Origin of the sequence: Moellerella wisconsensis (genome assembly GCF_022592395.1) — a bacterium.
GTDB lineage: Bacteria > Pseudomonadota > Gammaproteobacteria > Enterobacterales > Enterobacteriaceae > Moellerella > Moellerella wisconsensis.
The window spans coordinates 2,652,884-2,768,226 of record NZ_CP093242.1; the positions used below are offsets into that span (position 1 = coordinate 2,652,884).

A 115,343-nucleotide genomic window follows, 5' to 3' on the forward strand; every position below is an offset into this window, starting at 1 on the left:
TGTCATGTTGCTGACATTATTCCCGGCACCGGGGTTTGCGCCTTAGTCGGTGAAGCACAAGTGGCGCTATTTCGCCCGTATGCCGATCAGCAAATATTTGCTTTAAGCAATATCGACCCTTTTGCCCAAGCCAGTGTACTGTCTCGCGGTTTGATTGCTGAACATAATCAACAATTATGGATTGTTAGCCCATTGAAAAAACAGCATTTTCGCTTATCTGACGGCTATTGTTTAGAGGATGCTGAATATTCAATCGCTAGTTACTCCGTCAAGGTCGAGTCTGGAATAATCCATGTGGCGATTGCGGCTAATGATCGTAACTGCTCAGGTGATGAGTAATGAGTAATGAGTAATGAGTAATGGGTAATGGGTAATGGGTAATGGGTAATGGGCTATGGGCTATGGGCTATGGGCTATGGGCGGTAATTTGCGATTTATAAAATCGGTTCGATGGCTGTGATCCAAACTATGCTCCCAGCCATGCTCCCAGCTATGCTCCCAGCCATGATCCAAACTATGCTCGAAGCTATGCTCGAAGTTATATTCAAAACTATATTCAAAACCATGATCAAAACTATATTCAAAACTATATTCAAAGCCATGATCAAAAACTGTGCTCGATAAATCAGGCGTGATGTGAGGCGTATCTCTATGGATTATTTCCCAATTTTTTGCCAATTAGCTCAAAAACCTTGCCTTGTGGTCGGCGGGGGTGAAATCGCAGAACGCAAAGCGCGCTTATTAATCGATGCTGGCGCACAGCTCACCGTGGTGGCGTTGTCATTTACACCGCAGTTCTTAAGCTGGCAACAGGCGCAAAAAATCCGCTTAATCCAGCGCGCGTTTACCGACGAGTTAATCAACCATCAATGGCTAGTGATTGCCGCAACCAATAACGACGCCGTCAATCAACAGGTCTATCAAGCAGCAAATGCACGCCAAACCTTCTGCAATGTCGTCGATTCACCGCAGCAAGCCAGTTTTATTATGCCATCGATTATCGACCGTTCACCTATCATGGTAGCTATCTCCTCGGGGGGCAAAGCCCCGGTTTTGGCGCGCATCTTACGCGAAAAGCTTGAAGTCAGCCTACCGCAGCATTTGGGGCGCTTAGCTGAATTAGCCGGTTCGTTACGCGATACCGTCAAAGCACGATTTAGCCGAATGAGCCAACGGCGTCAATTTTGGGAACGTTTTTTTACTCATCCCAACTTAGCGCAATCAGTGGCGGACCAACATCAGCCCCATATTCAAGCCAGTCTAAATCAGCTCTTTGACGCGCAACCGTCAACCACCACGCCTCAAGGCAGCGTAGTATTGGTCGGCGCAGGCCCGGGCGATCCCGGCTTGCTAACATTAAAAGGCTTACAACATATCCAACAAGCCGATGTGGTTATTTATGACCGACTGGTTTCTGAGCCTGTGATGCAATTAGTACGCCGAGATGCAGAGCGTATTTTTGTCGGCAAACGTGCCGGCGACCACTGTGTGCCCCAAACGCAAATCAATCAATTACTGTTACAGCACGCACAGCAAGGAAAGCGCGTCGTGCGCCTAAAAGGGGGCGATCCCTTTATTTTTGGCCGCGGAGCGGAAGAACTAGCATTGCTGGTGCAACATCAAATTAATTTTTCAGTGGTGCCCGGTATTACTGCGGCCTCAGGGTGTTCGACTTATGCCGGGATCCCCTTGACTCACCGCGACCACGCGCAAAGCGTGCGCTTTATTACCGGCCACGGCAAAGATATTACTCTGCCTGAATGGCGCTGCTTGGCGGTTAAAAATCAAACTTTAGTTTTTTATATGGGATTAACCAAAGCGCCGCTGATTGAAGCCTCGCTATTAGCCCAAAACATGGCGCCGACGACCCCGGTGGCGATTATTGAAAATGGCACCTTGCCCAACCAAAAAGTAGTCACCGGTGAGCTACAACATCTGGCGCACTTAGCCCAGCAATGCCATAGCCCTGCGCTAATTATTGTCGGCGAAGTCGTTAATTATCGGGCATCATTGCACTGGTTTTCATCTTAAATCAAAACCCTATAAATAATTCGGTGTATTTGCTTTTCATTAAAGATGACCGTTTAGGCGGTCATCAAATTCAATAATAAACCGGCTGATTGCCTGTTTCTAATATTGACTGGGCATGCGCCATTTTTTAGCGACCGATGCGATAACATTGGTTGTATCAGTGGCTTTGCAAATATCATCGGGATAGGCAAAACAGCATTTATGAATAAACGCTGTTTATCGCATCGGGAAAGCCTTTTAGACCATCGATGCAAACAATGAGAAGTTCGTGGACTCCGTGATTTTTAAGCTCAGTGCAGGCAGGACTGTTTTATTAAAGCAGATCATTTGTTTCGGCTCGACGGTAAGGGTCAACTAAAATTGGAGATTATTTTAGTTGCCCCTTACAATCTAATCATCTTCAAATCGGCTTTTCGTTGTCTCTTTTGTGCTTCATAGAAGTTATCATGAGAACCTATATGAAGAAGATACAACTCAAGTTTATCTGAACCCCATGAATAACCTAACAAAACTATTAACTCATTTAGTCTAAACTTGTGTACTCTCATGTGAGCTAAATCACCTTTCTTTAACTCACCGATTAATGGGTTTTCGATAATCCGATCAATTTCATTTTCAACTACTTTTACATTAAAACTAGACAGCTTTTTCATTGCCTTTTCAAATCTAGCTGATTGATAAACGTCAATCTCGTTTTGTGGTTCGGACATATCGAGTAACCTTATTGTTCCCGACCTCTGCTTGCGCTAATAAAAGTTCTTCGATAAAGCTGTATGGCAGATCAGGGTTATCCTCGGCTATACGCCCAATTTTAGCCCAATGTTCAATTTGTTTAGGAACAGATCTGCTTTTTGCCTCCGCATGAACCTTAGCGTTAGACACGAAGTCTTCATCTAATCTTACGGAAATTGCCATATATTTTTGTCCTCTAGCCGATCAGCTCAATCAATCTTTAATATGTAATATGTAATATGTAATAGGTGGTAGATAATCTACGCGACAATTGATTACATTACGCAACAATACATTACACTTTACCTATTGTAAAGACTTTTACTTTCACACCTGTATCTTCAAAGAGCTTGAAGCAGAAGGAAGCATCAATAACGGCTGAGTTAACCTTTTGCTAAACAGACTGGCTGCGGAGCTTGGCATAACAGACGAAGATCTTGGGATGTTTTGACTTAAAGTACCTTCTTTAGTTTAATCAATAAGATAATCTAAAAAAAGCACTTACACAAAAATCTGGACAGTCTCGAATAAAGCCCTATTGAGATAGATTCTTAGTTAATATGTTTTATATGGTGGAATGACTTTTTCGCCATTTTCAAGTGTAAGTAGCGAGTTAGTATCCGTAATATGGAAACGCTGAAGATGGCTCTCAATGAACTTTTGACCTTGGTTAGTCAATCTATCAGTACTGTTCTATAATCAAAAAAGAAAACATTTAAGATTGGGAAATATATCGCCAGTGTAATATGAGCATAAATTACAAAAAACTGCCTAAAACAATCTCCAATTTTAGTTGCCCCTTACTGGTACACGCATTGGGAAAACTTGAATACATTCTTCGCGTATCCTGATGATATTCGCAAAGCGATTTACACAACTAATGCTATCGAATCGCTAAATAGTGTTATTCGTCATGCCATTAAGAAACGTAAGGTGTTCCCGACTGATGATTCTGTTCATCAAGTCACTTACTTGGCGATTGAATCAGCCTCTAAAAAATGGCGCATGCCCAGTCAAAACTGGAAACAGGCAATGAGCCGTTTTATTATTGAGTTCGGTGAGCGCCTAGATGAACACATTTAATGAAAGGCAAATACACAATGTAAATGACAGTCGCGGTTTAACCGATACCTGACAGATATATACCACTAAATATCCGCTTAAATAGAATTAACGATTAATTAAGTTATTCGGATAATAATATTTTAAGCTGATTGACTATTAGGCTTTTCACTCTATTTATGCGTTACTTTTAATTATTATTATCTATTATCTATTCTCTATTCTCTATTCTCTATTCTCTATTCTCTATTCTCTATTCTTGAGAATAACTATTAGATCATATTTTAACTAATCTAATAATATTTATTATGATTATTTATTCAGACTATTTATTCTAATTATTCATTAACACAGATTAAATATTCCTGTAAATATTATTTGGTTAAACATCAGCTTATCTATTTAATGGCTAAATTTTTAGGCTAAATATTCCTGTCATAGGATTAATTAGAATCGTTTTAATGCGATTTTCATCACATATAATATAGGCGCTATTACTTATTATCCTGTGAAAATTAAGTGCTCACGGCAACCTTATAGGTTCAAAGGAAATCACCCCCATGAAAAAAACATTATGCGCTCTGATGATTTTTAGCAGCTTGAGTCACGCAGATATTATCCCTAACGCACAATTAGCCCACTATTGGCAGCAACCAGAAAGTTCGGCAAAACAACTGGTTGAACAAATGACCTTGGAAGAAAAATTAGGTCAAATATTGATGCTGGATTTTCGTTATTGGCAAGCCGCTGACCAACCAAACAAAACCCCTCTGACTGAATTTAATCCTGAGATTGCGGCGATTATTCATCAATATCATTTAGGCTCGGTGATTTTATTTCGTGAAAATTTAATTAATACTCCGCAAACCGTGAAATTAATTAATGCCTTTCAACAAGCTCGAAGCAACTTGCCATTATTTATTAGTACCGACCAAGAAGGCGGCTATGTAACCCGTTTACGTGAAGGCACTGAAATGCCAGGGAATATGGCACTGGGCGCGACACGCTCCACGGAATTGGCTGAATTAACCGGTCGCATTCACGGCAAAGAATTATCAAACTTAGGCTTTAACTTTAATTTTGGCCCGGTGGTTGATGTAAATAATAACCAAAATAATCCAGTAATTGGCGTGCGTTCTTATTCAGATCGCCCAGAGTTGGTGCAGCAATTAGCCAATAGCTATATTCAGGGGATCCACCAATATCAGGTAATGAGCGCGGTAAAACATTTTCCCGGTCATGGCAATGTCTCTTCAGATACCCATTTTGCGCTCCCGACCATTAATATTGATCAAGCCACTTGGCGTAATATTGAATTAAAACCGTTTATAAATACCATGAAGGCGACCGATGCGATTATGACGGCGCATGTAGTGGTTCCCGCCTTAGACCAGCAAAAAATCACCTCACTCACCGGTGAAGAAATAGGGGTTCCCGCCACCTTATCCAAACCTATTTTGACCGATATTCTGCGTGACGAACTACACTATGATGGGTTGATTATTACTGACGCTATGGATATGGGCGCGATTAGTAAGAACTTTTCTAGCCATTGGGCGATTGAACAAGCGATATTAGCCGGCAATGATATTATTTTAATGCCATTAGAAATATCCAACCCCCAAAGCACGGCTAAATTAGATGATTTATATGCCTATTTAAAACATCAAGCCGCCAATAACAGGGAGTTAAATCAGCGAATTAATCAATCTGCTGAACGAATTGTACAAAAAAAATTAGCTTATCGAATTTCTGCTGAGGCTAAAGATGTTCAAATTGCCAGCCATATTGTGGCCTCTAAAGAGAATAAAGATCTGGAAAATACCGTATCCGATCACGCGATAACATTAATTGAAAATCAGCACATTTTACCCTACACCTTAGCTAAAAATAATAACTTCGTTATTTTTTCTGACGAACAACCAAGAAATGAACTGATTAAACAGCAATTAAATAACATCGCCGCCGATCATCAGGTGACAATTAATAGCCGCGATCAGGTGGTTAAAATGATGAATGACGACCTCACTGGATCACAAATAGAGCAGGCCATTGAAGGGCAAGATTTTATTATCTTAGTCACCTATAATCTGACTGAACAGCCTAACAATGCCCAGAAAATCATTGATGTCGCTAATCAGAAAGCCATCCCGTTGGTGGTTATTTCGAGCCGAAATCCTTACGATATTGCGTACTTAAAAAATGTGAAAGCCAATATTGCGATTTATGGTATTACCGGTTTTGATGTCACGAATAATGTCAGAAATAGCCTAGAAACGAATATTAACCGAGGATTAAACAGCTTATTTTCTACACCTGTCTCTGGAGTGATTAATTCCCCGCGCGGGAAATTACCTGTCGATATAAAAACGCCGGATAATCAACAAATACTTTATCCGTTTGGTCATGGACTGTCTTATTAATTATCAATTACTAATTATTAAGTGCTAATTATTAATGCGAATAATCAATTCTATTTATTAGCGTTTAATTTTAACTTTATTTATTAAATTTTATTTTAATTTCTATTTTAACGTCTACTTTTAACTCTATTTATTAACTGCCGTTATTAAAACGGCAGTTAATAAACTCACCGAGTATCTATGATGCGAAATAAACATTATTTATTGGCAGGGATAGTTGCGTTGTCTTTGAGTTGCCTAAGTTCAGCGAGTGCAGAAGAATTAGAGGATGAATTTAGTACCGATTACCAACAAGAAATTAATCGACTCAATCAAAAAATCCAACAACTTGAACAAAAGAAAGCCCAGTTAGAAGCCATACCTAAAGAGAAAAAATGGCATGTAGAGGCGTATGTAGGCACAGAGCAAGAAATTGACAGTGATGATAACTGGACATTTTTAAAAGGCAGCATGGCGACCTCCCCCTATATTGGCGCATTTATTTATCAAGATGAATCACTATGGATGTATGATGTTCAATTTCTAAAAACTTATTTAGATAACAATTCTGAATATAACCGAACCCGCTGGCAATTAGGCGCGACCCGCACCTTTCCATTTAACTACCATAACCAACCGGGGAATTTTAAACTCCGTTTAGGTTACCGTAATGATAATTGGCATTATCCGTCGATTAATAACCCGGCGCTCTCTGATCCCGCCTATAAAGGCGATATTAGAAAAGGGGAAGAACGACATGAAATATGGATACGACCTCAATTTAATTATAAATACTCAGATAATATTAATTTAAATGCCAGCTTATCGTTCCGCTTTATTGATCGCAAATTAGATTATGCCCGAGCTAAAGGGGAATATGGGGTATATAAACGCGATTGGAGTTCGATTAACGAACATTTTATTGGCGCCACCTATACCTTTAATAGTAAAAGTTCCCTGTGGGTAAATTATTTGTATATTGACGAAAATCTGGTTAATACGCTGCATAATAAAGAGCATTTCTTATGGGCACTTTATCGCTATCGCTTTGATAATGGATTAACCATGATGCCATATACCCGCTATGCGCTGACCAAAGGCCAACAAAGTTTTCGCGATTCTGACAATCACCAATCTTTATATAAACAAAAAGACCGCAGTCGTTATGGGCTCCAATTACTGTATCCTATCAGTCAAAATACCTCGGTTTTCTGGGATGTTTACTACCGTCCGGAAGTCACTTGGACCCAAGGGAGCCAAGAAAAGAATAATTTCTGGTTTTGGGCACTGGAATTACGCCACACCTTTTAATCTGGCGGATTTAAAACTGGCTTGGCTTACCCGGCTTGGCTTATCTGCTTAGCTTGGCTTAGGTGGATTGATAATAATCCAGCCGATATTATTGCAGCCATTTAACTGAATTCTCGCAGAATATTCGATAGGCGTGACAACCATAACGCCTATCCTAAACAAAGAGAGCATGACATGACAAAGATCATCATGGTATTTTTAACTTTACTCGGTTTAAGCCCAACCACTCTGGCCGCCCCATTGCCGGCAGAACAGTTACAATTAGGCGTCGATCGAGACGCTATTTATGGATCATTACTAAAAAACAAAAAAGTGGCATTAATGGTGAATCAAAGTTCGGTCGCCAGCGACGGAACGCACACACTGGATAAACTATTAGCGCTGCAAGATAAATACCAATTCAAAATTACCCAACTGTTCTCGGTTGAACATGGTATTCGCGGTAATGAAGATGCCGGCTTTGGGGATAACGACCATCGAGATGCACAAAGCGGATTACCGATTATTTCACTGTACGGACGAGATGAAAACGGACGCTCACGCGCTCACCCCAGCGCAGAACAACTGCAAGATGTTGATATCGTTATTTATGATTTACAAGATGTCGGCGTAAGATCGTTCACTTACACCCTATCAATGCATCATTTGCTAGAAAGCCTACAACAGCATAATAAACAATTGATGGTCTTCGACCGCCCCAACCCCCTCGGCGATAACGTTTATGGGCCCGTATTAGAAGAAGCGTTTATTTCCGGCATTGGGATGCACCCCATCCCCCTCGTGCACGGATTAACCTCCGGCGAATTTGCCTTAATGATGGTCAATGAAGGCTGGTTAACCCATTATCAAGATACTCATTGGGCCGCTTTCGGTAAGCCAGAATACCAATTCCCAGCGCACAATCTGCAAGTGATTAAAATGGCTAATTATTCACGCAATAGCCATTACCCACTGCCCAAAAGACCGTCACCGAACTTACGCAGCGATCTATCAATTGCACTTTATCCTTCATTAGTATTATTTGAAGCCACCAGCGTAAATATGGGGCGTGGCTCCGACCATCCCTTTGAACAATTGGCCTTTTCCGATCCACAATTTTTTACTAATACCCGCTATACCGTAGAGCCAAATCAAGCTAATTATGGCTGGCCACAAGCGGGAAAGAGGGTTTACGGTGAAAGAATAACCGCGCAATCGAAGCAAAACTTAGCGCCCACTATTGGCTATTTTGTCAACTGGTGGTTTAAATTTCACCGCCTTGGCTATCCGTTAGTGATTGATAAATCTAATGAAGCTAATTATTTGGACTATCAAAATAACTATTTTGTGATCCGCCCCTCTTGGCTGGCCAAAGTGCTTGGTAATGACCAATTAATTCCGTTACTGGAAACCGCCACACAACGCGGATTATCAGAGCAACAAACCATTGAGTTAATTGAAAATAGCTGGCAGCCAGGTATCGATAACTATCTTAAAATACGCCAAAAATATCGCCTGTATGATTAATCGTTAGCCTTGGCGCGCCTTAGTTGCTTGTTGGCGGTGGGTTCGCTTCCCTTAAGTTCTCCTTGGCATTCCCGTTCGCGCCAAGGAGAGCTCTGGCTTCGGCGAAATAAAACTCGGTAATCCTCCCCAATAGCGAAGTTTACTTGCGCTGAAACAATTGCTAACAAATTATTCTGTGCTTAATTCACCCTGCGATTTAAGTCAAAAAGAGAACGCTATTTAATCTAAGTGATTTTAAAATAACAAAAAAATTTTAATTTTGGTGATAAACATAATCCAATAGCCGCTTAAAAATACGCCTTTAAATAGCGCCCCGCTTCAATTTTTAGTTCATCAACCCCTCCCAATTAGTAATAATAGTGATTCTGGTTATCATTTAGATTGATGGGATTTTCAGTGGAAAAGATCACACATTTCACCTTGCGCAAACTTTTATGTTTAAATTCAGCGGTATATCTCGGTTTATTCTCGCCTGTCGTCTTGGCCGGATCCAGTCCGTCAGACAAAGATCCTGAGGCGATTGTGGTCAGCGCCCAAGCGCTTAAGGTCAATACAGATCTGCAGGAAACGCCTCGGTCGGTCTCAGTGATTTCGCAGCAACAATTAGAGACCCATGCCCCGCAAAAATTAGATGAAGCGCTACGTTATACCTCAGGTGTCGTCTCGCAACCTTACGGCGCGGATAATGATACCGACTGGTTTAAAGTGCGCGGTTTTGACGCGGCCACCTATTTAGATAACAGCCGATTATTCCGGGACGGATATTACACTTGGTTATTAGAACCTTACGGCTTCGAAAGCATCGAAGTGGTAAAAGGCGCTTCGGCGATTTTATTTGGCGAATCCGCTCCCGGCGGTGCGGTCAATGTAGTACAAAAAAAACCACGTCTCACCCCACAAAATGAAGTCTTTGTTGAATTGGGTAATAATAACCAACGTGCCCTCGGTTTTGATTTCGCCGATCAAACCGACAGTCGCGATCCAATCCGCTACCGTTTAGTCGGCGTCGTCAAGGAAGCCGATGGCGAGTTGTCCGGTACCGACAATAAACGGGTATATTTAGCCCCAAGCGTACAAATTCCACTGTCAGAAGCCACTCATTTGACCTTGATGGCCAGTTATCTGCATGACAATGGCACGCCGACCAATCCGTTTTTCCCGGCGGCAGGCACTCTAATTAACTCGCCATTGGGTAACATAAAACCGTCCACGAACTTGGGGGAGCCCAGCTACGATAAATATCGACGTACCCAGCTGTCTGTAGGGTACTTGCTGGAACATGAACTTAATTCCGAGTGGCGCTATGCACAACGGTTAAATTATGGCTACAACGACCTCACACTGCGCAGTGTTTACGCCTTCCCTAACGCCGACATCACCGCCACCGAGCTTAATCGAGGGGTCGTATTCCGCGAGGGTAATAACCAAAGTGTTTCTTTGGATAATAATCTGGTCGGTGAATGGGATACTGAACGACTAGAGCATACCTTATTGGCCGGAGTCGAGCTGCAATACCACCGTACCAAAGGCGATGAACAAGATAGCTACAGCTTTGATCCGATTAATCCATGGCACCCTATTTATGGCCAATACACCCCATTAGATCCGGCCAAAAATATCCATCGCACCATTGATAAAACGCAAGCTAGCCTCTACTCCCAGTATCAATTAAAATTTGATAGCCAATGGGTTGGCGTTGCCGGTTTACGCTATGATTGGGTTAAAACCGAAAATAAAACCCACCAGCTAAATAATAATCGTTCACGCAACGACGGCGAAGTGAGCCTAAATAGTGGAGTAATGTATTTGGCCGATAACGGGCTCTCGCCTTACGCCAATTATTCCCAATCTTTCGAAGTGATGAGCACCATTGATCCGGCGACGCAGCACATTTATAAGCCGCTGAAAGGCGATCAAATTGAACTTGGCGTAAAATACACCCCTCACTTTATCGACGGTTATTTCAATATTGCCTGGTTTGATATTACCCAAAAGAATGCCTTAGTCACGAATCCGAAAACCTCAATCGCCACCCAAACAGGCGAAATTACTTCCTCAGGGATTGAAATTGAAAGTGCCGTACAACTGACTGAACAGCTAAATCTTAAAGCTAATTATACCTATACCGATGCCCGTACCGATAATAGTGGCGGAAAAGGCCATAAACAGGCGGCGTTAATTCCTAAAAACATGGCCTCAGTTTGGGCCAGTTATCAGTTACCGCTGACCGAACAACAAAGCTTAACCTTGGGGACTGGCGTGCGCTATTTAGGCGACTCCAAAGATAATCCGGCTAGCAGCAATCTGACCGTTCCTAGTGCCACCTTGTGGGATATGGCCGCCACCTATGAGCTGAATAAACACTGGCAAATGCAATTAAATATCAATAATATTCTGGACAAAGACTATGTCTCTGCTTGCGATTACTATTGCTATTTTGGTCAATCGCGCTCCGTATTATTGAACGCCAAATACCGTTGGTAATCGGTGGGGTTGCTCGTGGCTTTGGGCTTAGCTTGTCGCCTAGCCATAAAATTAAGCCCTTAAAATTAAGCGCATACAATTAAGCCCATACAATTAACCCGGTGAAAAATTTACCGGGTTAATGAATGGAATAACATCAACCGAGCGCTGTTGCCCGGAACAGTGACAATCAGTCGCTACAAGTTACTAGCAGTCACTATATATCGCTATATATCACTATGAGTCACTATGTTTGAACTTTCTGATCTACAGATTATACGCAGCGAACGCACCATTTTAGCCATTGATCAGTTGAGTATCCCCGATTCAGAACTGACGGTGATCCTCGGCCATAATGGCTCAGGGAAATCAACCCTAGTCAGCTTATTAGCCGGACAGATGACCCCCGATACCGGCAGCATTGGTTTAAATGGCCATGATATTTCAAGCTATAAACCGCGCGATCTGGCTAAGCAGATAGCATTTCTGCCGCAAAAATTACCCGCCTCGGCAGGGCTTACCGTCAGAGAACTGGTTAAACTGGCTCGTTTTCCATGGCGCGGTGCACTGGGACGCTGGCGTAAAGCGGACGATCAGATTGTTGACCAAGCCATGGAACACGCTGGTGTCAGCGCGTTTGCCTCGGTATTAGCGGATCATTTATCCGGCGGTGAACGCCAACGCGCATGGGTGGCCATGTTATTAGCCCAGCAATCGCCGATCCTGATCCTCGACGAACCGACCTCCGCCTTAGATATCCAGCATCAATACCAATTAATGCAGCTATTAAGCGAATTACAACGCACCCAAGGCGTAGGGATTATCGTTATTTTGCATGATCTTAACTTAGCCCTGCGCTTTGCCACCCATATTGTGGCGTTAAAAAAAGGTCGCGTTGATTTTGCCGGCTCGGCGCAACTGTTAAATGATGAACCGCGCTTATCCGCGTTATACGACACTCCGATTAAGCTGATTGATCATCCAGACCACGCCCTGAGTGCCGAAACACAAGGTCGTAAGGTGGCTATCGTATGCGTATAATTCCTCCTATTTTGGCCTTATGGCTAGGATGTTTGCTTACTCTGAGCGCCGCGTTCGCTGCCCAGCAACCTTCCTCCCGCGTCTTGGCATCCTCGAGTACAGCCTCTAAGACGACGGCCGATCAGCCCCTTCCTCAGCGGGTCGTGGTGTTAGATTGGGATCTGCTGGAACAACTCCTAACCTTAGACATTATTCCCGTCGGGGCAACCGAGATTGCCAGCTATAATCAGTGGGTGGTACAGCCCGCCGCCCCTGAGGTGATCCAAGAGGTCGGTACCCGAGCAGAGCCGAATCTGGAAAAAATCGCCGCCTTAAAGCCCGATATTATTCTCGCCTCAGCTTCACAGCAGGATCTGCTGCCGATACTTGAGCGGATTGCTCCGGTGCTTTATCTGCCTAATTTTGCCCAACAAGATGATGCCGGTCCGGTGGCTATTGCCCATTTCCAGACGCTCGCCCAACGATTGGGCAAATCCGCGCTAGCGGAGCAAAAAATCACCGAGTTAAACCAGCATTTTGCGCAGCTCAACGCCCAACTGCAACACGCCTTTCCCGTGATGCCCGAGGTGGCCGTCATGCGTTTTTCGAACCTCTCCACGGTGTTTTTATATAACCAAAACTCCACGACTCAATATGTCCTCGACCGCTTAGGATTAACCACCGCTATCCCCTTGCCACCCCAGCCTTGGGGAACCGAGCAGCGACGAATGAATCAATTACAGAATATTACCGACGGCTATGTGTTATATATTTTGCCGTTTCCCGATGAAGCCAAATTACAGCACTCCGTTTTATGGCAAGCCATGCCTTTTGTCCGCCAAGGCCGCATGCATTCGGTGCCGCCGGTGTGGAATTATGGCGGCATAACCTCATTACAACGGATGGCAGAAGCAATCACTCAGAGCTTGCTGGCGGTTGCCCCCGCATCGACTCAGAATAATTAACCATGAAAAAACAATCTCCTATTGGCCGTGTTTTGGGTCTCACTTGTGGCAGTCTGGGCGCCATCGTTTTACTCAGTCTATTGAGCTTAAACATCGAATCCCCCCTGCCGGTATGGCAACAATTATGGCTACAATTTGGTGGCGCTCAAGCCTCGGCAGATCCCGCTCAAGGCAGCTTTGCCAGCGTATATTGGCAACAGGCGCAGTTACCACGACTGGCCATCACATTATTAATCGGTGGTTTATTGGGGGTCACCGGCAGCTTGATGCAGCAACTGACCCAAAACAATTTAACGTCACCGCTCACATTGGGTACCTCGTCCGGCGCTTGGTTAGCCCTCGTGGTGATCAATATCTGGTTTACTGACTGGGTAGCCGATGACAGCGCGATGGCGGCCATGGTGGGGGCATTATTTGCCTTTAGTTTGGTGGTGATGATTGCCGGCCTACGCAATATGACTGGGCTGCCATTGATTGTTTCTGGCATGGTGGTGAACATTTTATTCGGCGCCATCGCGACCGCCTTAATTACGCTGAATTCACAATTTGCCCAAAATATCTTTATGTGGGGCGCCGGAGATCTCGCCCAAGACGGCTGGGATACCGTTTTATGGCTATTACCGCGCGCGGTTCCGGTACTGGCGATTTTTTTCTTTGCGCCTCGCATTCTCACCCTGCTGAGATTAGGCCATCAAGGCGCAGAAGCCCGTGGCTTGGCTGTATTGCCGATGTTTTCACTGTTTATTATTCTCGCCACCTGGTTAGTCTCCATTTCGATAACCGCGGTGGGCATGATCAGCTTTATCGGCTTACTGGCACCTAATATGGTGCGCGCCTTCGGTATCCGCACCGCACGCAACGAACTGTTCGCCAGTTTTTTGCTCGGTTCAGCGCTATTACTGCTCACCGACAGCCTATCGATGCTACTCAGCGTATGGCTTAACACCGTGATCCCCAGTGGAGTAACTGCCGCCGCTATCGGCGCACCGGCACTGATTTGGTTTAGCCGCAAAAAAACACAAGCGCAAGATCAGCTGAGCGTTTCGCTGACGCCACTGACCCCAAAATTATCGATTTATACCCTGAGTTTAATCATCTTAGTATTGATCGCTGGCTTAGCTGTTAGCATCTTTATGCAATTAAATCAGTCCGATAGCGCTTGGCTCTGGGGAGGAAGCTGGCAATGGCCATTACCTTATCAATGGTCATTACGCTGGCCACGCTTATTAGCCGCGATATTTTCCGGCATCGCCTTAGCGCTAGCTGGCACTATTTTACAACGAATGATTTATAACCCCCTCGCCAGCCCAGATATTCTTGGGGTATCTTCCGGCGCCACCTTTGCCTTGGTGTTTTTTAGCCTGCTGGTCGGCAGCACGATCCAAACCTCACAATGGGGAATAGCCCTGCTGGGCAGCGGCATGGTGCTGATGATCTTGCTGGCCTTAGGCAAACGCCAAAAATTTGCCCCTGCCAGCCTGATTTTAATCGGTATCTCACTGACCGCCAGTCTAGAAGCCTTTGTACAGTTCTTTTTAGCCAAAGGCACCCTTAGCAGCTACAAAATTTTATTGTGGCTTTCCGGCTCAACTTACCGCGTCAGCGAGCAGCATGCCCTGCTATTTAGCTTGGCGATTGGGCTTATCGCCGGTGTGGTTTTGCTGCTGGCACGCGGGTTAACATTAATATCTATCGGTCGCAGTTTTGCCCAAGCGCGCGGATTAGCCACCGAACGCGCCAGTATGATCCTGCTGATTTTAGTCGCATTACTCTGTGCGTTAGTCACCTCAACGGTCGGCCCATTAGCCTTTATCGGCCTAGTGGCACCGCACATGGCGATATTGCTGGGCGCACAACAGGTTAAAGCCCAGTTGATTATCGGCAGCTTGATCGGGGCCTGTTTAATGGTATGGGCAGATTGGCTAGGACAAACGCTGATTTTTCCGCGTCAAATTGCGGCAGGAACACTGGTGGCGATACTGGGGGGCGGTTACTTCTTGGGATTAATGCTGCTCAACCGCCGCCGTTAATGGCGGCGTTATCGCCGCGTTAAGCGATTAATCGTTTTAATAGTTTAGGCTAGTGACCTGCTTAATCTATTGACCCGTTTAATCTATCAGTCACTTAGCCTATCTATCGCTTAGCCTATTACTGGTTTAGCCTATCAATCAATTAATCTATTACCGGTTTAGCTATCAGCGCGTTAGCCGGTTTCATTTCACGACGTATAGACTAGTGACCTGCTTAATCTATTGATCCATTTAATCTATCAGTCACTTAGCCTATCAATCAGTTAATCTATTACTGGTTTAGCCTATCAATCTGTTGATCTATTACCGGTTTAGCTATCAGCGCTTTAGCCGGTTTCATTTCGCGACGTATAGGCTAGTGACCTGCTTAATTTATTGACCGCTACGCTATCAGCCACTTAGCCTATCAATCAGTTAATCTATTACCGGCTTAGCTATCAGCGCGTTAGCCGATTTCATTTCGCGACGTATAGACTAAGCCAACAAAAAAGCCATCTTCCTGCACTGTTTCGCCGGGCGTAAATTACCGGGCTAACAGCCATGAATGATGGCTTTTTTTAGTCGTTCTGGATTAACACATTAGCGTATTAATCTATTCTTAGACGCTTATTTTGGGCGGCTAATTTTTAGCGGCGGCTCATGCTATGCGGCTCATGCTATGCGGCTCATTTTTAGCGGCGGCTCATTTTGGGCGGCTTAGAACTCGCGAATTTTGGCGCGCTGCTGTTGTGATACGCTAATATTATTTACTTTTTTTCTTGTCATCGGGCGAAACGCCACGAATAACCACCGTCAAACCTTTCAGGAAGTAGCGTAATAATTGATCGCCACAATCGCGGTAATTTTTATGACCCGGCTTACGGAACACCGCGCTCAGCTCAGGTTTGGAAACACGAAAATCAACTTTTTCATAGATTTCAATCATATCCGTGTCTTTCAGTTCAAAAGCCACTCGCAGTTTTTTCAAGATAATATTATTAGTCATGCGAGTTTCTAGCTCAGGCAGCGGATGATTTTCATCTCTGCCGCGACGGAAGAAGATCAGACCATTTAAAAAATGCTCCATCACTTTATCATCGCACGGGGCGTAACCTTCTTCATTATCTTTCTTCAGCCAGCTGACCATCTCGGCTTGTGTGACATCTAAATCAGCCAGTTTAACAATCTGAACCATCTTCGCGTCGCTCAAATCCAGCATGTAACGAACACTACGTAAAACATAATTATTTAGCATGTTATTGATTATCCATTATTATTTTATTCTAAATCAACCTCAATGATGGATATCAGTGCTGCGATTCAAAAGTGGTGGATGGTAAAATCTCGGAAATCTTAATCCTAGGTTCTTCACCTCCGATTAAGCGCCCTTTTTGGAACCGATTATAATAGAGACTAATGGCCCTTTTTTCAATGATTCAATGAGAAATGAGAAATGAGAAATGAGAAATAAATATTACGCCCATTGTGCACCAGCCGATCATTCCCCCACAGATGCCAAGCGGCAATATGGCAATAATATAGCAACCGCATAAAAGCACGATAATAACGCGATGACGCTAGCGAATATCCCCCCCTCAGCCACCGAATCAGCCGATAAATAACTCCCCCATTGAATGATTCAACCTGACTCGAATTGTGATCAATCCCTCCTTTTAACAAAGATTTAGTCAACGTGGTTAAAAATGTGACAAATAAAACACATCTTTTAAGTGGAAACGTTTACACTGACGCCGTTTATCAATTCATAAGGGTATGTAGCAATGCAAACTGAAGGTATTGGGCTGAGCACATTAGACTATGCGATCTTCATCGTATACGTGGCCATTATCATTAGTGTCGGGTTATGGGTCTCCCGCGATAAAAAAGGAGTCAAAAAAGGCACCAAAGATTACTTCCTGGCGGGAAAAACCTTGCCATGGTGGGCGATCGGCTCATCATTAATTGCCGCGAATATTTCTGCCGAGCAATTTATCGGCATGTCCGGCTCCGGATTTTCTATCGGCTTGGCGATTGCCTCCTATGAATGGATGGCCGCCATCACCTTGATTATCGTCGCCAAATATTTTATGCCGGTATTTATCGACCAAGGCATTTATACCATTCCAGAATTCGTTGAAAAAAGATTCAACCGCCATTTAAAAACCATTCTGGCTATCTTCTGGCTCGCCCTATTTATCTTTGTTAACTTAACGTCGGTACTGTATTTAGGCGCCCTCGCCCTAGAAACTATTCTCGGCATCCCGATGATGTACGCGATTATTGGACTGGCGGCGTTTGCGGTTATCTATTCCCTGTATGGCGGCCTCGCTGCCGTGGCATGGACCGATGTTGTCCAAGTATTTTTCCTGATCCTCGGGGGCTTATTTACCACCATTTTAGCGGTCAGCTATATCGGCGGAGATGGCGGATTTTTAACCGGCTTTGGCCACATGGTCGATGCCGCGCCTCACCATTTTGAAATGATCTTAAGCAGCGACAATCCCCAATTCACCAACCTACCGGGCATTGCAGTATTAATCGGTGGATTATGGGTCGCCAACTTATATTACTGGGGCTTCAACCAGTATATTATCCAGCGTGCGCTAGCCGCCAAATCAATTAATGAAGCGCAAAAAGGCTTAGTCTTTGCGGCATTCCTCAAATTAATTGTACCGCTACTGGTGGTAGTGCCGGGGATTGCGGCGTATGTGATCACCTCCGACCCACAATTAATGGCCGGATTAGGCGAGATTGCCGGCGAACACATGCCGACCTTAGCCCAAGCCGATAAAGCCTACCCATGGTTAACCCAGTTCTTACCGGTGGGCGCCAAAGGGATTGTATTTGCCGCGTTAGCCGCCGCGATTGTATCTTCGTTAGCCTCAATGCTTAACTCGGTCGCCACCATCTTTACCATGGATATCTATAAAGTTTACATCGCGCCGACATCCAGCGACCACCGTTTAGTCAATGTGGGACGCATCAGTGCGGTCGTGGCATTAATCATTGCCTGCTTTATTGCGCCATTATTAGGCAACATTGGTCAAGCATTCCAATATATTCAAGAATATACCGGCTTAGTCAGCCCGGGGATTTTAGCCGTCTTCTTGCTGGGCTTGTTCTGGAAAAAAACCAATGCCAAAGGCGCGATTATTGGGGTGTTATTGTCCCTGCCATTTGCACTGTTCTTAAAATTAATGCCGTTAAACATGCCGTTCCTCGACCAGATGATGTACACCTTTATATTTACCTGCGTGGTGATTGGCTTAATCAGTTTAACCTCGGAACCGGGCGATGATTGCCAAGGCGCGATCATTCTTGAAGCCGAAACCTTTAAAACCAGCAAAGCGTTTAATCTGATTTCTTACGCTATCTTAATTATTCTGTGCGTACTGTATGCCTTGTTCTGGTAGCCATAACCGGCAATGACTATCTCACCACGGGCTCACCACGGGGCAGCCGCGCCGTGGTTAATCACACAGACCGAGTTAATTAAACAAACAGAATTAGACAGATAAAGTGACATAAAGTGAGATAAAGTGAGATAAAGTAGAATTGAACAAACAGGTGGGGGTCCCAAGTGCCGAATAACACCGCGCTCAGGGCGTCCGCCTGTTAATCGTCGGGGCTAAAATCGCGCGTATTTATGCCGCCGCCCAGCGTCTGTAATTTAGCGTTAGAACGCTTATTCTCCACAACCTATATGCTACACATGCTACATATGCTACAACTTGGCTTGCTAGCGCTTATTCTCCAGCCCATATATTCTCCACAATTAGCTTCTCTCCCTGACTTTTGCGGTTTCATTTACCGCTAAGCTTATGCTTCTGCTTCTTATATAGAAGAACATATAATAGAAGAGCATATAGAAGAACATGTAGATGAGCGTGTAGAAGAGCGTGTAGATAAGCGTGTAGATGAGCTTTTATAACTGATATAACTGATATGACTGATATAACTTGGCCTATATAGATTAGCGTAGATAACTTAACGTTATGTCATTTTATGTCATTCAGTTTTATCACCGAGCTGCTACCGCTGGCGACTTATACCGCTGGCTTTCACCGATTAGCCGCCCGCGCTTTAGCTTTCGCTCACCATCCTGCTGTTTGGTAGCGTATCGCTCTGCACTGCAGAGCATTGCATCAAACATCATTCAGCATCATGCTGCAAGTCCTGCCACCCCGATCATTCGCGTAACGCTTTCTGACGCAATAACCGCTGTTGCAGCAACCATTTATCCAACTCATTGGCAAACTGCTGGCGGTCACGCTGGTTCAGGGTCGCAGGCCCCCCAGTGTGCACACCACTGGCGCGCATGGTATCCATAAAATCACGGATATTCAGCCGTTCACGGATTGTCGCCTCGGTATAACGCTCCCCCCGAGGATTGAGCGCAATCGCCCCTTTCTCGATCACTTCCGCCGCCAGCGGAATATCCGCAGTAATCACTAAATCGCCGGCAGCCGCTCGACTGACGATTTCATTATCGGCCACATCAAACCCCGCCGCCACTTGCAAGGTGCGTAAATACGCCGAGGCCGGAATACTCAACCGTTGATTAGCCACCAAGGTGACAACGATTTTCTCGCGCTCCGCCGCGCGGTACAGAATGTCTTTAATCACTTTCGGACACGCATCCGCATCCACCCAGATAGCCATAATTGCTCCATTCAATGTTTCATCTTAAACGCTGAGCCAAATATTCCCACGACACCCCAATTGACTGCTCCCCTCCCTAAAGGAAGGGGATTCCCAATTCACAGAGTCTAACCTAGGCCGCGTGATGCGATTTAGGATTTACAAACTCTCCAAGGGCTAACACCGCTAGACCAGCGGCTTTGATGTTTTTTGCAGCGTTAATATCACGGTCATGCTCAGTATTGCACTCAGGGCATACCCAAGACCGTGTATTTAACGCCAGTTTAGACAGTGTATAACCGCAACAATGGCAACGCTTTGAAGATGGGAAGAACTGCTCTATAGCAACTAAGGAACGTCCAGACCATTCAGCCTTATATTCAAGTTGGCGCACAAATTCACTCCAACTAGCGTCTGCTATCGCTTTAGATAATTTAGGGTTGCGGATCATGTTTTTCACTTTCAGAGATTCAACGCAGACAACTTGGTTTTCGTTAATCAGTCTACGGGATAACTTGTGCAAGTTATCCATGCGGCAATCGGCTATTTTTGCGTGGAGTTTTGCAACTTTTAGTTTTGCTTTAGCGCGATTACTTGAGCCTTTTTTCTTTTTGCTCAATCGCCGCTGTAGCAAGGCTAAACGTTTTGCATATTTTGCAGTGTGGCGGGGATTGCCTGTTTTAAATCCAGTGTCAGTGACAAACAAATCTTTTAAACCTACATCAATGCCAACTGTTTTTGCTGAAATAGGCAGTGATTTAGGTTCAAACTCGCAAAGGCACGATGCAAAGTATCTCCCTGCCGAGTCTTTGGAAATAGTGATACTTGACGGCGTGGAGGGCAATTCACGACTCCAACGAATATCTAACGGCTCTTTGCTTTTAGCCATGTATAGCTTACTGTCGCGGTACTTGAAAGCCGTACTCATGAAAGTCGCTGATTGCCTATGGTGCTTACTTTTGAAGGTTGGGTATTTGGTGCGACCAGCAAAGAAGTTAGCAAAAGCTGATTGTTGGTGACGCAGAGCTTGTTGCAATGGAACCGAACTAACGTCATTAAGCCATGAAAAATCAGTATTTTCTTTCATTGCGGTGAGTTTTGAACTGGCTTGCATATAGCTGATTTTTTCTTGACGGTCGTAGTAAGCATCGGTACGCCAGCGCAGGATTGAGTTATAGACGAAACGCACACAGCCGAACGTCTGAGCTAAAAGCTCAGCCTGTTCAGATGTTGGGTAAAACCGATATTTATATGCGCGCTTCATTCTTACATTCTCACAGCATATTGTGTAAAATACTGGCATTATTTACAGATAAAGTCAACTGCACGCCTTATATCCCCGACCTAAAAGGACGGGGTTTTACGGCGCTCACTGATAATCAAACTGTTATCAACCACTATTCTCTCATTTGGCGAATAACTCACCACTGCTGGCTCGAGCCTCGACCGCCGGCAGATATAAAAACCATAAACGCTTATCCATAAACAGCCTGAAATAAACAATTATCAATCAATAGCCATAAATAATGATCACTAAATAACCCACCATGGATAATAGATAATAAATAATTGGCTATCGATTATCGGTTATCGGTTATCGGTTATCGGTTATCGGTTATCGTTAATGATTGTATTTAATTCAACGTCTCACTCGAATGAAAAATAATAATCATGATTTCGTATCAATAGACCTATTTTATTCTATCTATAAACACTGGAATTTTAACTCAATAACCTAACCCCTCAATTAAAGATATTTTTATTCCCACGACAATCACGATACGATAATAAGTAAAGGTTCTCTATAAGAGTTAAAGAAGAGCTAAATAAGCACTAAATAAGCGCGATAGAAGCGCTATCGATATATTCAACCAGTAATCTCTTAGATATTAGAGACAATACCATAACCTTTATAAATACATACCTTTTATACGCGTATCGCTTTATAGACATATCGCTTTATAGACCAAAACCCTATTTAACTACAATATAATAAAATAATATTTAGCTATTCCGCTTCACGCCGAATAAAATAATATTAACCTTCCACATTACCCAATAATAGCTTTACCCGATGATCAATACCCATACTCTTTATTCGTGTTTATAACTATTATAGCTAAGCCAAGCTAACAACATTAGCTAACATCGCCTAAGCCGTAACCTGCCATGCGTGACAGTGATAAAATCCGCGGCAGTCAATTACCTATCATATATCCACCAAAACGAGACAACTAAAAAGAGTGGTTAAATCCCCTTCTGTGTATCAGTTTAATCCTAATTAACATTAATTTTTATTATCAATTATTTAAGATTAAAATTTAAACTAATTAACTAATTACCCATTGAATTAAAAAGAAATATTAAAACCAAATGCAATATTTTTAAATATAATAAATACAATTTTCGGCTTATTAATGTGGAATTTTGTTTCAAAAAGCTGTATCCTTGCCGCGCTGTTTTAATGTCGATAATCGACAAAATATAAAATTTTATGTTTCCCCCAGTACTCAGGTAGCTGTAAAGCCTGTGGCGGTAGCGTACCTAAATTGATTTAGTTATAGATAAAATACAAGTTTATTAACTTATCTCCCCCTCTAAGTACGAAGCTCTTTTTAAAACGGTTAAAAATTCGTTTAAAAGATGGCGTCTTATTATTAGCATTCAAAAAATATAAATAAATGTGAATATAAAATGAAGTTTATTATTACTGGCGGTGCAGGTTTCATTGGTTCTGCGGTTATTCGTCATATTATTAATAATACCAATGATTCAGTTGTGAATATTGATAAATTAACTTATGCCGGCAATTTAGAATCATTAGCCTCTATTAGCGATAATTCTCGATACCACTTTATTCAAGCAGATATATGTGATGCCACGACTATAGCCACAATATTTAAACAACATCAACCCGATGCCATTATGCATCTCGCTGCTGAATCTCATGTTGATCGTTCAATTGATGGCCCAAGTGAATTTATTCAAACCAATATTATCGGCACCTATACTTTATTAGAAGCCGCTCGACATTATTGGAACCAACTTGCCCCCGAAAAAAAATCGACCTTTCGCTTTCATCATATCTCCACCGATGAAGTCTACGGCGATTTAGAATCAACCACCGATTTATTTACTGAAACCACACCGTACGCACCAAGCAGCCCTTACTCTGCATCTAAAGCCTCCAGTGATCATTTAGTCCGAGCTTGGCAACGCACTTACGGCTTGCCGACCATGGTGACTAATTGCTCCAACAATTATGGTCCTTTCCATTACCCGGAAAAACTGATCCCTCTGATTATTTTAAATGCTCTTGAAGGCAAACCTTTACCGGTGTACGGCAACGGACAACAGATCCGCGATTGGCTGTATGTCGAAGACCATGCCAGAGCGCTGTATAAAGTGGTGACGGAAGGCCAAATTGGTGAAACCTATAATATTGGTGGCCATAATGAGAAAGCCAATATTGATGTAGTGACAACTATCTGCGATATCCTCGATCAACGTGTACCTAATAAGCCCAATAATATTGAACGCTACCGTGACCTAATTACCTATGTCACTGACAGACCCGGCCATGATTTGCGCTATGCGATTGACGCAACAAAAATTAAAAATGAGCTCAATTGGGTACCTGAAGAAACCTTTGAAACCGGACTGCGTAAAACCGTCGAGTGGTATTTGAATAATTCAGCGTGGTGTCAATCAGTTCAAAACAACAAATATAACCGAGAAAGATTAGGGGCTTAACAGTGAAAGGGATTATTTTAGCAGGTGGTTCAGGTACTAGACTCTATCCAATAACCATGGGTGTATCTAAACAATTACTGCCTATTTACGATAAACCAATGATTTATTATCCGTTATCGGTACTGATGTTAGCGGGTATTCGTGAAGTCTTGATTATCACCACACCGGAAGATAAAAGTAGCTTCGAGCGTTTATTAGGTGATGGATCTCAATTTGGTATTTCAATCGAATATGCAGTCCAACCCAAACCTGAAGGCTTAGCCCAAGCATTTATTATTGGTGAAGAATTTATTGGTTCAGACAGTGTCTGCTTAGTACTGGGTGATAATATTTTTTGGGGACAAGGATTTTCACCCAAACTGCTCAATGCTGCTCAAACTCAATCAGGTGCGACTGTTTTTGGATATGAAGTTCAAGATCCTGAACGTTTTGGCGTTGTTGAATTTGATGCTGATTTTAATGCGCTATCTATAGAAGAAAAGCCACTAAAACCAAAATCAAAATATGCGGTAACCGGGTTATATTTCTATGATAATGATGTTATTGATATCGCAAAAAATATACAACCATCTGAACGTGGTGAATTAGAAATCACAACGATAAACCAAATTTATCTACAAAATAAAAAACTTAAAGTCGAACTATTAGGTCGTGGGTTTGCGTGGTTAGATACTGGTACTCACGATAGTTTATTAGAAGCATCAAGTTTTGTTGAAACGATAGAAAAAAGACAAGGCTTTAAAATCGCCTGCTTAGAAGAAATTGCCTATAGACAAAATTGGCTCACAGCTAAACAAGTATTAGAAACCGCTAATAAATGTAGAAAAAACAGCTATGGTGAATATCTAATAAACCTTATTGAGAAAGCATAATGAAACTAATTAACACGATTGAATTCAAAAAACTGGGTGATGAAAGAGGTTCTTTAATTTCATTAGAACAAAATAAAAACATCCCATTTGAAGTAAAACGGATTTATTATATTTTTGGCACTAAAGAAGGTGTTTCTCGTGGCTTTCATGCACATAAAGAATTAAGGCAATTAGCTATTTGCATTCGTGGAAGTTGCCGCTTTATTATGGATGATGGGAGTCACAAAGAAGAACTAATACTAAATTGCCCTAACCGTGGTTTATTAATTGAACCAATGCAATGGCATGAAATGCATAATTTTTCAGAAGACTGCATTATCGTTGTTCTAGCAAGTGACTATTATGATGAAGGTGATTATCTTCGCGATTATAATAATTTTTTAGAAGAATGCAAAAATGTTTATTCATCCCTTAAGTGATGTTCAAAGTAAAAACATCGGAAAAAACACTCGTATTTGGCAATTTAGTATTATTTTAAAGAATGCTCAAATAGGAACTGATTGTAATATTTGTGCTCATACACTCATCGAAAATGATGTCATTATCGGTGATAATGTCACTATCAAATCAGGTGTGTATCTGTGGGATGGATTACGCATTGAAAATAATGTTTTTATCGGTCCTTGTGTCGCCTTTGCAAATGATAAATATCCTCGTTCTAAACAATATCCAGAGCAATTTCCATTAACAATAATAAAAACTGGAGCATCGATAGGGGCTAATGCCACTATATTACCGGGTATTACGCTAGCAGAAAACTGTATGGTTGGTGCAGGAAGTGTGGTTACTAAAGATGTCCCAGCAAATGCACTTGTTATTGGTAACCCAGCCAGAATCATCAGATACTTAAAATAATTATAGGAATTCAAATGATAAGCTTCCTTGATCTCAGAGAAATAAATAAACAATATCAACAAGAATTAAAAGATGCTTGTACCAATGTGATCGATTCTGGTTGGTATATCATGGGTAAAGAATTAGAGAATTTTGAGCAAAATTTTTCTGCCTATTGTGGGACTAAATATGCGATAGGTGTAGCCAATGGTTTAGATGCCCTCACTTTAGTACTAAGAGCATGGAAAGAGCAAGGTAAATTAAATTCGGGTGATGAAGTGATTGTTCAAGCGAACACCTATATTGCTTCCGTACTCGCAATCACAGAAAATGATTTAATTCCTGTATTTGTAGAACCTGATGCCAATAGTTACAATTTATCAATTGAGAATATAAAAACAGCCATTACGGATAAAACTAGAGTCATTTTACCGGTTCATCTTTATGGTCAAATATCGCCTATGCCTGAAATTATGGCTATTGCACAGCAACATCATCTATTAGTTTTAGAAGATTGTGCTCAATCTCATGGCGCAAGTATTGATGGAAAAAAAGCGGGTAACTGGGGAGATGCCGCCGGATTTAGCTTCTATCCGGGAAAAAATCTGGGTGCGTTAGGGGATTCAGGGGCAATTACAACTAATGACGAAGAATTAGCTAAAACATTACAGGCTCTACGTAATTATGGCTCTCACCAAAAATATTTAAACTTATATCAAGGTGTTAACAGCCGACTAGATGAAATTCAAGCCGCCATGTTGAATGTTAAGTTAAAATACTTGGATAATGAAACTAAAACTCGCCAAGAAATTGCATTAAATTACTTAGAAAATATCAATAATCCATTAATTAAACTTCCTTTAACTTTAAGTGAATATAAAAGTAATCAACAAAGTCATGTATGGCATTTATTCGTTATTGCCACCAAGCATAGAGAATCACTGCAAAAACATTTAACTGAACAAGGCATTCAAACCTTGATTCATTATCCAACGCCGCCCCATAAGCAAAAAGCATATAGTCAATATAACCACCTTTCGTTACCAATTACAGAAAACATTCACAATGAAGTATTGAGTATTCCAATTAGCCCAACAATAACAAATGAAGATATATCTAAGATTGTTGAAGCATGTAATTCATTTGTGACTAAATAATGACTTTAGTAAAAACATCACTACTCAGCTTGATAGCGACATTCTTTAAAATGCTATCAGGCTTAGTTATTAATAAAGCTATTTCTGTATATATAGGACCTGCTGGACTCGCTGTCATCGGGCAATTCCAAAACTTTACTCAACTCGTACTAATTGCTGCACAAGGTGCTATAAATAATGGCGTAGTAAAATACACAGCTGAATATGGTAGAGAAAGCGAAAAATTACCTTTATTATTAAGTACAGCTGCTCGTATCAGTTTAACAACATCACTTATTGTTGGATGTATATTAGTTTTATTTTCAAATTTTTTCTCACTTAAAATATTAGATAATATTCAATACCAATTTATTTTTATCTTATTTGGCTTTACCATAGTCTTATTTGTGTTAAACAGCTTACTACTTTCCATTATTAATGGGCTTAAAGAGATAAGAAGCTTTATTAAAATAAACATTATACAAAGCCTTTATTCCTTAGTGTTTACTAGTTTACTAATCTACTTCTTTAGTTTAAAAGGGGCTTTAATTGCTTTAGCAACTAACCAATCTGTAATATTCTTAATTACTTTATTTATGCTAAGAAAGCATGAAATAATAAAGTTAAGTAGTTTCACATCTCCTTTTAATAAAAAAATATCTAAAAATCTTTTTTCATACTCAGCGATGGCAATAACTTCTGCAATTATGATACCATCGTCACAATTTATTATTCGGGATTATATAGGTACGACTCAAGGTTTAGACCAAGCTGGCTACTGGCAAGGTGTATGGTATGTGTCTACAACTTATCTAATGATAATTACAACTGCATTAAGTACATACTATCTCCCCAGATTATCTGAAATAACCAACAGAAATGAATTAAATAAAGAAATCTTACAAGGATATAAAATATTAATACCTATAGTTATAATTTGTGGGTTAATAATATTTTTTTTACGTGATTTCATAATAAATTTACTTTTTACTAATGATTTTTCACCAATGAAGCCTTTATTTTTATGGCAAATTATTGGCGATATATTTAAAATTGCATCCTGGTTATTAGCATATGTTATGGTTGCAAAATCAATGACTAAAATATTTATTTTCACAGAAATAATTTTTTCTTTAAGTTTTATAATCCTGTCTATTTTAGCCATTAATTTATATGGAACAATTGGAGCTAATATTGCATACCTTACAAATTATTTATTTTATTTAATTTATATATTCTTTATTTTAAAACTAAAAAAAATCATATAGGTTATATTTTGAAAGTTTTTTCATTTTATCTTCCATCATCAATATATGGTGGAACAGAAATATTAATGATTAGATTAATAGAATACTTATCTAATTATCACACCATTAAAATTTACACAAGAAAAAACTCTTTTGTAGATAAAAAATATAAAGTAAAAAATAATAACATATCAATTCACTATAGCTTAAACAATGTAGATGATAATGCTTATTTTATCATAAGCTCAAAATATCTAATCGAATTAGCTGAAAATACCAGAGGAAAAAAAATAAATTTATTTATATGGCAATTACAGCCAATTGAACTTATATCTCAATTCTTTCCAGCTCGTAAGTTTAATAAAAAAAATTTTTTGTTAAATAAATTTATTGATTTGATATATGAAAAAAGACGAAAACATGTAAATAAATTGCTCACTGAATACAATAACAAAAATAGTTTATTTTTTATGGATATGGATAATTATAACACAAGTAATGATTACCTTAATTTAAACTTAGATAAAGCAAATATTATCCCTGTTTCAATTCCTTTTGAAAATCATAGAATAGAAAAGATAAAAAATGATATATTGACATTCTGTGTTGTTTCTCGAATCTCATATGATTTTAAATTTTATTCTATATTACATTTTATAAAAGCACTTGAGTTATATTTAAAAAATAATAAAATGATAGCAAATTTAATTGTTGTTGGTGATGGAGAAGCATTAGATGAATTGAAAGTATATGCTTCTAATTCGATTATAAATTTCATATTCTATGGAACCATTCCTATAGATAAGGTTTATACTGATATTTATCCTAAAGTAGATATTAGCTTCGGAATGGGAACATCACTTATTGACAGTTCAAAATATAAAATACCCACAATAGTAACTAATATTAGCAATAAAAAAATCTCAGAAAAAGAAATAAAATATAGTATGTTTTATGAATCGGAAGGATTCTCTTTAGGTAGTTATAATAATACAGGTAAAAAAACTTTAAATCATATTTTAGATAACATTATAAATAACCAATCTATACATGGGGAAAAATGTTATCTTTATGCTAAAGAAAATCATTCCTCTGAAGTTATTTTTGATAAAATAAATTCTATAATCTCAATAGAAAAAAATGCTCAAGATACAAATCTTATTTGTAATTCTATTAATCATGCTCGATACTTTGATTTAATATATAAAGTTATTTTAAAGAAAATAAATAAAATATTTAAATATAACTCCAGATGATATAATTAATCATTAATTCACCTTAGGTTGCAATCCATATGAAAAAAAAAGTTATTATTTGTTTCCCATTAAATGGTGGCGTTCGCCAGTTTACCGATCAATTGTATAAAAACACCAATAATAAATATGAATATACAATACTTGGTGGTAAAAAAATAAATCGTATAAAAGTATTTAAATATTTATTTTTTAACGAAATTATATTTTCCAGCAATAACCTATTAATATATTTAATACTTCCTTTTCTAACTGGGAAAATAACATTAATTTTACACGATCATAAAATCAGATATAAAGCTAATTTCAGAGAAAAATTAATCATATGGTTATTCCATGTTTTTAAATTTAGATTTAATAAAGTTATTATTCATAATAAAACAGACATTGAATCTATTAACTTATTAAAATATAAAAAAATTCATTATTTAAAAATGCCACCACATGGAATGCCTAATATTAGCGAGAGTACAAATAGGCAAAAATTTAATTATAGAACTCCAATTAAGATATTATGCTTTGGTCGAATAGAAAAATATAAGAATTTTGAATATATGGCGAAATTAGTTTCCCTGTGTGAAAATCATATATTAACCATAGCAGGATCAGGTCAAATAACAAAAGAATTAAATGATATAATAAAATCAAGTAATAATATTGAAATTATAAATAAATACATCAGTGATGATGAATTAATAGAATTAATGAATAACCATCACTATTTAGCACTTCCATATAATGATATCACTCAAACCGGATTAATCGAGTTAGCAGGATATTTCAATAAGCCTCTTATATTATCTGATATTCCTGAATTCAAGAAAATAGAAAATTTTAATTTTGGTGAGTATATATATTTAAATAATAAAAACAAATCAATTCTAGTTTTAAACAAATTAGCCAAAATGAAAGAAATAACATATCAGGAACTATGTTATAATAGTAATTATTATTTCATAAAAAAAATGAAAGACTGGGATACATACATAAAAGAAATAATTGGATAGCATATGATTTATTATTTATTATTTGGCTATTTTTCATTACTTGCAATTTTTTGCTCTATTAATAATGAATATAAGTGGAAAAGAAATTTAACAATAATATCAGCAATTATTATTATCTTTATATCAGGAATTCGCTGGAAAACAGGAACTGACTGGGAACCATACTTTAAAATTTTCAATAATAATTTAACATTTTTTGAACTATTGTCTTTACCCTATGAAACTGGATTTTTACTTTTAAATTCTCTTGTGAAATTATTTACTAATAATTATACTTTGTTTTTATTTACATCGGTTATTATTATAGTTTCAACAAAATACTACACAATACTCAAACTATCACCTTACCCATTAGTTGCATTACTAGCTAATATGTCATTTTATGCTGCAGATCTTTTTCATGTTAGGCAAGGCTTTGCCATCTCTATAGTTGCATTAAGTAGTTTATTTATTGTAAAGAAAAAACCATTATATTTTACTTTGTTAGTTTTACTTGCAAGTTCATTTCATATTACAGCACTTTCATTTATTCCCGCTTACTATATATATAATCTTAAATTTAAAGTATCCAAGGTATTTACTTATTTATTTATTGCTTTTTTTGTTAGTTTGTTTATTGATATCAGCACTCTATTATTAAATATTGCAAACTATCTTTTTCCTTTTATAAGCGAAAAAATAATCAGATATACAGAAATGGACTTTGATGTTGCAAGTGACATACCATTATGGGTAAGACAGACTTTAGGTTTCACAAAAAGAATGTTCTTTATTTTTATTTTCATAAGTTTATCCTCTAAAATTAAAAATGATCAATTTAAAGGCTTTCTAAATATATTTATAGTTAGTGTTTTTATTTTTATCATATTGAATGAAGCTCATCCAACATTCAAACGGATCGCAATGTATTATTCTTTCTTTGAAATCATACTAATATCATACATATTAGTTCCATTTAAATTAAAAAGTAGAATAATAATAATATTATTAATTATATTATACTGCTACAGTAAGTACATATACGGATTCGAATCTAATTGGCCTCTTTTTTTTCCATACGAATCTATTTTTGATACAACATTTAAATACGTTTACTGAATATTAAAATGAATATTTTACTTATATCAACAGGCCTTCGATTAGGTGGTGCTGAATTACAAATTTGCAATCTTGCAGATGAATATATAAAACATGGGCATAACGTTATGATTCTAACGTTAGAAAATAAAATTGAAGTACGGCCACTTAGTGTTAATGTAACAATAAACTCACTAAATATAAAAAAAAATATTCTTAGTGTACTAAGAAATATTAGTATAGCTAAAAATATAATAAAAAAATTTAAGCCTGATGTAGTTCATAGTCATATGATACATGCAAATATTTTTTCTCGTATACTTCGTTTATTTGTTTCTATGCCTAAACTAATATCAACAGCTCACAGTAGCAATGATGGAGGTATAATACGAATCATTGCATATAGACTTACTCATCGACTAGCTAATTTATCAACTAATGTTAGTAAAAATGCAGTTAATTCATTTGAAATAAAGAGAGCCGTTCCTAAAGGTGGTATGATGGTTCAATATAATGGTATTAATATAGAACGATTTACGTCCTCTACCTCTCCTAACAACTACCTTAGTGAGCTAAATATTCCTCATAACTCAAAAGTTATTTTAGCTATAGGCCGACTAACTAAAGCTAAAGATTATCCTAATTTATTTAATGCTATCAATAAATTAAAACATACAAATATTACGTTATTAATTGCAGGTGATGGAAAACTTCAGACAGAATTAAAGATACAAGTAAAAAAAATGGGATTATCCAAAAAAATATTATTTCTTGGTAATCGTAATGATGTGCCTATGTTAATTAATTTTGCAGATCTTTTAGTACTCTCTTCTGAATGGGAAGGATTTCCAACAGTTATCGGTGAAGCTATGGCTGGAGGATGCCCAGTTGTTACCACAGATGCAGGTGGAGCAAAGGAATGGTTTCCTCAGGAAAACCTAGATTTAGTTGTTCCTATTAAGAATAGTACTCTGCTTGCAAATAAAATTGATGAAATATTAAGTCTAGATGTAAATACAAGAATAATATTAATTAATAAGTTAAAAACACATGTAATTAATAACTTTTCTTTGAGTAAAATAGCTCAAGATTGGATAAATATTTATCGGAGTTAAAATGATTTTACCAATTATTATGGCTGGAGGGCATGGTAGTCGTTTATGGCCATTATCTCGAGAATTATACCCTAAACAATTTTTGTCCATTCCTAATGATGATGATCTATCTATGCTACAACAAACTTTGGTTCGTTTGTCTGGTATAGAGCATCTTCCCCCTATAATTATATGTAATGAAGAACATCGTTTTATCGTTGCAGAACAACTACGTTCAATTGGACTTACTCATTCTGGAATAATTTTAGAACCTATTGGGCGTAATACTGCCCCAGCTATAACATTAGCTACCCTTAGGGCATTACAATTAGACTATGATATTGAACCAACACTACTTGTTCTAGCGGCGGATCACTTAATAAGTGATATATCTGCCTTTGAAAGCGCTATTAATAATGCAACTAAGTTCACATCTAATAATCAATTAATTACTTTTGGTATTAAACCTACTTCACCTGAAACTGGATATGGTTATATTAAAGCTAACTCTGATACTAATTCAGTTAATAATAGCTTACTTGTAGAAAAATTTGTCGAAAAACCTAATTTAAAGAAAGCTGAATTATATGTTAAGTCAGGGAATTATTTTTGGAATAGTGGGATATTCATGTTCAAACCCTCACTATATTTATCAGAGCTAAATTTATATAGCCCAGAAATATTAAACACCTGTAAAATTGCTTTTAATAAAGCTCAAATTGATATGGATTTTATTAGGATAACTAAAGAAAATTTTGAAACTTGCCCAAATGACTCTATTGATTATGCAATAATGGAAAAAACAAATCATATAACGATGATTCCTATGGATGCAGGTTGGAGTGATATTGGTTCTTGGTCAACTCTATGGGATATATCAGAAAAAGATCAAAATTGTAACGTTATTAAAGGCGATGTTATTGCAATAAAATCAAAAAACAATTACTTATACTCTCGTAATAAATTAGTTGCTACTGTTGGTATTGAAAACTTAATAGTAGTTGAAACTCACGACTCTGTTTTAATTGCAGATAGACATCAAGTACAGGATGTTAAATCTGTTGTACAGTATTTGAAAGAACATAATAGAACTGAACATAAGGTCTATAGTGAAGTATATCGCCCATGGGGAAAACTAAGTATTATTGATAATGGTAAAAACTATCAAGTTCGGCATATTACGGTTAAACCAAAAGGAAGAATATCACTTCAAATACATAACTATCGTTCAGAACACTGGATTATTGTAAGTGGAACTGCAAAAATAATACAAGATAATAAAACTATATTGTTAACTGAAGGCCAATCTATATACATTCCACAAGGAATAAGTCATTCATTAGAAAATCATAGTGAGATTTCACTTGAAATGATTGAGATACAAACTGGTAGTTGTCTAAGTGAAGATGATGTAGTTAGGCTTGAAAGTAATAATAATTTAAATGACTAATGAGTATAAAATGACTGAGTTGACTTGTTTTAAAGCTTATGATATTCGAGGTAAATTAGGAACAGAACTTAATATAGATATCGCATATCGTATAGGAAGAGCTTATGGTATATTTATATCCTCTGACTCTGAAAAAAATAAATCTGTCGTTATAGGTGGAGATATTAGATTAACCTCTAATGAACTAAAACAAGCAATATCTGATGGACTAATGGACTCAGGTATAAATGTTATAGACCTAGGTATGACAGGAACAGAGGAAATATATTTTGCAACACAGTACTTAAAAGTTGATGGTGGTATTCAAGTAACAGCAAGCCATAATCCCATCAATTATAATGGAATGAAATTAGTCCGAGAAGATGCAAAACCAATTAGTAATGATACAGGTCTTCTTGAGATTAAAAAACTAGCAGAAAATACTTTATTCAAACAAACTAATAAAATTGGATATTATCAAAAAAAATCTATACTTAAACCTTACATTGAACATTTAATGTCTTATATATCTATAGAAAAAATCAGACCAATGAAACTGGTTGTTAATTCAGGTAATGGCGCAGCAGGCCATGTTATAGATGAAATAGAAAAATACTTACATTCTCTAAATATTCCAATTGAATTTATAAAAGTACACCATGAACCAGATGGTAATTTTCCAAATGGTATACCTAATCCTTTACTACCAGAATGTAGATATTCAACATCTAGGGCTGTTATTAATCATAAGGCAGATATAGGAATAGCTTGGGATGGAGATTTTGATAGATGTTTTCTATTTGATGAAAACGGTAAGTTTATTGAAGGTTATTATATTGTTGGACTGCTAGCTCAATCATTTATAAAAAAAAACCCGGATGCTAGGATTATTCATGATCCAAGATTATATTGGAACACCGTAGATATTGTAAAAACGGAAGGTGGAAATCCTATATTATCAAAAACAGGACATGCATTCATCAAAGAAAAAATGCGTAAAGAAAATGCAATTTATGGAGGTGAAATGAGTGCTCATCATTATTTTCGTGATTTTTCATATTGTGATTCTGGTATGATTCCATGGTTATTAGTTATTGAACTACTTAGTGAAAAAAAACTACCACTTTCTGAAATGGTAAAAGATAGAATTAATAAATATCCATCATCTGGTGAGATCAATTTTAAATTAAATGATCCTAAGTCAGCTATAGAAAAAGTATATTATTACTTTATTGACGAAGCTATATCTAAAGATAATACTGATGGCATTAGCTTAGAATTTGAAAATTGGCGGTTTAATTTGCGAATTTCAAATACTGAAAATTTAGTTCGTTTAAATGTCGAAGCGAAACATGACTTTAATTTAATGGAATCAATGACAAAAAAAATAACTTCAATTTTAACTTCATAATTTTAAGAATATACGATGAAATACTTAATTACAGGATGTGCTGGATTTATTGGTTTTACTTTATGTCAGAGGTTATTAAATGCAGGTCATGATGTCATTGGTATTGATAATATTAATGCATATTATGATCAAGGTCTTAAACAATCCCGCTTGCATTTACTAAAACAATCGCCTTCTTTTAGATTCATTCATCTTGATCTTACAGATCGTGAGACGGTGCGCGTATTATGTACTCAGGAACAATTTGATCGAGTGATCCACTTAGCAGCACAAGCAGGGGTTCGTTATTCGTTAGAAAATCCATTTGCTTACGCTGATAGTAACTTAACAGGACATCTTTCCATTCTTGAAGGTTGCCGCCAAGCAAAAGTTAAGCATTTAGTCTATGCCTCTTCCAGCTCGGTTTATGGCATGAGCAATCAAACGCCATTTAGCACTAATATGCCAACAGATCATCCTGTTTCACTGTATGCAGCGACCAAAAAAGCCAATGAATTGATGGCGCATTCTTATTCACATCTTTATCAACTCCCAACTACTGGCCTACGTTTTTTCACAGTCTATGGTCCATGGGGTCGCCCTGATATGGCGCTGTTTAAATTTACCAAGGCTATTTTGGCGGGAGAACCTATTGATGTTTATAATAATGGGAATCTGAGCCGTGATTTCACTTATATTGATGATATCGTAGAAGGTATTATCCGTATTTCCGATATCATTCCTCAATCAGAACCAGAAAACCCGTCGGCTTCTCCAGCACACAGTAGCGCCCCTTACCGCTTATATAATATTGGCAATGGGCAGCCGGTTCAGTTAATTGATTTTATTACTGCACTTGAAAAATCATTAGGCAAAGAAGCAATCAAAAACTTTTTACCGATGCAAGCAGGAGATGTGTATACCACTTGGGCTGATACTGAAGACTTATTTAAGGCCACAGGATACCGTCCACAAGTTTCTATCGAACAGGGTGTACAAGCATTTGTTGATTGGTATCAATCTTATTATAAATAAAATTTTACTCTGGCAATAACTATGAAAACAATTGCTATTTCTGCTAATACAAGTTGGTATCTCTATAATTTTCGGCAAAATACCATTAGAAGTCTAATTGATTCTGGATATCAAGTACTAGCTATTGCTCCTCGTGATGATTACTCTCTCCGATTGGAAGAGTTAGGTTGTAAATTTATAAACATATCAATTGACCAAAGCGGTAAAAATCCATTAAAAGATATCGTTACTCTAATTGATTTTTACACTATCTTAAAAAAAGAATCCGTCAAATGTCTATTAAATTTCACGCCTAAAAATAATATTTATGGCACGCTTTCTGCTTCTTTACTAAAAATTAAGGTTATAAATAATATTGCAGGGTTAGGTACATTATTTATTGACGAAAATTTATCTTCAAGAATCGCAAGAAAACTGTATAAAGTCAGTCAAAAAAAAGCCTCAAAAATATTCTTTCAAAATGAAGATGATCGTACCCTCTTTTTAGAAAGTGGTATTGCACACAAAAGTATTACAGAAAGACTCCCAGGTTCAGGGGTTGATTTAAAACGCTTTACCATTACTAATGCCCCAAATGATGGTGTTATTCGATTTCTATTAATAGCTCGAATGTTATATGACAAAGGTGTGGGGCATTATGTCGAGGCCGCCAGAGTATTAAAAAATAAATATGGCGATAAAGTAGAGTTTCGACTACTTGGTTTTTTAGGGGTAAATAATCCATCGGCTATTTCACAAGCGGAAATGCAGTCTTGGATTGATGAAGGTATTGTTAATTATCTGGGAGTTTCAGATTCTGTTGAACAAGAAATTGCTAAGGTAGATTGCATGGTTTTACCTTCGTTTTATCGAGAAGGCGTCCCTAAATCACTCTTAGAATCGGGTGCAATGGGCAAACCAATAGTTACAACCGATAATATCGGATGCAGAGAAACCGTTGAACACGGTATTAATGGCTTTTTATGCCAGCCACGTTCAACTGAGAGTTTAACTTCGGCCTTAGAATTAATAATTCAAATGTCCCATGAGCAACGGCTAGCAATGGGACAAGCTAGCCGAGAAAAAATGGCACGTGAATTTAATGAGCAAATTATTATTGAACAATATTTAAAAGCAATTCATGAATTACTTAAATAATTAAATTTATAAAAAATTTATATGTATTAGGAATAAAGATGAAAATTGCAATTGCAGGTACTGGCTACGTTGGTTTATCTAACGCCATGTTACTGTCACAACATCATGAAGTTGTGGCAGTGGATATTATCGCTGAAAAAGTCGCGATGCTGAATAACAAACAATCACCGATTATTGACGCTGAAATTGAGCAGTTTTTAACTAAAAAAAATCTCAATTTCCGCGCCACAGAAGATAAAGTCGACGCTTATACGGGTGCCGACTATGTGATTGTTGCTACCCCGACCGATTATGATCCTAAAACCAACTACTTTAATACCCAGTCGGTTGAATCGGTGATCCATGATGTGCAAAAAATTAACCCTAACGCCACTATCATTGTAAAATCAACCATTCCGGTCGGCTTTACTGAACGTCTGCGTGAAGAGTTTGGCTATACCAATGTGATTTTCTCGCCGGAGTTTTTACGCGAAGGCCGTGCATTGTATGACAATCTTTACCCTTCTCGCATTGTGGTCGGTGAGCGCTCTGAACGCGCACAAATTTTTGCTGATTTGCTGTTAGAAGGCGCGATCAAAAAAGACGTACCGGTGTTATTTACCGACGGAACCGAAGCCGAAGCCATCAAGTTGTTTGCCAACACCTATTTAGCAATGCGTGTGGCTTATTTTAATGAGCTAGATACCTACGCAGAAAGTCGTGGTTTAAATGCTCGCCAAATTATTGAAGGCGTGTCATTAGACCCACGCATTGGCAGCCACTACAATAACCCATCGTTCGGTTATGGCGGCTATTGCTTACCTAAAGACACCAAGCAATTGTTGGCCAACTATGATGATGTACCAAACAACTTAATTAACGCAGTGGTCGAATCTAACCGCACCCGTAAAGATTTTATTTCGGATTCTATTATTGCTAAAGCACCGCGCAAAGTCGGTGTGTATCGCTTAGTGATGAAAGCTGGCTCTGATAATTTCCGGGCTTCTGCGGTACAAGGCATCATGAAACGCATCAAAGCGAAAGGTATCGAAGTCATCGTGTATGAGCCAGTGCTTAAAGAAGATGAGTTCTTCCGTTCAAAAGTGTATCAGGATCTCGATGCATTCAAAGCCGACAGTGACATTATTCTGGCTAACCGTATGCTGCCAGAGCTGGAAGATGTAGCGGATAAACTGTATACCCGTGATTTATTTGGTAGTGATTAATCGCTCAATAACATAGATCTCCGCGAAATACATGGTCATGGATTATCTTCAGCTTTAACGGTTTAAGATAATCCTATTTTAACGCCTCTCTCTCCTCGCTATTTTATCGTTGTATTCCCCCATTGTTGCCCCGCAATTTTCTGATTTTATTCCCTTACTGTTCCACCTATTTCTCTTTCTGACTATTTCTCTTTCTGACTTTTTTACTTTCTAGCCATGTCCTTTTTATACCCAATCCTAGCCTTATCAATACAGCTCGCTAAGCGAAAACAAAAATATTTGTCCTAATTATCCAGCGGTGGATTGAACCACTGAGATACCACGGATATAGTGCAGTTGCAACGGAAGATCTCTTGCTGGGTTTAGCAGCTCAATATAATGGAGCACATGAGAATTTTCTCTATGCGGGCATAAAATGCCTGCTAATAGCTAAAACCATCAATTAGAGGTTGTCATCATGGATCTGAAGACGTACCGCCCTTACTGTACTTCCCCTTGCCTATTTTTCTGCCTATTCGTATTACTCACCGCGATATTCACCACTGTACACTCTCGCCTACACGCCACCGCGCGGCTCTCGGGGGTGATGTATGTTTGACGACACCCCGATAACGTTGGAAGAAGTGATCGATCACTGTCGTGCGCTAATTTACGCCATTGTTACGCTAGAGCCGCCAGAAGCTAAAGAGACCTTAAGCTTTGTTTTACAGCAACAAATTGATTTGCTGTATTATTTGCATGAGCAAAATACCTTGTTGGCAGAGCTTGATGCCAGCGCACCCAATTTGATTGATAATGAGGCGCTGCATGCCTCTATCGAGGCGGCTAAAATCGCCTCCAAAAATGCGCTGAAAAATATCTCTACCGATTAAAATTGTGCGGCGGCGGGTGCGCCATAGTTCGCCATAGTATCAACCTAGTTATTAATCTCGTTATTAATCTCGGCATGAACCATAAACATAGATATAAACATAGATCTAAACATAGATAGCAATGTCGAGATCCACATCAGAATTAACAAATAAAAAAAGGCCGCTAATGTATTATCCTGCGGCCTTTACCGCTAATACTGGTGAGGCGACGCCTCATTAATCATCAAGCAGATCTCAAGTTTATATTCAAACCAAACTTAGCCCCATCGCCAAACTCCTCTCAAGCGCTTAACAAAACCTAATAAATATTTGTCCTAATTATCCTCCGGTGGATTGAACCACTGAGATACCACGGATATAGTGCAGTTGCAGCGGCACATCCGTTGCCGTGATTAGCGTCCCGGAATTCAATTGAGCGTACAAGTCTGTTATCCGTACGAGCACAGTGACACCAATGGAAAATAATGGTGGGCTGGACGAAGGCATCTAAAGATGCGCCGGGTTCTCTTTTGACCGGTTACGCTAACCTCGTTCAGCTCACCACCCTCTTGAGGTTAGCGTCTCTTGGTGGCGATAAAAAAAATATCAATTTAGAGGTTGTCATCATGGATCTGAAGACGTACCGCCCTTACTGTACTTTCCCTTGCCTTACTTTCCCTTGCCTATTTTTCTGCCTATTCGTATTACTCACCGCGATATTCACCACTGTACACTCTCGCCTACACGCCACCGCGCGGCTCTCGGGGGTGATGTATGTTTGACGACACCCCGATAACGTTGGAAGAAGTGATCGATCACTGTCGTGCGCTAATTTACGCCATTGTTACGCTAGAGCCGCCAGAAGCTAAAGAGACCTTAAGCTTTGTTTTACAACAACAAATTGATTTGCTGTATTATTTGCATGAGCAAAATACCTTGCTGGCAGAGCTTGATGCCAGCGCACCCAATTTGATTGATGATGAGGCGCTGCATGCCTCTATCGAGGCGGCTAAAATCGCCTCCAAAAATGCGCTGAAAAATATCTCTACCGATTAAAATTGTGCGGCGGCGGGTGCGCCATAGTTCGCCATCGTATCAACCTAGTTATTAATCTCGTTATTAATCTCGTTATTAATCTCGGCATGAACCATAAACATAGATATAAACATAGATAGCAATGTCGAGATCCACATCAGAATTAACAAATAAAAAAAGGCCGCTAATGTATTATCCTGCGGCCTTTCATAGTCCAAAAAATATACTCGCCAATATTTAATTATCTCAAAAGTACCGGTGGATCAAATACCCTTGCCGTTAAATATCGCAATTAAAAAACACCTAATAACGATTAGTTATTTGAGAAATTGCTGATCACTTTATAAGTTAACGAAGTATCCGTGCTGTTGAGCACCTCTAATTGCGCCCCTTTATACGAAATAATAGGACTTTTTTTCAGGTTATATTGAATATTATTGCCAAAGTTTTGGTTCTTAATATTAGAGCCGATCTGTTGATAGCTAATATCAACTTTATCTTCATTGACGCCATTAAAAATCAGCGCTTGTTCAAATGAGTTGCTGTCCGGATCGTTTAAAGTCAGTTTTTCAATCTGTGCATCGTCACTGCACACCGCGACTTTTAGATCACTCACTACACAAATCTCATTGGTTTTGCCCTCTTTTTTGACTAATAACGAGGTCCATGGCCGCCCGAGCACTTCAACCACTACCGATCCAGAATCCATGGTGGTGGTTGGCATGTAAAAATCGCCTTGATCATTAGAACCAACTTTTTTAAACAACCCCGGAATAATTTTATACGCCATATCTATTTTGATCAGATTGGCGATTTTAATGCCTTCAATATCACTGATATTGCCGTCTTTAATTAAGGTATCGCCCACCGTGACGGTATTCACGCTGCCTACTTTGGGTTCACTAATTTTATGTGATTGGGGGGTATAATTATATTCAGTCGCCGCACAGCCTGACAACGTCGCAACACACATCATCGAAATTAAAAACGTTCGCATTTTAATCATTATTCCTAGTTATAAATAATTTAGACACTGACTTAAGACACTAAAGTTTACGTTTATACATGATTTATCACAAGTCGCGATTGGCAGGGGGGATAACCCTTGCCCTTGAAAAATCCAGATAATCCCTATTGAATAAGTCATTGCCCTGAACGTTACCGAGATTGCGCCAAGATAAGCCCTTAATTAGCCCAATAGGCTTCAAAAATAGCTTAATACCGAGCGGAGTGATTAAAATCGGCAGCTGAGCGCTAATAATGGCACCATATTGGCCGTGGATCGGACTAAAATGAGCACGCTCGTGAGAGGGGTTTTTAACTCGATGATTTTATAGGATTTTATTTTATTTTGATTCGCCTCGTTTCGCCTCGATCCACCTCGTTTCGCCTCGTTTCGCCTCGTTTTATTTGGCTTTATCGTGATTTTTTGTCAATAATGCGTGGATCAGCGAAAAAATCGCGGAGGTTACCCCCCAAATGATCGCCAAACCATCAATAAATCATCCAACAACACCACTAATCAAGCTCAATGATGCGCAATTGCTCGCGATCTGTGCCCGATCACGACTGAATGTGTCCTAATCTCAGCCAAAACAGTCTGGCGCCAAACATTTCACGAAGCATGAGAAGCATAAATAGTTCGGCGCGAAGCATAAATAGTTCGGTGCGAAGCATAAATAGTCTAACTACTGGCAAGAGGCGCTGAACGCGTTATATTTATCCCGCGATTATCAGATGTGCCTGATAAAAAAGTGACTAAAACCCGCCGGTTAAATATAAGACATCATTAATTCCGCTTAAGAACGCGCGCTTGATGCCAGATAATAAGGTATTTGATAAAGATTTTCCGATGTTAATATTTTTAATTTTATATCTTATAATTTTATATCTTAGATTGCAGTGAGTGGCAGTATTAGGGTTTATTTTGCTGAGCTTTAACGTTCTGACAGGCCGTTGAATGAAAAAGATATTATTTCACAATATTCTGGCTAAGAGTATTTTATTTAATATCCATATAAAGAACAGTTAAAAATAAAATGGCTCATATTTTAACAACTCAAGTTTATTCTATTGCATGCATCTATTACATCTATTACATCTATTGCTTCTATTGCATCTATTACTTCTATTGCATTAATGATTATTGGGTTAATGAATACAGATATGCTTGCAAATAAAAAAAGGATTTTAAAAATTGGCCCAGATTCTATTGACTGGGTGTAATCATCAATAAAACACACCATCCGCTCCCTGTCTATTTTCTGGCGGTTCCCCAGAGCATTTACTGTTTTTGATATAATTGGTCTTATAGCAAATTTTTTTATTATTTAAGTGTTATCTCATCAAATCTAGGTTATATTTCAATCCATAACCAAAATTCAAAGGATATATGATGGATCAGGATGAACAAATAGAAAATATCCAACACCGTTTTTGTGAGTTTGACGAGAAGAAACGCGTTGCGTGGGAGTGTACAACGGAACATAAATCACGGAACGCCAAAGCCCATCTTTATCCCCCTGCAACCAAAGTGGTTCCTGTTATTTTTTTACCCGGCATTATGGGGTCTAACTTAAAACATAAAGATTCGGGAGAATCTGTCTGGCGTATTCGTAGTAATCTGGCATTAAAATTATGGGATGCGCTAGGTTGGGGCTTGACCGGAGGAAAACGTCGCCGTGAACTATTAAACCCTAACGCGGTTGTGACGGATTTTGACCAAAAGGTGAGTAATAGTGATAACGAGTCGACTTATTTTGCTAATTCTCGTCAAAAACGGGGTTGGGGTAGCGCATTGGAATTCTCTTATGCTGAGCCTTTAGAACAATTACAAAAAGAGTTGTTAATATGGGAAGATTATTATAACCAAGCAAGAAAGGATGGTATTGGCTCTGCGGCTGCCGCAACGGAATATTTTGAAGGTAATGGTAAGGGTTCTAAATCTATTTTCCAGCATATTTTAGGCAAAAAACTTTCAGATGATGATAAAAACCCCCTTTCTATTAAAGAAACAACTCATTACCGCAGTCTGTTGCTTCCACTTCATGTCTTTGGCTATAACTGGCTACAAGATAATGCTCAGTCTGCGCAAGAACTCGCAAATTACATCGATAATGTGTTAATGATGTATAACACCAATGAAAATGGAGGGGTTGGCCATGGACTGGCGTTTGAAGAAGGACATGAAAAAGTCATTCTAGTGACCCATTCAATGGGCGGATTGGTTTCACGCTATGCTTCTGAATTATTAGATACCCCCTACAAAGATAAAATTCTCGGGATCGTGCATGGTGTGATGCCCGATTTAGGCTCGCCGACCGCCTATAAAATGATGAAAATTGGAGAACATTCATTCCCGATGTCACTTGTTTTAGGCGCTAGTGCCACACGCTTGATGTCAGTCTTGGCTCAATCACCCGCCCCCATGCAGCTTTTGCCTTCTCCCAAATATAATAATGGACAGCCGTGGCTACGGATTGAAAAAGGCAGTCCGGATGGCGTAACAGATTTGTTATTGCCTCAAAATGGTGACCCGTTCGAAGAAATCTATCTTAAAGATGATGTGTGGTGGCGAATGTATGAGTCAGACATTCTTGATAAAAACGATGCTACTAGCAAAAAAAATTTCATTAACTATAAAAATATAATTGAACGGAAAGTCGCTCCTTTTATTCAAAAAATGGACAATAAGTATCATACGAATACTTACCAGTTTTACGGAGCATATTTTGATGATGATGATCCAAAAGACTCTCGCCGCTCAGATGAAACTGTAACGTGGAAATTAAGGGATAAAACCTCGTGGTTATGGCTCTCCGATGATAGCAGAGCCACTGAAATGTATGGCGAGAAGCGTGAGTATACGTTACTCAAATCCAGTGATAAATGGAAAAGTACGCCAACAATGGATTATGAGGGCGGGCGCGGTGACGGTACAGTTCCTAAATATTCCATAAATTTAGATAGAAAAGAACTGTTTAAAGAAATTTTAGAAATGAACGTTGACCATCAGAACGCTTATCAGTTTGTCCCATTAAAAGGGGATGCCGAGTTTGAAACGTACAAAAAAACAAAAGATGTGTCTCCTGCTATAAAATTCACCTTGCGCTCCTTGTGTCGCATATTGCAGACGGATGAAGTGAAACCCTGATGAAAAATAAATTTATCGGTTTTTTAGGCCTGGTTTTATTAGCAGCTTTAGCGGCGTGCTCTGTACCGAATAAAACCTATTCAACTTCGCTTAATGACAAGGATTCTGCTGTGATTAATACCCTGTTTGATGATGCACCCACCTACTGTTTAGGTCGTTATACCTTTAATTATCCCAAAGCGTTAACCCAAGAACTTTCCTCGGTTATCACCATTGATGATATGACCATTGAAAGTCAGTTTATTTATCCACCTGCGTTTAAACAACGCATCGAATTGCGTGAAGAAGAGTTAAAAAATAAAAGAGTTATCGATTCATCTGATGCCCCTTTTTTAAAGGAAGTAATTAAGTTAGATAATGGAGTTATATTCGATAGTAACGAAAACTCTACAACACCAGATTTTGGTCGGATTTTAGAAGGTCATGTTTATATTGATAATGTGGCTTTTATTATCAAAACTGAAATAAGGGATGTATCTAATCCTAAATATAAAAACATGCAGATAAGGGATCAAAAATACAGTATCCCTATTACCGACAAACCGCAAAAACTAGCCGCCATGCAGTCGTTGATTTCTCGCTTACACGGTCGTCCAAAAAATGAAATTCCAACTGAAAAAGGGATGTGTATTCCTTACGGGTTTATTCACGATGATGGACAAGAACATAAATTTAAATTGTCCATGCTTTTTAAAAATAGTCAATTTGCGTGGGCAATTGTGATGGATAATTTGTTGGGGAGTGAAGATGACAGTCTGCTTGAGCGCTCCTCAGAGGTTAAACCAATTATGCGCCAGTTAGGTGCATCGACGTTAAAAAAAGGCACAGTCCACTACAATAATCTTGCCGGCGAAGAATGGCTAATTTCCGGGGTCGAAGACGGTGATAAAAAATACCGTTTCCAATACAATGCCAATGAAAAAAATGTCACCTATCTACAGCCTTTAGTGCTGATTTTACTGCATAACTCAGGAATATTGACGGTAAAAGATTATACCGACGAACAGATGGTTGAAATCTGGGATCGGGTTTTGCAGTCTTTTAAAGTTAGACCAAACGCGTACTAAACTTAATCAGCGCAATGATCGGGTTATTATTGCGCTGATTTTCTATAAAGATGCTAATGGGAAATAAAAAAAGTACCCTCATATATGGAGAAACTGAATTATCACCGGCGATAAAATTCACCTTGCGCTCCTTGTGTCGTATCTTGCAATCGGATGAAGTGAAACCCTGATGAAAAATAAATTTATCGGTTTTTTAGGCCTGGTTTTATTAGCAGCTTTAGCAGCGTGCTCTGTACCGAATAAAACCTATTCAACTTCGCTTAATGACAAGGATTCTGCCGTGATTAACACCCTATTTGATGATGCACCCACCTACTGTTTAGGTCGTTATACCTTTAATTATCCCAAAGCGTTAACCCAAGAACTTTCATCGGTCATCACTATCGATGATATGACCATTGAAAGTCAATTTCTTTATCCCCCTGCATTTAAACAACGCATTGAGCTGCGTGAAGAAGAGTTAAAAAATAAAAGAGTTATCGATTCATCTGATGCCCCTTTTTTAAAGGAAGTAATTAAGTTAGATAATGGAGTTATATTCGATAGTAACGAAAACTCTACAACACCAGATTTTGGTCGGATTTTAGAAGGTCATGTTTATATTGATAATGTTGCCTTCATTATCAAAACTGAAATAAGGGATGTATCTAATCCTAAATATAAAAACATGCAGATAAGGGATCAAAAATACAGTATCCCTATTACTGACAAACCTCAAAAACTAGCCGCCATGCAGTCGTTGATTTCTCGCTTACACGGTCGCCCAAAAAATGAAATTCCAACTGAAAAAGGGATGTGTATTCCTTACGGGTTTATTCACGATGATGGACAAGAACATAAATTTAAATTGTCCATGCTTTTTAAAAATAGTCAATTTGCGTGGGCAATTGTGATGGATAATTTGTTGGGGAGTGAAGATGACAGTCTGCTTGAGCGCTCCTCAGAGGTTAAACCAATTATGCGCCAGTTAGGTGCATCGACGTTAAAAAAAGGCACAGTCCACTACAATAATCTTGCCGGCGAAGAATGGCTAATTTCCGGGGTCGAAGACGGTGATAAAAAATACCGTTTCCAATACAATGCCAATGAAAAAAATGTCACCTATCTACAGCCTTTAGTGCTGATTTTACTGCATAACTCAGGAATATTGACGGTAAAAGATTATACCGACGAACAGATGGTTGAAATCTGGGATCGGGTTTTGCAGTCTTTTAAAGTTAGACCAAACGCGTACTAAACTTAATCAGCGCAATGATCGGGTTATTATTGCGCTGATTTTCTATAAAGATGCTAATGGGAAATAAAAAAACAACATACAGTGATACTCAAATAGTCGAGATTTGGGATCGGATAGATAATCATGTTTTATCGCTATAATTTAATATAAGGTGAAGTATTGTGTCTGTTTTTATTCGGAATTGCTCTCGTTCTGCATCAACAGTACCCTCATATATGGAGAAACTGAATTATCACCGGCGATAAAATTCACCTTGCGCTCCTTGTGTCGTATCTTGCAATCGGATGAAGTGAAACCCTGATGAAAAATAAATTTATCGGTTTTTTAGGCCTGGTTTTATTAGCAGCTTTAGCGGCGTGCTCTGTACCGAATAAAACCTATTCAACTTCGCTTAATGACAAGGATTCTGCTGTGATTAATACCCTGTTTGATGATGCACCCACCTACTGTTTAGGTCGTTATACCTTTAATTATCCCAAAGCGTTAACCCAAGAACTTTCCTCCATTGTCAAAATTGATGATATGACCATTGAAAGTCAATTTATTTATCCTCCTTCGTTTAAACAACGCATTGAATTACGTGAAGAAGAGTTGAAAAAACATCGTGTAAGTGATGACTCGGATGGACCATTTTTGAAAGAGATAATTAGAATAAATGATGGGGTTATCTTTGACAGAAATGAAAGCTATGCTTATCCAGATGCAGCTAGAGAATTAGAGGCGCATATTTATATTGATAATGTTGCTTTTATCATCACTTCAAAATATAACGATATTACTAAAGATAAATATAAAAATAGGCAAGAAAGATACAAGAAAAACAATAGATTATTTATAGATAGAGCACCAAAACTAGCCGCCATGCAGTTGTTAATTTCTCGCTTACACGGTCGTCCAAAAAATGAAATTCCAACTGAAAAAGGGATGTGTATTCCTTACGGGTTTATTCGGGATGATGGACAAGAACATAAATTTAAATTGTCCATGCTTTTTAAAAATAGTCAATTTGCGTGGGCAATTGTGATGGATAATTTGTTGGGGAGTGAAGATGACAGTCTGCTTGAGCGCTCCTCAGAGGTTAAACCAATTATGCGCCAGTTAGGTGCATCGACGTTAAAAAAAGGCACCGTCCACTACAATAATCTTGCCGGCGAAGAATGGCTAATTTCCGGGGTCGAAGACGGTGATAAAAAATACCGTTTCCAATACAATGCCAATGAAAAAAATGTCACCTATCTACAGCCTTTAGTGCTGATTTTACTGCATAACTCAGGAATATTGACGGTAAAAGATTATACCGACGAACAGATGGTTGAAATCTGGGATCGCGTTTTGCAGTCTTTTAAAGTTAGACCAAACGCGTACTAAACTTAATCAGCGCAATGATCGGGTTATTATTGCGCTGATTTTCTATAAAGATGCTAATGGGAAATAAAAAAACAACATACAGTGATACTCAAATAGTCGAGATTTGGGATCGGATAGATAATCATGTTTTATCGCTATAATTTAATATAAGGTGAAGTATTGTGTCTGTTTTTATTCGGAATTGCTCTCGTTCTGCATCAACAGTACCCTCATATATGGAGAAACTGAATTATCACCGGCGATAAAATTCACCTTACGTTCCTTATGTCGCATATTGCAGACGGATGAAGTGAAACCCTGATGAAAAATAAATTTATCGGTTTTTTAGGCCTGGTTTTATTAGCAGCTTTAGCGGCGTGCTCTGTACCGAATAAAACCTATTCAACTTCGCTTAATGACAAGGATTCTGCCGTGATTAACACCCTATTTGATGATGCACCCACCTATTGTTTAGGTCGTTATACCTTTAATTATCCCAAAGCGTTAACCCAAGAACTTTCCTCGGTTATCACCATTGATGATATGACCATTGAAAGTCAATTTATTTATCCTCCCTCATTTAAACAACGCATCGAATTACGTGAAGATGAATTAAAAAAACAAAGTGTAAGTGAGGAGCGGGATGGACCATTCTTGAAAGATATTATCCGATTGGAAATGGGCATTATTTTTGATAAAAATGAAAGTTATGCTTATCCAGGATTTGCCAGAGAGCTAGAAGCGCATGTTTATATTGATAATGTGGCTTTTATTATCAAAACTAAATTCCATGATCTTACATCAGATAAGTATGCTAAAGAAAAATCATATTTTTCGGATGATTATCCTATTACCGACAAACCTCAAAAACTAGCCGCCATGCAGTCACTGATTTCTCGTTTGCATGGTCGCCCAAAAAATGAAATTCCAACTGAAAAAGGGATGTGTATTCCTTACGGGTTTATTCGGGATGATGGACAAGAACATAAATTTAAATTGTCCATGCTTTTTAAAAATAGTCAATTTGCGTGGGCAATTGTGATGGATAATTTGTTGGGGAGTGAAGATGACAGTCTGCTTGAGCGCTCCTCAGAGGTTAAACCAATTATGCGCCAGTTAGGTGCATCGACGTTAAAAAAAGGCACCGTCCACTACAATAATCTTGCCGGCGAAGAATGGCTAATTTCCGGGGTCGAAGACGGTGATAAAAAATACCGTTTCCAATACAATGCCAATGAAAAAAATGTCACCTATCTACAGCCTTTAGTACTGATTTTACTGCATAACTCAGGAATATTGACAGTAAAAGATTATACCGACGAACAGATGGTTGAAATCTGGGATCGCGTATTGCAGTCCTTTAAGATTAGACCAAACGCGTACTAAACTTAATCAGCGCAATGATCGGGTTATTATTGCGCTGATTTTCTATAAAGATGCTAATGGGAAATAAAAAAACAACATACAGTGATACTCAAATAGTCGAGATTTGGGATCGGATAGATAATCATGTTTTATCGCTATAATTTAATATAAGGTGAAGTATTGTGTCTGTTTTTATTCGGAATTGCTCTCGTTCTGCATCAACAGTACCCTCATATATGGAGAAACTGAATTATCACCGGCGATAAAATTCACCTTGCGCTCCTTGTGTCGTATCTTGCAATCGGATGAAGTGAAACCCTGATGAAAAATAAATTTATCGGTTTTTTAGGCCTGGTTTTATTAGCAGCTTTAGCGGCGTGCTCTGTACCGAATAAAACCTATTCAACTTCGCTTAATGACAAGGATTCTGCTGTGATTAATACCCTGTTTGATGATGCACCCACCTACTGTTTAGGTCGTTATACCTTTAATTATCCCAAAGCGTTAACCCAAGAACTTTCCTCCATTGTCAAAATTGATGATATGACCATTGAAAGTCAATTTATTTATCCTCCTTCGTTTAAACAACGCATTGAATTACGTGAAGAAGAGTTGAAAAAACATCGTGTAAGTGATGACTCGGATGGACCATTTTTGAAAGAGATAATTAGAATAAATGATGGGGTTATCTTTGACAGAAATGAAAGCTATGCTTATCCAGATGCAGCTAGAGAATTAGAGGCGCATATTTATATTGATAATGTTGCTTTTATCATCACTTCAAAATATAACGATATTACTAAAGATAAATATAAAAATAGGCAAGAAAGATACAAGAAAAACAATAGATTATTTATAGATAGAGCACCAAAACTAGCCGCCATGCAGTCGTTGATTTCTCGCTTACACGGTCGTCCAAAGAATGAAATTCCAACTGAAAAAGGGATGTGTATTCCTTACGGGTTTATTCGGGATGATGGACAAGAACATAAATTTAAATTGTCCATGCTTTTTAAAAATAGTCAATTTGCGTGGGCAATTGTGATGGATAACTTGTTGGGGAGTGAAGATGACAGTTTGCTCGAACGCTCCTCAGAGGTTAAACCAATTATGCGCCAGTTAGGTGCATCGACGTTAAAAAAAGGCACAGTCCACTACAATAATCTTGCCGGCGAAGAATGGCTAATTTCCGGGGTCGAAGACGGTGATAAAAAATACCGTTTCCAATACAATGCCAATGAAAAAAATGTCACCTATCTACAGCCTTTAGTACTAATTTTACTGCATAACTCAGGAATATTGACGGTAAAAGATTATACCGACGAACAGATGGTTGAAATCTGGGATCGCGTTTTGCAGTCTTTTAAAGTTAGACCAAACGCGTACTAAACTTAATTAGCGCAATGATCGGGTTATTATTGCGCTGATTTTCTATAAAGATGCTAATGGGAAATAAAAAAACAACATACAGTGATACTCAAATAGTCGAGATTTGGGATCGGATTATCAGTTCATTTCGTTACAAACCGAATACGTTTTAATTCACATCTCATTATGGTTGTTTTTATTCGGAGACGCTGGGATGCCAGAAAATAATTACATTGGAAGTGCAACAAGTCGAACAAATATCCGAACGTCAACAACGACGGTTTATGTCAACGTGCCGAAGTTACGATTTTTTATGGAACCCAGAGCATTGTCTTTAGCTCCCGCGCAATCTATTCCAGTTTCTTCGTCCACCATCGCAATACCCAAGCCAGCCCCCTCAATTTATCCCAAAGATACCTTCGGCATTTTATCTCAGGTTATTTACTTAGATGAAAAATTAGAAAAAATTCATGAACTAAATGAAGCAAAAGGATTATACCAATGAGTGTGAATATTGAAGCGTTAGTGCAGCGTTTAGGGGATACCTATAATGAGCTTTATAACGATGGGCTGATCCCTTATAAAACCAAGCCTCAAGGGAATTCGGGGGATGATGTTGTCACGTTAGATATGAAAAAAGAGTCTGTTTTTTTATCTTTTGATAACCCGTCGAAAAGGTTAAGAGAAATCACGATAACGGTTATTCCGGATGATATGCGAAATGGTTGGAAGTTTCCGAATGAAATCCCCTTTGGGTTAGAACAAGTGATGACAGAACAGTGGTTATATCAACATTTAGGTTCACCTATTAGAAATGCACCTGAACAAATAATTATGGGAATTAGTTTTGGGAAAACATCTGTTTTTGTTCTGAAATCCCCTGTTTTAGATAGAGAAGTTGCCGTTTCAATGCTCTTTGGATATAAAAAAGTGAATATTAAAAGTGTTACTTTTTTGACTCTTGAGCAACTAAATCATGAATGGAAACATTGACTGCTCCCCTCCCTAAAGGAAGGGGATTCCCAATTCACAGAGTCTAACCTAGGCCGCGTGATGCGATTTAGGAGTTACAAACTCTCCAAGGGCTAACACCGCTAGACCAGCGGCTTTGATGTTTTTTGCAGCGTTAATATCACGGTCATGCTCAGTATTGCACTCAGGGCATACCCAAGACCGTGTATTTAACGCCAGTTTAGACAGTGTATAACCGCAACAATGGCAACGCTTTGAAGATGGGAAGAACTGCTCTATAGCAACTAAGGAACGTCCAGACCATTCAGCCTTATATTCAAGTTGGCGCACAAATTCACTCCAACTAGCGTCTGCTATCGCTTTAGATAATTTAGGGTTGCGGATCATGTTTTTCACTTTCAGAGATTCAACGCAGACAACTTGGTTTTCGTTAATCAGTCTACGGGATAACTTGTGCAAGTTATCCATGCGGCAATCGGCTATTTTTGCGTGGAGTTTTGCAACTTTTAGTTTTGCTTTAGCGCGATTACTTGAGCCTTTTTTCTTTTTGCTCAATCGCCGCTGTAGCAAGGCTAAACGTTTTGCATATTTTGCAGTGTGGCGGGGATTGCCTGTTTTAAATCCAGTGTCAGTGACAAACAAATCTTTTAAACCTACATCAATGCCAACTGTTTTTGCTGAAATAGGCAGTGATTTAGGTTCAAACTCGCAAAGGCACGATGCAAAGTATCTCCCTGCCGAGTCTTTGGAAATAGTGATACTTGACGGCGTGGAGGGCAATTCACGACTCCAACGAATATCTAACGGCTCTTTGCTTTTAGCCATGTATAGCTTACTGTCGCGGTACTTGAAAGCCGTACTCATGAAGGTCGCTGATTGCCTATGGTGCTTACTTTTGAAGGTTGGGTATTTGGTGCGACCAGCAAAGAAGTTAGCAAAAGCTGATTGTTGGTGACGCAGAGCTTGTTGCAATGGAACCGAACTAACGTCATTAAGCCATGAAAAATCAGTATTTTCTTTCATTGCGGTGAGTTTTGAACTGGCTTGCATATAGCCGATTTTTTCTTGACGGTCGTAGTAAGCATCGGTACGCCAGCGCAGGATTGAGTTATAGACGAAACGCACACAGCCGAACGTCTGAGCTAAAAGCTCAGCCTGTTCAGATGTTGGGTAAAGCCGATATTTATATGCGCGCTTCATTCTTACATTCTCACAGTATATTGTGTAAAATACTGGCATTATTTACAGATAAAGTCAACTGCACGCCTTATATCCCCGACCTAAAAGGACGGGGTTTTACGGCGCTCACTGATAAAATTCCGAATGCCCCAATGTGGTACTAGGGGGTCAGTTTGGATATCGAAAATTATTGTACGGCAAGCCTGTTTTTTGAACAGGCTGCCTGTAACGGTCGGGTATACCAATGAGTGTGAATATTGAAGCGTTAGTGCAGCGTTTAGGGGATACCTATGATGAACTTTATAATGATGGGTTGATCCCTTATAAAACTAAGCCTCAAGGGAATTCGGGGGATGATGTTGTCACGTTAGATATGAAAAAAGAGTCTGTTTTTTCGTTGGAAAAAATTTTATTTCTTACAAAAGGCAGATCAGAAACGATTTTAGCTTTTACATAGCAAACAAAACAACACGCTATTTTATGGTGATAAACACAGTCCTCAAAAAGATGATCCTAGTTATAACAAGGTACAGCATATCATTGCAGGATTATGGCTCGGCTCAAATTACACCTACCCCGTAAGTGTCATTACGGCACGGTCAGTTGAAAAAATAGATACATACAAAGCAGTGTACGGTGAATTAACAGGAACAAGGCAACAACATCATATCGGCTTTGATTGGTATGACTATGCGTTTACAGTCGCTGGTTCTGCGTTAGGTCACCTGCTTAAAAATGTCGATGATGACCGTTGCTTAAAAGCGTTAATAAAGTTTGCAACCGGACAAGTAAGGTTTGATTTTTTCTATACACCACCAAAATTGGATTATTTAGGCATGGATAAAATCGACCCTATATTTCCTGTATCAAGTGGTAATTCTGAAAAAATAGATAACTCCCTCGATGAAATATTCAAAAACTTTTAATGACTTAATAAAGGTGAGTATATTTATTTTAATATGCTTTGCTTTTCATCATTTTTTTCCGAGATTATTTATATCTCTCAGCTATTAACGATAAGCCATTTATCCTCATAAAAGTATGGGATGATAATGCTCTATCAATAGGAGGAGTTAAGTATGATGATAACAAAGAAACAATTATACTAAGACAAAAAACTATAACCCCGCATAATACATAATAAATGGTATTTAAAAAATAAAAGAAAATTAAGCGCTGAAGAATTAAATTGCTTAAATTATAGTTTTTTCTCTACAGCGATAATTAATGAGAATGTTGATATTATTGGTGATAACAATAACAAGATTATTTATATAAATTAGGTTCTAACAAGACCCATTATGTTAAATCAGAGCGATAACAACAGGATTATCGCTCTAGCGTGACTTAAAACGCATTAGGTTTATAACGCAGAGAACCAACAATCCGATCCCAAATTTCAACCATTTCAGCATCACTGTACGTTGTTTCTTTATCATTGTTAAATAAAGTTATGCTTAAAAATGGTTTAGCAAAAGAGGATGTACCTTGATTTACCTTCAAAAGAAAAGAATAATAAGGAAAGCCTGATTCTTCTTTATTTTCTTCGTTATAAACTTTTTGTCTTCCATACATTAGCCATTCTTGAGCGGGAACGCCATTGGGTTTTATTTCACCTTTTTTAAACGTGTGCATATTATTTAACGCCATCGCTTTTTTTATTTCAAAAGATTTATTCAATAATATTTCATCTTGAGGCGTCTCATGATGATCCATGTTTATGGCTAAACTAAAATCACTATTTCCATATAGAAAATAGATATCTTCTTTTTGTTTATTATTATCATCTAAAATAAAACCATTTGGAATGCAAACTCCTTTTTCTGTGGGAACGACATGATCTAACCGCCCACTTAATCGAGCTATTAAAGATTGCATAGACGCAAGTTTAGTAGGTCGAGTATTTGTTTCTATTTCACTAAAACCAGATATTTCAATATACGATTTTTTTTCATCTGCATATTTTGGTGCTGACAAATCTAAGATATTTGTTGTGATAATAAAAGCAATGTGATTGTCATATACATGGGCTTCTAATGTTCTATAAGCGTCATCTTTTCCTGATCTATTACTATCGAAAATAACGCCTTTTCCATCTGGCAATTGTATAACCTCCTTCAGTACAGGTGTATTTTCTTTACTCGTTGTTCTTTCTATTAACTCCTTTTCTCGTAACTCAATTCGTTGCCGAAATGCAGGAGGATAAATAAATTTGCTCTCAATTTTAAAATCATCAATAAATATCTTATCCTGCAATTGGTTATTAAATGATGCAGGAACATCAATAAGATAACGACCAATACATTGAGGTTTCACTTTATCAAACAGAGTTTCTATCACAATCTTTTCCTTGTCACTTAACGGAGCGGGAGCAACTTCACGAATGAGCCATAAAAATGAAATTATGAGCATAACCAAAATTATCATGAACCATGCTTGTAATTTAGTTAGCCGCACTGGCATCAACCTCTTGTACTATTTTAATAATCGACCTTAATGTGAATTTAATGGCATCACTAAATTCAGAATAAGCCGTATCTTCTAATGCATAAGCATTTTGGTGATCAACATTTGTCGCCAAGACACTTTTAATGGATGTGTGCATTTTTATTCTATTGAGTGACTCAATGGGAACGGTGCTATCACCTTTGCCTGACGACGAAACTAAATCATAAACATTATCGTCATCTATTTTGTAATAATAATGCGGAACATCGCCTGTAGGAATAACATACATTTTACCATCTGATTGTTTTTCAAATCGAACATTTTTAACGGCAGGTAAACGTCGCAATGCATCCTCACTCAGTTGTATTTCTCGTTTATATGAAACACGACTCCATGATAGATAATTATCGGATTCTTTTTCATTACCATAAAATACGTACGTATTAGGGTGATAAAAACCTTTTTCTTGATGTAACATGAATTTTTTAACTTCACCTTTCATCAATCCTGTATATTCAACCCAGTTGCTCCTAACCTTCGCATTATCGGAATCAATAATGTCAGATTGATACAATTTCCACCACACATCATTACGTAAGTAAATTTCGTCAAAAGGGTCTACTTTAGGATATTCACTCTCACCATCAATTTTTAACCATCCTGATGGGTATGACGGATACGGCAGTAATTGTAATGGCGCTGGCGCTCTTGCTAAAACAGGCATTAATTTTTCTGCGTTTCCTCCTAAAACTTGCCCTGGAATATCTTCTTTACCCGCTCCGGTTTTCATTCGGCGATAAGCTGCTGGAGACCCTAAATCAGGGATAACCCCGTGAACAACCCCTAAAACCTTATCTTGGCAGCCTTTAAATGTAGACTCTTCTGGAGGATTCATTGCGTAACGAGCGACTAACCCCCCCATAGAATGCGTGACTAAAATGACTTTTTCTACTGCTAAACCATATCCATGCTTATTTTTGTAGATATCTAAAACATCATCAATATATTTAGTCAGTTCTTCAGCGGATATAGCATTATCCTTCAACCAATTATAGCCAAAAACATGAACAGAAAAGAGGAAGCGTTTAAAGTGTGTTAGCTCAGGATCGGTTAGCGGAGAGTCATGAGTATCCCCTAATTTTCGGCTAACTAAGTTAGCTAATACACCTGAACGTTTGAATTGTTTTAGTTTAGCGTCAGAATACATACGATAAACATCAGTCTGCCAATCATCCAACAACGCATATTGAAAAAATTCCAAGAATCTTCCATAACTTAGATATAACGCTTCACCCCAATGCCTCTCGTGTCTAGTAGGGAGTAGTTTTCCATTATCAGGGAAGAGAGAATGAACTCGAGAGAATGAACTCGAGAGCTAATACTTGTTTTCCTGTTTTCAACAGTAGTAGTATCCGGGTTTAAAGTTTTTCTACGTTCATGACCGTCTTTAGGGACAAACCAAAGGGTATCAGCCCCCATAATCGATTCCGCTTTCCAAGAATCTTCACCAACATCACTTTTAAGATTTGTCCCCATAACACCAGGAATAAAAATCACAGGGATTACCTTGATTGGGGGTACGATACATTTAGCTTGGGCATTGAGAGATTTGTGTTGAAGCTGTAGGTCATTCCAACTGCATTTCCCTTTTTCATCCCATTGAGGTAAGTGATAGGAAACATATTGGCATTCACCGGTATCGGGAGAGTCTTTTTCTGACATGACGCTAATCCTTTTGAGTTATCCTTAAGGCAAATAGAATAGCGTAATTTAATTTAGGTGTCTGTTGGTTAAATCCGTTTTTCGCTTCCCATAAGTCCCCTTATGTTAAATCAGCGTAATAATAGCCCTATCATTGCGCTGTTACGTTTAATACACGTTCTGTCTAACCTTAAAGGATTGTAAAACACGATCTCAAATATCAACCATCTGTTCATTCGTATAATGAACAACCTTAGTAGAGGTTATACTCTATTGCGACAACACCCTCTGTTTAATTTGTATGTTTTTACGTCACTTTAATTTGACACTTTACAATTACATGTCTATCCTAAGTGTCAAAGAGAGGTGAATATGACTAGCACAATTCAAAAAGAATGCCGCAAACCACTGTCCGCAGAGCAAATGGCCGTGTTTGACCGTTTATCAAATTTGTCAGTCGAGTTAGTGGCAAAATTAGCTGAAAAAAAACAGCTAACTACCGCTCGCAACATGACAGATAACGAGCTGGCTAAACTCTTTTTTGAAACTCAACTAGACCGGTCTTCTGAGATGTCACCGCGTGAAAAACGCAAAATAGATCATCTAAATAAAAGCGCGGTCAAATTTGCAGAACATTTGAAAAGACTCGGTGGAACATGCAGGGCAAGTACAGCTGCTGACATCCTCGGAGTAAAAAGGCAGACAATTAACAATCGACTGAAAGCAAAAAAATTGCTGGCAGTGCAGATAGGGGGCGAGAGCAAATTCCCAACATTCCAGTTTGACGGAAACCGCATGGTTGATGGACTGGAAAAAGTTTTATTGTTACTAGCAGATTTTAGCCCAGTCACTAAAATCTCGTTCTTGACTGCAATGTATTTTTTCGATGATGAAGAAAATTTAAATGTCATCGATGCACTGAAAAAATACGGCACAGCAGGTGAACACATGAAAGAGATCCGCAAACAAGCCGCTCTCTTCGGTCAGCAGGCATCTCACTAAAAAGGCCTCTTAGGGCCTTTTATTTACGAGTCATCTGTACTCACTTGAAATTGTAGTGTTTCCACCACAATTTCAAATCCATCAATGTCTTTTTCCTGCCAGTTTTGAGGAAAATTATCTGGGTTCGAATCAACATGTGAATAAACGGAACTATGTGTAACATCAACTAAGGGGCCTATCTCCCCTTCGCGTTCCCAGAAGGCAGTACACATCCCCACACCGTAATGTCTGGAACTGTACGAAATACCATCATACTGTAGCCCTGGTGTGTTAGCAGCCCAATCGGTAATGGCTTGTGTAATATCCTGTCGATTCCCCATCGTTTGATCAGCAGTAATATGCAACATACCCTGCAACTTCGTCATATTGATGGTTCTCGTATCACGAGTCGTCTCTAGCGTATACATCTGAGCCTGGTGTAAATCACTCAAACCGAAAGTGAAATTCTCTGGGTCACGTTGGTAGACTCTTCCCAACGATTCAGCTATTGCCGAGGCTGCGTTATCTGCAGCGTAGCAGATACCTGTGCGGCCTGTAGGATCATTGTAGCGACCTAACTGTTCTGGGTCCATCGGTGCGCCATAATGCACACCTGAAGGATATTTTTCCCATTGCCAGCGCATTTGTTGAGTACCTGTCTCACGAATGTCACTTGGAACACGCCCCTGCATTTCTAACTGGTTTAACTGCTCATGGATAGAATCTCCATTCGTTTTCTTTTCTGTTGCCACCGAACACCTCTGTTTCTTTCAAAAATTATTTGAGCCATACATTCACCATTACTGGGATATAGGGAGTTGATCGGCCTACGTGCTTGCCCGTAAGCCACTTACCTTTTTAGGGGCATACGCATCTTAGGTTTTGTGGCGCGTAGTTTCAACGATATGATTTATATGACTTCTAATTAAGAGAGTTAACAGAGAGAGAAAAAGCAAATAGAGCAGCTAAATTGTGAAATATCGGGGCCTGCACGAAAACAGCATATAGCGCGGGAGTACGCCCTATTGCTATAGGTCAGCCTGTTCAAAAGTCAGGTTTAACGTACCTGATTTTCGTTCTCAAAACGCCCCCATAGATATTCATTATCTACAGAAGAACCATATCCTGAATTACTCATTTTTGTATTGCAGAACATTCGTTTAAGCCCATTTATTTCAAATAGTCGATGAATAGAAAAAATATAGTCATCCATCAATCTATTTACTTTCCCCCTCACGCATTGTACAATTAACTGTACAACAACTTAAAGGAAAGGATATATGAAAGCGGTAAGCTACAGTGAAGCCAGACAGAATTTATCAACAACAATGATTCAAACAGTTGAAGATAGAGTACCTGTACTGATCACGCGCCAGAATGGCGAATCATGTGTACTGATGTCTCTCGATGAATATAACTCTCTCGAAGAGACGGCATACCTAATGAGATCACCAAAAAATGCACGCAGACTTATGGACTCGATAGAAAGCCTAAAAGATGGAAAAGGGATGGAAAGGGAAATTATTAAGTGAAGCTAACATGGTCTGCCGAAGCATGGGAAGATTACTTGTACTGGCAAGAAACGGACAGAAAAACCGTAAAAAAGATAAATGAGCTCATTAAGAATGCCAGTAGAACACCATTTGAAGGAAAAGGTAAACCTGAACCTCTGAAACACAATCTTGCTGGGTTCTGGTCACGAAGAATTACGGCGGAACATCGATTAGTCTATGCCGTTAGTAATGATTCCTTGCTAATAGCATCATGTCGTTATCACTACTGATATTACCTAACCGGGATAAGTGTTTTTTTATGATTATGCTTGCACGATTATGTTAAATAGTTTATATCCCTAGTGATGCTTAAGCTTTCTTTTAAGTTATCTATCAACGTATTGTAGATGAGAACAGCGTGCTGATCCGCAGTATACATATCTAAGTTGCTCTGATACTCCGTAAACATGGCTTTAGCATACTCGGGCACGTTATCTGGCTGTGCTTGGGTTTTAATTTTCTGGGCTATTCTATCTATTGCTGGACTATCTATTGCTGGGCTATCATCTTTTGTTAACAATCCCAATCTAGTTAGTTCATCATTGACTCGTTCCTTGACCACTTCAGTCGAGATCACATAACAGAACGTCGAGCATGGTCTCAGAAGGGTTTCTTTTTGCATTTCCCTTCTGGTCAGTGATATCTGTTGGAGCGTGGAGAGCTATCCTTCCCTTAACCACATCACCTCTAGCGGATATATCTAATCCTCGGTGAACAACGCTATTTCTAAGCTCTCTCATGTATGTAAGGATCGTCCTCCTTTCAGCCCCTAATTTTCCAGTTATTTTCGTATGGATGTACTTCTCATCACGAGTAAAAAGTGATCTGCTTATCACGCATGTCATCAATAGTGGAAAATATAGATTCTATTAAGCAGCTTTACTGGGATCGTAATGCCTTATCCTCTACAGAGGGGGTTAACTTGGAGATTTTTTCTATCGCGTTATTTGTTTTCGTTAAGTACCAGTTTATTGAATTTATTTGGAACACAGTAACCGCATTGGTAAAAATCAATGACAGGCCTCGGATGATAATTGATAATTCTTAATTGTTGTTTAACATCAGAGTGAAAATGACAATAAATCACTATAATAAAGATGAAAATCGTAAACAATCAGGGATCATGTCGATATGAAGTTTTATGGAATTGATTATTTACAAACGCAGTCCAATATAAATGATTATTTAAAATATATTATTATTTTTGCCACGTTGTTTATTTTAATCGTGCTGTTCGTCCTGTATATGCGTCATCGCCTACAGACTAAATATCGGGATTTAACAATTATCACCTTTTTATTTTTACTCTTCATTTCGGGAGTTCAGTACGCGGATTATACCGATAGCCAAAATATACACTCAAAATCATCACAAATGGTTAATTTTGTAAGGGCATTATCAAAAGAAAAAGATGTAAATATAAATTCTATCTTTTCCAACTCCGTGCAGTTATCAGAGGGTGTCATCGTTAAAATCAATGATCGCTATTACCGTATTAACTTAAGCCCGGATCAACAGACTTACAGTTTAGTCGAAGTTTGGTTAACTAATCCCACAATAGCAATCATAAAAAATTGAGGAATAAAATGATTATTTACACACCTATTATTATAAAGCTGGGGTTGGGCATACTGTGTTTGATTGTTCAAATAAATCTGATGGGAAAAGGCAATCTGGCCCCCTCGTCCGCAATGGATCAGGTTCAAAACTATGTTTTAGGTGGGATTATCGGCGGTGTTATTTATAATGAATCGATCACCGTGCTGCAGTTTGTACTGGTGTTAATTATCTGGACTTTGCTGGTTTTTGTTCTTAAATTTTTAAAAGAGAATAATCCCTTAATTAAACGAATTATTGATGGAAAACCTATTACCTTGGTCCATAATGGCAGCGTTAATGTTAAAGAGTGTTTAAAAAATGGGGTTTCTGCCAATGATTTGATGTTTAAATTAAGGGCAAATGGTATTTATGAAGTAGAGCAGCTAAAACGCGTCGTTCTCGAACAAAATGGGCAATTGACGATTATCCAAAGTGGCGATGAAAATATACGTTATCCCATTATAGTAGATGGCTTAGCGAATCATGATTTGCTTGAAATTATTCACAAAGACATTGAGTGGTTAGAAGATAAAATCTCAGAGCAAGGTTTCAGTAAAATCAGTGAAGTCTATTTAGGTGAGTATTTGTCAGGTAGGATTAATTTGTACGGATATGAGAAAAATGGTCTCAAAGTTTAAGTGCGATGTGCTACTGCTCGGGCTCTAAACTTGTTATTTTCTCAGTATCTAATGACCCGTGATAAGTCGTTTCACGCATGCCATGTCATGCCATCGGGTAAGCAAAGTGTCTTGATTTCGTTGTACAGAACAGTAGCGATATCTTTGTCGTAGCAATTAAGGCAATAAAAGCCTCCCAGCATCTGTGTAAATTGTCCTAAATATCAGCGACGATCCTGCCTGCAATATTGGCGCCCGCAATTTTACGTCCAATATCAATAGCTTTTATAACACGGTGATATTGACGAACCAAAGAGGTGATCCGAAGCGCCGATATCGCCTATACGCTGTCTAATTATTATGCAATATTACCCTGGTCAACATTCAAGACCGCCTAAACGGTTTTCTCATGACTTAATCTATCGGTAATGGAAAAATGAACCGGAGATAGATCCCCTAGGGTTGAAGTGACCCCATAAAGTTGGGCGCTTTAATTGTAATAATGAAAGGACACAATGAAACCGAAGCACACATCCACCGCACATGATGGGGCATTTAAGGGGTTTATGACTCAAGTTGACAGTGCCAGAGATTTTTTTGAAATACATTTGCCTGAGCATATCAAATCCCTATGTGATTTCAGTACATTAGCGCTCACTAACTCTTCCTTTATTGATAAACAACTGCGCTCTCGATTGTCGGATGTGTTGTATTCGGTGCACACGACTCAAGGTGAAGGATATATTTATTTACTGGTTGAGCATCAAAGTTCCCCGGATAAACTCATGGCTTGGCGGCTGATCCATTATGCTTTCTTAGCGATGAATCAGCACCTTCAGCAGGGGCATAAAATATTGCCGTTGGTTGTGCCAGTTCTGTTTTATCACGGTGGACGTTCACCCTATCCTTTCTCTCAATTATGGACCGATTGCTTTCCCTTACCGGATATTGCTAACCACCTGTATACCCGACCTTTCCCACTAGTAGACGTCACCGTCATTGATGATAATCAGCTAGTCAATCACCGTAAAGTGGCCGTGATGGAACTGGCGATGAAACACAAGTATTTACGCGATGAATTTGAACAGGTGATCCCCTTATTGGCGCACGCGCTAAATCAACACTATAATAGTGACAACGACATCGTCACTATTCTCAATTATCTATTCATTGCACTAGACTCCCCTAACTTTGAGCATATTGTCGAACAATTGAGTCAACAGGCAGATAAACATCAGGAGGTTATCATGAATATTGCACAGCGCTTACAAGATAAAGGTCGCCAAGAGGGATTACAGCAAGGTATTGCACAAGGTATTGAGCAAGGTATTGAGCAAGGTATTGAGCAAGAAAGATTACGTGCACGTCAATGTCAAGTAGAGTTAGCCCGTAACCTGTTAAAAAGCGGGATTAACCTTGAACTGCTTATTAAAAATACCGGATTAACCCGCGAAGAATTGATTTCTTTACCGTGATTATTTAAGGATATCCTGATGTGTATTGCACAGCGCTTACAAGATAAAGGTCGCCAAGAGGGATTACAGCAAGGTATTGAGCAAGAAAGATTACGTGCACGTCAATGTCAAGTAGAGTTAGCCCGTAACCTGTTAAAAAGCGGGATTAACCTTGAACTGCTTATTAAAAATACCGGATTAACCCGCGAAGAATTGATTTCTTTACCGTGATTATTTAAGGATATCCTGATGTGTATTGCACAGCGCTTACAAGATAAAGGTCGCCAAGAGGGATTACAGCAAGGTATTGCACAAGGTATTGCACAAGGTATTGAGCAAGAAAGATTACGTGCACGTCAATGTCAAGTAGAGTTAGCCCGTAACCTGTTAAAAAGCGGGATTAACCTTGAACTGCTTATTAAAAATACCGGATTAACCCGCGAAGAATTGATTTCTTTACCGTGATTATTTAAGGATATCCTGATGTGTATTGCACAGCGCTTACAAGATAAAGGTCGCCAAGAGGGATTACAGCAAGGTATTGAGCAAGAAAGATTACGTGCACGTCAATGTCAAGTAGAGTTAGCCCGTAACCTGTTAAAAAGCGGGATTAACCTTGAACTGCTTATTAAAAATACCGGATTAACCCGCGAAGAATTGGTTTCTTTACCGTGATTATTTAGCAAGATCCGTCGTAAACCCTCGTCCACGGCGGTGGACATAAGATGCCGGCAATGCCGCTTAACAAACGGCTCTGGCAACGATTGTGATGTTAACGCCGCGCTGAATATCAAACAGCAGGATATATTTGAATTACTTACAGCGGGCAGAGCAGTCACTTTCTTATCCATTATATACCAGCCTTGTTGTTAGATTTAACCTATCAAAAAGCAGGCACATACATAATTTAAATGACAGTCTCAACCGTTGTTAAATTAACTTAAACTTAAATGTATTCAAAAATTAATACACCACCACCATTAATATTACCTACCGCTGCATTGGCACTATTTTTTCCTAAGGTCATACCAATATTTAATGTTTTACTTGTAATTCCTTGGAGAGTGGTGATTAGTTGTTGTTTGTTATCAACAGATAGCTCACCATACCAGCCTGATGGTGTACTCCCTGAATCAAGACTCGTGCGAGTTGGGTTAGCAACATCAATTGGTTTGGATGGTTGATAAGTCACCTTTATATTACCTGGATGCGTACAACTAACCGTAATTTGTTTATTCAAATTCTTACCTTCCGCTGTAGACTGCGGCAACGTGCCAAAATTAAAGTCCAGCTGAGTTTTATCTACGCTACAGGTATTCACTACCGTGACATAAAAAGTGAGCCTTGCTGAGTTCTTAGGCTGAATTAATGCGACAGAACTTAGCCATTTACTAGGTACTTCAGGATTCCTTACCCCAAATAAGGTAGTATCCACTTGGATTATATGTGGGGTGTTTCTAATAGGTAAATTAGTATTACTCACTAGAGTTATCGGAGTTTGTCCACTAAAAGCACGAGGCGTATAAGGCGTTGAATTACAAATTGCACGCCCAACATTACCGCTACTTTGGCCTATCTGTGCATATTGCGTATTAGGATATCCAGAAATCGTGCCCAAAGATTGTGGTAAAATAATGGTGAAATCAAAAGACTCTTGAGTTATAGGATCAACATATCTCACTGAATTTGGTGCAATAACATATTGCACGTTAATTGAATTAGGGGTGCCGCCATAAGGTGCACAGGCACGGGAACCCCAAGCATATTCTGTCATTTTACCGCCAGAACTGCTTAAAAGTGCATTCAATGTTAAGTTTACACCATTAAAGTTAGCACCAGTCCAAGTTGTACTTGCTGTAAACTGAGTTGCATTATATCCCATTACAGTCCAATCATCAGGATCACCAGCATAGCTAATATTTGAAAAAGCAAATAATGCCACGGGGAGTAAAGAAAAAACTTTTTTCATAATAAGACCTAATTAAGATTATAAATAACTCATCAAAATAGCAACCGTACTGTCAAAACTACCTTCTGTTAATAATGATTTATCAGGAGTAATTAATGATGCACGAAGAATAAATGAGCCTTGTAGATCACTACTGCCAAAAGGAATCCATTTGTTTAAATCAAGATTAGTATTTCCTTTCATTAAAGAAATCCCTAATCCATCTTTTGAAGTACGTAACACATTATTACCTACTTGTGTATAAGTGCCATATTTTGTTGGGTATAAATATAGATTCATCACTTTATTAGCCGGTACAGAACTTCCTGCACAGTTATATTTAAGTTGGATGTCTTTATAAGCAGTCCCATTCTCTACTTCAGAAAAATCAATATTATCAAAGTTTACAAATAGTGGTGATTGATTATTGTCGCCTAGTATTGTACAAACAGGTGCAACAATAGTTGCCGTAATATTAACTCTTACATCCGCACGGCCACTATTAAAATCAGCGGCAATACTCGTATTAGATAAAAACAATAATAAGAGTAAATTTCTTATATGCATCACATTAAACCCTCTTATTAATTATAATTAACCATAATACTGGCAGTACCATGAATAGTTCCAGGATTAGCAAAATCACCTTTAGTTAAAAATGCATTTAAAATCAATTCTGCTTTGTTATCATTATTTACTTGAACTTCCAATGGTTGATTAAATGATATTAGTTCTCCACTCATATTTTCGAGGCCGACGATAAGACCCGTTCCACCTTGAGTATTCAAATAATCAATACCATTTCGCCTATACACATTCGCAGAATCTAATGAGATTTTTATAATTTTATTCATCAATGTTGGCGTACAGTTTTGGAATTCAATCGAAAATGATTTTTTATCCGATATATTTCCACCTACTTCAATATATCCTAATGAGTAGGGTATAAATTGAACTGTTATATCTGATTGTTTAATCTCACATTTTTTATCAACTAAGTTACCATTGAAATTAATAATTAAATCATTGGCAAAAGCTGGAGCCACGATCAAGCTAACTAATATGACCAATATTTTTTTAATCATAATCTAGCTCCATAATAACTGATTTACCCTTAATCTGTTTAGTCTGTAGATAAACATCATTTCTACCAGAGAAGAGTTTATGGGATGTCATTATTGGTTGATCTCCTTCAAACACCTTCGCTTTAGCCTGCAATGGAATTTTCATATAATTATCATTAAATAAGCATTTATCTAATTTAATGAAAAAGAAATCCCCAATATATTCATTAGCTAAAATAACACATGGAGAGTACATTAAACTTATTTTGAAATTCAGTTTTCCACTAAGTTCATTCATCTTCATTGCTGATGTCGTATCATGTGAAGGAAAATAATTATTTTCCTCATACTGAGTAGCCATGCTACTAAATGAAATGAATAAAAAGTAAAATCCCAAATAAAAATGCTTCATTGTACGCTCACTTTGTTAGCCCTAAAAATTATTGTTTATCAGCTTTACATATAGATGCATTACAGTTAAATGAAATTGTTGGTCTTCCGCCATAATCATTAATATAAGTTAAATAAGGCTTTTGAAAATGAGCTGTTTTAACTTGGTAAGAACCAAAAGGTTCAATCATGAATGAATCAAATGCCCCATTTTCTGACTTGTTTTTATCTCCGGCTAAACCTATAACCGTTAAATAAAATGGAGATGTATTTTTAATCATATAACCATTGCTTACAGATTGTAACTCTAAATCTAAAGCCCAATTTGTTTTTGCTTTATCTAAAATAGCCTCTGGACGATAGAATAATTTTATTCTTGATTGTAATGCAACCTGCATTACATTCGGCTTATCACTTTTAGGAGGGATCTCTCTTAAATTAAAGTAATAAATAGACTCTCTATCTTTCGGCAGTTTAGACACATCTGTAGTCGATATTCTAATCATACTTTTTACGTTTGGTTCCAAACGTTGGACTAATGGTGTTGATATTAAAGGTCCAGTTGTTAATTTATTACCATCTTTATCATCAATCCAAGATTGAGCTAAATAGGGCAAAGTGTCACTTTGGTTTTCAATATTAATAACAACAGGATTAGAACTTCCTTCTACAATCGCTCTTGTTCTATCTAGGGATACCGCCGCCATGCTGTTATTTGCTATAAATAATAATGGGATTAACAATAAATTATATTTCATAAAAAATTCTCTATTTCTCACAAATTAAGATAATTTGAGTCGCATTATCTAAGATTGGTAATGTCGTACTACATTGTGTTTTATTCGACCAGTTAATATTTAACTTTTCTTCTGATTGAACTGCTGTTAACCAAACTAATCCATTATCACTAACTATTCCTACTTCTCTCCCCTTTTCATTTAACACTTGGGAACCAAATGGCGGTGAGCCTGAATTATCGGACATTTTAATATTTGCAAATAATTTAAAACCTTTATCTGCACTTATTTTTCTGTATCCAATAGCACCTTCTGTTAATGCTATATCATATACTGTATTTGATGATTCAATATTATCTGGTAGTTTACTCAAATCCACATTGTAACTATTCTTATAATAATTAGTCATGTTAGGGATAACACCAATACCTAATCTATTAGTTACAGTTGTACCATTATTTAAAGGAACATCAGCAATATTATTTGTATCTATCATTAACCTTGACGCAGATGAATATGATGAACTATGTAACGCAACACCATATTGCGTCAATGTCACGCCACCATTAAGTCCAAAGCCTAAACTATTATCACCTTTATCTGATATAGACATATTACTATTTATAGATGCATAGCGTGTCGGTAGATCATACATTCCAGCAAGAGTACTTTGTTTTTTAGCATCTTTACCGTAGCTTGTTGATGCGCTTAAATTATAATAGTCATTATCATCTGTTAAGTTAGAGACTGATACACGTGAATTATAAGTATCGTTATATTTCATGGTATCAAAAGTATAAAATTGTTTACCAAATGGTACTGAAAGCATTAAGCTAATTTGGTCATCATATTTATTTTGATAATAATTTCTATTTGCTGATAATGTAACACTTCCTCCTTGTAGGTTTAAGTAAGGAATATTTACACTTTTACCTATATTAAGACCATATTGATGTGTCTGACCTTTATCCCAATATTGTTGCAATTGATAATTTAAGTTTATATTAAACTCACCTAATCGCTTAGAAAGCGTTATTTGGTAACGTTCTTTTTCATTATCAACCGTTCTATCATCCCTTAAATTTAAATATTGAGATAATGTATAATATTTTCTATCAGTAAATCGATATCCTGCGAAAGTTAAGTCCATATCATAATCATCAAACGTTTTCGAGTAATTAACACTGTATGAATTACCTGAAGGACTATTGTGATCTAATTGTGTGAATGAACGTGCAATATTCACAGAAAGTGCACCAAACTGATTCATAAAGCGACCAATACCTAATGAAATCTGTTGATACCCTTGGCTAATATCTGTTGCTCCATTTAATGACCAATTATTATTTAAACCGTGGGAAGCCTCTGCTCTAAAAAAGAACACACCACGGTATACCGAATGATCAACTTTTGTTGGTTGCCCAGCAGATACATTGTATCGTGTAGTCCCTGGACGAGTTAAATACGGTACATTAGAACTATTCACTATAAATTGTTGCTCGCTACCATCTTGCTCAATAATTTTTACATTGAGCTCACCGCGAGTCCCACTATTTAGTGATTGAATTTTAAAAGGTCCAGCTGGCACATTTCCATCGTACAGCACACGTCCGAGTTGTGTGATAACAACACGTGCGTTAGTTTTAGCTATACCTGTAATTTCAGGTGCATATCCACGTAATCTTGGCGGCAGCATAGAATCATTAGTAAATAATGATAATCCAGTGAATTTAATAGGCTCTAAAATTTGTGACGGTGTTGTACTTTCACCTATTACTAATTTGGAATTTAATTCTTTTATATTTCTATATAAATAAATCGCATTAAATAAAAAACTACGAATTGTCGAAGTTTGTCCATTAGAAACTTGTTTTTGATAATTACCATAGTATTCACTACGTAAACGCCATGCACCTAGATTAGCACCTATATATCCGCTAATAGATGCAATCTGATGTTTTAGGCTATCTTGGTCACTGTATTGATAGTTTGCATTATAATCTAATAATAAGCCATTAATACCTTCATCCCATAATGATTTTGGTAACCAGTTATTATCCATATACTCCAAGTATAATTGTGGTATATTTAGCGTTACTATTCCTTCAGGTAAATTAGGTATAACACTAACCCCTTTTAATACAGAGAAGTCAATGCACTGTCCATTATTCCAATAGGTTAATTCATCAATATACTTTTCTTTAATCCCTAAACTATTAATGTAAGACTTATCAATACATACATCACTTACAGATGCATCTTTGCTGTCACCAATAATTTGAATAGGAACTGTAGACTGAGTTAATTGAGTATTATTAATAATGATGTTAAAAAAATACGTTCCCGGTAGAATAAAATTAGGGTTTTTAAATCTTGATACGTCAATATTAGCTTTATCTTCGCTATTAAGTATATCGGTATTAAACTCTACAGAGTAAGATGTTTTTGATAAACAAAGCATCGATACCATAAATACAGTTATTTTTTCTTTTATTGATAACATCATAAATACTCATTAAATTAGTAGTAATCGATATCAAACGTAATGATACTTGAAAATTCTCCTAATTGAGGCCTTAGCTTATCAGCAACAATAACTTCAGATAAAAAGTTTAGGTGTTGTTCATTAATTGATTTTGTTTCGCCAGATACTCTTTTTAAATTATAAATTGGGTAATACTGATTAGGCTTCACAATATCACTCCCACTTAATATATAAATAGCTAAACCATCAGCATCATTAAATTTAAAGCCATTAAAATTATTAGTTGCTGGACCGGTAAATTTTATTCTTATAGGGGATTTTTTATCATCAAGATAAGAATTTGATAATTGACAATTTTTTAAAATTATTTTAAATGGTTTTTTTATTATATTTTCATCTAACTTGCTTAAGGCATAAGCACCAAAATCAATAATTTGATCTTTATTTGTTAACTGAATTGAACAACCAGAAACTAATATCTCACCTTTTACTGTTGCCTGTCCCCAATTCATTGTAGCAAAGACCGGCATACTAAAAATAGATGAGAATAACAGGGTAATAATCAGCAAGTTTTTCATAATATTAATTTTTCAGATTATAGGCTCCTTCACATAATAATGAAGGAGCCCGTACAACTTACTGGTATGCGATTTCGAAAGTAGAGATAGTTGTGAAATCACCTGCTGTTACAGCATCAGCACCTGCTTTCTTAACGAAGGCAGAGTAAGTTAATGTATTATCACCATCACGTAGATTCAGTGCAGATGGGGTTCCAAAAGTAATGTCTTTGATACCCACAGCAACGTTTGCAGCACTACCTGTAGTTGCTAAAAGGTTTTGACCTGCAATTTTGCTTACGCCATCAAAGGTAATAGTTGCAGTTTTAGTTACTGTTACTGGGTTCTCTGGATCTGTATTATCAATAGAACTCAAAGTACAGCCTTTCAGATTCAGATCAAAATTTTTGTATTTTGAATCGCCATCATTTAATTGGCTTAGAGATAACTGTCCAAAATCAACAACAGTTGCTGTACCACCTTGACCTGCATCTAGATTACAAGGAGTATCACGAATTTCACCTTTAAAAGTTACTGTTCCTGTATTTACATCTGCAAGTGAAGCAAATGATGTTGTTAACATAGCCGCAGCTAATACAGTCATAGCTTTATTTAATTTCATACTATTTCCTATCAAAGTTTAAAGTTTAATTATAATTTGATCTAATAAAATTAAGATTATTTAATTACTCAATACAGATAATGCTATCTGTATTAGAAAGCGTTTTATAAAAAACACTTTCTAATACATAAAAACTCAACAAATCACCCCATCATTACTTATAGAGTTAAGATGTCAGTTAGAATGCTTTATTTTAAAATAATTAATTAAAAATTATATTTAAGATAATTCCAATATTGTTGTTTGAGTTAATGTTATTCCTAGCAAAGTATTAATTTTATAACATGTAATTTTTTGGTACGACATTACATCCATCAGATTTGAAAAATGATGAGTATGAAATAAAGTCTAACAATGATACATTCATTACTGATAATATAAATGCAAAATCTGATAATGATAAGGTATTATATCCTCTTTCATACCGTGAGATTTGCTGCTGGCTTACTCCTATTAATTTACCAAGTTCAGTACCACTTAAACCTTTTTGTATTCGGATCATTCTTATAAACTCACCAGCTTCAGAGTTAATTCTCTCAAAACAATCTTTTTCTTGTGAAACCATAAAAGAATCTCTCTTTTAAATTAATTATTAAAATTTAAATAAAATGGATTGTAAATAATTTAATACTCATTGATTGAGTATAATCTAACGCTTATCTAAATCTGGTTAAAGAAGTTTATTCCGATTAAATTGACGATATATGATAGTCAGATTCTATCAGTCAGAGATAGTCAATCGATAATTTTGATGTGATTGTAAGTGAAATTACTGGATTTAAAAAAGAAACTCATTGATTAATAAGGTTTTTTATATTTTACTCGTTAGATGATAATTTTATTCCTCAATCAGCTAATTAAATTAATATTTTCTATTTATTACCTATATATAAAATAAATTGTTACACATTATAGCATTAGAAAATATACACACTCCTTTTGCGCGTTTTTATCTAAAGGTATTTCTTATCAATGGGGGAGTTAATAATATAAATAATTAAAATAAAAACACTTAAAGTGTGTTTTGCTATTTAAGATTAATTTTTTCCTTAGCTTTACTTAAGCGTGATAATTGTTCTTTTGTATTACATTACATAACCAACCTCTCATTCTTATTCTTTTTCTTTAGTTAAAATAAACACTATTATGGTATGAGAATGTTAAAGCAGACCTCACTCATCCATACATAAAGAATACAAATGATTTATAGCTAGATGCTTAGTCAACGATAAGATATAGATAAAGTCTAAATCATATATTTCCATGTTAATAATGAGCTCTATCTAAGTTGTTCTTGAATGCTATGTTTAATCTGAAGTGATTGTCCTACCGTGACTAACACATTTAAAAAATGCCAACATATTAATCATTACTCTATCGACTATATTTAGTGGTACCTGTACTTGATAGTGGTTCGAACAATGATAATTTAATAACTCTTAATTTTTTCAGTTATTTCTATAAATTAATCAGCTATAAAAATAATTTTTTGATGGCTAACTTCTGCCACTTTCTCCGTTCATGCTGCTGAATACATTTTCATATTATCGTAATTGCTAGCACAGTTTTCATTTGTTAATTGAATACATCGGTTAGATTTCCCCAACTGTTTCGAGTGCTGTGGTTGTTAGTTTGCTTTCCGGAGAAAACGAGATAAGCCAGCTGTAATAGTCTAAGCATTCCGGATACTTTGTTAGAGATATAATGAACAACGCTAACGAGGTATGCACTGCGAGCTAATGAATGTGAAGTCTAGGCAGCAACCCATATAACTTTGAGAAACTTAACTATTTTTTAAGCTTAATTTCGTTATATGACATTGAAAGGGTTATGATAATAACCAAGTTAACGCATATTTATTGAATTATAATGCTAGATGTCATGCCCTATTTAAGATCGTTCGGCTAAATCACTATTGATCGCCTCAGGCAGCACTTGAGTTATCATCACTGACTATGCTTACCCCTAACTTTACTTTCATTCAGCGTTGCGCTCTTTTAGCCACGTCAAGCATCAGATCCCACGCGGTGAGAATTTTGAGCCATGTTTCTATCTTTGTTATGGCAATCGATGCAATATCTATCGTTGCAATAAAAGTAATAAAGGCATCCAGGCATCTCTGTAAATTGTCCTAAATATCAGCGAGGATCCTGCCTGCAATATTGGCGCCCGCGATTTTACGTCCAATATCAATAGCTTTTACAACACGGCGATATTAACAAGCCAAAGAGGTGATCCGAAGCGCCGATATCACCTATGTGCTGTCTAATTATTATGCAATATTACCCTGATCAACAGCCAATACCGTCTAAATACCCGATGAATTTGAGCAGGCAGATAAACATAAGGAGGTTACCGTGAATATTGCACAGCGCTTACAAGATAAAGGTCGCCAAGAGGGATTACAGCTAGGTATTGCACAAGGTATTGAATTAGGTATTGCACAAGAAAGATTACGTGTACATCAACGTCAAATAGAGATAGTCCGTAACCTGCTAAAAAGCGGGGTTAACCTTGAACTGCTTATTAAAAATACTGGATTAACCCGCGAAGAATTGGTTTCTTTACCGTGATTATTTAGCTGTGATTATTTGGGCATAATGATTTAGATAAACAATTATTATTGGAATATCTATTACACTAAAATAAGGTGACCGCCTAGACGCTCACCTTAAATTGAACACTGATAGATGAAAATATTTATAGGGTCGATTAATGGGATTTGGTTAACCCACAATATTCCTTACCAATTTATTCAGGAATCATCATCTCTAGCCTTCAGCCATTTCAGCTTTATAGCTAATTGACTCAAGATTTGCCATTTTTAACCATTCATTAAAGCTATCAACGTAACCTCTGTCTTCCCAACCTGCCAAAGCAAAGGCATGAACGTAGTAGATTCTTAGCTCTCCTGATGTATCATCACCATCAAAACAAACAATATCGTCAGAATAACGTCTGTTCGCAAAGGGGATCAATTTTCGTTCGGGATAAAGCTCTCTTACTTTTTCACACCAAAAATCGACATAGTTTTGAGCACAACAAAATAACCACCATGGTTCTAGATCTTCCAATTCATCACCTGATACATAATCAATAAAGCTATCAGGAAAAGAAAAACCAAAATGTAAGTAGTTTTTATACATATTTGTTCTTTTGAACATTTATTTATCCTTCCCTGTTATTATTGGAGAATAGGATGAGCTATTAAGATTATTTTTACTAAAATCTCGACTTTGGCTATTAATTATTTCTGTGATAGCTTGATCTGCTTTAATCAAACAGGACACTTTAATAATGGAATATAATCCAATTATTGAGGTGTTAAATGAAAAAACGAACAAACAGATTTTATACTACTGAGTTTAAGCAAGAAGCGGTCGCATTAGTCACCGAACAAGGTTATAGCGTCCCAAAAGCGGCAGCTTCATTAGGGATCACCGATAAATTACTTTATAACTGGAAAGCAAAATTCGATGCTGAACAATCCGGTAGCAGCTTGAATGCCGATGAGAGAGCTGAGCTATTAAGGCTTCGAAAAGAAAATAAAGAACTTAGGATGGAGAAAGAGATCCTAAAAAAAGCCAGCGCCCTCCTGCTAAAGGAAACCAAGTAGCGTTTAAAACGATTAAGCAATTATCTTCACAGTTTCCCGTGCTGAAGCTCTGCAAGTTAATGAAAATAAGTCGTTCTGCCTACTATGCTTGGCTTAAACGCCCAGCAAAATTGATCACCGCAGAACAACTTAGCCTGTACCGCAGAGCCAAAGCTATCTTTGAACAGAGTCGAAATAGCTTAGGTTATAGAACGTTACGTAAACGGTTATGCAAAGAGGGCTTTAGCGTGAGTGCTTATGGCGTTCAAAAGCTAATGGCTCAGCTTGACCTAGTCGTCACTCAGCGCGTTGCTTACAAAGTCACCACAAAACGCAAACACAGTGATGCCGTAGCCGATAATTTGCTCAATCAAAATTTTAATCCTCACGCACCTAACGAAGTGTGGGCGGGTGATGTGACCTATTTAAAAACAGGGGAAGGCTGGATGTATTTAGCCATCGTGATGGACTTATACTCACGCCGTATTGTGGGTTGGCACATCGATAAACGAATGGCGGCAGATTTAGTCAGTAAAGCCTTGATGAAAGCGTATAACTTACGCCAGCCCGAAAAAGGCTTAGTCTTTCATAGTGATAGAGGCTCTCAATATACGAGTAAGCGATATCGTCACTTACTGACAAGTTATGGTATTCGAGCCAGTATGGGCGATGTCGGAGCTTGTTGGGATAACGCCGTTGTTGAACGATTTTTTGGCAGTTTAAAACACGATTGGGTACTGAAAATCCCACAGCCGACTCGGAAACAGATGAAAGAAGATGTTATCGCGTATATGCGCTATTACAACCTAGAAAGGCTTCATACTGCCAACGGTGATCTGCCCCCCATTGAGTATGAACAAAATTCCTTAAGAAAAGTGTCCTGATTTAGTTGCGCAGAACAGCTTTACCCCATGTTTTAGCAGAACCAAAACGTCCTGAATCAACCATATCTTTTGGTAATGGATCGTTAAAATTTCTTACATTGGCTTCAACTTTTATACCCGCTCCCCTAGCAGTACTAATTCTTGTGTTATCCATGCTAGTCATTTTTCCATCAGGTATTTTGATGACATCAACGAGATCACCATTCCACCCATATTTTTTTGCCAAATTGTTCCGCCATTTTTACTGAAACTTTCTCTACCAGATCCCCCCCTTAGCAATACCTACATCTCCCGCAAACGTACCCGCAATATCAAAAATTAACTTATCCCCTTCACCCCCTGCTTTGAATGCGCCTTCCGTACCTGCTTTTTGGTATTCAGCTTCCATTTTATTAAAACGTGAAATATATGACTGCCTGACAGCATCAGTCATAATTCCCAAAATATCATCGCTTCGCAGAACGGTCCTTATGGCTGCATAAGTCTCTTTAGGATCACTCTTTAGGATCACTGGCTAGATGGGCTAAACTATCAATTGTTTCATATAACCCAGCAGGTATACCGCCTATCATGCCTGTACCAAAAGCAACATCTTGGTCTATATCGATGTAGAGCCATTTCATCGCAATCAGTGCTTTTTTGAAGTCATTCGTTTCGGCTGCGAGCTCTCTATTTTTTAACCCGTCTTGATGGTGAGATAGATAATTATACCGAAAGGTGGTTTCAGCCGCTTCGGCTCCGCTATAGACTCCGCCGGGTTTTCCGGTAAATACACAGCCCGCTATCCGCCAAATGCACGAGAAACTTGCGCTTGAGATCCTGAAATTGATCACTATTCGCTGACTTTTACTATCTTTTCAGCAAAAGATGTGGCGTTCGGTTAGAGATGGGTTAGTAAAGGAATTTGGAATTTGGAATTGAGTTAGATAGACAGCCTCGAAAAAGGGAGCGGCTAAAGAGGGAGCGGCTAAAGTGGCTTGTGCAGTTAATTCTGTATCAGCGATGACTCATAAATTGATTTACATTCAGTAAGGTGAGCGTTTAAACGCTCACCTTTAATCGAACACTGATAGATAAAAAGATTTATCGCGTTAGATTAAACATAATTTCTGCAGCGTAAAAAAGCTTTTTTGACTGCAGATCCGAACATCTCATCTGACACACTGGAAGGCAAAATAATATTATCCTCTTCCTTCATTCCCTGCCCACCCCATGCTTCGAGCTTTTCGTGTGAACATGGTGTAACCTTTATTTCATTATTCAACGACTTAATTGAACAAAAATGCATTTTTTTAAATAATGCTTTGCGGTTTTTATAGCCCCACATGTCCATGGCTTCAGCAATCCATAATTTATATCGCACCGCAACCTTATCACGATGAAAAAAATCAGGATCTTTGGGGTCTACCAGGCGACTTAAGGATAATGCATGCCGAATGGCATGACCGAACTCGGCATCTGCGACCTGTTTGGTAAAATAGATCGGGCTCACTAAATTATCGCTAACCAGTAATCCATGTCCAGATGTTGTTTTTATGCAATAAAATTTTTCAGTGGCATAAATGGAAGCATTGAGTCCTTGTCCAAAATTATCAATCATTGAATTTCTCCCGTCACAACAGTGACTTTTACAGTAATCGTCCTATCCGCCAAATGCACGAGAAACTTGCGCTTGAAATCCTGAAATTGATCACTATTCGCTGACTTTTACTATCTTTTCAGCAAAAGATGTGGCGTTCGGTTATCGTTCAGTTCGAGATGGATTAGTGAAGGAATTTGGAATTGAGTTAGATAGACAGCCTCGAAAAAGGGAGCGGCTAAAGAGGGAGCGGCTTTCTAAGCCATTTAATGCACCGCGGATAATTATTATTGGAATATCTATTACACTAAAATAAATACACTAAAATAAGGTGACCGCCTAGACGCTCACCTTTAATCGAACACTAATAGATAAAAAGATTTACCGCGTTAGATTAAACATAATTTCTGCAACGTAAAAAGGCTTTTTTGACTGCAGCTCCTAACGCCTCATCTGACACACTGGAAGGCAAAATAATATCATCCTCTTCCTTCATTCCCTGCCCACCCCATGCTTCGAGCTTTTCGTGTGACCATGGCATAACCTTTATTTCATTATTCAATAACTTAACTTTACAAGTGTGCATCTTTTTAAATAATGCTTTGCGGTTTTTATAGCCCCACATGTCCATGGCTTCAGCAATCCATATTTTATATCGCACCGCAACCTTATCACGATGAAAAAAATCAGGATCTTTGGGGTCTACCAGGCGGCTTAAGGATAATGCATGCCGAATGGCATGACCGAACTCGGCATCTGCGACCTGTTTGGTAAAATAGATCGGGCTCACTAAATTATCGCTAACCAGTAATCGATATCCAGATGATGTTTTTATGCAATAAAATTTTTCAGTGGCATAAATGGAAGCATTGAGTCCTTGTCCAAAATTATCAATCATTGAATTTCTCCCGTCACAACAGTGACTTTTACAGTAATCGTCCTATCCGCCAAATGCACGAGAAACTTGCGCTTGAAATCCTGAAATTGATCACTATTCGCTGACTTTTACTATCTTTTCAGCAAAAGATGTGGCGTTCGGTTATCGTTCAGTTCGAGATGGATTAGTGAAGGAATTTAAAATTGAGTTAGACAGCCTCGAAAAAGGGAGCGGCTTTCTAAGCCATTTAATGCGCCGCGGATAATTATTATTGGAATATCTATTACACTAAAATAAGGTGACCGCCTAGACGCTCACCTTTAATCGAAAACTAATAGATAAAAAGATTTATAGGGTCGTATTTATTTAATTTTATCTGAAGGTTAGATCGGTTCACATTGAAATTTTACTATTCTAGTTTAATTTATTTAGATAAAGATAAATAAGCTAGCCATAATATAACTTGAAATATCATTGAGATAGCTTTTTATCATCGTACACTTAGGATTCAAATCTTAATAATTGCTTTTAAATAATATCTATTCTATTTATTTTGAATTTTTATTTTGTTTTGCTATTTAAAACTCAATTTTATTAGATTACTCTTTAGGCCATGTTAATCCTTCATTAATTTTTTTATACCAATATTTTCTTGAATAAACGTCATCTCGGTCAAAATGATATACGAAATTTGCTAAATTTTCATTTAAAGGAAACTCATATTTATATAAAGCAGTAGCTATTTTTTGTTGAATATTATATAACGAGTCAAATATATCTTGGCAATCATCAAATTTTCTGCCATTAATTTGTGAAATTAACTCTAGACATTCAGTTTCATACAGCATTAATTTTCGCCTAATCTGAGCCGTTAATTCTCGGTACTGAATTAATTCATTTTCTAACAGTGCCCATATATCCATTTTAGAGTTTCCTTATTTTGTTTTAATTGGCTGAATATGACCTATTTGCCCAGTGGTAGGATTATAAATAATTTCTAATTCGACAGCTTCATACTTATAGTACCCTGAGGCACCTTGCGGATCTGGTGTTACCTTGGGTTTATTTTTTAAGGATTTCATTGGGTTGGATGAATGGAGCTGAGCACCTTTAATCGAACACTGATAGATAAAAAGATTTACCGCGTTAGATTAAACATAATTTCTGCAACGTAAAAAGGCTTTTTTGACTGTAGCTCCGAACGCCTCATCTGACACACTGGAAGGCAAAATAATATTATCCTCTTCCTTCATTCCCTGCCCACCCCATGCTTCGAGCTTTTCGTGTGACCATGGCATAACCTTTATTTCATTATTCAATAACTTAACTTTACAAGTGTGCATCTTTTTAAATAATGCTTTGCGGTTTTTATAGCCCCACATGTCCATAGCTTCAGCAATCCATAATTTATATCGCACCGCAACCTTATCACGATGAAAAAAATCAGGGTCTTTGGGGTCTACCAGGCGGCTTAAGGATAATGCATGCCGAATGGCATGACCGAACTCAGCATCTGCGACCTGTTTGGTAAAATAGATCGGAGCCACTAAATTATCGCTAACCAGTAATCCATGTCCAGATGTTGTTTTTATGCAATAAAATTTTTCAGTGGCATAAATAGCAGTATTGAGTCCTTGTCCAAAATTATCAATCATTGAGTTTCTCCCGCCACAACAGTGACTTTTACAGTAATCGTCCTATCCGCCAAATGCACGAGAAACTTGCGCTTGAAATCCTGAAATTGATCACTATTCGCTGACTTTTACTATCTTTTCGCCAAAAATGTGGCGTTCGGTTATCGTTCAGTTCGAGATGGGTTAGTGAAGGAATTTGGAATTGAGTTAGATAGACAGCCTCGAAAAAGGGAGCGGCTAAAGTGGCTTGTGCAGTTAATTCTGTATCAGCGATGACTCATAAATTGATTTACATTCCCTAAGGTGACCGCCTAGACGCTCACCTTTAATCGAAAACTAATAGAAAAAAAGATTTACCGCGTTAGATTAAACATAATTTCTGCAGCGTAAAAAGGCTTTTTTGACTGCAGCTCCGAACATCTCATCTGACACACTGGAAGGCAAAATAATATTATCCTCTTTCTTCATTCCCTGCGAGCCCCATGATTCGAGCTTTTCGTGTGAACATGGTGTAACCTTTATTTCATTATTCAACGACTTAATTGAACAAAAATGCATCTTTTTAAATAATGCTTTGCGGTTTTTATAGCTCCACATGTCCATGGCTTCAGCAATCCATAATTTATATCGCACCGCAATCTGATCATGATTAAAAAAATCAGGATCTTTGGGGTCTACCAGACGACTTAAGGATAATGCATGCCGAATGGCATGACCGAACTCGGCATCTGCGACCTGTTTGGTAAAATAGATCGGGCTCACTAAATTATCGCTAACCAGTAATCCATGCCCAGATGATGTTTTTATGCAATAAAATTTTTCAGTGGCATAAATGGAAGCATTGAGTCCTTGTCCAAAATTATCAATCATTGAGTTTCTCCCGCCACAACAGTGACTTTTACAGTAATCGTCCTATCCGCCAAATGCACGAGAAACTTGCGCTTGAAATCCTGAAATTGATCACTATTCGCTGACTTTTACTATCTTTTCGCCAAAAATGTGGCGTTCGGTTATCGTTCAGTTCGAGATGGGTTAGTGAAGGAATTTGGAATTGAGTTAGATAGACAGCCTCGAAAAAGGGAGCGGCTAAAGTGGCTTGTGCAGTTAATTCTGTATCAGCGATGACTCATAAATTGATTTACATTCAGTAAGGTGAGCGTTTAAACGCTCACCTTTAATCGAACACTGATAGATGAAAATATTTACCGCGTTAGATTAAACATAATTTCTGCAGCGTAAAAAGGCTTTTTTGACTGCAGATCCGAACATCTCATCTGACACACTGGAAGGCAAAATAATATCATCCTCTTCCTTCATTCCCTGCCCACCCCATGCTTCGAGCTTTTCGTGTGAGCATGGTGTAACCTTTATTTCATTATTCAACGACTTAATTGAACAAAAATGCATCTTTTTAAATAATGCTTTGCGGTTTTTATAGCTCCACATGTCCATGGCTTCAGCAATCCATAATTTATATCGCACCGCAATCTGATCATGATTAAAAAAATCAGGATCTTTGGGGTCTACCAGACGACTTAAGGATAATGCATGCCGAATGGCATGACCGAACTCGGCATCTGCGACCTGTTTGGTAAAATAGATCGGGCTCACTAAATTATCGCTAACCAGTAATCCATGCCCAGATGATGTTTTTATGCAATAAAATTTTTCAGTGGCATAAATGGAAGCATTGAGTCCTTGTCCAAAATTATCAATCATTGAATTTCTCCCGTCACAACAGTGACTTTTACAGTAATCGTCCTATCCGCCAAATGCACGAGAAACTTGCGCTTGAGATCCTGAAATTGATCACTATTCGCTGACTTTTACTATCTTTTCAGCAAAAGATGTGGCGTTCAGTTATCGTTCAGTTCGAGATGTGGCGTTCGGTTATCGTTCAGTTCGAGATGGATTAGTGAAGGAATTTGGAATTGAGTTAGATAGACAGCCTCGAAAAAGGGAGCGGCTTTCTAAGCCATTTAATGCGCCGCGGATAATTATTATTGGAATATCTATTACACTAAAATAAATACACTAAAATAAGGTGACCGCCTAGACGCTCACCTTTAATCGAAAACTAATAGAAAAAAAGATTTACCGCGTTAGATTAAACATAATTTCTGCAGCGTAAAAAGGCTTTTTTGACGGCAGATCCGAACATCTCATCTGACACACTGGAAGGCAAAATAATATTATCCTCTTCCTTCATTCCCTGCCCACCCCATGCTTCGAGCTTTTCGTGTGACCATGGCATAACCTTTATTTCATTATTCAATAACTTAACTTTACAAGTGTGCATCTTTTTAAATAATGCTTTGCGGTTTTTATAGCCCCACATGTCCATGGCTTCAGCAATCCATATTTTATATAGCACCGCAACCTTATCACGATGAAAAAAATCAGGGTCTTTGGGGTCTACCAGGCGGCTTAAGGATAATGCATGCCGAATGGCATGACCGAACTCGGCATCTGCGACCTGTTTGGTAAAATAGATCGGGCTCACTAAATTATCGCTAACCAGTAATCGATACCCAGATGTTGTTTCTATGCAATAAAATTTTTCAGTGGCATAAATAGCAGCATTGAGTCCTTGTCCAAAATTATCAATCATTGAGTTTCTCCCGCCACAACAGTGACTTTTACAGTAATATTCCTTTCCGCCAAATGCACGAGAAACTTGCGCTTGAAATCCTGAAATTGATCACTATTCGCTGACTTTTACTATCTTTTCAGCAAAAGATGTGGGGTTCAGTTAGAGATGGGTTAGTGAAGGAATTTGGAATTGAGTTAGACAGCCTCGAAAAAGGGAGCGGCTAAAGTGGGAGCGGCTAAAGTGGCTTGTGCAGTTAATTCTGCTCATAAATTGATTTACATTCAGTAAGGTGAGCGTTTAAACGCTCACCTTTAATCGAACACTGCGAGATAAAAAGATTTACCGCGTTAGATTAAACATAATTTCTGCAGCGTAAAAAGGCTTTTTTGACGGCAGCTCCTAACGCCTCATCTGACACACTGGAAGGCAAAATAATATCATCCTCTTCCTTCATTCCCTGCGAGCCCCATGCTTCGAGCTTTTCGTGTGACCATGGCATAATCTTTATTTCATTATTCAATAACTTAACCGTACAAGTGTGCATCTTTGTAAATAACGCTTTGCGGTTTTTATAGCCCCACATGTCCATGGCTTCAGCAATCCATAATTTATATCGCTTCTCAATCTGATCATGATTAAAAAAATCAGGATCTTTGGGATCTACCAGGCGACTTAAGGATAATGCATGCCGAATGGCATGACCGAACTCGGCATCTGCGACCTGTTTGGTAAAATAGATCGGGCTCACTAAATTATCGTCAATAAGTAATCCATGTCCAGATAATGTTTCTACACAATAAAATTTTTCAGTGGCATAAATGGAAGCATTGAGTCCTTGTCCAAAATTATCAATCATTGAATTTCTCCCGTCACAACAGTGACTTTTACAGTAATATTCCTATCCGCCAAATGCACGAGAAACTTGCGCTTGAAATCCTGAAATTGATCACTATTCGCTGACTTTTACTATCTTTTCAGCAAAAGATGTGGCGTTCAGTTATCGTTCAGTTCGAGATGTGGCGTTCGGTTATCGTTCAGTTCGAGATGGATTAGTGAAGGAATTTGGAATTGAGTTAGATAGACAGCCTCGAAAAAGGGAGCGGCTTTCTAAGCCATTTAATGCGCCGCGGATAATTATTATTGGAATATCTATTACACTAAAATAAATACACTAAAATAAGGTGACCGCCTAGACGCTCACCTTTAATCGAAAACTAATAGAAAAAAAGATTTACCGCGTTAGATTAAACATAATTTCTGCAGCGTAAAAAGGCTTTTTTGACTGCAGATCCGAACATCTCATCTGACACACTGGAAGGCAAAATAATATTATCCTCTTTCTTCATTCCCTGCGAGCCCCATGATTCGAGCTTTTCGTGTGACCATGGCATAATCTTTATTTCATTATTCAATAACTTAACCGTACAAGTGTGCATCTTTTTAAATAATGCTTTGCGGTTTTTATAGCCCCACATGTCCATGGCTTCAGCAATCCATATTTTATATCGCACCGCAACCTTATCACGATGAAAAAAATCAGGATCTTTGGGGTCTACCAGGCGACTTAAGGATAATGCATGCCGAATGGCATGACCGAACTCGGCATCTGCGACCTGTTTGGTAAAATAGATCGGGCTCACTAAATTATCGTCAATAAGTAATCCATGTCCAGATGTTGTTTTTATGCAATAAAATTTTTCAGTGGCATAAATAGCAGTATTGAGTCCTTGTCCAAAATTATCAATCATTGAGTTTCTCCCGCCACAACAGTGACTTTTACAGTAATATTCCTATCCGCAGCATAGCTGATCGATTTATTAATCTCGAGCCACTGAGCTAAGCTCGTCGTGTTAGGAACCGCAATATGCAAATCTTTTATTTGGATCATATCTTTGGTTAATTCAAATATCCCTCTTCTGCCAGTTTCAAATTCATCGATCTTATCAATATGCTGATTAATTTTTCTATTTACACTATTCGGTGACTGATAGCTCTTAGCTGAGGTATTCAGTGTTTTAACACTGATCGCTTGTCTTGTAGCTATATCATAATAATCAAATGTTTTAAATCCATAAGGTAGTCGTGTACTCTCCGGCAGTTTTAACTCTTTTCCCACAAAATCCTCAAATGGATAACCCTGTTTATAAACCCCCTCCCCCCAAGCCATGCCCGTTTTACTGCCATCACTCTCGATACGGTAGATATCTTTGATTTCAACTATCGGTGGCCCATTTTTGGGGTCCGATAATTGCCGAACTCTATCCACTGTTTTTGTAGTGATACTGGTCGCAGCTTTACCTGCGGCCAGATAACCTATGGCTTTGGTGACTAACTTTCCTGATTCCAGCCCCGCATTAAAAGCCCCATCAACTCCAGCATGTTCATAAGCTTGTTCTATTTTGTCGATACGCTGTAGTAAATCGGCTTTTTCAGCTTGATAGACAGTATCCAGAACATCGCCGCTATTAATCAGGTTTTTTATCGCTTGTAGTGTTTCGCGATAATTAACCGCGGCACCCACAATCGTCACTACGGTGTCATAAAGCTCCACGGGGACACCAGAGACAAATCCCGCCGCTAGCGCACCGTCTTGCGAACTACTCAGCAATCCCCAACGCGCATAAATTACCGCTTTTTTAACGTAATTAGTCTCAGCGTCTAGCTCTCTGTTCATCAATATTTTTTGATGGTGAGACAAGTAATTATTGCGAAAGGTAGTTTCAGCCGATTCGGCTCCGCTATAGACCCCGCCGGGTTTTCCGGTAAATACACCGCCCGCTATACCGCCAAAAGCGCGAGCAACTTGTGCTTGGAGTTCTGAAACCCGTCCCCACTCACTGGCTTTCACAATATTTTCGCCAAAAGATGCGGCTGCCAATTCCGCCGCCAAGCTACCGACCATCGCACCTTTAACATTGCCGCCCCTGATTTCGGCAGCTATACCTGCAACAGTTGCGTGGCTGAGTATTTTCCCCCCTTGCCCCAGATATTCTGCACTGTCACCAATATATTGAGCTCCATCGGCATGAAGTTGGTTGGCGATACTGTGAGTCAACGCGGTTTTAAAATTATCAATAAAATTGCCGCCGTGAATAGCGCTATGGGTGGTGGTGATAATCGCCGATTGTGCCGCAATTCGGCGGGCAACATCGTTCCATTGGTGATGGGTTAATGAAGGAATTTTGAATTGAGTGGGATCGAAGGAGGAACTGGCTAAAGAGGGATCGGCTTTCCAGCCCATATAGATATCGAGGCCATTTAATGCGCCGCCGATAATCATTTGGCTAACAAGGGATTTAACCGTGTCGCTATTGCCTAAGGCTTTGAAGGTATCAGAAAGATTGCCTTCGTTTTCAACTAACGCCACAGCAGCTTGTGACGTTAATCCGGCAAGTCCCGCACTCGCCATGCCAGAAACCACGGCGGCGGGGACGCCTGTTGTGCCGCTAGCAGCTACAGCTGATGCACTCGCCGATGCGGCTAAACCGGAGCCATAAGTCGCGGCAGCAACGGCGATAGCAATCACGGCAGAGACCACTGGGTTTAGCCGCTTGGTTTCATGATCCCAATCGTCATAGGCGTCATAAACCTGATCCCAGTGGACATTATCATTGTCTTTTAGCTGAGCTAACCATTCGCTTCCCTCGCTATTACTTAACGAGGTCAAAACATCATCTATCGACTGCCTATTATTAGCTTTAATATCCGCTGAAATGGCATGGCTCGATTCAATCGAAAGTTCACCACCGATATATAATGACGGTAATGCCCAAGTATCTGCGATATAACCGGTGTCGTTATGAGTAAGGAAAAAACCGGACGACTTGCCAATTACTTGCTCAAAATTACGATCCCTTACTGCCCTAAAATTAATGCTTCCTTGCTCGCTCGTTATCTTGGCATTATTGAGTGTCCTAATTTTTGAGGCTTCGAGCGTAATATCATCTCTCGCCCATAAGTTAATATCCTCTTCAGCGGTAAATTCTGTGACTTTATTTGTTACCTGATATTTTGTCCAATCTCGGGTACTAGAACCAAATAAATTACAAGATTTAAAGCCTAAAAAACGTTTACAACTGCGATCTTTGCCTGATTGGTTGTAAACTTCCTCTACGGCTTGTGCATAGAGAAAGCCACCTTTAGCCGCAATTTCTATCGCGCCTTTTGCCTCCATTTTTGTCGCTTGAAATAGAATACTACCTTCCGATAAAATGGTGAGATTATCCCGGCTCCATATATCTGTAACCGATTGATTATGATATTCTTTTAGCGTATTCCCATCTTGGCGCCGAAAGTGGCTTTTAAATGACTCTAAGCGTATATCCCCACCACTGGTCAATAAAATATCGCTTTGAGATCTAAGAGCACTTCCTTTCGATGTGATGCTGTTATTTGCCGCGAGTATTACGCCTTTATCACCACGAACAAAGGTGTCTATATTAAGTTGGTTTATAATTCCGCTATCAATATCCGTATGCCAAGAGAAAGCTCGCGGATTTAAATCAATATTACGTCCTGCCAGCAGAGTTAAGCGCTCTTTTGAAAGAAGGTTGACACCATTAAGATTAATATCTCGACCTGAACTTAATAACAGATCTTTATTCGTATAGAAGTCAATTCGCTTTACTATATTAGTTACAGGACTATCGATAAGTTCATATAGGGATATTTTATCTTCAGAAAATAGATTAATATCACGCCCTGCGCTTATACTAATTGAATCAATACCGAAGAAAGAGACTCCCTGTAAAGTGAGGTCATTATTTGCCGCTAACGTAATATCTTTCTTATTGATAAATGATAATAAATTATCATATGAAGCGACGCTTGTTTTAGGTCTGAAATTATAATTATCTAAATTTATGTTATCGAGATAAGGATAGGGATAGGGATGAAAAAAAAGTGATTCCATGTAATCTTTATGATTACTGATGGAGATATTATTCCCAGCAGAAATACGCAGGCTATCAGCATCAGAAATAGAGAGATTATTTAATGTTATATCTTTTCCCGCGATCAACGTATTAATGCCTGAAGCGCCAATGCGGCTAAAGTATTTCCCTGAATTTTCATCATAGAGTGAAAAATGAGGGTTATCGAAAATAATACTGTTGTTTTTTGATAATAGAGATACATTTTCACCGATCAGGCTGACAATATTTCCTTGTATTAATTCAACAGCATTGAGTGTTAAATTTTTACCTGCCTGTAATAAGGGTTGATTTAATCTAATATTGGCATTCGCTATTATGGTAAGGTCATTTTCTGCTACTATATTTTGTCCACCAATAAGATTATTAACGTCTAATATAATATTATTGGCCGAAATGTTAGTCAGTGGTGTTTGCGATGTAATAATTTCATGAAAGCTGTCATTATTTGTTATCCCACCTCGATTAATATCAAAATTAAAATTATTTAGCATATTAACGACGAGGTTATTTTTAGCGGAAATATTTCCCGAATAAACCTCATCATCCATCCATAAATTATGTCTTTGATATACTCTAACTGGATACTCTCTGAGACCAAATTCTCGATATTCACCATTAAGCTGATAGTGATCAAAAAAGTGATATTGGCCGGTGGTTAAACTGGGATTATTGAATTCACCGCCTGTTATAATTAAATCATTTTCAGCACTAATATCACTTTGTGAATTATTAATAATATTCGCATTAATAAAAACATTGTTACCCCCCACAATATAGCTAGGCTGACTGGCATTTTCTAATTTAAACGTCCCTTTTTGCACATGGAAGTGCATATTTTGTTTATCTAAATCATAAGGTATTTGGGTGACACCAAACCATTTACGCGGAATTTTACTGGCATCATCATCGGCAGAAAGCCCTAATTCAACAAAAGCAATATTAAGCCATCGGGGATTATTAGCTGACATTAATCCCCAGTCATTAATCAATAATATTCCTTCTTCAGGCAATATTTTTTGTTCAATTAAAGTTAATGGATTTTTATTCTCTAATCGCTTAGTACGAATAATTAAATCGCCTTTCTCAGTTTTTAGTGTTGCCGCTCTATTTTCAACTAAATGACTTAAATCTCCTTGTGCATTTTTTTGTATCCATAAATTATCATTTGCTTGAATAAGTGCTTTATCGCCACTATTTATCAGTTGATTACTGAATAATCGTATATTTCTTTGAGCGATAATTTGACCATAATTATTGAGATTATCTGAGGCTAAAGTAATATCTTTTTCTGCATACAGTCGTTTATTCCTAGTAACGTCAATATCTTTACTACTGATATTTAAATCAGTCGTAGATTGAATATTGCCATTAAAAGTTATTTTACCGTCAACGGTGATCGTAATATCTTTTTGATTACTGTGGATATTAGCTAAATTAACCCCAACGCCCGCTTCGCTGCTGACTAGCCGAATTTGATTAGCATACATCCCTCCCAAGTTTTTGGTATCAATAGCGATGGCGGGTTTTCTATAATTAGCCGGTATTTGTGTACTTGGTATTTGCGTAATAGTTCCGTTTTGAAAATCAACTTTATTAACTCCCTGTATTAAAGAGAGCTGTTGTGCTTTTATTTTTCCATTCAATTCAGTTGCACGGCTAATAATTTCTGTATAATCCGTAGATAGAGCATCCATTCCACCGCGACCAACAATCACTCTTCCGCGCTTAACATCAAGCGCGGTTAATGCCCCTTGAGGATCGAAAATAGGTTTTCCGGTGGTTAAAGTAACAACGTGTGAATTAATAAAACTACAGCCATCACAAGTGATCCCATTCGGATTAGCAATAAATACCGCTGCTTTTTTTCCAGCGACTTCTAATTTTCCATTTAAATAAGAGAACTGATTACTGGTCACTTCATTAATGATTAAATCAGCCGCTTGACCTCTTAACTGACTGTTCGCATTAATTAGTCCAGCTAACTGAGAAGTCACCTTATTGGTGGCATTATTGAGGATCATTCCTTGATTATTGATATTAAACTGTCGATATTTATTATGCGAAATTCCCGCATTATTGGGCGTAGCAATATTAATAATAGGAATATTATTTTGTTGGGTTAATTGCGTGGATTTATTTATTATTAAAGCACTCCCCCAGGCAGGATGGAGAGGATAAAATGCGGTTAATAAGATCAACCCATAGCCCAAAATACATTTTGTTGCTGAAGGTAATTTATGTGACATAATTAACACTCCTTGTTAAATAGGTTACAAAGATAAAGAAACAGACCAATATAAAGACCAATGATCTGGTTGGTAATTTTTAGGGTAATAAAAGGGAATGCTAGCAATAAGCTGTGAATTAATGCCGGATTTATGGTTAAAATTAATACCTATTGCACCGCCTGAGATAAATTCGTCTCCCTTGGCCTGATAACCTAAATCCCAAGCACCGACCAAAGTGAGGGCGCCCATAATAGGTTTTGGCAACAAGTAATTAATATCATTACGCCAATAAAACCCCTGATTTCCAGATAACATCTGGGCCTTGAAACCCCGTACAGAATATTGACCACCAAGATGTATTTGTTCGACGCTATATAAATTATCTCGTGTTATTTGCCCATGAAATGAGGTAAGAAAAGATAATTTCGGCGAGAAAAAATATTGATAACTGCTGTTTAAACTTAATTTATTAAAGTGGCTACATGGGTAGTCGTCTACGTTTATATTTGGTGATGCACCAAACGCATTAATTCCCTGTTTAAATGTGGGACTAAAAGTAAAATATCCGTGGCTTAATACTGTATTATATTGAGCAGTGAAAATTATTGATGTTAGTATTGGGCTACTAATATCGATTAACTGCTCCATAAATTTAATTCTTACTCTCTTATTTTCTAATCCGCCATGTACTAATACTCTTTGTTTAGCATCTCGATAAATTAAACGGCTAATTTCAACGTATTGATTACTATTTTTCACTTCATAATCAAAGGATTGATAATCAACTTTATCAGTCTGAAATGAGCGACTATTAAATAAATGATAACGATAATTCCAATTTCCATATGGAACATTAAGGCCCAATATATAATGGTGATTAAAATGTGTTGTACTAAAGTCAGTATCGCTATTTCCACTGACCGACCACTGCTCACCCAACCCCAATAGAGAATCAAATATTAATCCTGCGTTTAGCTGTTTTTCACCGTTAGATTTTGAGCCTGAATTATCTAATTGTAATTGCGTGGCCAGTGGGATTTTCTTTCCTTTACGGTAAATAAATAAATGGGATAAACCTGTTTTTGAGCCCGCTTGAATATCTATTGAATAATGATAGCTATTTAATCTATTTAACTGCTCTAATCCTTGCTCTATATCTCGTAAATTTAATATTTCCCCTATTAAATTAGGGTAAATCATATTCACAGTTCTTGTTGGTGAATTCTGAATTTCAATTGATTCAATTATTCCTTCAATAATTAATATTGTAAGTGTTTTCAGTGTGAGATCTTGTTCAGGAAGGCTAACTTGTACCGTGACATATCCTTTTTTCACATAATAATTTTGTATTAACTGTGTAATACTTTGGATATTATTTATTGTTAAACAGTTATCGAGATAATTTTCTATTAACTTATTTTTTTGTTTATCTGAAAATACTGTCATGCCTGTTAAATTAATTGACTCTATAGTAAAACAGCGATTTTCATCATCGGATATTAATATTGGGTTATCTGAGGCAATACGAGGCTTCTGTTTTAAGTTTTGCCGCTGTCGCTGCGCTGACTCTAGCCATTGTTTTTGTTCAAATTGAATAAGATCTTGATTTGATATGTTTTTATTTTCAATACTATAGCTAGATGGGCTAGCTATTAATAAAAACAGAACGATGACTATAGAATAAATTGTATTTTCAATAATTAAATTCCTTATTATTAAAGGGTCCATTTTTAATATTTAAAATAAACTAATACAAACAATAACAGGGTTCTTAGTTTAGTAAATAGATAAAAATACAAAAGCACACTAAATATAATAAGCTATTATTAACTTACCATACATACCTATTTAATAACTGGTTGTTTTATTTAATTTAATTATCACACAAACAAAACCAGTATATTTGAATAAACACACTGAGTAAGAAAAAATAAATTAGTTATAGTCATTGTTTATTATTGCAATAAGTTACCTCACTGAAATTAATAATTTATTTATTATTGTTTTGTCAGGTTGTTTATTTAAATTACCCTTTTCATTCTGTATATATATTATTAACTACAGACTAAATATCAGGATTTAATGATTGTAACTTTTTTATTTTTACTCTTTATTGCGGGAATTTGGTGTGCGGATGATATCAATAGCCCAAATAGACACTCAAAATTATCATAAACAGTTAATTTTATCGCTCTGAATGACCAAGAATGAATCTGAAGTCTCAATTGCGCCTCACATAACTTTGAAAAACTTAACTATTTTTTAAGCTTAATTTCGTTACATGACATTGAAAGGGTTATGATAATAACCAAGTTAACGCATATTTCATTTATATCCTTAGATACCATCCCTTTAAGCCCCTTCTCTGGGGCTATTTTTTTAGCAACTGAAAACGTATAAGCGAAAAGCATATTTATTGAATTATAAGGCTAGGTTGTCCTAAATATCCGTGGGGATCCAGTTTTCAATATTGGCACCCATAGTTTTAGGTTCAATATCAATGGCTTTTACAGTACGGTAATATTAATGAATCAAAGAGGCGATTCGAATCACCGATATCTGCTATGCGGTGTCTAATTATGGTGCGACATTACACCGGTCAATATTCAATAGTGTCAAAATACACGATGAATTTGAGCAGGCGGATAAACATCAGGGGGTATCGTGAATGTTGCACAGCGCTGACCAGATAAAGGCTGTCAAGAGGGATTACAGCAAGGTATTGCATAGAAAGATTGCGTAGACATCAACGTCAATTAGAGAGGTTCGTAACCTGCTAAAAAGCGAGGTTAATTTTGAGATCATTATTAAAAGCTTCTATTGCGAAGTACTAATTTCTTTACTGTGATTATGTGTTTGTAATAATTTGGCTGTGATTATTGGTCAGGGGGCATATCTCCGGTGCGGCGAGCTATTACCATGAGGATTTTTTACTCATTCTTAGCCTATTGCTTTGAGCGTCTTACTTTGAGCGCCTGACTTCGAGTACATTACTTTGTATGTATTGTCTTAAATATATGGCTTTTAGCTCATTATTTTCCAAAAAATGAATCTTTAATCGAATTAAAATAAAATACTGCTGATGGCTCATCATATAACTAGTAAAAATATTAACATTTAATCTTTAACTAAAACAGTTTCAGCAAGAAAATGATTTTTTTTATAATCTATATCTTCCTCATCAAAATCATCTATTTCTGTAGATAATTCGCTAAAAAAATAATCCAAATCAACATTAAAAATAGAGGATAATATATAAATTGTATCAGCATGAATATTATTTTCTCCATTCTCATAACGAGATTGATGCTGTTGGCTAATCCCTAATAAAGCAGCAAATTCACAACCGTTCATATTATAACTCTCTCTTAAACATCGTATTTTTTTACCTACCGCTCTTGATACTTTTTTGTTCATAACCTATTCTCATTAATATAATTCAATCTAATGATAACAATTAAATTATTCATATAAAATATTAACTACAGCAGTTGAATTCGCTGAACCAGGCTTTATTACACTTCCTGTTTTTATATAACGAGCTTTCCAGTTAAAAATATAGTCGCCAGAAGAGGTGTTATTTCTCACTCTAATCGGTGTATTTAATGCGACAGGGTTATTATTTCCGTCAATTATTTGAATTCCAATGCCTGTAGCTTGATTTGCTCCTGATAATTTCAACTTACCAGAACTAGCATCAATATATCCTGCATTACTGGTTACTGTAGCTTTAATATTAGTTCCGGCAGCACAACTTAACTTAATTGGAATGGTTTTATTTTGGCTGACATTTCCTATATTTTTAAATTGGGTATCATACCAAGTCCCTAAATTTATATTATAATTATTTGCGTACGTTGTACATTTTAATGAATTTATTTTCACAGAATTATTAGGGATCCTCAATGTTGAGTATATCCATGTGCTATTATAAGGGAAATTATTTTCTTGTTGCGTTCTTGCTAACGCCCCTCCTTTTAAGGCTCCTGATTGAGTCACTTGCCCGGTTTTTATTATTTCCACAGTCCAAGATGAATCGTTTATTCTATATCTATAGCCATTATCCTCAGGTCTATAGTGCTTAAAATTTAAAAAAAACTCATCTGATCTCCCCCATTTAATTCTAATACCAATACCGGGTATATTGGTTTCAGCAATATTATCTGAATTTGGTACCCAACCATTGAGGTAATAGCTTACTATACCAGCATTCCCACACCTTCCATTATTACCAGAGTATGTATTCGTGTAACCTGGGTAATAAATTAATTTATAATTAGCTAATACTCTGACGGAGGTATCATCATATTGAATAGAAAACGTTTCTGGTTTTAAATTGGAAAGTATATTTCTATAATTTGGATTCTGAATACATGCTGCATTTAAATAGGATGAATATAATAATACACCACCCAACAATATATTATATGAACGTTTATTTTTTAATTTTACATTCATTACTTACTCCATCTTTATCTAATGTATTTATTGTTATTTCCATTTTTTCTTTATCATTTAAAATAAAAAAATCCTTCAATGGAATATTAAATATTTTTGCATATTGATTAAGCCTATCCAGATTAATTCGATTAATTCCTCTTTCGTATCTTGACTGTTGCTGTTGACTAACACCAATTACTTTAGCTAATTTATCCAATGAAACTCCATGCATTTTTCTATAATAAGTGATTTTTTTACCGATAATTTTTGATACTGGATAGCGACTCGTCACTTAATCCTCCCGAATATTTATTCAATGATAAATCAATGTGAATTCCAAATGACTTCTAAAGCCTCCCGTTGTTAGCCCTGTGCCATTTTTAATCACTCTTGCTGAGAGAGGATATTCTGCACTCTTGGTTTTTTGATTAACGGTGGCAACTAATTTAGAGCCATTCTTAATATTTTTCTTCGTATTTCTGTCCATTAAATCTAATGCCACACCTTTAGCCTTTCCTTTATTAATAAAGTAATTCGCATTATTAGGATCAGCGACACCTGCTATTGATAAGGTTGCTTGCTTCGTACTTATTGGGCAATTTTTTAATTTCACAACAAAATCAACCCATTTAGTACTCTGATTATTTTTAAATTCGCTAATATTTATTTTTTTAAAATCAATTAAATAATTTTTATTTTCTACCTGACAAGGTGATACGGTGACCCTCCCATAAACATTAATATTTACAGTATTGGCCATTGTAAAAGACGAAAACATTAGAAATAAAAATAAAATTACCGAGTTATTCATGTATTTTCTCTTTTATAAATAAATAATATTTGCAGTTATTTTTGCTGATATCGTCCCTGGCATTCCATTTCCTGATTTACTAAAAGCTCGAGTTCTCAGCAAGATTTTTACATTATCCTTTCCATTTATAGAGACATTTAATGATTTTTTATTTCCTAATTGAATTTTTCCTGTATTATTCTCTAATTGTACTGCAATATTTTTAGCGGTTCCTTGATTCCGGTATAAACTATTCACATCCTCAGGAGCCGAGATCCCAGTAAAAGTTATTTTTACTTGATTTATTGCTGATGAACAATTATTTAAATCAATACTAAAATAACTCCATGCTGAAAATGAATTTAATTTTTCAAATGTAATAGCTGGAATATTTTTCAAATCAATATTAATATTAGCACCATTTGAAATATTACATGTTGAAGCTTTAATATCCCCAGAAAATTTTAAATTTATGCGATCGGAACCAAAAGACAAAAAACTCATTAAAAAACAAATTATTAATAAAAAAACGTTCATTATTTTTTTCATTGTACTTTCCTAAACGTGGGAATATTAACAGTTATTTTTCATTGCTTCTAATAATAGACATTTAAATTTAAAGCTATCTATTTTTGACAAATAGCACTGGTCTTATAAAGTCCTAAATAATCAGCAACACCTGATAAATCGTAATTAACAAAACATTGATTTCCATTATATTTAACAATGAAATTACCATTATCACCAAGCCCAGATAAATATATTTCACCATCACTACCTACAATATTATTTAATTGTGGATTTTCGTTAAAAATAGCTTGGGCACCAAATGGAACAAATTCATTATTATGAAAGGTTAATTTCATTAATACTCGATATCCTACATTTGCTGAGAAATTGGCCTTGACCAATGCACCTCGACTGGGAGAAACCGTCTGGCTAGTTAATTCCATTTCTGTATTTTCAGGTAATTCAGAAGTATCTATATTAATTGTATTTTTACGGTACGGGGTAATATAAGGTATCAACGCATAACCTTGATTATTAGTCTTAACGCCTGCTTGATTTAAAACAGCAACATTGCCTGCATCAGGAATAGCCACGATAGCCGCCGTTTCACCCAGTTGTTGACCAAAAACAATGCCTCCTGAATGAATAGCTAAACCGCCATTAAGCCCATAGTATAAATTATAATTATCTTTGCTGTATCCACTTCCTCCCGAAATTTCACCATATTGACCTTTATAAGACGCATTTAGATTTCCAGAGGAACCTTGGTTTTGAGCAGTATATACTTGCTGCATACTCCAATTTAATTGGTTATTTAACTGCGATGCGGATACACCTACACTTCCTGAACTTGAATTATGGCTACTACTACTCGTATTAAAATTATAATAAAAAGTATCATCAAATACCGTAAAAGGTACGCTAACAGACAATGACACTAAATGGTCATCATTACTCTTAGATTGACTACCTGAACGATAAAAATAGTTATTGGTATTTTTGTTATAAGCATAATTCAAACCATAACTAACTCCTTGCCAACTATTGTTATAACCTATTGTTACAGACTGTGTTTTTCTATCACTATTCCAATAGTTTTCTCTTACATAACCCAGTGATAATGAACCATAATCTTCACCTAAATTTTGATTGACCGTAATCTCAGCACGATTACGACGTCGTTCTATTTGTGGTTGATTAATACCATGACGAAATCCATCAAAAACTTCCGCTAAACTATAAAAATCTTTTGTTGAGTATCGATAGCCAGCTAAAGCAATATTCGTTCCTAAATGATTTAAATTCTTATTATATCTAAAACGATAAGATTGCCCGCGTTTTGTCTTACCATTATTTAAGGTGGAATTAGCTTCTATTATATCAACTGAAATTGCCCCCAAAATACCTAGGTTTTTTCCCGCACCAATAGAGTAAGATTGATATTTATCACTAATCTGACTTCCCCCATAAGCTGTAATTCCATAAGGTAGACCATAAATTAAAGTTAATTGCCCAAATTTCTTTTTCTCTATATTTTTATCATAAGAACGATATTCACCACCTGTCATACTATAAGATAAATAACCTTCACGTTGTAAAACGGGTAAAGATGCGAAAGGTACTATTTGATGCTGTTCACTGCCATTAGCTTCTTTAATTGTTACATATAAATCACCACTACTTCCTGTTGGGTATAAATCTTTAATTTCAAAAGGGCCGGCAGCAACTTCTGTTTGATAAATAGTATATCCATTTTGTTTAATTGTAATTTGAGCATTACTACGAGCTATTCCATGAACGACTGGCGCATAGCCCCGTAAACTTTCAGGATACATATCATCATCAGTCGCCAGCTGTATTCCTCTAAATGGAACACTGTCAAAAACAGAAGAAGGCGATATACCATCGCCTAAAATTAATTGGCTTTTTATTTTATTAATACTGCGAGATAAATAAGTATAAACAGTATCCCACTTACTGCTATTTTCATCACTATTAGACCATGTGGTATAGTTTCTTAAACGCCAAGCACCAATATTAACCCCTGGTCTTAGATTAAGGTAATTAGATGCAGAAGATGAATTATTCTTTTTACGATCATGATTTTTTGAGCCGCTATAACTATAATTTAATAATAACGCAGTAATACCATTATCGATATCATTTAAATCAACAAACCCTCTAGGAGATTGATTCAAAGCAACTTGAGGAACACTTAAATATAAACGTTGTGAATTAAATTCAAAGTCACTCTTTGCATCAGGAATTACCGATAAATTTGCACAGTTATTTTTTAATGTTTCTAAATCTGGATATTTTTCAGTTTTAATACCTAATTTATTTAGAGCTCTTATTGATAAACAAGGAACAAGTTTACTTCCCTCTTTTTTTTCAAAAGAGATACGTTGAGGCCCAATTAAATTGGTATTAACATATATATCAACATAATAGCTTCCAGCTAATTGCTCATTATTTTCAAATTGAGATAAATCCATAGATTCTTTATTGGGTAATTCCAAAAAATCCGGATCAAAATAAATAGCTTTCTGTGCATATGATGAATATGTATACCCTAAAGATAAAAAAAAGATGATATATTTCACATTAAATTTCATATTAAAACCTAATTTAATAAATATTTATATTTTCTTTTCAGATAACTCTACTGTTCCACCATAGTCATTAATAATTTCCCAATTTATAGTTCCATTTTTCTCTTCATTATTTATATCGAATGAACGTGTTGAAAAAGGCGCCACATAAGAAACATCGTTAACAGATTGACCATTAAACTTAATCATTTGAAAATTAATAAAATAAGGGGTTGGGTTTTTAACACTAATTTTATTTCCTGATTTAGACCACTCCAGCTTCTGTTGCTCATCATTAAAACTAATATTCTTTAAAATTTTAGGACGATAAATCAATTTCATTTGAGTTTTAAATGCAATTTGTAATGCATTTTCTATTTTTTCTGTTGCTGGTATAGTTTTTATATTTAGCCAAAATAGAGACTCTCTATCACTAGGTAAGCTTTCTTCCGTTAAAAGTATTCTTAATGTATTGCTATTATTTGAATTTAATCTAAAAAGTGGAGGAGTTATAGTGAAACTTGATTGTTTTTTTTCATCAATATTATCTATCCAAGCTTGAATTAAATAAGGTATATCATCAGGATTTTCAACACTGATATTAACATCCTTTTTCCCTTCATTATAAATAACACGTGTTCCACCGATAATAACACCAGCATTAGATGTATTTATTAAAAATAAAGAGATTAGAAAATAAAAAAAACACTTCATGTTATCACCATATATTTATATGAAGGCTTACATCCATTTAAGCCCTAAAATTAATTAAATTTAGTTATAATTAATCGTAAATGTTGCATTAGCATTGGCAGGACCCGCTGTTACCGTACTGGATTTAGCAATATAACGAGCACGAAAATCTAAATTATTTTCTATTCCTGAACCCGTTTTTAAGTTATAAGATTTAGACGTTGTAAACAAAGGAACTACTATATTTGTATCATCTGTGATTTGAATTCCTACTCCTGTTGCTCCATCTTTCACTTTCTTTAGTGCAATGACTTGATCATCACCAGCATAAGATTCAGCATCAAATTTAACTGAAGCCGCTTTTACTGTTGCAGGACAGTTAATTAATTTGATTGTAAATTTTGTCGCGGCAGCTGTACTTCCTACACCGGGTAATGCAGATTTAGATACTTTCCCTAAATTAACTTTTAATGCATCAGATCCTGCAGCTAATTCACAAGCACTATCAATAATTTCACCCGTAAAATCAATCGTTCCATCGCTTGCTAAAGAATTATTAATAACAAATATAGAGGTTGAAGCTATTAATATTGCTAGTAATTTTTTTTCCATTTATCCTCTCCAAAGAGACTTTATTAAGTAATTTTAATTAATTAAATACAGTTTTAAAAATAATTAATTCACAAAATATCGATTATTTAAATATAATAATTAACTTAATGCATAACTATTATCCGACTAAAATTTACAATTAACAAGTTTGATTTACAGTAGTGAAATATATATATTATTTTATATTTTCAATACCTATAAATGAAAACAACTCGTTATTAGTTATTTTTAAACTGATTATGTTTTTTAAGTAAACTTTTCATACTTTGAAATAATTATAAAAAATAAGAATAAAACTAAAAACCATATTGATTTAAAATTAAGATTTTAGTGTCACTTTATAACTTATATTGTGTTATTTGATATTAAAACCAGTAGATATATAACCTATTATATTATTTGAATTCATTTAATTTAATTTTCTTTATAAATAATAATTAAACAAGTGTCATTTAAAGATCATTAATAAATGATGGTTTTTTATATTCACTCGCATTAATTTATTTACCAAATGACAACGCTTCTGATTAGCTTCAGTCTCAAGCATAGATAATTAAAAAATTGCTTTATCACTAATGATTTTCAATCTCATTTATATTTTCATTAAAATGCACTTAATATAATTAATCATTTTAGCAATATATTAGTTGATTCTTTTGCCAATAACTCAGTCCCAACTCAGGAAATAAGGGAGAAATAATGTACCACTTCAACTCTCTTACTCCGCTGAATTTTTTATTGCCCGTCCTGTTTCAAGGCGATTTATCCACGCTAGCAAGATTAACCCACATGTAATGGAACTAAAATTAGCCACCGTTATATTCATGTGGCCTGAAGAGGCTATAATAGCTAGTGATAGAAGCCATTATTCTATGAGCAGAATCACTGAAGGTCATCTATTCCATCGGTAAGCTCCACTCATTTTTCAGGCTTATGAAGAAGCATTCCATCACACGATTATCCCAGCAGTATCCGCGTCGATTTATGCTCTGTTTGATTAGACAATGCCACAGTAACTACCGGAACAGCATGATTGTATAGTGACTGCCCTGGACGCTGTGGAACATGACTTTATTTCCACCGCCTAAATAAATATCATTGGGTACATTAATAATCCGTATAATCTATACTTTAAGTAAACCTAAAAAAACAGATAACCTTAAAAAATTTAATGAGAATGAAATGAAGGCATAGATTTAAAATCATAATTTATATATGACCATTTTAATTATTAGTATCATTTTTTGGATTGACGTTGATAATAATGCACGTTGGAATTCATGCTATATCATTATGAATTAATGGCGTTTTTAATAGACAATAACATCACCTAAAATATTATCATTAATAGATGATAGCAGCCTCTATATCACCACATATATATTTTCTTACGGCACCAAACAATAAAATTTATTTTATTATTTAGTGTCATTTATATATAAAGTAATAACATCCAGTATTATTTCATGATGAAAAATACAATAATTCTAAAGATAAACAATTAGTAAATAAACTCTAATTTAGACTTTTTTTTTACCGTATAATCACTTAGGATAAGAAAAAATTAAATGTCTATAGGAAATATCTTATGAAAGAGAAATATATCGTATCTAGTTTAGCTGGCGCTAAAATTAAAAAACTAAGAAAAAATGAAGGATATACGGTTAATCAGCTTGCTAGGCTGATAGATAAAAGTGAACAACAATTATTTCGCTATGAACGCGGAGTTAGTAAAATAGATTTGGATACTATAATTAAATGTTTAAAAGTATTAAAAACAAACATGACTTCTTTTTTCGATGAGTTAGCTATTGAAGCTAGAGATATGGCTGAATTAGAAAGATACCGTCAAGATCAACACTATAAATATTAATAAATTGGTTATGTCATTTACATCTTAAATTTTTTAATTTCATACTGATAATCTTTTTCACCCACCATTTAGGTGGGTTTTTTATAACTTGATACTATATGATAAAAATCACTTCCATGTATATGTTATTAACCCTGTAGCATGCCCATCACCAACTGGTGCATTTTCAACACCACATAATACAAAATAAATAGGCCGACTCCATATATTTGACGTTGATTTTAAATCTATTGCAGTATTCCATTTACTAGCAAGACTAGATGAAGTACATACATTTTGATCTTTATCTAATGATATGCCAATCACCGAATAAAACAGAGTATAAATCGACGCGGATACTGCTGGGATAACCGTGTGATGGAACGCTTCGTCATAAGCCTAAAAAACAAGTGGATCCCAGTAATTGAGATATATGACCTTCAATGATGCCGTCCATGGAATGAGCGGTAGGTTATGACGAATAAAGAATAAAATCGATATGGGAAAAATTCTATAATAGTGGCCAGTTTTAATTGGCCACATATCATAATATTAGGGTAATGATATAATTAAAGAGGCATTAGCAACAAAATCACCTTCTTGTAAATCAGTTGGGCTCGGATTATTTTTTTTGACCAATGTAAACGTCACTGTGTCTCGACCAAGACCATTACGTAACCTGGAATTAAACCCACTAAAAGGGGCAATAACCTTCCCATCATGATACATTTCAACTCCTAAGCCCGCGGTTGTCGTCTCAAATGCTGTATTTGAAAATGAAGCCGGTGTAGCACTCAATGATATTTTAATATTTTTATTTACCGAGCGATCCTGACAATCATATTCTAATTCTTTATTAATTTGATAACGTGTATTCGAACCCGTTGTAGCGATAGATGTCTTATTGACCTCACCAAAATCGACATCAATCAGCTGATTATTATTAATCTCACAGGTTCCAGTAACAAGAATAGCTCGGTTTGCAGCAACAAATGTCCAAGTAAAATACTCGTCTTTAGCTCGTGGCTCACTGTACTTAAACAAATTTATTTTCATTAGAACATCACCGGGTTCAATGACTAAATAAGGCCCTAATACTGATGGTGTTTGAAAAAACATATCTATATCTATAGGATGCCAATCACCATCATGCAAACTAAAAACGTTAATTTTCGAATAGTTAGGCGCTAAATGCCTAGAGTCATTCACATAAATGCCTCCAGAAAAACGTTGAGCTTTTAATTTATCACCTAGATGTATCCCATTACTTTCAACTTCTAAGTAATCAACATAAGAGCCGGGAAGATCATTTTTACATGAAAAATAATCTCCAACATTTGCAAATATATTTTCAGAATCACTTAAATTTGAATCAATAGGTACCCGAATAGTTTGGCTACCGTCATCAATCCATTCACCTGTTTGCATATTCTTACATACATAAGCCTGTGCATTACAACAGGTAAAAATAAACAAAAAGAATATTATTTTTTTCATAACCAATGATCTCATCTTAATCATAATTTAAAACAAAAATAGCGGTCGCTTGAAACCTACCTAGCCCTATCGTTTTATTTTTTATCGCATCAGACTCAGCTTCAACATATCCCTGAAAAATGAGATCATTAGTACCATTGCCTAATAAATAAGCGGGAGTTTCACTATTAATTGGGATCAATTTACCATTTCTATCTTTAATTCCAATCCCAATACCTTTGATCAAACTCCCTTTATCTAACGCTAACATTCCCGGTAATTTATTATTTTCAGCACCCAAAAAACCGACTTTCACTCCTTGACCTGCATGAACTTCACAATCCACTAAATGAATAGTAAATGGTTCAAGTGGCGTTCTTTTATTTATATAAAGATATTTATCTACAATAGTGTCAAAGTCTATTTCAATTTCAGCATCTTCTGGTAGCAATGTACATGGCTCTGCAATCAATGTTCCTCGCACACGAACATCTACTTCAGCATGACTTAAAGGAATACAGACTAAATTAATTAATAGAATAAGAATATTACAACCAATAGATATTGGATTGAAAAATAATCGTTTCATGACAAATAAAACTCCCGAGTGATCACATTCAGTCATATATCAACTCAAAGGAAATCAAAGCATGATATGCATCAGGTAGAAGCTTATGACTTACTCTCACCGGTGTAATAAAATAAGTTAAATTATCTTGTCCCGGTGTCAATAAACGAGGAAAACTATCTTCACCTAATGGAATAATTCTCCCGTCAGCATCACTAAGTTGTAATCCAAAGCCTTGAGCTCCCGTCACTCGTATTAATTGAGGATAAAATGGTACAGATGACGCCAAAAAACGAACTTTAACGCCAGGTTGCAATGAACTCCATACCCGAGTATCTGTTCTTCTATCAATAAGATCCGTTGGCGTTTCAATACAATCTAATAATTGAATATGAAAAGGAACTGCCTGCCCCCTGCTTCCGATGTTCTTCAACGTCGCAGTCTCAATATTTCCCATATCGACTGATTGATAAGATGATTCCATAGCAATACGGCAAGGGCTTTCAGTTAAAGCCCCAAAAACATAAAGTTGCCCATTTGCCCCTTCAACATTCCAATTACCATCAGGACGATAAAAAGTGGCATTCTTATCATTCGCTTGTCCAAAAGCGCTGTATAAACTTAAGCAGAGTATGCCACCAAGCACAATCATACGATGAAGCCTAGATGAACCAATCATAGTAACGCTCCTTATGATTTTTTATCAGGGGCTACAACACATTGATTAGCAACACATTTAAAATATAAATTTAAGCGCCCGCCATAGTCATTAATATATGTCAAAATAGGCGAATTACCCAATTCTGCACTAGAAACTCCTAATGATTTCTCACTAAATGGAGCAACCATGACGGCATCAAATGCTTTTTTCATTGATTCATTATCCGTCGCAGATGCACCAATAATAGTGACATAAAAAGGCGTAGGATTTTTGGCAATATATTGATTGCCTTGTTTTAATAAAATTAATTTTTCTTGCCATGGATGATTCATTTTTTCAGTATCATCTATAACAATATTCTGAGGACGATAAAATAGTTTAATTTTACTCTGTAACGCTAACTGTAATACATTCGGCTTATCACTTTTAGGCGGAATTTCTCGCAAATTAAAATAAAATAAGCTTTCTCTATCTTGAGGTAACTGTGCAACCGCAGGTAATGCTTCAATACGTAATTGACTTGATTTACCTGGTTCTAAACGCTGAACCGGGGGTAAAACAGCAAAAGGAGAACTGACCTTTTGCTCTTGATCATTTTCAATCCATCCTTGTGCTAAATAAGGAAGTTGTGTGTTTTTATTTGTGATTGTTAAAGCTACGTTTTTTTGATCACTATTAAAAATAATTCGAGTACGATCTAAAGTGACCGCAGACCAAGCTTGTGTTGAATATAAAACAACTAATAAGGCGGTTGTTATTAATGAACGCTTTGAATGTTTTATTTTCATTTTATTATCCATTTAATTTTTATTAAAAAAGATCGAACAGATTATCTAATCTCGATATCTATTTCTGACGTTGCGTAGTTTGCCCACACGGAATAAATAGGTTAGTCGTTAGTTCTTCAAGTTGTGTCGGAAAATGTAGTTGGCATTGTTCATCGCCTCCCCATTGCACAGACATAACTTCATTAGCTCTAATACCACTAATATAAGCTTGGCCATTGTCATTCATAATTCCAACATTTTGGCCGCGAACATTGCGTATTTGTGCACCAAATGGAGGATAGCTACCATCTTCTTGACGAATAACAACCATCATTTTTTTACCGGATACCACCTCAAATTTACGGTAACCAATAGCGCCTTCTGTTAACGTAGCCTGAACTACAGAATCAGCAACTTCAGCATCATCAGGTAACTTATTGAGGTCTATTTTCACTTTATTCCGATAATAACTATTCACATCAGGGATCACCGCTTTACCAAAAATATTAGACTCAACGGTTGCACCGCGCCCTTGTACCGGTATATTTTGAACACCGTCAGTGTCAACTAATAAGCGCGTTCCACCCAGTGTTGATACACGGTGCATATCTGCTCCTTCAGGTGTAAAAGTAAATCCACCTTGAGCGCCTAATCCAAATGCAGTGTAATTGTTATGAAGATAACTTGCATTTGCAGTCAATCGTGCATTACTTCCTTGATGCGTAATGTATGCACTACCCGTCGCACCTTGACGAGCTGCGCCAGCACTTAATTGATAAGATGTTTCATTGTCAATTCTGTCATAATAAGTGGCTCTATTCGTTATTTCATTGTCATTAGCCGATATAGAATAGCCAATATTAGCGCCATTCCCCCACGGCATAGATATCGATAAATAAGCCCCATCATCATAAGTTTTATTATAGATATTACGATAAGCAGAAAGAGACAAATTAATATTCTTAATTCCACCTAGCTCTATAATTTTAGTTAACATCAAATTATAACGATCACTGTTAGGTCGATCCCAATAAGTTTGATGGGTATAATTTAAATAACCTGAAATCTGTGCATCGATGAAATTTTTATTCAACGAAACAGTATACATTTCTTTATTACTACCCTGACGCATACCATTTTCTTTCGCCGATAAATAGTCAGACATGCCCATAAAATCACGTTCAGAAAAACGATAACCTGCGAACTGTATTTGACTATTGTAATCATCAAAACGTTTAGAATAGTTGATACGATAAGAGCGACCATTCAAGTTATTTTGACCTGCTAATCGAGTAATAGATTGAGTGATATCAAAAGACAGCGCTCCAAAAGCAAGTAAATCACGGCCAATCCCCAGAGCAAATGAATTATATTCTTGGCTATTTAAACTTCCACCAAATAAAGACCAACCATTACTAATACCCCATGAGAATTCACCAGTAGCAAATAAATTCCCCTGACTATGATGGTCAATTGTTGTTGGCTGGCCTACCGATAATTTATATCTGATAGCACCAGGACGAGTTAAATAAGGGATAGTCGCTGTATCTACTTGAAACTCTTGTATTGCTCCATTGTCTTCTTCAACTCTAACATCTAATTTACCGCTAGTTACATCACTTAAATCTTGAATACGAAACGGTCCTGCGGCAACTTGGGTTTGATATATCACCCTTCCTTGCTGACTAATAATAACTGTCGCATTAGTCGCCGCGACACCTGAAACCTCAGGCGCATAACCCCGTAAATTTGGTGGTAACATATTGAGATCAGAGCGTAAGCTTCCACCAGTAAAACGAAAGCTATCAAAAAGGTCTGAATTCAAATAGTCCTCACCTAATGTAAGCTTGGCGCGTAACTGCGAAATGGCTCTATAAGCGTAAAATCGACTCCACTCAAAAATTGAATTAACCGGTTTATCTGACCCTGTAGCATGGTTAAGGCGCCCCTGCCAATCAGCTCTAACTCGCCATGCCCCGAGGTTCACACCGACAACACCATTACCATTCATGGCATATGTATTATGCCCATTATTATGAGGGCGAGTGGTTCTTGCGGTCAAATTATAATCAAGCATCGCGCCAGAAACACCTTCATCCCATAAAGAAGGTGGGTCCCATGTTGCTGTTCGATACTCTAAATAAGCTTGTGGTACTTTCACATATAAAGTTGATGTAGAAAGATCCCCGCGCGCTTCTACACCAGGTAAACTTGCTAGATTCAAACAAGTATTCTCACGCAACCACGTTAAGTTTTTTATCGAATCTTCAGTTAAGCCAAATTGCTCAATAATATTATGAGTTAAGCAAGCTTGACTTTTATTAGGATCTTCTCCATCAGGATAAAATGTTATTTTTTGTTCCGGTAACGTTTCTTTATTCAATTGAATTTTAAGTGGGTAGCTGCCCGGCATAATATAACCAGCTTGAGAAAACTGGCCTAAATCGATATTTTGTTTATCATCTAAATCAAGTAATTCTGTATTAAATTGAACGACATCAGCTGCCATGAATGAAGATGAATAAGCCATCAGTACTGTCATCACAGCAAAATAAACCGCACGAGGTTGATGAGTAATACGTGACATAAAAATATCCTAGATAAGAGTAAGTACTAAGCTTAAAAATTAATAATAATCAATTTTAAACCGCAGTAATGTTTGATAACTGCCTGATTTTAATTGATGATTATCCGTAACCAATTGTAATTCATAGTTTAGTGTCATCTTATCAGGTGATATTTCTCTTCTAGGTAATGGCTTTCCTGCTACAACAGTTGTTCCATACTCATCTCGCAAAGCAAGTTGCACACCTTTGGCTTCACCACTTACAGTAAAAAAATCGCCATTAGAAGGTCCATCAAAAGTAACATCAAAAGTTTGCCACTCATTCTTATGCGGTAAGTAACTCTCCAATCGACAGTCAACTAATTGAATATGAAACTCTTTAGGAGGTGCTTTACCTAATTGCTTCAGTGTAGCTAAAGAAATAATGCCCATATCAATAGTCTGATCTCTCGATCCAGTTTCTATTGCACAGGCAGTATCAACAATTTCCCCATACATAGAAACTTTTCCCCATCCTTGGGAAGACGCAGCAAAAACAGGCAAGCATATACCGAACAAACCAAGAGTAATGCATGAACTAAAACAATGTTTTTGCCATCCTTTCACATGAAACCTCTACATATTAGAAATAAAACATACAAGTATATTAATCAATAAAAATCAATTAGTTATATGTCAACGTAAAGTTGGTAACACCTTCGAATTTACCTAATGGAATTTTAGCGACATCAACATTGGCACCACGTACGTAAGCACTGTATTCCAAAGTATTGCTGCCATTTTGCAACTGGTGATCTTGAGTCGTTGATTTACCCATCTCAATAGGCATACCGTTTGTATCAGTAATTTGGATACCTACGTTATCTTTAGCATCTGCTGCTGAGCCTTCAAGAACTAATCCTGTCACACCTAACAAGGTAGGATCGAATTTAGCGCTAGCGCCGCTAAAGGTAATTTTTACTTTATTATTTGGAGCTTTGGTTCCAGAATCAAAAACACAGTCTTCTAATTCGATAGTAAAGGGTTTTGGCGAAGATGCGCCCCCCTTTGCTAAAACGGAGTTAGCTATTTGGCCTAAATCAACGGTCTGATCGATAGAGTCGGCACTAATTGAGCATGGAGCATCAACAATTTCACCTTTAAATTTAACTTTACCGTGACCTTGATTAGCGGGAGCTGCAAATGCAGATACACTGATAACACTTGAAATCAAAGCTGTTAATATAACTTTTTTCATAGCTAGTTATGACCTTTTCATGAACAATAGAGAATCGAGAGTTAATTAAAAACTCACTGAGATAAATAATTAATATATGTTTCAAAATAGAAAATCACATATAAATGGCTACTTAAATGAATATTAATTACATTAGCAAATAATTAGTTCTAATCACCAACAAAGATGATAAGTATACTAATAAATATAACCACACACTTATAATTTATATAATTAATAAAAACAAATACAACCAGTGCGAGTATTAAAAACATATTTTATTAATGAGTCAATAGGGGATTTATAATTGTTAATAGCCAATAAAAAAACAGCTCATTAAAAGATTATCAATAATTAATTAGATATTAACCCTTCAAATTATTATTAAAATAAATATTAACAAATAGATACTTATCTTCACTTCCTTCGTAACATAACAAAAAAAACAACATAAACAATAAAAATAACAACCACATACATAAAGCATGTAAAATAAAAAACACTAACCCTATAAATGTTGAATTAAATATATTTATTACATTATATTTACATTGAACTTTATTTATTTAATATAATATTTTGATACAAAAAATCATAATAAGACTATTATCTCATTGTTTTCAAAAACTAAGCAAACCCGATAAGATAATCAAAAAAAGACATGATGTGCAGCAAAACTGCTAATTAATAACTAAAATGGTTAAAAACCCATGTTTTGTATGTTTATTTAACCATTATATAGCATATTATTTTGACGTATCTACCAAATAAACAATGATCAGTTAAGGTTAGTCTTAATGCGAGCGGGAATTAATAAAGTAAGGTCTAAAATATTTATTTTAATCATAATTACTCAAGTATTAGATATATTTTTCTATTATTAATAATAATTTTCACCATAAGTTAAATTATTAAATTTTCACGCTATCAACTTTGCTAAATCATCTGGATATTTTATAAATCACTATTTCATTTATCTAAAATTAAAGACAGGTTAATATATCCATATTGAAATTATCTGCCATAGTAATTAAAATCAAAAGGTACTTTTAATTAGCCTGTACTCTATGAGTATAAATAGTTTCTTTAATTATAGTTTCGTTGATTATAATTTCCTTAATTCTAAATAGTTCACTTAATTTCCTCTATTTGAATTATTAATTTGAATTCAACACGTAAACCTATCATCTCATGCTTAGTTATTTGTAAATCAACACCCTACTAAGCCTATATTGATTTAAGACAGTTAATCATCTGAATAAAGATAATATGCTCACCTCATAACAATGTAGAAGCTCTATTGATAAAACGAAATTTCAGTGCAGAATTTAAACCTGAATCCGCTCAGTGAGCTGTTGATTAGAACTACACTGTTGTTGATGCCGCTAAAGCCATGAATATCGGTCTTTCCACTATGGCCCGATGGGTAAAACAGCTGCAGGATGAACGGGCAGACAAAACCCCGAAAGACTCTCCCATCACACCCGAGAAAATTGAAATACGTGAATTAAAGAAAAAACTTCAACGTATTGAAATGGAAAACGAAATATTAAAAAAGGCTACCGTGCTCTTGATATCAGACTCCCTGAACAATTTACGTTAATCGGAAAGCTTAGGGCGCGTTATCCCGTAGCCACTCTCAGCCATATATTAGGGGGATGCATCGCAGCAGTTATAAATACTGGAAATGCCACTCGGTTCAGCCAAATAGAAGATGCACCGAATTACGCAGTCAAGTTCAGGAATAACACAACATCAGTCATAGCTGTGCTGGGGCAAGGAGATTGCCACAATGGCAACGTTCAGGGGATTCCCGATGGGGCGTTGGCTTGCAAGTAGACTCATGAAAGAGCTCGGCCTTGTAAGCTGTCAACAACCGAAACACCATTACAAACGTGGCGAACAAGAACATGTTGCTATACCGAATCATCTTGAACGTCAATTTGCAGTCACTGAGCCTAATCAGGTGTGGGGGGCGATATCACCTATATCTGGATAGCTCAACGCTGGGCGTATCTCGCCGTTGTTCTCGACTTGTTCGCAAGGAAACCGGTGGGCTGGGCAATGTCATTCTCTCCAGATAGTAGACTAACCCTCAAAGCGCTGGATACGGCGTGGGAAACTCGCAGTAAACCAGCCGGGGTGATGTTCCACAACGATCAGGGGAGTCACTATAGCTAAATCCAACACACAGGCTAAATAGCTCTACCCATGATGATGCCTTCTAATATACGTGATATCCCAGACATAATAGTGATTATGTTGTTCAGGCGAAAATTGTCATTTAAGCAAATTAGGGGCATATCGATGTTAGTTACCCGATGAAGGATAGTAGTGCTTTTTCATGGAGATAATTGCAACTAATTGATTTAATTTCATGATATTCGATATTTTATGAGTACCAATTTAGTGACCTTAATCCTTTAACTCCGCTTAGATACGCCTTTTGCCATAAGTTTGACTCGATGCATGAAAAACACGTTTTATTTCACCACTCAGCCTTTTATTTTCAGCTGTCGGTATTTTAGTTGCATAATAAAAAACTACTGCTGCTTACTTCAAAAAAGTGGCATAACTCAGTGACCGTGAAATTTGAGTACATGATTTTCATTTGCTTCACGATTTTGAGTTTTGATTGTCGAGGATAAAGTAAGCAGTGGCTTTTTTGATATGTCATATCCCTCTGTGCTCACTTAAGCTGAGTCTCTAATTCTTGAATGTGCTGTTGTTCGGGTGTTAGTGCTTTTGATTTTAGTGGAGTATTTACATTTAGCACGACGAGATACTATTGCTTCCATCGTGACACAACAGACTTACCCGCGCCGGATATTTTTTCAACTTGGGAATTGCTATATCCCCCTTCAACCATGAGTTTTGCATATTCCAATTTTTGCTTTGGGCTAAAAGTCACTTTTACTTTTCGGGTCATATTTATCCCTATAAGATTTTGCTTAATGATCAGCTATAAATCTCTACAGTTTTATTAGACCATCACAGGATCAGTTGATATGGTGAGAAGGTATGCTCATCTTGCACCCAATCATTTAACTGAACACGCTAAGCAAATAGACACTATTTTTGGCACTTGCGTCCAAAATACGTCCCAGTTAGCAAAAGTGGAGAATTTTAAATGATGGTAAGTGATTGAAAATTAATGGTGCGCCCTGCAGGATTCGAACCTGCGACCTACGGCTTAGAAGGCCGTTGCTCTATCCAACTGAGCTAAGGGCGCCTTGGGGAAGGCTTCAGCCTATCTGGCTGATAGCGTTGGATTATACGGTTGCTGAGCCGGTAGTCAATCGCTTTTATCGTCTAAAATTGTTGATTGCTCATTTTGTGTAATATTATTAAGACTGACAGATGCGCTGAGTTCTGCCAAAATAGTCACCATACCAATGTTTCACGAATGGATTAGATAATAGATGTCAGCAAAAATTATAGATGGGAAATCGATTGCGCAGACAATCAGGCAAGAAGTTGCGGAGAAAGTCAGTCTGCGTCTGGCTCAAGGTAAACGCGCTCCCGGTTTGGCCGTAATTTTAGTCGGTGCTAATCCCGCCTCACAAATCTATGTCGGCAGTAAACGCCGTGCCTGTGAAGAAGTGGGTTTTATCTCGCGTTCATACGATTTACCGGACACCACAACTGAAGCAGAATTGCTCAAGCTTATAGATACACTGAATAACGATCGCGAAATCGACGGAATTTTAGTGCAACTGCCCTTACCCGCGGGAATTGATAATGTAAAAGTTATCGAGCGCATTCATCCAGATAAAGACGTGGATGGTTTTCATCCCTATAATGTAGGCCGCCTGTGTCAACGCGCACCGCGTTTACGTCCCTGCACGCCGCGCGGTATTGTCACTTTGCTAGAGCGCAGTGGTATTCATACTTATGGCTTAAACGCAGTTATTGTGGGTGCGTCCAATATTGTTGGCCGCCCGATGAGCTTGGAGCTGCTGCTGGCAGGCTGTACCACGACGGTTACACACCGTTTTACTAAAAATCTCGAACAACATGTCAGACAAGCCGATTTATTAGTAGTGGCTGTGGGTAAACCGAATTTTATTCCGGGAGACTGGATTAAACCGGGAGCAATCGTAATTGATGTGGGTATTAACCGTTTAGAGAACGGTAAAGTTACCGGGGATATCGATTTCGAACAGGCTGCGAAGCATGCTGCATGGATAACGCCAGTTCCTGGCGGTGTCGGCCCGATGACCGTCGCAACATTGATTGAAAATACTCTGCAAGCGTGCGAAGAGTATCACGATACTGATAATAAATAATCTAAGGAATAACATGGATATCTTCCATCTTGAGGGTCACCCTCATATCGAACTTTGTGACCTATTGAAAATTGAAGGCTGGGCAGAAAGCGGTGCCGCGGCGAAAGCCATCATTGCAGAAGGCTTAGTGTCTGTTGATGGGCAAATTGAAACGCGTAAACGTTGCAAAATTACCGCGGGCAAAGTGGTTTCTTTGGGCGATCAACAAATTGAGATCAACGCTTAATTCTGTCGCTGGCTGTCGCTGGCTGTAGCTGCACTGTATCGCTACACTATATTATCTCGCTACACTATATTGTATGGCATGATTGCCTGGCTCTGTAGCTACAGTCTATCGCTATATTGTGCGGCTATTTCCTCGCTATATTTAATGGCAACAAAGTCAGGCAAAATAAAGTCAGGCGATAAGATGCATTCAGTCGCCAGTAATTAGCCTGTAATGTAGCAAGTAATAAAGATTAATTTGGCAAGTGCTAAGAGAAACAAAAAGCTGAAATTTATTTCAGCTTTTTGTTTCTCTACTTCAGCAAATTATCAGCCGTTAACTCGGCGATTATCTTAAAAGCTATCTGCCTCACCAATTATTTTCTTTGAGAACATTAGCATAACTCAATAATTTTATTCTCTTTTTTATTTTACTTACGAATAAATCCGTATTAAATCGCTATTCAGCGCATCGTGAGGATCAAGGCTATTCTCGCCATAATTCTGCCAATATCGATGTTATGCCTTACGCTCTCTGCGGGTAACACTCTTATATTGTATGATATGCCTCAGTATATACTTCACTCTATAAACCAATCAAATAAAGACAGTGAATAACCGCAGCTATCTTTTGCCTACAGCTTGAGGTTGAATTCTATAAATCTACTGCTAAAATATTGCCCGCAATACAAACTTCAGCAACTTTCAGCCTCTCTGGCTGATACTATCTTTTTATGCGATTCGGATCACATTATCGAATCACTTCATTAGTCAGATCATTATTTGTTCGAGTACATTGTATACGTAATTTGAATCGATTCAGTCTCGATGAGAACGGCAAATGCAGCGCAATGCAACAAGCCGTTGTTAAACATAATATTAAGCTGAATCGATTCTTTATCAGTAATGATCAGGAGATATTATGTTTAACCTGTTAACACAAGATATCCATCTTGCAGCCACAGCACAGAATAAAGAAAGCGCCATTAAACAGGTCGCCGCTGCGCTGACTGAAGCCGGATATGTCAAAGATGGCTATGTCCAAGGCATGCTAAACCGAGAAAATCAGGCACCGACCTATCTGGGTAATGGTATCGCTATCCCGCACGGGACCACTGATACTCGTGATCAAGTATTAAAAACCGGTGTGGCGGTATTCCAATTTCCAGCGGGCGTTAATTGGGGTGATGATCAAACCGCATATATCGTTATCGGTATCGCTGCGCAATCAAACGAGCATTTATCTTTATTACGTCAGCTCACTAAAGTACTGAGCGATGAAGCTATTGCTGCCGAAATGGCAAAAACAGACTCTGCCGAGACATTACGCAGTTTATTAATGGGCGAAAAAACTAGCCAAGCCTTGGCTTTTTCTCCGCAAACTCTGTCTTTAGGCATGGATGCGCACAGCCTGAACGTGTTGCAAGCGATGAATATTGCGCGCTTACAACAAACTGGCGCGATCGCCAATGAGTTCATTACACACGCGTTAACCCATCAACCGCTGCATTTAGGCCAAGGTATTTGGTTAAGTGATAGCCCTGTTGGGAATCTTGGCAGTGCTATCGCCATTGCAACCCCCCAAGAAATTTTCTCGACGCAGGATGAACATGCCGTCGCTATGTTAGTTACTGTCGCGATGGCGGATAATCAGCCTGAAGCGGTATTGAATAATTTAAGCCAAATTTTGTTACAGCAACACGCAGCCAACATGCTGAAAATTACTGATGCAGAAACATTAGTTAATTTACTCAATAATGAAAATAGCGGCGCACAACAACCTGAAAGTGGGCTAAGTGAAGAATTCGTGATCCGCAATGCACACGGTCTGCATACTCGTCCAAGCACTATGCTGGTAAGCACAATTAAAAAATTCGACAGTGCAGTGACCGTGACTAATCTCGATGGATCAGGTGTACCGGTTAATGGCCGTAGTCTGATGAAAGTCGTCAGCCTTGGGGTGAAAAAAGGTCATCGTTTACGTATTAATGTGGAAGGCCCGGATGCGCAAGTCGCCTTGGAAACTATCGGTAATGCCATCCGCGAAGGTCTTGGCGAGGAGGTCGCATGAGCCGCAGAGTTGCAACAATTACCCTAAATCCAGCCTATGATCTGGTCGGTTTAGTGCCTGAAATCGAACGTGGTGAAGTTAATCTGGTAAAAACCGCCGGTTTACACGCGGCAGGTAAAGGAATTAACGTCGCCAAGGTTCTGAAAAACTTAGGTATCGATGTGACTGTGGGCGGTTTCTTGGGGAAAGAAAACCAAGACGGATTCCAAAAAGTATTCAGCGAAACCGGTATTGCTAATCGCTTCCAAGTCGTCGAAGGCCGCACCCGCATCAACGTTAAATTGACGGAAGGTGACGGAGTTGTCACAGACTTTAATTTTTCAGGATTCGAAGTAACAAAAGCCGATTGGCAACGTTTTGCCAGTGATTCGC

106 protein-coding genes, 1 tRNA gene and 6 pseudogenes (2 of these 113 running past the window's edge) are annotated in these 115,343 nt (G+C 37.3%); 57 read left to right on the top strand and 56 right to left on the bottom strand.

Annotated elements, in window-relative coordinates; all coding sequences use genetic code 11:
* Together nirD and cysG are read left to right on the top strand one after the other, a co-directional pair.
* Positions 1 to 339: the 3' portion of a nitrite reductase small subunit NirD gene (nirD, locus tag MNY66_RS11640; protein ID WP_241500905.1), read on the top strand. Its footprint begins 21 nt before the window's first position; the window shows 339 of its 360 coding nt (coding positions 22-360); its start codon lies off the left edge, out of view; its stop codon occupies positions 337 to 339.
* Positions 340 to 651: 312 nt separating this feature from the next.
* Entirely contained in the window at positions 652 to 2,031 is a 1,380-nt protein-coding gene (gene cysG, locus MNY66_RS11645) for a siroheme synthase CysG (RefSeq protein ID WP_053907822.1), read from the top strand.
* A gap of 205 nt (positions 2,032 to 2,236) precedes the next feature.
* Here cysG and MNY66_RS18070 read toward each other — a convergent pair.
* The 3 genes and pseudogenes from MNY66_RS18070 to MNY66_RS11660 form a co-directional block, all read right to left on the bottom strand.
* A pseudogene (locus MNY66_RS18070) lies at positions 2,237 to 2,326 on the bottom strand (transposase); the annotation flags it as partial.
* Between the two features lie 88 nt (positions 2,327 to 2,414).
* Complete coding sequence (locus MNY66_RS11655; protein WP_047255908.1) at positions 2,415 to 2,741, bottom strand: type II toxin-antitoxin system RelE/ParE family toxin; 327 nt, start codon at positions 2,739 to 2,741, stop codon at positions 2,415 to 2,417.
* Positions 2,716 to 2,946, bottom strand: a complete 231-nt coding sequence (locus MNY66_RS11660; RefSeq protein ID WP_047255907.1) for a ParD-like family protein — start codon at positions 2,944 to 2,946, stop codon at positions 2,716 to 2,718. The genes MNY66_RS11655 and MNY66_RS11660 overlap by 26 nt, the downstream gene beginning before the upstream one ends.
* 621 nt (positions 2,947 to 3,567) lie before the next feature.
* On the opposite strand from MNY66_RS11660, the pseudogene MNY66_RS11665 reads away from it, so the two are divergent.
* From MNY66_RS11665 to fhuB, 8 genes and pseudogenes are all read left to right on the top strand, one after another.
* Positions 3,568 to 3,846: pseudogene (locus MNY66_RS11665) on the top strand (transposase); the annotation flags it as partial.
* A gap of 539 nt (positions 3,847 to 4,385) precedes the next feature.
* Positions 4,386 to 6,248 (top strand): glycoside hydrolase family 3 protein, encoded by a 1,863-nt coding sequence (locus MNY66_RS11670; protein ID WP_241500906.1) that lies wholly within the window; start codon positions 4,386 to 4,388, stop codon positions 6,246 to 6,248.
* Positions 6,249 to 6,431: 183 nt separating this feature from the next.
* A complete protein-coding gene (locus MNY66_RS11675) occupies positions 6,432 to 7,538 on the top strand; it encodes a hypothetical protein (protein ID WP_338157370.1) in 1,107 nt (368 codons plus the stop codon).
* A gap of 174 nt (positions 7,539 to 7,712) precedes the next feature.
* Entirely contained in the window at positions 7,713 to 9,044 is a 1,332-nt protein-coding gene (locus MNY66_RS11680) for an exo-beta-N-acetylmuramidase NamZ family protein (protein WP_420915479.1), read from the top strand.
* A gap of 396 nt (positions 9,045 to 9,440) precedes the next feature.
* Positions 9,441 to 11,528, top strand: a complete 2,088-nt coding sequence (locus tag MNY66_RS11685; RefSeq protein ID WP_241500908.1) for a TonB-dependent siderophore receptor — start codon at positions 9,441 to 9,443, stop codon at positions 11,526 to 11,528.
* 228 nt (positions 11,529 to 11,756) lie between these two features.
* Positions 11,757 to 12,548 carry an ABC transporter ATP-binding protein gene (locus MNY66_RS11690; protein WP_241500909.1) on the top strand — a complete coding sequence of 264 codons (792 nt, stop codon included), beginning with the start codon at positions 11,757 to 11,759 and terminating at the stop codon, positions 12,546 to 12,548.
* A complete protein-coding gene (locus tag MNY66_RS11695) occupies positions 12,539 to 13,492 on the top strand; it encodes an iron-siderophore ABC transporter substrate-binding protein (protein ID WP_241500910.1) in 954 nt (317 codons plus the stop codon). Before MNY66_RS11690 ends, MNY66_RS11695 begins: the two co-directional genes overlap by 10 nt.
* A 2-nt stretch (positions 13,493 to 13,494) precedes the next feature.
* A complete protein-coding gene (gene fhuB / locus MNY66_RS11700) occupies positions 13,495 to 15,522 on the top strand; it encodes a Fe(3+)-hydroxamate ABC transporter permease FhuB (protein WP_241500911.1) in 2,028 nt (675 codons plus the stop codon).
* 742 nt (positions 15,523 to 16,264) lie between these two features.
* On the opposite strand, the gene MNY66_RS11705 is transcribed toward fhuB, so the two are convergent.
* On the bottom strand, positions 16,265 to 16,756 hold the full coding sequence (locus MNY66_RS11705) for a YehS family protein (RefSeq protein WP_241500912.1): 492 nt from the start codon (positions 16,754 to 16,756) through the stop codon (positions 16,265 to 16,267).
* Positions 16,757 to 17,282: 526 nt separating this feature from the next.
* Between MNY66_RS11705 and MNY66_RS11710 the strand changes: the two genes are divergently transcribed.
* Positions 17,283 to 18,914 carry a sodium/sugar symporter gene (locus MNY66_RS11710; protein ID WP_241500913.1) on the top strand — a complete coding sequence of 544 codons (1,632 nt, stop codon included), beginning with the start codon at positions 17,283 to 17,285 and terminating at the stop codon, positions 18,912 to 18,914.
* A 775-nt stretch (positions 18,915 to 19,689) separates the two neighbouring features.
* Here MNY66_RS11710 and MNY66_RS11715 read toward each other — a convergent pair.
* Positions 19,690 to 20,163, bottom strand: a complete 474-nt coding sequence (locus MNY66_RS11715) for a YaiI/YqxD family protein (protein ID WP_241500914.1) — start codon at positions 20,161 to 20,163, stop codon at positions 19,690 to 19,692.
* A 112-nt stretch (positions 20,164 to 20,275) separates the two neighbouring features.
* Positions 20,276 to 21,406 (bottom strand): RNA-guided endonuclease InsQ/TnpB family protein, encoded by a 1,131-nt coding sequence (locus tag MNY66_RS11720; protein ID WP_241500915.1) that lies wholly within the window; start codon positions 21,404 to 21,406, stop codon positions 20,276 to 20,278.
* 1,430 nt (positions 21,407 to 22,836) lie between these two features.
* On the opposite strand from MNY66_RS11720, the gene rfbB reads away from it, so the two are divergent.
* From rfbB to MNY66_RS11800, 16 genes are all read left to right on the top strand, one after another.
* On the top strand, positions 22,837 to 23,895 hold the full coding sequence (gene rfbB, locus MNY66_RS11725) for a dTDP-glucose 4,6-dehydratase (protein WP_241500916.1): 1,059 nt from the start codon (positions 22,837 to 22,839) through the stop codon (positions 23,893 to 23,895).
* A 2-nt stretch (positions 23,896 to 23,897) separates the two neighbouring features.
* The gene (gene rfbA / locus MNY66_RS11730) at positions 23,898 to 24,767 is read left to right on the top strand and encodes a glucose-1-phosphate thymidylyltransferase RfbA (RefSeq protein ID WP_241500917.1); all 870 of its coding nucleotides are present in this window, start codon (positions 23,898 to 23,900) and stop codon (positions 24,765 to 24,767) included.
* Entirely contained in the window at positions 24,767 to 25,186 is a 420-nt protein-coding gene (locus MNY66_RS11735; protein ID WP_241500918.1) for a sugar 3,4-ketoisomerase, read from the top strand. Before rfbA ends, MNY66_RS11735 begins: the two co-directional genes overlap by 1 nt.
* The gene (locus MNY66_RS11740) at positions 25,164 to 25,622 is read left to right on the top strand and encodes an acyltransferase (protein WP_241500919.1); all 459 of its coding nucleotides are present in this window, start codon (positions 25,164 to 25,166) and stop codon (positions 25,620 to 25,622) included. The genes MNY66_RS11735 and MNY66_RS11740 overlap by 23 nt, the downstream gene beginning before the upstream one ends.
* A 14-nt stretch (positions 25,623 to 25,636) precedes the next feature.
* Positions 25,637 to 26,758, top strand: coding sequence for a DegT/DnrJ/EryC1/StrS family aminotransferase (locus MNY66_RS11745; RefSeq protein WP_241500920.1), 1,122 nt, complete (start codon positions 25,637 to 25,639; stop codon positions 26,756 to 26,758).
* Positions 26,758 to 28,005, top strand: coding sequence for an O-antigen translocase (locus MNY66_RS11750; RefSeq protein WP_241500921.1), 1,248 nt, complete (start codon positions 26,758 to 26,760; stop codon positions 28,003 to 28,005). The genes MNY66_RS11745 and MNY66_RS11750 overlap by 1 nt, the downstream gene beginning before the upstream one ends.
* An 8-nt stretch (positions 28,006 to 28,013) precedes the next feature.
* Positions 28,014 to 29,240: a glycosyltransferase family protein gene (locus MNY66_RS11755; RefSeq protein ID WP_241500922.1), complete on the top strand. Its 1,227-nt coding sequence runs from the start codon at positions 28,014 to 28,016 to the stop codon at positions 29,238 to 29,240.
* Positions 29,241 to 29,278: 38 nt separating this feature from the next.
* A complete protein-coding gene (locus MNY66_RS11760) occupies positions 29,279 to 30,244 on the top strand; it encodes a glycosyltransferase family protein (protein WP_241500923.1) in 966 nt (321 codons plus the stop codon).
* Positions 30,245 to 30,247: 3 nt separating this feature from the next.
* Positions 30,248 to 31,342 carry an EpsG family protein gene (locus MNY66_RS11765; protein WP_241500924.1) on the top strand — a complete coding sequence of 365 codons (1,095 nt, stop codon included), beginning with the start codon at positions 30,248 to 30,250 and terminating at the stop codon, positions 31,340 to 31,342.
* A gap of 8 nt (positions 31,343 to 31,350) precedes the next feature.
* Positions 31,351 to 32,436 carry a glycosyltransferase gene (locus MNY66_RS11770; protein WP_241500925.1) on the top strand — a complete coding sequence of 362 codons (1,086 nt, stop codon included), beginning with the start codon at positions 31,351 to 31,353 and terminating at the stop codon, positions 32,434 to 32,436.
* A 1-nt stretch (position 32,437) separates the two neighbouring features.
* Positions 32,438 to 33,865: a mannose-1-phosphate guanylyltransferase/mannose-6-phosphate isomerase gene (locus MNY66_RS11775; protein WP_241500926.1), complete on the top strand. Its 1,428-nt coding sequence runs from the start codon at positions 32,438 to 32,440 to the stop codon at positions 33,863 to 33,865.
* 10 nt (positions 33,866 to 33,875) lie between these two features.
* Positions 33,876 to 35,255, top strand: a complete 1,380-nt coding sequence (locus MNY66_RS11780) for a phosphohexomutase domain-containing protein (protein ID WP_241500927.1) — start codon at positions 33,876 to 33,878, stop codon at positions 35,253 to 35,255.
* 15 nt (positions 35,256 to 35,270) lie between these two features.
* The gene (locus MNY66_RS11785; protein WP_241500928.1) at positions 35,271 to 36,269 is read left to right on the top strand and encodes an NAD-dependent epimerase; all 999 of its coding nucleotides are present in this window, start codon (positions 35,271 to 35,273) and stop codon (positions 36,267 to 36,269) included.
* A gap of 21 nt (positions 36,270 to 36,290) precedes the next feature.
* Complete coding sequence (locus tag MNY66_RS11790; RefSeq protein ID WP_241500929.1) at positions 36,291 to 37,406, top strand: glycosyltransferase family 4 protein; 1,116 nt, start codon at positions 36,291 to 36,293, stop codon at positions 37,404 to 37,406.
* Between the two features lie 38 nt (positions 37,407 to 37,444).
* Positions 37,445 to 38,611: a nucleotide sugar dehydrogenase gene (locus MNY66_RS11795; protein WP_241500930.1), complete on the top strand. Its 1,167-nt coding sequence runs from the start codon at positions 37,445 to 37,447 to the stop codon at positions 38,609 to 38,611.
* Between the two features lie 590 nt (positions 38,612 to 39,201).
* Positions 39,202 to 39,483, top strand: coding sequence for a hypothetical protein (locus MNY66_RS11800; protein ID WP_047257162.1), 282 nt, complete (start codon positions 39,202 to 39,204; stop codon positions 39,481 to 39,483).
* 318 nt (positions 39,484 to 39,801) lie between these two features.
* Here MNY66_RS11800 and MNY66_RS11805 read toward each other — a convergent pair whose 3' ends face one another.
* Positions 39,802 to 39,969: a hypothetical protein gene (locus MNY66_RS11805; RefSeq protein WP_156171068.1), complete on the bottom strand. Its 168-nt coding sequence runs from the start codon at positions 39,967 to 39,969 to the stop codon at positions 39,802 to 39,804.
* Between the two features lie 267 nt (positions 39,970 to 40,236).
* Here MNY66_RS11805 and MNY66_RS11810 point away from each other — a divergent pair, with 267 nt between their 5' ends.
* The gene (locus MNY66_RS11810; RefSeq protein WP_241501895.1) at positions 40,237 to 40,518 is read left to right on the top strand and encodes a hypothetical protein; all 282 of its coding nucleotides are present in this window, start codon (positions 40,237 to 40,239) and stop codon (positions 40,516 to 40,518) included.
* A gap of 292 nt (positions 40,519 to 40,810) precedes the next feature.
* Here MNY66_RS11810 and MNY66_RS11815 read toward each other — a convergent pair whose 3' ends face one another.
* Positions 40,811 to 41,494: a hypothetical protein gene (locus tag MNY66_RS11815; RefSeq protein WP_241500931.1), complete on the bottom strand. Its 684-nt coding sequence runs from the start codon at positions 41,492 to 41,494 to the stop codon at positions 40,811 to 40,813.
* Positions 41,495 to 42,892: 1,398 nt separating this feature from the next.
* Between MNY66_RS11815 and MNY66_RS11820 the strand changes: the two genes are divergently transcribed.
* From MNY66_RS11820 to MNY66_RS11860, 9 genes are all read left to right on the top strand, one after another.
* Positions 42,893 to 44,650 (top strand): lipase family alpha/beta hydrolase, encoded by a 1,758-nt coding sequence (locus tag MNY66_RS11820; RefSeq protein ID WP_241500932.1) that lies wholly within the window; start codon positions 42,893 to 42,895, stop codon positions 44,648 to 44,650.
* On the top strand, positions 44,650 to 45,717 hold the full coding sequence (locus MNY66_RS11825; RefSeq protein ID WP_241500933.1) for a T6SS immunity protein Tli4 family protein: 1,068 nt from the start codon (positions 44,650 to 44,652) through the stop codon (positions 45,715 to 45,717). The genes MNY66_RS11820 and MNY66_RS11825 overlap by 1 nt, the downstream gene beginning before the upstream one ends.
* A 169-nt stretch (positions 45,718 to 45,886) precedes the next feature.
* Positions 45,887 to 46,954 carry a T6SS immunity protein Tli4 family protein gene (locus MNY66_RS11830; protein ID WP_241500934.1) on the top strand — a complete coding sequence of 356 codons (1,068 nt, stop codon included), beginning with the start codon at positions 45,887 to 45,889 and terminating at the stop codon, positions 46,952 to 46,954.
* Between the two features lie 300 nt (positions 46,955 to 47,254).
* Positions 47,255 to 48,322 (top strand): T6SS immunity protein Tli4 family protein, encoded by a 1,068-nt coding sequence (locus MNY66_RS11835; protein WP_241500935.1) that lies wholly within the window; start codon positions 47,255 to 47,257, stop codon positions 48,320 to 48,322.
* Positions 48,323 to 48,622: 300 nt separating this feature from the next.
* Entirely contained in the window at positions 48,623 to 49,687 is a 1,065-nt protein-coding gene (locus MNY66_RS11840; RefSeq protein WP_241500936.1) for a T6SS immunity protein Tli4 family protein, read from the top strand.
* A gap of 300 nt (positions 49,688 to 49,987) precedes the next feature.
* Complete coding sequence (locus MNY66_RS11845; RefSeq protein WP_241500937.1) at positions 49,988 to 51,055, top strand: T6SS immunity protein Tli4 family protein; 1,068 nt, start codon at positions 49,988 to 49,990, stop codon at positions 51,053 to 51,055.
* 56 nt (positions 51,056 to 51,111) lie between these two features.
* Positions 51,112 to 51,207 (top strand): T6SS immunity protein Tli4 family protein, encoded by a 96-nt coding sequence (locus MNY66_RS11850; RefSeq protein ID WP_241500938.1) that lies wholly within the window; start codon positions 51,112 to 51,114, stop codon positions 51,205 to 51,207.
* A gap of 41 nt (positions 51,208 to 51,248) precedes the next feature.
* On the top strand, positions 51,249 to 51,539 hold the full coding sequence (locus MNY66_RS11855; RefSeq protein ID WP_241500939.1) for a hypothetical protein: 291 nt from the start codon (positions 51,249 to 51,251) through the stop codon (positions 51,537 to 51,539).
* Positions 51,536 to 52,027 carry a DUF6392 family protein gene (locus MNY66_RS11860; protein WP_241500940.1) on the top strand — a complete coding sequence of 164 codons (492 nt, stop codon included), beginning with the start codon at positions 51,536 to 51,538 and terminating at the stop codon, positions 52,025 to 52,027. Before MNY66_RS11855 ends, MNY66_RS11860 begins: the two co-directional genes overlap by 4 nt.
* Before the next feature lie 48 nt (positions 52,028 to 52,075).
* Here the strand turns inward: MNY66_RS11860 and MNY66_RS11865 are convergent, their stop codons facing one another.
* The gene (locus MNY66_RS11865; protein WP_241500941.1) at positions 52,076 to 53,206 is read right to left on the bottom strand and encodes an RNA-guided endonuclease InsQ/TnpB family protein; all 1,131 of its coding nucleotides are present in this window, start codon (positions 53,204 to 53,206) and stop codon (positions 52,076 to 52,078) included.
* A gap of 223 nt (positions 53,207 to 53,429) precedes the next feature.
* Between MNY66_RS11865 and MNY66_RS11870 the strand changes: the two are divergent.
* Both MNY66_RS11870 and MNY66_RS11875 read left to right on the top strand, forming a co-directional pair.
* Positions 53,430 to 53,579 (top strand): annotated as a pseudogene (locus MNY66_RS11870) (DUF6392 family protein); the annotation flags it as partial.
* 235 nt (positions 53,580 to 53,814) lie between these two features.
* Positions 53,815 to 54,111 carry a hypothetical protein gene (locus tag MNY66_RS11875; RefSeq protein WP_241500942.1) on the top strand — a complete coding sequence of 99 codons (297 nt, stop codon included), beginning with the start codon at positions 53,815 to 53,817 and terminating at the stop codon, positions 54,109 to 54,111.
* Positions 54,112 to 54,532: 421 nt separating this feature from the next.
* On the opposite strand, the gene MNY66_RS11880 is transcribed toward MNY66_RS11875, so the two are convergent.
* Genes MNY66_RS11880 through MNY66_RS11890 form a run of 3 tightly spaced genes read right to left on the bottom strand, consistent with a single transcriptional unit; the run spans position 54,533 to position 57,355 of the window.
* Positions 54,533 to 55,648 (bottom strand): T6SS immunity protein Tli4 family protein, encoded by a 1,116-nt coding sequence (locus MNY66_RS11880; protein ID WP_418298703.1) that lies wholly within the window; start codon positions 55,646 to 55,648, stop codon positions 54,533 to 54,535.
* Complete coding sequence (locus MNY66_RS11885) at positions 55,629 to 56,894, bottom strand: lipase family alpha/beta hydrolase (RefSeq protein ID WP_241500944.1); 1,266 nt, start codon at positions 56,892 to 56,894, stop codon at positions 55,629 to 55,631. The genes MNY66_RS11880 and MNY66_RS11885 overlap by 20 nt, the downstream gene beginning before the upstream one ends.
* 14 nt (positions 56,895 to 56,908) lie before the next feature.
* Positions 56,909 to 57,355 (bottom strand): hypothetical protein, encoded by a 447-nt coding sequence (locus tag MNY66_RS11890; protein WP_241500945.1) that lies wholly within the window; start codon positions 57,353 to 57,355, stop codon positions 56,909 to 56,911.
* 351 nt (positions 57,356 to 57,706) lie between these two features.
* Here MNY66_RS11890 and MNY66_RS11895 point away from each other — a divergent pair, with 351 nt between their 5' ends.
* Positions 57,707 to 58,336 carry a DNA-binding protein gene (locus MNY66_RS11895; protein ID WP_241500946.1) on the top strand — a complete coding sequence of 210 codons (630 nt, stop codon included), beginning with the start codon at positions 57,707 to 57,709 and terminating at the stop codon, positions 58,334 to 58,336.
* A 23-nt stretch (positions 58,337 to 58,359) separates the two neighbouring features.
* On the opposite strand, the gene MNY66_RS11900 is transcribed toward MNY66_RS11895, so the two are convergent.
* Positions 58,360 to 59,007, bottom strand: a complete 648-nt coding sequence (locus MNY66_RS11900) for an RES domain-containing protein (RefSeq protein WP_241500947.1) — start codon at positions 59,005 to 59,007, stop codon at positions 58,360 to 58,362.
* A 588-nt stretch (positions 59,008 to 59,595) separates the two neighbouring features.
* On the opposite strand from MNY66_RS11900, the gene yefM reads away from it, so the two are divergent.
* Together yefM and MNY66_RS11910 are read left to right on the top strand one after the other, a co-directional pair.
* Positions 59,596 to 59,847: a YoeB-YefM toxin-antitoxin system antitoxin YefM gene (gene yefM, locus MNY66_RS11905; protein WP_241500948.1), complete on the top strand. Its 252-nt coding sequence runs from the start codon at positions 59,596 to 59,598 to the stop codon at positions 59,845 to 59,847.
* Positions 59,844 to 60,098, top strand: a complete 255-nt coding sequence (locus tag MNY66_RS11910; RefSeq protein WP_241500949.1) for a Txe/YoeB family addiction module toxin — start codon at positions 59,844 to 59,846, stop codon at positions 60,096 to 60,098. The genes yefM and MNY66_RS11910 overlap by 4 nt, the downstream gene beginning before the upstream one ends.
* 47 nt (positions 60,099 to 60,145) lie before the next feature.
* Here the strand turns inward: MNY66_RS11910 and MNY66_RS11915 are convergent, their stop codons facing one another.
* Positions 60,146 to 60,490 (bottom strand): hypothetical protein, encoded by a 345-nt coding sequence (locus MNY66_RS11915; RefSeq protein WP_241500950.1) that lies wholly within the window; start codon positions 60,488 to 60,490, stop codon positions 60,146 to 60,148.
* Positions 60,491 to 60,999: 509 nt separating this feature from the next.
* Here MNY66_RS11915 and MNY66_RS11920 point away from each other — a divergent pair.
* The 6 genes from MNY66_RS11920 to MNY66_RS11945 all read left to right on the top strand — a co-directional run bounded on the left by MNY66_RS11920 (position 61,000) and on the right by MNY66_RS11945 (position 64,213).
* Positions 61,000 to 61,446 carry a DUF3290 domain-containing protein gene (locus tag MNY66_RS11920; RefSeq protein WP_241500951.1) on the top strand — a complete coding sequence of 149 codons (447 nt, stop codon included), beginning with the start codon at positions 61,000 to 61,002 and terminating at the stop codon, positions 61,444 to 61,446.
* 8 nt (positions 61,447 to 61,454) lie between these two features.
* Positions 61,455 to 62,105, top strand: a complete 651-nt coding sequence (locus MNY66_RS11925) for a DUF421 domain-containing protein (RefSeq protein ID WP_053907799.1) — start codon at positions 61,455 to 61,457, stop codon at positions 62,103 to 62,105.
* Positions 62,106 to 62,599: 494 nt separating this feature from the next.
* A complete protein-coding gene (locus tag MNY66_RS11930; protein ID WP_241500952.1) occupies positions 62,600 to 63,559 on the top strand; it encodes an Rpn family recombination-promoting nuclease/putative transposase in 960 nt (319 codons plus the stop codon).
* An 18-nt stretch (positions 63,560 to 63,577) separates the two neighbouring features.
* Positions 63,578 to 63,769, top strand: coding sequence for an RpnC/YadD family protein (locus tag MNY66_RS11935; RefSeq protein WP_241500953.1), 192 nt, complete (start codon positions 63,578 to 63,580; stop codon positions 63,767 to 63,769).
* 18 nt (positions 63,770 to 63,787) lie between these two features.
* Complete coding sequence (locus MNY66_RS11940) at positions 63,788 to 64,003, top strand: hypothetical protein (RefSeq protein WP_241500954.1); 216 nt, start codon at positions 63,788 to 63,790, stop codon at positions 64,001 to 64,003.
* Between the two features lie 18 nt (positions 64,004 to 64,021).
* A complete protein-coding gene (locus MNY66_RS11945; protein ID WP_241500955.1) occupies positions 64,022 to 64,213 on the top strand; it encodes an RpnC/YadD family protein in 192 nt (63 codons plus the stop codon).
* A 271-nt stretch (positions 64,214 to 64,484) separates the two neighbouring features.
* Here the strand turns inward: MNY66_RS11945 and MNY66_RS11950 are convergent, their stop codons facing one another.
* The 9 genes from MNY66_RS11950 to MNY66_RS11990 all read right to left on the bottom strand — a co-directional run bounded on the left by MNY66_RS11950 (position 64,485) and on the right by MNY66_RS11990 (position 71,906).
* Entirely contained in the window at positions 64,485 to 65,507 is a 1,023-nt protein-coding gene (locus MNY66_RS11950) for a hypothetical protein (protein WP_241500956.1), read from the bottom strand.
* Positions 65,508 to 65,525: 18 nt separating this feature from the next.
* Positions 65,526 to 66,053 (bottom strand): fimbrial protein, encoded by a 528-nt coding sequence (locus MNY66_RS11955; protein ID WP_241500957.1) that lies wholly within the window; start codon positions 66,051 to 66,053, stop codon positions 65,526 to 65,528.
* 17 nt (positions 66,054 to 66,070) lie between these two features.
* Complete coding sequence (locus tag MNY66_RS11960; RefSeq protein ID WP_241500958.1) at positions 66,071 to 66,571, bottom strand: fimbrial protein; 501 nt, start codon at positions 66,569 to 66,571, stop codon at positions 66,071 to 66,073.
* Positions 66,564 to 66,962, bottom strand: a complete 399-nt coding sequence (locus tag MNY66_RS11965) for a hypothetical protein (RefSeq protein ID WP_241500959.1) — start codon at positions 66,960 to 66,962, stop codon at positions 66,564 to 66,566. Before MNY66_RS11965 ends, MNY66_RS11960 begins: the two co-directional genes overlap by 8 nt.
* Before the next feature lie 28 nt (positions 66,963 to 66,990).
* Positions 66,991 to 67,698 (bottom strand): fimbrial biogenesis chaperone, encoded by a 708-nt coding sequence (locus MNY66_RS11970; protein WP_241500960.1) that lies wholly within the window; start codon positions 67,696 to 67,698, stop codon positions 66,991 to 66,993.
* Positions 67,699 to 67,708: 10 nt separating this feature from the next.
* Positions 67,709 to 70,183, bottom strand: coding sequence for a fimbria/pilus outer membrane usher protein (locus MNY66_RS11975; RefSeq protein WP_241500961.1), 2,475 nt, complete (start codon positions 70,181 to 70,183; stop codon positions 67,709 to 67,711).
* A gap of 14 nt (positions 70,184 to 70,197) precedes the next feature.
* The gene (locus tag MNY66_RS11980; RefSeq protein ID WP_241500962.1) at positions 70,198 to 70,740 is read right to left on the bottom strand and encodes a fimbrial protein; all 543 of its coding nucleotides are present in this window, start codon (positions 70,738 to 70,740) and stop codon (positions 70,198 to 70,200) included.
* A gap of 58 nt (positions 70,741 to 70,798) precedes the next feature.
* Complete coding sequence (locus MNY66_RS11985; protein ID WP_241500963.1) at positions 70,799 to 71,341, bottom strand: fimbrial protein; 543 nt, start codon at positions 71,339 to 71,341, stop codon at positions 70,799 to 70,801.
* A 277-nt stretch (positions 71,342 to 71,618) separates the two neighbouring features.
* Complete coding sequence (locus MNY66_RS11990) at positions 71,619 to 71,906, bottom strand: helix-turn-helix domain-containing protein (protein ID WP_241500964.1); 288 nt, start codon at positions 71,904 to 71,906, stop codon at positions 71,619 to 71,621.
* 1,792 nt (positions 71,907 to 73,698) lie between these two features.
* Here MNY66_RS11990 and MNY66_RS11995 point away from each other — a divergent pair.
* Positions 73,699 to 73,914 carry an RpnC/YadD family protein gene (locus MNY66_RS11995; protein ID WP_241500965.1) on the top strand — a complete coding sequence of 72 codons (216 nt, stop codon included), beginning with the start codon at positions 73,699 to 73,701 and terminating at the stop codon, positions 73,912 to 73,914.
* Between the two features lie 198 nt (positions 73,915 to 74,112).
* Here the strand turns inward: MNY66_RS11995 and MNY66_RS12000 are convergent, their stop codons facing one another.
* Positions 74,113 to 74,505, bottom strand: a complete 393-nt coding sequence (locus MNY66_RS12000; protein WP_047254744.1) for an SMI1/KNR4 family protein — start codon at positions 74,503 to 74,505, stop codon at positions 74,113 to 74,115.
* Between the two features lie 164 nt (positions 74,506 to 74,669).
* Here MNY66_RS12000 and MNY66_RS12005 point away from each other — a divergent pair.
* Positions 74,670 to 75,820, top strand: a protein-coding gene (locus tag MNY66_RS12005; RefSeq protein ID WP_241500966.1) for an IS3 family transposase whose coding sequence is annotated in 2 segments (ribosomal slippage) — positions 74,670 to 74,946 and positions 74,946 to 75,820 — 1,152 coding nt in all. Because the reading frame shifts where the segments join, the coding sequence is not laid out codon by codon here.
* A 1-nt stretch (position 75,821) separates the two neighbouring features.
* Here MNY66_RS12005 and MNY66_RS12010 read toward each other — a convergent pair.
* The 23 genes and pseudogenes from MNY66_RS12010 to MNY66_RS12120 all read right to left on the bottom strand — a co-directional run.
* Positions 75,822 to 76,046, bottom strand: a complete 225-nt coding sequence (locus MNY66_RS12010; protein WP_241500967.1) for a hypothetical protein — start codon at positions 76,044 to 76,046, stop codon at positions 75,822 to 75,824.
* Positions 76,047 to 76,076: 30 nt separating this feature from the next.
* Complete coding sequence (locus MNY66_RS12015; RefSeq protein WP_241500968.1) at positions 76,077 to 76,253, bottom strand: hypothetical protein; 177 nt, start codon at positions 76,251 to 76,253, stop codon at positions 76,077 to 76,079.
* Positions 76,254 to 76,314: 61 nt separating this feature from the next.
* Positions 76,315 to 76,653 carry a hypothetical protein gene (locus MNY66_RS12020; protein WP_047254742.1) on the bottom strand — a complete coding sequence of 113 codons (339 nt, stop codon included), beginning with the start codon at positions 76,651 to 76,653 and terminating at the stop codon, positions 76,315 to 76,317.
* A gap of 263 nt (positions 76,654 to 76,916) precedes the next feature.
* Positions 76,917 to 77,420 (bottom strand): contact-dependent growth inhibition system immunity protein, encoded by a 504-nt coding sequence (locus MNY66_RS12025; protein WP_241500969.1) that lies wholly within the window; start codon positions 77,418 to 77,420, stop codon positions 76,917 to 76,919.
* 373 nt (positions 77,421 to 77,793) lie between these two features.
* Positions 77,794 to 78,297 (bottom strand): contact-dependent growth inhibition system immunity protein, encoded by a 504-nt coding sequence (locus MNY66_RS12030; RefSeq protein ID WP_241500970.1) that lies wholly within the window; start codon positions 78,295 to 78,297, stop codon positions 77,794 to 77,796.
* Between the two features lie 578 nt (positions 78,298 to 78,875).
* Entirely contained in the window at positions 78,876 to 79,199 is a 324-nt protein-coding gene (locus MNY66_RS12035; protein ID WP_241500971.1) for a hypothetical protein, read from the bottom strand.
* Between the two features lie 228 nt (positions 79,200 to 79,427).
* Entirely contained in the window at positions 79,428 to 79,931 is a 504-nt protein-coding gene (locus MNY66_RS12040; RefSeq protein WP_241500972.1) for a contact-dependent growth inhibition system immunity protein, read from the bottom strand.
* A gap of 345 nt (positions 79,932 to 80,276) precedes the next feature.
* A complete protein-coding gene (locus MNY66_RS12045) occupies positions 80,277 to 80,780 on the bottom strand; it encodes a contact-dependent growth inhibition system immunity protein (RefSeq protein WP_241500973.1) in 504 nt (167 codons plus the stop codon).
* A 345-nt stretch (positions 80,781 to 81,125) separates the two neighbouring features.
* Complete coding sequence (locus MNY66_RS12050) at positions 81,126 to 81,629, bottom strand: contact-dependent growth inhibition system immunity protein (RefSeq protein WP_241500974.1); 504 nt, start codon at positions 81,627 to 81,629, stop codon at positions 81,126 to 81,128.
* 388 nt (positions 81,630 to 82,017) lie between these two features.
* Positions 82,018 to 82,521, bottom strand: coding sequence for a contact-dependent growth inhibition system immunity protein (locus MNY66_RS12055; RefSeq protein ID WP_241500975.1), 504 nt, complete (start codon positions 82,519 to 82,521; stop codon positions 82,018 to 82,020).
* A gap of 334 nt (positions 82,522 to 82,855) precedes the next feature.
* Positions 82,856 to 83,359 carry a contact-dependent growth inhibition system immunity protein gene (locus MNY66_RS12060; RefSeq protein ID WP_241500976.1) on the bottom strand — a complete coding sequence of 168 codons (504 nt, stop codon included), beginning with the start codon at positions 83,357 to 83,359 and terminating at the stop codon, positions 82,856 to 82,858.
* A 388-nt stretch (positions 83,360 to 83,747) separates the two neighbouring features.
* The gene (locus tag MNY66_RS12065; RefSeq protein WP_241500977.1) at positions 83,748 to 84,251 is read right to left on the bottom strand and encodes a contact-dependent growth inhibition system immunity protein; all 504 of its coding nucleotides are present in this window, start codon (positions 84,249 to 84,251) and stop codon (positions 83,748 to 83,750) included.
* Entirely contained in the window at positions 84,248 to 89,683 is a 5,436-nt protein-coding gene (locus MNY66_RS12070) for a two-partner secretion domain-containing protein (RefSeq protein ID WP_241500978.1), read from the bottom strand. Before MNY66_RS12070 ends, MNY66_RS12065 begins: the two co-directional genes overlap by 4 nt.
* A 24-nt stretch (positions 89,684 to 89,707) precedes the next feature.
* Positions 89,708 to 91,393, bottom strand: coding sequence for a ShlB/FhaC/HecB family hemolysin secretion/activation protein (locus MNY66_RS12075; RefSeq protein WP_241500979.1), 1,686 nt, complete (start codon positions 91,391 to 91,393; stop codon positions 89,708 to 89,710).
* A 1,389-nt stretch (positions 91,394 to 92,782) separates the two neighbouring features.
* Complete coding sequence (locus MNY66_RS12080) at positions 92,783 to 93,082, bottom strand: helix-turn-helix domain-containing protein (RefSeq protein ID WP_047254737.1); 300 nt, start codon at positions 93,080 to 93,082, stop codon at positions 92,783 to 92,785.
* A 45-nt stretch (positions 93,083 to 93,127) separates the two neighbouring features.
* Entirely contained in the window at positions 93,128 to 94,123 is a 996-nt protein-coding gene (locus tag MNY66_RS12085; RefSeq protein ID WP_241500980.1) for a fimbrial protein, read from the bottom strand.
* Positions 94,101 to 94,397 (bottom strand): helix-turn-helix domain-containing protein, encoded by a 297-nt coding sequence (locus MNY66_RS12090; protein WP_047254735.1) that lies wholly within the window; start codon positions 94,395 to 94,397, stop codon positions 94,101 to 94,103. Before MNY66_RS12090 ends, MNY66_RS12085 begins: the two co-directional genes overlap by 23 nt.
* Before the next feature lie 21 nt (positions 94,398 to 94,418).
* A complete protein-coding gene (locus MNY66_RS12095) occupies positions 94,419 to 94,916 on the bottom strand; it encodes a fimbrial protein (RefSeq protein ID WP_241500981.1) in 498 nt (165 codons plus the stop codon).
* A 12-nt stretch (positions 94,917 to 94,928) separates the two neighbouring features.
* Positions 94,929 to 95,444, bottom strand: coding sequence for a fimbrial protein (locus MNY66_RS12100; protein ID WP_241500982.1), 516 nt, complete (start codon positions 95,442 to 95,444; stop codon positions 94,929 to 94,931).
* 77 nt (positions 95,445 to 95,521) lie between these two features.
* Entirely contained in the window at positions 95,522 to 98,020 is a 2,499-nt protein-coding gene (locus MNY66_RS12105; protein ID WP_241500983.1) for a fimbria/pilus outer membrane usher protein, read from the bottom strand.
* Positions 98,021 to 98,044: 24 nt separating this feature from the next.
* Positions 98,045 to 98,710 (bottom strand): fimbrial biogenesis chaperone, encoded by a 666-nt coding sequence (locus tag MNY66_RS12110; protein WP_047254731.1) that lies wholly within the window; start codon positions 98,708 to 98,710, stop codon positions 98,045 to 98,047.
* Positions 98,711 to 98,770: 60 nt separating this feature from the next.
* Positions 98,771 to 99,301 carry a fimbrial protein gene (locus tag MNY66_RS12115; RefSeq protein WP_047254730.1) on the bottom strand — a complete coding sequence of 177 codons (531 nt, stop codon included), beginning with the start codon at positions 99,299 to 99,301 and terminating at the stop codon, positions 98,771 to 98,773.
* A gap of 806 nt (positions 99,302 to 100,107) precedes the next feature.
* Positions 100,108 to 100,371: pseudogene (locus MNY66_RS12120) on the bottom strand (IS3 family transposase); the annotation flags it as partial.
* A gap of 518 nt (positions 100,372 to 100,889) precedes the next feature.
* On the opposite strand from MNY66_RS12120, the gene MNY66_RS12125 reads away from it, so the two are divergent.
* On the top strand, positions 100,890 to 101,174 hold the full coding sequence (locus MNY66_RS12125) for a helix-turn-helix domain-containing protein (protein WP_047254598.1): 285 nt from the start codon (positions 100,890 to 100,892) through the stop codon (positions 101,172 to 101,174).
* Positions 101,175 to 101,705: 531 nt separating this feature from the next.
* Here MNY66_RS12125 and MNY66_RS12130 read toward each other — a convergent pair.
* The 7 genes from MNY66_RS12130 to MNY66_RS12160 are packed head-to-tail and all read right to left on the bottom strand — an operon-like array spanning position 101,706 to position 108,428.
* Positions 101,706 to 102,650 (bottom strand): fimbrial protein, encoded by a 945-nt coding sequence (locus MNY66_RS12130; protein ID WP_241500984.1) that lies wholly within the window; start codon positions 102,648 to 102,650, stop codon positions 101,706 to 101,708.
* Between the two features lie 16 nt (positions 102,651 to 102,666).
* Positions 102,667 to 103,218, bottom strand: a complete 552-nt coding sequence (locus tag MNY66_RS12135) for a fimbrial protein (protein WP_047254603.1) — start codon at positions 103,216 to 103,218, stop codon at positions 102,667 to 102,669.
* Between the two features lie 28 nt (positions 103,219 to 103,246).
* Positions 103,247 to 103,876: a fimbrial protein gene (locus MNY66_RS12140; RefSeq protein ID WP_047254600.1), complete on the bottom strand. Its 630-nt coding sequence runs from the start codon at positions 103,874 to 103,876 to the stop codon at positions 103,247 to 103,249.
* A gap of 11 nt (positions 103,877 to 103,887) precedes the next feature.
* Positions 103,888 to 104,646: a fimbria/pilus periplasmic chaperone gene (locus MNY66_RS12145; protein WP_047254601.1), complete on the bottom strand. Its 759-nt coding sequence runs from the start codon at positions 104,644 to 104,646 to the stop codon at positions 103,888 to 103,890.
* Positions 104,647 to 104,704: 58 nt separating this feature from the next.
* Positions 104,705 to 107,212: an outer membrane usher protein gene (locus tag MNY66_RS12150; RefSeq protein ID WP_241500985.1), complete on the bottom strand. Its 2,508-nt coding sequence runs from the start codon at positions 107,210 to 107,212 to the stop codon at positions 104,705 to 104,707.
* A 39-nt stretch (positions 107,213 to 107,251) separates the two neighbouring features.
* The gene (locus tag MNY66_RS12155; RefSeq protein ID WP_231636990.1) at positions 107,252 to 107,797 is read right to left on the bottom strand and encodes a fimbrial protein; all 546 of its coding nucleotides are present in this window, start codon (positions 107,795 to 107,797) and stop codon (positions 107,252 to 107,254) included.
* 58 nt (positions 107,798 to 107,855) lie between these two features.
* Positions 107,856 to 108,428: a fimbrial protein gene (locus MNY66_RS12160; RefSeq protein ID WP_047254602.1), complete on the bottom strand. Its 573-nt coding sequence runs from the start codon at positions 108,426 to 108,428 to the stop codon at positions 107,856 to 107,858.
* Between the two features lie 1,279 nt (positions 108,429 to 109,707).
* Here MNY66_RS12160 and MNY66_RS12165 point away from each other — a divergent pair.
* Positions 109,708 to 110,585 (top strand): annotated as a pseudogene (locus MNY66_RS12165) (IS3 family transposase); the annotation flags it as partial.
* Between the two features lie 607 nt (positions 110,586 to 111,192).
* Here the strand turns inward: MNY66_RS12165 and MNY66_RS12170 are convergent.
* Positions 111,193 to 111,336 (bottom strand): hypothetical protein, encoded by a 144-nt coding sequence (locus MNY66_RS12170; protein WP_156171041.1) that lies wholly within the window; start codon positions 111,334 to 111,336, stop codon positions 111,193 to 111,195.
* Positions 111,337 to 111,406: 70 nt separating this feature from the next.
* Between MNY66_RS12170 and MNY66_RS12175 the strand changes: the two are divergent.
* Positions 111,407 to 111,541 (top strand): annotated as a pseudogene (locus MNY66_RS12175) (integrase); the annotation flags it as partial.
* 21 nt (positions 111,542 to 111,562) lie between these two features.
* Here MNY66_RS12175 and MNY66_RS12180 read toward each other — a convergent pair.
* Positions 111,563 to 111,639: transfer RNA gene (locus tag MNY66_RS12180), tRNA-Arg, on the bottom strand.
* A 190-nt stretch (positions 111,640 to 111,829) separates the two neighbouring features.
* Between MNY66_RS12180 and folD the strand changes: the two genes are divergently transcribed.
* From folD to fruK, 4 genes are all read left to right on the top strand, one after another.
* The gene (gene folD, locus MNY66_RS12185; RefSeq protein WP_047256390.1) at positions 111,830 to 112,696 is read left to right on the top strand and encodes a bifunctional methylenetetrahydrofolate dehydrogenase/methenyltetrahydrofolate cyclohydrolase FolD; all 867 of its coding nucleotides are present in this window, start codon (positions 111,830 to 111,832) and stop codon (positions 112,694 to 112,696) included.
* A 13-nt stretch (positions 112,697 to 112,709) separates the two neighbouring features.
* Positions 112,710 to 112,922 (top strand): ribosome-associated protein YbcJ, encoded by a 213-nt coding sequence (gene ybcJ / locus MNY66_RS12190; protein WP_047256389.1) that lies wholly within the window; start codon positions 112,710 to 112,712, stop codon positions 112,920 to 112,922.
* Between the two features lie 900 nt (positions 112,923 to 113,822).
* Positions 113,823 to 114,971 carry a fused PTS fructose transporter subunit IIA/HPr protein gene (gene fruB / locus MNY66_RS12195; protein WP_047256388.1) on the top strand — a complete coding sequence of 383 codons (1,149 nt, stop codon included), beginning with the start codon at positions 113,823 to 113,825 and terminating at the stop codon, positions 114,969 to 114,971.
* Positions 114,968 to 115,343, top strand: the 5' end (the start) of a protein-coding gene (gene fruK / locus MNY66_RS12200; protein ID WP_047256387.1) for a 1-phosphofructokinase. Its footprint extends 575 nt past the window's final position; 376 of the gene's 951 nt are visible here — the first part of the coding sequence; the start codon lies at positions 114,968 to 114,970; its stop codon lies off the right edge, out of view. The genes fruB and fruK overlap by 4 nt, the downstream gene beginning before the upstream one ends.

Excerpts from the sequence above, each read along its gene's own strand:
- MNY66_RS11770 (WP_241500925.1), top strand. The coding sequence starts at position 31,351 with ATGAATATTTTACTTATATCAACAGGCCTTCGATTAGGTGGTGCTGAA.
- MNY66_RS11780 (WP_241500927.1), top strand. The coding sequence starts at position 33,876 with ATGACTGAGTTGACTTGTTTTAAAGCTTATGATATTCGAGGTAAATTA.
- MNY66_RS12095 (WP_241500981.1), bottom strand. The coding sequence starts at position 94,916 with ATGAATAACTCGGTAATTTTATTTTTATTTCTAATGTTTTCGTCTTTT.
- MNY66_RS11840 (WP_241500936.1), top strand. The coding sequence starts at position 48,623 with ATGAAAAATAAATTTATCGGTTTTTTAGGCCTGGTTTTATTAGCAGCT.
- MNY66_RS11975 (WP_241500961.1), bottom strand. The coding sequence starts at position 70,183 with ATGATGTTATCAATAAAAGAAAAAATAACTGTATTTATGGTATCGATG.
- MNY66_RS11820 (WP_241500932.1), top strand. The coding sequence starts at position 42,893 with ATGGATCAGGATGAACAAATAGAAAATATCCAACACCGTTTTTGTGAG.
- cysG (WP_053907822.1), top strand. The coding sequence starts at position 652 with ATGGATTATTTCCCAATTTTTTGCCAATTAGCTCAAAAACCTTGCCTT.
- MNY66_RS11790 (WP_241500929.1), top strand. The coding sequence starts at position 36,291 with ATGAAAACAATTGCTATTTCTGCTAATACAAGTTGGTATCTCTATAAT.
- MNY66_RS12055 (WP_241500975.1), bottom strand. The coding sequence starts at position 82,521 with ATGATTGATAATTTTGGACAAGGACTCAATGCTGCTATTTATGCCACT.
- MNY66_RS12170 (WP_156171041.1), bottom strand. The coding sequence starts at position 111,336 with ATGACCCGAAAAGTAAAAGTGACTTTTAGCCCAAAGCAAAAATTGGAA.
- MNY66_RS12035 (WP_241500971.1), bottom strand. The coding sequence starts at position 79,199 with ATGGATATATGGGCACTGTTAGAAAATGAATTAATTCAGTACCGAGAA.
- MNY66_RS11900 (WP_241500947.1), bottom strand. The coding sequence starts at position 59,007 with ATGCAGGGGCGTGTTCCAAGTGACATTCGTGAGACAGGTACTCAACAA.
- MNY66_RS12065 (WP_241500977.1), bottom strand. The coding sequence starts at position 84,251 with ATGATTGATAATTTTGGACAAGGACTCAATACTGCTATTTATGCCACT.
- MNY66_RS11880 (WP_418298703.1), bottom strand. The coding sequence starts at position 55,648 with ATGCCAGTGCGGCTAACTAAATTACAAGCATGGTTCATGATAATTTTG.
- MNY66_RS11825 (WP_241500933.1), top strand. The coding sequence starts at position 44,650 with ATGAAAAATAAATTTATCGGTTTTTTAGGCCTGGTTTTATTAGCAGCT.
- fruB (WP_047256388.1), top strand. The coding sequence starts at position 113,823 with ATGTTTAACCTGTTAACACAAGATATCCATCTTGCAGCCACAGCACAG.
- MNY66_RS11775 (WP_241500926.1), top strand. The coding sequence starts at position 32,438 with ATGATTTTACCAATTATTATGGCTGGAGGGCATGGTAGTCGTTTATGG.
- MNY66_RS11920 (WP_241500951.1), top strand. The coding sequence starts at position 61,000 with ATGAAGTTTTATGGAATTGATTATTTACAAACGCAGTCCAATATAAAT.
- MNY66_RS11690 (WP_241500909.1), top strand. The coding sequence starts at position 11,757 with ATGTTTGAACTTTCTGATCTACAGATTATACGCAGCGAACGCACCATT.
- MNY66_RS11850 (WP_241500938.1), top strand. The coding sequence starts at position 51,112 with ATGGGAAATAAAAAAACAACATACAGTGATACTCAAATAGTCGAGATT.
- MNY66_RS12070 (WP_241500978.1), bottom strand. The coding sequence starts at position 89,683 with ATGTCACATAAATTACCTTCAGCAACAAAATGTATTTTGGGCTATGGG.
- MNY66_RS11965 (WP_241500959.1), bottom strand. The coding sequence starts at position 66,962 with ATGAAGCATTTTTATTTGGGATTTTACTTTTTATTCATTTCATTTAGT.
- MNY66_RS11670 (WP_241500906.1), top strand. The coding sequence starts at position 4,386 with ATGAAAAAAACATTATGCGCTCTGATGATTTTTAGCAGCTTGAGTCAC.
- MNY66_RS11930 (WP_241500952.1), top strand. The coding sequence starts at position 62,600 with ATGAAACCGAAGCACACATCCACCGCACATGATGGGGCATTTAAGGGG.
- MNY66_RS11895 (WP_241500946.1), top strand. The coding sequence starts at position 57,707 with ATGACTAGCACAATTCAAAAAGAATGCCGCAAACCACTGTCCGCAGAG.
- MNY66_RS11845 (WP_241500937.1), top strand. The coding sequence starts at position 49,988 with ATGAAAAATAAATTTATCGGTTTTTTAGGCCTGGTTTTATTAGCAGCT.
- MNY66_RS12075 (WP_241500979.1), bottom strand. The coding sequence starts at position 91,393 with ATGGACCCTTTAATAATAAGGAATTTAATTATTGAAAATACAATTTAT.
- MNY66_RS12125 (WP_047254598.1), top strand. The coding sequence starts at position 100,890 with ATGAAAGAGAAATATATCGTATCTAGTTTAGCTGGCGCTAAAATTAAA.
- MNY66_RS11830 (WP_241500934.1), top strand. The coding sequence starts at position 45,887 with ATGAAAAATAAATTTATCGGTTTTTTAGGCCTGGTTTTATTAGCAGCT.
- rfbB (WP_241500916.1), top strand. The coding sequence starts at position 22,837 with ATGAAGTTTATTATTACTGGCGGTGCAGGTTTCATTGGTTCTGCGGTT.
- MNY66_RS12145 (WP_047254601.1), bottom strand. The coding sequence starts at position 104,646 with ATGAAAATAAAACATTCAAAGCGTTCATTAATAACAACCGCCTTATTA.
- MNY66_RS11960 (WP_241500958.1), bottom strand. The coding sequence starts at position 66,571 with ATGATTAAAAAAATATTGGTCATATTAGTTAGCTTGATCGTGGCTCCA.
- MNY66_RS11735 (WP_241500918.1), top strand. The coding sequence starts at position 24,767 with ATGAAACTAATTAACACGATTGAATTCAAAAAACTGGGTGATGAAAGA.
- MNY66_RS11810 (WP_241501895.1), top strand. The coding sequence starts at position 40,237 with ATGTTTGACGACACCCCGATAACGTTGGAAGAAGTGATCGATCACTGT.
- MNY66_RS12000 (WP_047254744.1), bottom strand. The coding sequence starts at position 74,505 with ATGTTCAAAAGAACAAATATGTATAAAAACTACTTACATTTTGGTTTT.
- MNY66_RS12110 (WP_047254731.1), bottom strand. The coding sequence starts at position 98,710 with ATGAAGTGTTTTTTTTATTTTCTAATCTCTTTATTTTTAATAAATACA.
- MNY66_RS12135 (WP_047254603.1), bottom strand. The coding sequence starts at position 103,218 with ATGAAACGATTATTTTTCAATCCAATATCTATTGGTTGTAATATTCTT.
- MNY66_RS11715 (WP_241500914.1), bottom strand. The coding sequence starts at position 20,163 with ATGGCTATCTGGGTGGATGCGGATGCGTGTCCGAAAGTGATTAAAGAC.
- fhuB (WP_241500911.1), top strand. The coding sequence starts at position 13,495 with ATGAAAAAACAATCTCCTATTGGCCGTGTTTTGGGTCTCACTTGTGGC.
- MNY66_RS12140 (WP_047254600.1), bottom strand. The coding sequence starts at position 103,876 with ATGATTGGTTCATCTAGGCTTCATCGTATGATTGTGCTTGGTGGCATA.
- MNY66_RS11740 (WP_241500919.1), top strand. The coding sequence starts at position 25,164 with ATGTTTATTCATCCCTTAAGTGATGTTCAAAGTAAAAACATCGGAAAA.
- MNY66_RS11980 (WP_241500962.1), bottom strand. The coding sequence starts at position 70,740 with ATGAAAAACTTGCTGATTATTACCCTGTTATTCTCATCTATTTTTAGT.
- MNY66_RS11985 (WP_241500963.1), bottom strand. The coding sequence starts at position 71,341 with ATGAAATTAAATAAAGCTATGACTGTATTAGCTGCGGCTATGTTAACA.
- yefM (WP_241500948.1), top strand. The coding sequence starts at position 59,596 with ATGAAAGCGGTAAGCTACAGTGAAGCCAGACAGAATTTATCAACAACA.
- MNY66_RS12085 (WP_241500980.1), bottom strand. The coding sequence starts at position 94,123 with ATGAATGTAAAATTAAAAAATAAACGTTCATATAATATATTGTTGGGT.
- MNY66_RS12115 (WP_047254730.1), bottom strand. The coding sequence starts at position 99,301 with ATGGAAAAAAAATTACTAGCAATATTAATAGCTTCAACCTCTATATTT.
- MNY66_RS11695 (WP_241500910.1), top strand. The coding sequence starts at position 12,539 with ATGCGTATAATTCCTCCTATTTTGGCCTTATGGCTAGGATGTTTGCTT.
- MNY66_RS11745 (WP_241500920.1), top strand. The coding sequence starts at position 25,637 with ATGATAAGCTTCCTTGATCTCAGAGAAATAAATAAACAATATCAACAA.
- MNY66_RS11805 (WP_156171068.1), bottom strand. The coding sequence starts at position 39,969 with ATGCCTTCGTCCAGCCCACCATTATTTTCCATTGGTGTCACTGTGCTC.
- folD (WP_047256390.1), top strand. The coding sequence starts at position 111,830 with ATGTCAGCAAAAATTATAGATGGGAAATCGATTGCGCAGACAATCAGG.
- MNY66_RS11795 (WP_241500930.1), top strand. The coding sequence starts at position 37,445 with ATGAAAATTGCAATTGCAGGTACTGGCTACGTTGGTTTATCTAACGCC.
- MNY66_RS11970 (WP_241500960.1), bottom strand. The coding sequence starts at position 67,698 with ATGAAATATAATTTATTGTTAATCCCATTATTATTTATAGCAAATAAC.
- MNY66_RS12025 (WP_241500969.1), bottom strand. The coding sequence starts at position 77,420 with ATGATTGATAATTTTGGACAAGGACTCAATGCTTCCATTTATGCCACT.
- MNY66_RS11940 (WP_241500954.1), top strand. The coding sequence starts at position 63,788 with ATGTGTATTGCACAGCGCTTACAAGATAAAGGTCGCCAAGAGGGATTA.
- MNY66_RS12060 (WP_241500976.1), bottom strand. The coding sequence starts at position 83,359 with ATGATTGATAATTTTGGACAAGGACTCAATGCTTCCATTTATGCCACT.
- MNY66_RS11990 (WP_241500964.1), bottom strand. The coding sequence starts at position 71,906 with ATGGTTTCACAAGAAAAAGATTGTTTTGAGAGAATTAACTCTGAAGCT.
- MNY66_RS11890 (WP_241500945.1), bottom strand. The coding sequence starts at position 57,355 with ATGTCAGAAAAAGACTCTCCCGATACCGGTGAATGCCAATATGTTTCC.
- MNY66_RS12130 (WP_241500984.1), bottom strand. The coding sequence starts at position 102,650 with ATGAAAAAAATAATATTCTTTTTGTTTATTTTTACCTGTTGTAATGCA.
- MNY66_RS12105 (WP_241500983.1), bottom strand. The coding sequence starts at position 98,020 with ATGAAATTTAATGTGAAATATATCATCTTTTTTTTATCTTTAGGGTAT.
- MNY66_RS12040 (WP_241500972.1), bottom strand. The coding sequence starts at position 79,931 with ATGATTGATAATTTTGGACAAGGACTCAATACTGCTATTTATGCCACT.
- MNY66_RS11655 (WP_047255908.1), bottom strand. The coding sequence starts at position 2,741 with ATGTCCGAACCACAAAACGAGATTGACGTTTATCAATCAGCTAGATTT.
- MNY66_RS12045 (WP_241500973.1), bottom strand. The coding sequence starts at position 80,780 with ATGATTGATAATTTTGGACAAGGACTCAATGCTTCCATTTATGCCACT.
- MNY66_RS11720 (WP_241500915.1), bottom strand. The coding sequence starts at position 21,406 with ATGAAGCGCGCATATAAATATCGGTTTTACCCAACATCTGAACAGGCT.
- MNY66_RS11710 (WP_241500913.1), top strand. The coding sequence starts at position 17,283 with ATGCAAACTGAAGGTATTGGGCTGAGCACATTAGACTATGCGATCTTC.
- MNY66_RS11660 (WP_047255907.1), bottom strand. The coding sequence starts at position 2,946 with ATGGCAATTTCCGTAAGATTAGATGAAGACTTCGTGTCTAACGCTAAG.
- MNY66_RS11705 (WP_241500912.1), bottom strand. The coding sequence starts at position 16,756 with ATGCTAAATAATTATGTTTTACGTAGTGTTCGTTACATGCTGGATTTG.
- MNY66_RS11935 (WP_241500953.1), top strand. The coding sequence starts at position 63,578 with ATGTGTATTGCACAGCGCTTACAAGATAAAGGTCGCCAAGAGGGATTA.
- MNY66_RS12100 (WP_241500982.1), bottom strand. The coding sequence starts at position 95,444 with ATGAAAAAAATAATGAACGTTTTTTTATTAATAATTTGTTTTTTAATG.
- MNY66_RS11865 (WP_241500941.1), bottom strand. The coding sequence starts at position 53,206 with ATGAAGCGCGCATATAAATATCGGCTTTACCCAACATCTGAACAGGCT.
- MNY66_RS11855 (WP_241500939.1), top strand. The coding sequence starts at position 51,249 with ATGCCAGAAAATAATTACATTGGAAGTGCAACAAGTCGAACAAATATC.
- MNY66_RS12150 (WP_241500985.1), bottom strand. The coding sequence starts at position 107,212 with ATGTCACGTATTACTCATCAACCTCGTGCGGTTTATTTTGCTGTGATG.
- MNY66_RS11835 (WP_241500935.1), top strand. The coding sequence starts at position 47,255 with ATGAAAAATAAATTTATCGGTTTTTTAGGCCTGGTTTTATTAGCAGCT.
- MNY66_RS11800 (WP_047257162.1), top strand. The coding sequence starts at position 39,202 with ATGTTTGACGACACCCCGATAACGTTGGAAGAAGTGATCGATCACTGT.
- MNY66_RS11860 (WP_241500940.1), top strand. The coding sequence starts at position 51,536 with ATGAGTGTGAATATTGAAGCGTTAGTGCAGCGTTTAGGGGATACCTAT.
- MNY66_RS11950 (WP_241500956.1), bottom strand. The coding sequence starts at position 65,507 with ATGAAAAAAGTTTTTTCTTTACTCCCCGTGGCATTATTTGCTTTTTCA.
- MNY66_RS11955 (WP_241500957.1), bottom strand. The coding sequence starts at position 66,053 with ATGCATATAAGAAATTTACTCTTATTATTGTTTTTATCTAATACGAGT.
- MNY66_RS11945 (WP_241500955.1), top strand. The coding sequence starts at position 64,022 with ATGTGTATTGCACAGCGCTTACAAGATAAAGGTCGCCAAGAGGGATTA.
- MNY66_RS11785 (WP_241500928.1), top strand. The coding sequence starts at position 35,271 with ATGAAATACTTAATTACAGGATGTGCTGGATTTATTGGTTTTACTTTA.
- MNY66_RS11680 (WP_420915479.1), top strand. The coding sequence starts at position 7,713 with ATGACAAAGATCATCATGGTATTTTTAACTTTACTCGGTTTAAGCCCA.
- MNY66_RS11675 (WP_338157370.1), top strand. The coding sequence starts at position 6,432 with ATGCGAAATAAACATTATTTATTGGCAGGGATAGTTGCGTTGTCTTTG.
- MNY66_RS11915 (WP_241500950.1), bottom strand. The coding sequence starts at position 60,490 with ATGCAAAAAGAAACCCTTCTGAGACCATGCTCGACGTTCTGTTATGTG.
- MNY66_RS11750 (WP_241500921.1), top strand. The coding sequence starts at position 26,758 with ATGACTTTAGTAAAAACATCACTACTCAGCTTGATAGCGACATTCTTT.
- MNY66_RS11925 (WP_053907799.1), top strand. The coding sequence starts at position 61,455 with ATGATTATTTACACACCTATTATTATAAAGCTGGGGTTGGGCATACTG.
- MNY66_RS11815 (WP_241500931.1), bottom strand. The coding sequence starts at position 41,494 with ATGCGAACGTTTTTAATTTCGATGATGTGTGTTGCGACGTTGTCAGGC.
- MNY66_RS12160 (WP_047254602.1), bottom strand. The coding sequence starts at position 108,428 with ATGAAAAAAGTTATATTAACAGCTTTGATTTCAAGTGTTATCAGTGTA.
- MNY66_RS12050 (WP_241500974.1), bottom strand. The coding sequence starts at position 81,629 with ATGATTGATAATTTTGGACAAGGACTCAATGCTTCCATTTATGCCACT.
- MNY66_RS11760 (WP_241500923.1), top strand. The coding sequence starts at position 29,279 with ATGAAAAAAAAAGTTATTATTTGTTTCCCATTAAATGGTGGCGTTCGC.
- MNY66_RS12030 (WP_241500970.1), bottom strand. The coding sequence starts at position 78,297 with ATGATTGATAATTTTGGACAAGGACTCAATGCTTCCATTTATGCCACT.
- MNY66_RS12015 (WP_241500968.1), bottom strand. The coding sequence starts at position 76,253 with ATGACTGATGCTGTCAGGCAGTCATATATTTCACGTTTTAATAAAATG.
- ybcJ (WP_047256389.1), top strand. The coding sequence starts at position 112,710 with ATGGATATCTTCCATCTTGAGGGTCACCCTCATATCGAACTTTGTGAC.
- MNY66_RS12080 (WP_047254737.1), bottom strand. The coding sequence starts at position 93,082 with ATGAACAAAAAAGTATCAAGAGCGGTAGGTAAAAAAATACGATGTTTA.
- MNY66_RS11765 (WP_241500924.1), top strand. The coding sequence starts at position 30,248 with ATGATTTATTATTTATTATTTGGCTATTTTTCATTACTTGCAATTTTT.